This window comes from Rhodoferax sediminis, from assembly GCF_006970865.1.
Lineage (GTDB): Bacteria > Pseudomonadota > Gammaproteobacteria > Burkholderiales > Burkholderiaceae_C > Rhodoferax_A > Rhodoferax_A sediminis.
The window spans coordinates 4,162,084-4,270,746 of record NZ_CP035503.1 but is presented as its reverse complement, the minus strand read 5'-3'; the positions used below and the strand labels follow the sequence as shown (position 1 = coordinate 4,270,746).

At 64.9% G+C, this 108,663-nt stretch carries 122 protein-coding genes and 1 pseudogene (2 of these 123 cut by a window edge); 71 read left to right on the top strand and 52 right to left on the bottom strand.

All coding sequences use genetic code 11. The features are described 5' to 3' along the window. From EUB48_RS20655 to EUB48_RS20645, 3 genes are all read left to right on the top strand, one after another. Positions 1–1,221 carry the 3' portion of a TrlF family AAA-like ATPase gene (locus tag EUB48_RS20655; RefSeq protein WP_210411667.1) on the top strand. 1,731 nt of this gene lie to the left of the window's left edge, so only the last 1,221 of its 2,952 coding nucleotides appear in the window; the start codon falls outside the window, past its left edge; it ends in the stop codon at positions 1,219–1,221. Positions 1,222–1,401: 180 nt separating this feature from the next. Further along, positions 1,402–2,106 (top strand): glutathione binding-like protein, encoded by a 705-nt coding sequence (locus EUB48_RS20650; RefSeq protein ID WP_142820927.1) that lies wholly within the window; start codon positions 1,402–1,404, stop codon positions 2,104–2,106. Positions 2,107–2,269: 163 nt separating this feature from the next. After that, a complete protein-coding gene (locus EUB48_RS20645; protein WP_077562161.1) occupies positions 2,270–2,638 on the top strand; it encodes a DsrE family protein in 369 nt (122 codons plus the stop codon). 16 nt (positions 2,639–2,654) lie between these two features. Here EUB48_RS20645 and EUB48_RS20640 read toward each other — a convergent pair whose 3' ends face one another. The 4 genes from EUB48_RS20640 to EUB48_RS20625 all read right to left on the bottom strand — a co-directional run bounded on the left by EUB48_RS20640 (position 2,655) and on the right by EUB48_RS20625 (position 7,207). Next, positions 2,655–3,596, bottom strand: coding sequence for a GSU2403 family nucleotidyltransferase fold protein (locus EUB48_RS20640; protein WP_142820926.1), 942 nt, complete (start codon positions 3,594–3,596; stop codon positions 2,655–2,657). Between the two features lie 73 nt (positions 3,597–3,669). Continuing rightward, positions 3,670–4,785, bottom strand: coding sequence for a Fic family protein (locus tag EUB48_RS20635; protein WP_142820925.1), 1,116 nt, complete (start codon positions 4,783–4,785; stop codon positions 3,670–3,672). A gap of 136 nt (positions 4,786–4,921) precedes the next feature. Continuing rightward, positions 4,922–5,647, bottom strand: coding sequence for an aspartate/glutamate racemase family protein (locus EUB48_RS20630; RefSeq protein WP_142820924.1), 726 nt, complete (start codon positions 5,645–5,647; stop codon positions 4,922–4,924). A 36-nt stretch (positions 5,648–5,683) separates the two neighbouring features. Then, on the bottom strand, positions 5,684–7,207 hold the full coding sequence (locus tag EUB48_RS20625) for a YifB family Mg chelatase-like AAA ATPase (protein WP_142820923.1): 1,524 nt from the start codon (positions 7,205–7,207) through the stop codon (positions 5,684–5,686). 205 nt (positions 7,208–7,412) lie between these two features. Here EUB48_RS20625 and EUB48_RS20620 point away from each other — a divergent pair, with 205 nt between their 5' ends. The 4 genes from EUB48_RS20620 to EUB48_RS20605 all read left to right on the top strand — a co-directional run bounded on the left by EUB48_RS20620 (position 7,413) and on the right by EUB48_RS20605 (position 11,218). Beyond that, a complete protein-coding gene (locus EUB48_RS20620; protein ID WP_142820922.1) occupies positions 7,413–8,219 on the top strand; it encodes a TorF family putative porin in 807 nt (268 codons plus the stop codon). A gap of 27 nt (positions 8,220–8,246) precedes the next feature. After that, positions 8,247–8,585: a P-II family nitrogen regulator gene (gene glnK, locus EUB48_RS20615; protein ID WP_142820921.1), complete on the top strand. Its 339-nt coding sequence runs from the start codon at positions 8,247–8,249 to the stop codon at positions 8,583–8,585. A 29-nt stretch (positions 8,586–8,614) separates the two neighbouring features. Then, on the top strand, positions 8,615–10,138 hold the full coding sequence (locus tag EUB48_RS20610; RefSeq protein WP_142820920.1) for an ammonium transporter: 1,524 nt from the start codon (positions 8,615–8,617) through the stop codon (positions 10,136–10,138). Between the two features lie 156 nt (positions 10,139–10,294). Continuing rightward, positions 10,295–11,218, top strand: a complete 924-nt coding sequence (locus EUB48_RS20605) for an SMP-30/gluconolactonase/LRE family protein (protein ID WP_142820919.1) — start codon at positions 10,295–10,297, stop codon at positions 11,216–11,218. 77 nt (positions 11,219–11,295) lie between these two features. Here EUB48_RS20605 and EUB48_RS20600 read toward each other — a convergent pair whose 3' ends face one another. Further along, a complete protein-coding gene (locus tag EUB48_RS20600) occupies positions 11,296–11,781 on the bottom strand; it encodes a glutathione peroxidase (RefSeq protein WP_142820918.1) in 486 nt (161 codons plus the stop codon). Positions 11,782–11,949: 168 nt separating this feature from the next. Here EUB48_RS20600 and EUB48_RS20595 point away from each other — a divergent pair, with 168 nt between their 5' ends. Continuing rightward, positions 11,950–13,119, top strand: coding sequence for a response regulator transcription factor (locus EUB48_RS20595; RefSeq protein WP_142820917.1), 1,170 nt, complete (start codon positions 11,950–11,952; stop codon positions 13,117–13,119). A gap of 80 nt (positions 13,120–13,199) precedes the next feature. Here EUB48_RS20595 and EUB48_RS20585 read toward each other — a convergent pair whose 3' ends face one another. Both EUB48_RS20585 and lplT read right to left on the bottom strand, forming a co-directional pair. Continuing rightward, positions 13,200–14,117, bottom strand: coding sequence for a DMT family transporter (locus EUB48_RS20585; protein WP_142820916.1), 918 nt, complete (start codon positions 14,115–14,117; stop codon positions 13,200–13,202). Continuing rightward, the gene (lplT, locus tag EUB48_RS20580) at positions 14,114–15,397 is read right to left on the bottom strand and encodes a lysophospholipid transporter LplT (protein WP_142820915.1); all 1,284 of its coding nucleotides are present in this window, start codon (positions 15,395–15,397) and stop codon (positions 14,114–14,116) included. The genes EUB48_RS20585 and lplT overlap by 4 nt, the downstream gene beginning before the upstream one ends. Before the next feature lie 129 nt (positions 15,398–15,526). Between lplT and alr the strand changes: the two are divergent. Further along, a pseudogene (gene alr / locus EUB48_RS20575) lies at positions 15,527–16,620 on the top strand (alanine racemase). A gap of 688 nt (positions 16,621–17,308) precedes the next feature. On the opposite strand, the gene EUB48_RS20570 reads toward alr, so the two are convergent. The 10 genes from EUB48_RS20570 to hpaR are packed head-to-tail and all read right to left on the bottom strand — an operon-like array spanning position 17,309 to position 25,405. After that, a complete protein-coding gene (locus EUB48_RS20570; RefSeq protein WP_142820914.1) occupies positions 17,309–18,301 on the bottom strand; it encodes a 2-dehydropantoate 2-reductase in 993 nt (330 codons plus the stop codon). 38 nt (positions 18,302–18,339) lie between these two features. Then, complete coding sequence (locus EUB48_RS20565; RefSeq protein ID WP_142820913.1) at positions 18,340–19,107, bottom strand: class II aldolase/adducin family protein; 768 nt, start codon at positions 19,105–19,107, stop codon at positions 18,340–18,342. 21 nt (positions 19,108–19,128) lie between these two features. After that, the gene (hpaI, locus tag EUB48_RS20560; protein WP_142820912.1) at positions 19,129–19,935 is read right to left on the bottom strand and encodes a 4-hydroxy-2-oxoheptanedioate aldolase; all 807 of its coding nucleotides are present in this window, start codon (positions 19,933–19,935) and stop codon (positions 19,129–19,131) included. Between the two features lie 18 nt (positions 19,936–19,953). Further along, a complete protein-coding gene (gene hpaH, locus EUB48_RS20555; protein WP_142820911.1) occupies positions 19,954–20,757 on the bottom strand; it encodes a 2-oxo-hept-4-ene-1,7-dioate hydratase in 804 nt (267 codons plus the stop codon). Between the two features lie 10 nt (positions 20,758–20,767). Further along, the gene (locus tag EUB48_RS20550; protein WP_142820910.1) at positions 20,768–21,220 is read right to left on the bottom strand and encodes a 5-carboxymethyl-2-hydroxymuconate Delta-isomerase; all 453 of its coding nucleotides are present in this window, start codon (positions 21,218–21,220) and stop codon (positions 20,768–20,770) included. A gap of 16 nt (positions 21,221–21,236) precedes the next feature. Then, positions 21,237–22,097 carry a 3,4-dihydroxyphenylacetate 2,3-dioxygenase gene (gene hpaD / locus EUB48_RS20545; RefSeq protein WP_168226788.1) on the bottom strand — a complete coding sequence of 287 codons (861 nt, stop codon included), beginning with the start codon at positions 22,095–22,097 and terminating at the stop codon, positions 21,237–21,239. Positions 22,098–22,099: 2 nt separating this feature from the next. Next, on the bottom strand, positions 22,100–23,557 hold the full coding sequence (gene hpaE, locus EUB48_RS20540; protein WP_142820908.1) for a 5-carboxymethyl-2-hydroxymuconate semialdehyde dehydrogenase: 1,458 nt from the start codon (positions 23,555–23,557) through the stop codon (positions 22,100–22,102). Beyond that, a complete protein-coding gene (locus EUB48_RS20535; protein ID WP_142820907.1) occupies positions 23,554–24,312 on the bottom strand; it encodes a fumarylacetoacetate hydrolase family protein in 759 nt (252 codons plus the stop codon). The genes hpaE and EUB48_RS20535 overlap by 4 nt, the downstream gene beginning before the upstream one ends. Further along, the gene (locus tag EUB48_RS20530) at positions 24,309–24,977 is read right to left on the bottom strand and encodes a fumarylacetoacetate hydrolase family protein (protein ID WP_142820906.1); all 669 of its coding nucleotides are present in this window, start codon (positions 24,975–24,977) and stop codon (positions 24,309–24,311) included. Before EUB48_RS20530 ends, EUB48_RS20535 begins: the two co-directional genes overlap by 4 nt. Beyond that, positions 24,974–25,405: a homoprotocatechuate degradation operon regulator HpaR gene (gene hpaR / locus EUB48_RS20525; protein WP_142820905.1), complete on the bottom strand. Its 432-nt coding sequence runs from the start codon at positions 25,403–25,405 to the stop codon at positions 24,974–24,976. The genes EUB48_RS20530 and hpaR overlap by 4 nt, the downstream gene beginning before the upstream one ends. A 115-nt stretch (positions 25,406–25,520) precedes the next feature. Here hpaR and radA point away from each other — a divergent pair, with 115 nt between their 5' ends. The 6 genes from radA (at position 25,521) to EUB48_RS20495 (ending at position 30,351) form a co-directional block, all read left to right on the top strand. Next, positions 25,521–26,900, top strand: a complete 1,380-nt coding sequence (radA, locus tag EUB48_RS20520) for a DNA repair protein RadA (RefSeq protein WP_142820904.1) — start codon at positions 25,521–25,523, stop codon at positions 26,898–26,900. 65 nt (positions 26,901–26,965) lie between these two features. After that, positions 26,966–27,400, top strand: coding sequence for a glycerate kinase (locus EUB48_RS20515; RefSeq protein WP_142820903.1), 435 nt, complete (start codon positions 26,966–26,968; stop codon positions 27,398–27,400). Between the two features lie 48 nt (positions 27,401–27,448). After that, the gene (locus tag EUB48_RS20510) at positions 27,449–28,387 is read left to right on the top strand and encodes a branched-chain amino acid transaminase (RefSeq protein ID WP_142820902.1); all 939 of its coding nucleotides are present in this window, start codon (positions 27,449–27,451) and stop codon (positions 28,385–28,387) included. After that, positions 28,384–28,596 carry a zinc-finger domain-containing protein gene (locus EUB48_RS20505; protein ID WP_142820901.1) on the top strand — a complete coding sequence of 71 codons (213 nt, stop codon included), beginning with the start codon at positions 28,384–28,386 and terminating at the stop codon, positions 28,594–28,596. Before EUB48_RS20510 ends, EUB48_RS20505 begins: the two co-directional genes overlap by 4 nt. Beyond that, complete coding sequence (locus EUB48_RS20500) at positions 28,593–29,504, top strand: glycosyltransferase family 2 protein (protein WP_142820900.1); 912 nt, start codon at positions 28,593–28,595, stop codon at positions 29,502–29,504. The genes EUB48_RS20505 and EUB48_RS20500 overlap by 4 nt, the downstream gene beginning before the upstream one ends. 46 nt (positions 29,505–29,550) lie before the next feature. Continuing rightward, positions 29,551–30,351 (top strand): glycosyltransferase family 2 protein, encoded by an 801-nt coding sequence (locus tag EUB48_RS20495; RefSeq protein WP_142820899.1) that lies wholly within the window; start codon positions 29,551–29,553, stop codon positions 30,349–30,351. Here EUB48_RS20495 and EUB48_RS20490 read toward each other — a convergent pair. From EUB48_RS20490 to EUB48_RS20475, 4 genes are all read right to left on the bottom strand, one after another. Further along, positions 30,272–31,576 carry an O-antigen ligase family protein gene (locus tag EUB48_RS20490; RefSeq protein ID WP_168226787.1) on the bottom strand — a complete coding sequence of 435 codons (1,305 nt, stop codon included), beginning with the start codon at positions 31,574–31,576 and terminating at the stop codon, positions 30,272–30,274. The genes EUB48_RS20495 and EUB48_RS20490 overlap by 80 nt on opposite strands. 140 nt (positions 31,577–31,716) lie before the next feature. Next, positions 31,717–32,712, bottom strand: coding sequence for an NAD(P)H-dependent flavin oxidoreductase (locus EUB48_RS20485; RefSeq protein WP_142820897.1), 996 nt, complete (start codon positions 32,710–32,712; stop codon positions 31,717–31,719). Positions 32,713–32,989: 277 nt separating this feature from the next. Then, positions 32,990–34,192 (bottom strand): ATP-binding protein, encoded by a 1,203-nt coding sequence (locus EUB48_RS20480; protein WP_142820896.1) that lies wholly within the window; start codon positions 34,190–34,192, stop codon positions 32,990–32,992. A 22-nt stretch (positions 34,193–34,214) separates the two neighbouring features. Beyond that, on the bottom strand, positions 34,215–34,919 hold the full coding sequence (locus tag EUB48_RS20475) for a response regulator transcription factor (RefSeq protein ID WP_142820895.1): 705 nt from the start codon (positions 34,917–34,919) through the stop codon (positions 34,215–34,217). A gap of 103 nt (positions 34,920–35,022) precedes the next feature. Here EUB48_RS20475 and EUB48_RS20470 point away from each other — a divergent pair, with 103 nt between their 5' ends. After that, entirely contained in the window at positions 35,023–36,534 is a 1,512-nt protein-coding gene (locus EUB48_RS20470; RefSeq protein ID WP_142820894.1) for a class I adenylate-forming enzyme family protein, read from the top strand. A gap of 17 nt (positions 36,535–36,551) precedes the next feature. On the opposite strand, the gene EUB48_RS20465 is transcribed toward EUB48_RS20470, so the two are convergent. Further along, on the bottom strand, positions 36,552–37,901 hold the full coding sequence (locus tag EUB48_RS20465; protein WP_210411666.1) for an AmpG family muropeptide MFS transporter: 1,350 nt from the start codon (positions 37,899–37,901) through the stop codon (positions 36,552–36,554). A gap of 180 nt (positions 37,902–38,081) precedes the next feature. Here EUB48_RS20465 and EUB48_RS20460 point away from each other — a divergent pair, with 180 nt between their 5' ends. Together EUB48_RS20460 and EUB48_RS20455 are read left to right on the top strand one after the other, a co-directional pair. Beyond that, complete coding sequence (locus tag EUB48_RS20460) at positions 38,082–38,528, top strand: carboxypeptidase-like regulatory domain-containing protein (protein ID WP_142820892.1); 447 nt, start codon at positions 38,082–38,084, stop codon at positions 38,526–38,528. Next, entirely contained in the window at positions 38,525–38,890 is a 366-nt protein-coding gene (locus EUB48_RS20455; RefSeq protein ID WP_244618277.1) for a hypothetical protein, read from the top strand. The genes EUB48_RS20460 and EUB48_RS20455 overlap by 4 nt, the downstream gene beginning before the upstream one ends. Positions 38,891–39,031: 141 nt before the next feature. Here EUB48_RS20455 and EUB48_RS20450 read toward each other — a convergent pair whose 3' ends face one another. Next, a complete protein-coding gene (locus EUB48_RS20450) occupies positions 39,032–39,823 on the bottom strand; it encodes an exodeoxyribonuclease III (RefSeq protein ID WP_142820891.1) in 792 nt (263 codons plus the stop codon). A gap of 10 nt (positions 39,824–39,833) precedes the next feature. On the opposite strand from EUB48_RS20450, the gene pyrE reads away from it, so the two are divergent. Beyond that, positions 39,834–40,538, top strand: a complete 705-nt coding sequence (gene pyrE / locus EUB48_RS20445) for an orotate phosphoribosyltransferase (protein ID WP_142820890.1) — start codon at positions 39,834–39,836, stop codon at positions 40,536–40,538. Between the two features lie 17 nt (positions 40,539–40,555). Continuing rightward, complete coding sequence (locus tag EUB48_RS20440; RefSeq protein WP_274595975.1) at positions 40,556–41,191, top strand: DUF4124 domain-containing protein; 636 nt, start codon at positions 40,556–40,558, stop codon at positions 41,189–41,191. Positions 41,192–41,338: 147 nt separating this feature from the next. Here the strand turns inward: EUB48_RS20440 and gatB are convergent, their stop codons facing one another. From gatB to gatC, 3 genes are read right to left on the bottom strand one after another with little or no spacing between them, the layout of a single operon-like run. Then, positions 41,339–42,829, bottom strand: coding sequence for an Asp-tRNA(Asn)/Glu-tRNA(Gln) amidotransferase subunit GatB (gene gatB / locus EUB48_RS20435; RefSeq protein WP_142820889.1), 1,491 nt, complete (start codon positions 42,827–42,829; stop codon positions 41,339–41,341). 1 nt (position 42,830) lies between these two features. Then, positions 42,831–44,324 (bottom strand): Asp-tRNA(Asn)/Glu-tRNA(Gln) amidotransferase subunit GatA, encoded by a 1,494-nt coding sequence (gatA, locus tag EUB48_RS20430; RefSeq protein WP_244618276.1) that lies wholly within the window; start codon positions 44,322–44,324, stop codon positions 42,831–42,833. Then, positions 44,321–44,620, bottom strand: coding sequence for an Asp-tRNA(Asn)/Glu-tRNA(Gln) amidotransferase subunit GatC (gatC, locus tag EUB48_RS20425; protein ID WP_142820888.1), 300 nt, complete (start codon positions 44,618–44,620; stop codon positions 44,321–44,323). Before gatC ends, gatA begins: the two co-directional genes overlap by 4 nt. Before the next feature lie 214 nt (positions 44,621–44,834). Here gatC and EUB48_RS20420 point away from each other — a divergent pair, with 214 nt between their 5' ends. The 4 genes from EUB48_RS20420 to mrdA are packed head-to-tail and all read left to right on the top strand — an operon-like array spanning position 44,835 to position 49,359. Continuing rightward, on the top strand, positions 44,835–45,878 hold the full coding sequence (locus EUB48_RS20420) for a rod shape-determining protein (protein ID WP_077562204.1): 1,044 nt from the start codon (positions 44,835–44,837) through the stop codon (positions 45,876–45,878). A 58-nt stretch (positions 45,879–45,936) separates the two neighbouring features. Next, a complete protein-coding gene (mreC, locus tag EUB48_RS20415) occupies positions 45,937–46,860 on the top strand; it encodes a rod shape-determining protein MreC (protein WP_142820887.1) in 924 nt (307 codons plus the stop codon). A 37-nt stretch (positions 46,861–46,897) separates the two neighbouring features. After that, entirely contained in the window at positions 46,898–47,416 is a 519-nt protein-coding gene (gene mreD / locus EUB48_RS20410) for a rod shape-determining protein MreD (protein WP_142820886.1), read from the top strand. Further along, positions 47,413–49,359 carry a penicillin-binding protein 2 gene (gene mrdA, locus EUB48_RS20405; RefSeq protein WP_142820885.1) on the top strand — a complete coding sequence of 649 codons (1,947 nt, stop codon included), beginning with the start codon at positions 47,413–47,415 and terminating at the stop codon, positions 49,357–49,359. Before mreD ends, mrdA begins: the two co-directional genes overlap by 4 nt. Positions 49,360–49,446: 87 nt before the next feature. On the opposite strand, the gene EUB48_RS20400 is transcribed toward mrdA, so the two are convergent. From EUB48_RS20400 to EUB48_RS20390, 3 genes are all read right to left on the bottom strand, one after another. Continuing rightward, on the bottom strand, positions 49,447–50,205 hold the full coding sequence (locus EUB48_RS20400; protein ID WP_142820884.1) for a sulfite exporter TauE/SafE family protein: 759 nt from the start codon (positions 50,203–50,205) through the stop codon (positions 49,447–49,449). Positions 50,206–50,478: 273 nt separating this feature from the next. Further along, positions 50,479–52,200: a GMC family oxidoreductase gene (locus EUB48_RS20395; protein WP_142820883.1), complete on the bottom strand. Its 1,722-nt coding sequence runs from the start codon at positions 52,198–52,200 to the stop codon at positions 50,479–50,481. A gap of 4 nt (positions 52,201–52,204) precedes the next feature. Continuing rightward, the gene (locus EUB48_RS20390) at positions 52,205–53,716 is read right to left on the bottom strand and encodes a CoA-acylating methylmalonate-semialdehyde dehydrogenase (protein ID WP_142820882.1); all 1,512 of its coding nucleotides are present in this window, start codon (positions 53,714–53,716) and stop codon (positions 52,205–52,207) included. A gap of 91 nt (positions 53,717–53,807) precedes the next feature. On the opposite strand from EUB48_RS20390, the gene EUB48_RS20385 reads away from it, so the two are divergent. Further along, a complete protein-coding gene (locus tag EUB48_RS20385) occupies positions 53,808–54,752 on the top strand; it encodes a LysR family transcriptional regulator (RefSeq protein ID WP_142820881.1) in 945 nt (314 codons plus the stop codon). A 19-nt stretch (positions 54,753–54,771) separates the two neighbouring features. Here the strand turns inward: EUB48_RS20385 and EUB48_RS20380 are convergent, their stop codons facing one another. Together EUB48_RS20380 and EUB48_RS20375 are read right to left on the bottom strand one after the other, a co-directional pair. Beyond that, the gene (locus EUB48_RS20380) at positions 54,772–55,548 is read right to left on the bottom strand and encodes a molybdopterin-dependent oxidoreductase (RefSeq protein WP_142820880.1); all 777 of its coding nucleotides are present in this window, start codon (positions 55,546–55,548) and stop codon (positions 54,772–54,774) included. 97 nt (positions 55,549–55,645) lie between these two features. Then, positions 55,646–56,242 carry a cytochrome b/b6 domain-containing protein gene (locus EUB48_RS20375; RefSeq protein WP_142820879.1) on the bottom strand — a complete coding sequence of 199 codons (597 nt, stop codon included), beginning with the start codon at positions 56,240–56,242 and terminating at the stop codon, positions 55,646–55,648. Positions 56,243–56,434: 192 nt separating this feature from the next. Between EUB48_RS20375 and EUB48_RS20370 the strand changes: the two genes are divergently transcribed. After that, positions 56,435–57,814 (top strand): chloride channel protein, encoded by a 1,380-nt coding sequence (locus EUB48_RS20370; protein ID WP_142820878.1) that lies wholly within the window; start codon positions 56,435–56,437, stop codon positions 57,812–57,814. Positions 57,815–58,003: 189 nt separating this feature from the next. Here EUB48_RS20370 and EUB48_RS20365 read toward each other — a convergent pair whose 3' ends face one another. From EUB48_RS20365 to EUB48_RS20350, 4 genes are all read right to left on the bottom strand, one after another. Further along, positions 58,004–58,501: a hypothetical protein gene (locus tag EUB48_RS20365; protein WP_142820877.1), complete on the bottom strand. Its 498-nt coding sequence runs from the start codon at positions 58,499–58,501 to the stop codon at positions 58,004–58,006. 59 nt (positions 58,502–58,560) lie between these two features. Beyond that, the gene (locus tag EUB48_RS20360; protein ID WP_142820876.1) at positions 58,561–59,127 is read right to left on the bottom strand and encodes a TIR domain-containing protein; all 567 of its coding nucleotides are present in this window, start codon (positions 59,125–59,127) and stop codon (positions 58,561–58,563) included. A gap of 11 nt (positions 59,128–59,138) precedes the next feature. Then, positions 59,139–59,348: a hypothetical protein gene (locus EUB48_RS20355; protein ID WP_142820875.1), complete on the bottom strand. Its 210-nt coding sequence runs from the start codon at positions 59,346–59,348 to the stop codon at positions 59,139–59,141. 181 nt (positions 59,349–59,529) lie between these two features. Beyond that, positions 59,530–60,738, bottom strand: a complete 1,209-nt coding sequence (locus tag EUB48_RS20350) for a trans-sulfuration enzyme family protein (protein ID WP_142820874.1) — start codon at positions 60,736–60,738, stop codon at positions 59,530–59,532. A 215-nt stretch (positions 60,739–60,953) separates the two neighbouring features. On the opposite strand from EUB48_RS20350, the gene EUB48_RS20345 reads away from it, so the two are divergent. From EUB48_RS20345 to EUB48_RS20330, 4 genes are all read left to right on the top strand, one after another. Beyond that, on the top strand, positions 60,954–62,090 hold the full coding sequence (locus tag EUB48_RS20345) for an MlaE family ABC transporter permease (RefSeq protein ID WP_142820873.1): 1,137 nt from the start codon (positions 60,954–60,956) through the stop codon (positions 62,088–62,090). After that, positions 62,087–62,923, top strand: coding sequence for an ABC transporter ATP-binding protein (locus EUB48_RS20340; RefSeq protein WP_142820872.1), 837 nt, complete (start codon positions 62,087–62,089; stop codon positions 62,921–62,923). The genes EUB48_RS20345 and EUB48_RS20340 overlap by 4 nt, the downstream gene beginning before the upstream one ends. Positions 62,924–62,939: 16 nt before the next feature. Beyond that, positions 62,940–63,899 (top strand): MlaD family protein, encoded by a 960-nt coding sequence (locus EUB48_RS20335; RefSeq protein ID WP_142820871.1) that lies wholly within the window; start codon positions 62,940–62,942, stop codon positions 63,897–63,899. Positions 63,900–63,985: 86 nt separating this feature from the next. Further along, on the top strand, positions 63,986–64,561 hold the full coding sequence (locus tag EUB48_RS20330) for an ABC-type transport auxiliary lipoprotein family protein (protein ID WP_338052406.1): 576 nt from the start codon (positions 63,986–63,988) through the stop codon (positions 64,559–64,561). Between the two features lie 74 nt (positions 64,562–64,635). On the opposite strand, the gene EUB48_RS20325 is transcribed toward EUB48_RS20330, so the two are convergent. Both EUB48_RS20325 and EUB48_RS20320 read right to left on the bottom strand, forming a co-directional pair. Further along, positions 64,636–65,274, bottom strand: coding sequence for a MarC family protein (locus EUB48_RS20325; RefSeq protein WP_077560017.1), 639 nt, complete (start codon positions 65,272–65,274; stop codon positions 64,636–64,638). A 5-nt stretch (positions 65,275–65,279) separates the two neighbouring features. After that, positions 65,280–66,026: an SDR family oxidoreductase gene (locus EUB48_RS20320; protein ID WP_142820870.1), complete on the bottom strand. Its 747-nt coding sequence runs from the start codon at positions 66,024–66,026 to the stop codon at positions 65,280–65,282. 74 nt (positions 66,027–66,100) lie between these two features. Between EUB48_RS20320 and EUB48_RS20315 the strand changes: the two genes are divergently transcribed. From EUB48_RS20315 to EUB48_RS20305, 3 genes are read left to right on the top strand one after another with little or no spacing between them, the layout of a single operon-like run. Next, the gene (locus EUB48_RS20315) at positions 66,101–66,712 is read left to right on the top strand and encodes a 2-hydroxychromene-2-carboxylate isomerase (RefSeq protein WP_142820869.1); all 612 of its coding nucleotides are present in this window, start codon (positions 66,101–66,103) and stop codon (positions 66,710–66,712) included. 53 nt (positions 66,713–66,765) lie between these two features. Then, entirely contained in the window at positions 66,766–67,449 is a 684-nt protein-coding gene (locus EUB48_RS20310; protein ID WP_142820868.1) for a dienelactone hydrolase family protein, read from the top strand. A gap of 6 nt (positions 67,450–67,455) precedes the next feature. After that, complete coding sequence (locus EUB48_RS20305) at positions 67,456–68,103, top strand: glutathione S-transferase family protein (protein WP_142820867.1); 648 nt, start codon at positions 67,456–67,458, stop codon at positions 68,101–68,103. A 23-nt stretch (positions 68,104–68,126) separates the two neighbouring features. Here the strand turns inward: EUB48_RS20305 and EUB48_RS20300 are convergent, their stop codons facing one another. Together EUB48_RS20300 and hemB are read right to left on the bottom strand one after the other, a co-directional pair. Beyond that, positions 68,127–69,245, bottom strand: a complete 1,119-nt coding sequence (locus tag EUB48_RS20300; protein WP_142820866.1) for a magnesium transporter CorA family protein — start codon at positions 69,243–69,245, stop codon at positions 68,127–68,129. 109 nt (positions 69,246–69,354) lie between these two features. Then, the gene (gene hemB, locus EUB48_RS20295; RefSeq protein ID WP_142820865.1) at positions 69,355–70,356 is read right to left on the bottom strand and encodes a porphobilinogen synthase; all 1,002 of its coding nucleotides are present in this window, start codon (positions 70,354–70,356) and stop codon (positions 69,355–69,357) included. A gap of 317 nt (positions 70,357–70,673) precedes the next feature. Here hemB and EUB48_RS20290 point away from each other — a divergent pair, with 317 nt between their 5' ends. From EUB48_RS20290 to EUB48_RS20190, 21 genes are all read left to right on the top strand, one after another. After that, entirely contained in the window at positions 70,674–71,105 is a 432-nt protein-coding gene (locus tag EUB48_RS20290) for a CopD family protein (protein ID WP_142820864.1), read from the top strand. 10 nt (positions 71,106–71,115) lie between these two features. Next, positions 71,116–72,222 carry a VanZ family protein gene (locus EUB48_RS20285; RefSeq protein WP_244618275.1) on the top strand — a complete coding sequence of 369 codons (1,107 nt, stop codon included), beginning with the start codon at positions 71,116–71,118 and terminating at the stop codon, positions 72,220–72,222. Between the two features lie 9 nt (positions 72,223–72,231). After that, complete coding sequence (locus EUB48_RS20280) at positions 72,232–72,594, top strand: (2Fe-2S) ferredoxin domain-containing protein (RefSeq protein ID WP_142820863.1); 363 nt, start codon at positions 72,232–72,234, stop codon at positions 72,592–72,594. A gap of 5 nt (positions 72,595–72,599) precedes the next feature. Next, complete coding sequence (locus EUB48_RS20275) at positions 72,600–73,235, top strand: alpha/beta hydrolase (RefSeq protein ID WP_142820862.1); 636 nt, start codon at positions 72,600–72,602, stop codon at positions 73,233–73,235. A gap of 78 nt (positions 73,236–73,313) precedes the next feature. Then, on the top strand, positions 73,314–74,534 hold the full coding sequence (locus EUB48_RS20270) for a D-alanyl-D-alanine carboxypeptidase family protein (protein ID WP_142820861.1): 1,221 nt from the start codon (positions 73,314–73,316) through the stop codon (positions 74,532–74,534). A gap of 170 nt (positions 74,535–74,704) precedes the next feature. Continuing rightward, positions 74,705–75,082, top strand: coding sequence for a 30S ribosomal protein S12 (rpsL, locus tag EUB48_RS20265; protein WP_077560013.1), 378 nt, complete (start codon positions 74,705–74,707; stop codon positions 75,080–75,082). Positions 75,083–75,241: 159 nt separating this feature from the next. Next, a complete protein-coding gene (rpsG, locus tag EUB48_RS20260) occupies positions 75,242–75,715 on the top strand; it encodes a 30S ribosomal protein S7 (protein WP_077560014.1) in 474 nt (157 codons plus the stop codon). A 164-nt stretch (positions 75,716–75,879) separates the two neighbouring features. After that, entirely contained in the window at positions 75,880–77,982 is a 2,103-nt protein-coding gene (gene fusA / locus EUB48_RS20255) for an elongation factor G (RefSeq protein ID WP_142820860.1), read from the top strand. 109 nt (positions 77,983–78,091) lie between these two features. Beyond that, the gene (tuf, locus tag EUB48_RS20250) at positions 78,092–79,282 is read left to right on the top strand and encodes an elongation factor Tu (protein WP_142817246.1); all 1,191 of its coding nucleotides are present in this window, start codon (positions 78,092–78,094) and stop codon (positions 79,280–79,282) included. Between the two features lie 80 nt (positions 79,283–79,362). Continuing rightward, positions 79,363–79,677: a 30S ribosomal protein S10 gene (gene rpsJ / locus EUB48_RS20245; protein ID WP_019575636.1), complete on the top strand. Its 315-nt coding sequence runs from the start codon at positions 79,363–79,365 to the stop codon at positions 79,675–79,677. Between the two features lie 214 nt (positions 79,678–79,891). Further along, positions 79,892–80,578 carry a 50S ribosomal protein L3 gene (gene rplC, locus EUB48_RS20240; RefSeq protein WP_077560052.1) on the top strand — a complete coding sequence of 229 codons (687 nt, stop codon included), beginning with the start codon at positions 79,892–79,894 and terminating at the stop codon, positions 80,576–80,578. Beyond that, positions 80,578–81,198, top strand: coding sequence for a 50S ribosomal protein L4 (gene rplD / locus EUB48_RS20235; RefSeq protein WP_142820859.1), 621 nt, complete (start codon positions 80,578–80,580; stop codon positions 81,196–81,198). Before rplC ends, rplD begins: the two co-directional genes overlap by 1 nt. After that, entirely contained in the window at positions 81,195–81,515 is a 321-nt protein-coding gene (gene rplW / locus EUB48_RS20230) for a 50S ribosomal protein L23 (protein ID WP_142820858.1), read from the top strand. The genes rplD and rplW overlap by 4 nt, the downstream gene beginning before the upstream one ends. A gap of 2 nt (positions 81,516–81,517) precedes the next feature. Continuing rightward, positions 81,518–82,342 carry a 50S ribosomal protein L2 gene (rplB, locus tag EUB48_RS20225; RefSeq protein WP_142820857.1) on the top strand — a complete coding sequence of 275 codons (825 nt, stop codon included), beginning with the start codon at positions 81,518–81,520 and terminating at the stop codon, positions 82,340–82,342. Positions 82,343–82,352: 10 nt separating this feature from the next. Beyond that, positions 82,353–82,631 (top strand): 30S ribosomal protein S19, encoded by a 279-nt coding sequence (gene rpsS, locus EUB48_RS20220; protein ID WP_077560048.1) that lies wholly within the window; start codon positions 82,353–82,355, stop codon positions 82,629–82,631. A gap of 9 nt (positions 82,632–82,640) precedes the next feature. Then, positions 82,641–82,970 (top strand): 50S ribosomal protein L22, encoded by a 330-nt coding sequence (rplV, locus tag EUB48_RS20215; protein WP_077560047.1) that lies wholly within the window; start codon positions 82,641–82,643, stop codon positions 82,968–82,970. A gap of 16 nt (positions 82,971–82,986) precedes the next feature. Then, the gene (rpsC, locus tag EUB48_RS20210; RefSeq protein WP_142820856.1) at positions 82,987–83,877 is read left to right on the top strand and encodes a 30S ribosomal protein S3; all 891 of its coding nucleotides are present in this window, start codon (positions 82,987–82,989) and stop codon (positions 83,875–83,877) included. Positions 83,878–83,891: 14 nt separating this feature from the next. Next, a complete protein-coding gene (rplP, locus tag EUB48_RS20205) occupies positions 83,892–84,308 on the top strand; it encodes a 50S ribosomal protein L16 (RefSeq protein WP_077560045.1) in 417 nt (138 codons plus the stop codon). Positions 84,309–84,326: 18 nt separating this feature from the next. Further along, positions 84,327–84,521: a 50S ribosomal protein L29 gene (rpmC, locus tag EUB48_RS20200; protein WP_077560044.1), complete on the top strand. Its 195-nt coding sequence runs from the start codon at positions 84,327–84,329 to the stop codon at positions 84,519–84,521. Positions 84,522–84,532: 11 nt separating this feature from the next. After that, the gene (gene rpsQ / locus EUB48_RS20195) at positions 84,533–84,802 is read left to right on the top strand and encodes a 30S ribosomal protein S17 (RefSeq protein WP_142820855.1); all 270 of its coding nucleotides are present in this window, start codon (positions 84,533–84,535) and stop codon (positions 84,800–84,802) included. A gap of 119 nt (positions 84,803–84,921) precedes the next feature. Further along, positions 84,922–85,428 carry a peroxiredoxin gene (locus EUB48_RS20190; RefSeq protein WP_142820854.1) on the top strand — a complete coding sequence of 169 codons (507 nt, stop codon included), beginning with the start codon at positions 84,922–84,924 and terminating at the stop codon, positions 85,426–85,428. A 74-nt stretch (positions 85,429–85,502) separates the two neighbouring features. Here the strand turns inward: EUB48_RS20190 and EUB48_RS20185 are convergent, their stop codons facing one another. Together EUB48_RS20185 and EUB48_RS20180 are read right to left on the bottom strand one after the other, a co-directional pair. Beyond that, positions 85,503–85,991, bottom strand: coding sequence for a GNAT family N-acetyltransferase (locus EUB48_RS20185; protein ID WP_142820853.1), 489 nt, complete (start codon positions 85,989–85,991; stop codon positions 85,503–85,505). 285 nt (positions 85,992–86,276) lie between these two features. Continuing rightward, on the bottom strand, positions 86,277–86,777 hold the full coding sequence (locus tag EUB48_RS20180) for a TlpA family protein disulfide reductase (protein WP_142820852.1): 501 nt from the start codon (positions 86,775–86,777) through the stop codon (positions 86,277–86,279). A gap of 15 nt (positions 86,778–86,792) precedes the next feature. Between EUB48_RS20180 and EUB48_RS20175 the strand changes: the two genes are divergently transcribed. Beyond that, complete coding sequence (locus EUB48_RS20175) at positions 86,793–87,497, top strand: DUF4197 domain-containing protein (protein WP_142820851.1); 705 nt, start codon at positions 86,793–86,795, stop codon at positions 87,495–87,497. A 15-nt stretch (positions 87,498–87,512) separates the two neighbouring features. Here EUB48_RS20175 and EUB48_RS20170 read toward each other — a convergent pair whose 3' ends face one another. Next, positions 87,513–88,769 (bottom strand): CaiB/BaiF CoA transferase family protein, encoded by a 1,257-nt coding sequence (locus EUB48_RS20170; protein WP_142820850.1) that lies wholly within the window; start codon positions 88,767–88,769, stop codon positions 87,513–87,515. 35 nt (positions 88,770–88,804) lie between these two features. Here EUB48_RS20170 and EUB48_RS20165 point away from each other — a divergent pair, with 35 nt between their 5' ends. The 4 genes from EUB48_RS20165 to ptsP are packed head-to-tail and all read left to right on the top strand — an operon-like array spanning position 88,805 to position 91,855. Continuing rightward, positions 88,805–89,338 carry a hypothetical protein gene (locus tag EUB48_RS20165; RefSeq protein WP_142820849.1) on the top strand — a complete coding sequence of 178 codons (534 nt, stop codon included), beginning with the start codon at positions 88,805–88,807 and terminating at the stop codon, positions 89,336–89,338. Between the two features lie 29 nt (positions 89,339–89,367). Further along, positions 89,368–89,811: a PTS sugar transporter subunit IIA gene (locus EUB48_RS20160; RefSeq protein ID WP_142820848.1), complete on the top strand. Its 444-nt coding sequence runs from the start codon at positions 89,368–89,370 to the stop codon at positions 89,809–89,811. Then, complete coding sequence (locus EUB48_RS20155) at positions 89,780–90,049, top strand: HPr family phosphocarrier protein (protein WP_142820847.1); 270 nt, start codon at positions 89,780–89,782, stop codon at positions 90,047–90,049. The genes EUB48_RS20160 and EUB48_RS20155 overlap by 32 nt, the downstream gene beginning before the upstream one ends. Before the next feature lie 39 nt (positions 90,050–90,088). Then, positions 90,089–91,855, top strand: coding sequence for a phosphoenolpyruvate--protein phosphotransferase (gene ptsP, locus EUB48_RS20150; RefSeq protein WP_142820846.1), 1,767 nt, complete (start codon positions 90,089–90,091; stop codon positions 91,853–91,855). Between the two features lie 13 nt (positions 91,856–91,868). Here the strand turns inward: ptsP and EUB48_RS20145 are convergent, their stop codons facing one another. The 7 genes from EUB48_RS20145 to EUB48_RS20115 form a co-directional block, all read right to left on the bottom strand. Continuing rightward, on the bottom strand, positions 91,869–93,245 hold the full coding sequence (locus EUB48_RS20145) for an L-serine ammonia-lyase (RefSeq protein ID WP_142821416.1): 1,377 nt from the start codon (positions 93,243–93,245) through the stop codon (positions 91,869–91,871). Between the two features lie 74 nt (positions 93,246–93,319). Then, positions 93,320–94,144, bottom strand: coding sequence for a DMT family transporter (locus EUB48_RS20140; RefSeq protein ID WP_142820845.1), 825 nt, complete (start codon positions 94,142–94,144; stop codon positions 93,320–93,322). Next, entirely contained in the window at positions 94,141–95,181 is a 1,041-nt protein-coding gene (gene lipA / locus EUB48_RS20135) for a lipoyl synthase (RefSeq protein WP_142820844.1), read from the bottom strand. Before lipA ends, EUB48_RS20140 begins: the two co-directional genes overlap by 4 nt. A gap of 37 nt (positions 95,182–95,218) precedes the next feature. After that, the gene (lipB, locus tag EUB48_RS20130) at positions 95,219–95,923 is read right to left on the bottom strand and encodes a lipoyl(octanoyl) transferase LipB (protein WP_142820843.1); all 705 of its coding nucleotides are present in this window, start codon (positions 95,921–95,923) and stop codon (positions 95,219–95,221) included. Between the two features lie 6 nt (positions 95,924–95,929). Further along, the gene (locus tag EUB48_RS20125) at positions 95,930–96,223 is read right to left on the bottom strand and encodes an HP0495 family protein (protein ID WP_142820842.1); all 294 of its coding nucleotides are present in this window, start codon (positions 96,221–96,223) and stop codon (positions 95,930–95,932) included. Positions 96,224–96,238: 15 nt separating this feature from the next. Next, on the bottom strand, positions 96,239–97,126 hold the full coding sequence (locus EUB48_RS20120) for an aminotransferase class IV (RefSeq protein ID WP_142820841.1): 888 nt from the start codon (positions 97,124–97,126) through the stop codon (positions 96,239–96,241). A 32-nt stretch (positions 97,127–97,158) separates the two neighbouring features. After that, complete coding sequence (locus EUB48_RS20115) at positions 97,159–97,605, bottom strand: CopD family protein (RefSeq protein ID WP_142820840.1); 447 nt, start codon at positions 97,603–97,605, stop codon at positions 97,159–97,161. A 177-nt stretch (positions 97,606–97,782) separates the two neighbouring features. Here EUB48_RS20115 and EUB48_RS20110 point away from each other — a divergent pair, with 177 nt between their 5' ends. The 10 genes from EUB48_RS20110 (at position 97,783) to EUB48_RS20065 (ending at position 105,642) form a co-directional block, all read left to right on the top strand. After that, on the top strand, positions 97,783–98,250 hold the full coding sequence (locus tag EUB48_RS20110; RefSeq protein WP_142820839.1) for an ATP synthase subunit I: 468 nt from the start codon (positions 97,783–97,785) through the stop codon (positions 98,248–98,250). 11 nt (positions 98,251–98,261) lie between these two features. After that, positions 98,262–99,119, top strand: coding sequence for a F0F1 ATP synthase subunit A (atpB, locus tag EUB48_RS20105; RefSeq protein ID WP_142820838.1), 858 nt, complete (start codon positions 98,262–98,264; stop codon positions 99,117–99,119). Positions 99,120–99,177: 58 nt separating this feature from the next. Further along, positions 99,178–99,426, top strand: a complete 249-nt coding sequence (atpE, locus tag EUB48_RS20100; RefSeq protein WP_077560026.1) for a F0F1 ATP synthase subunit C — start codon at positions 99,178–99,180, stop codon at positions 99,424–99,426. A 37-nt stretch (positions 99,427–99,463) separates the two neighbouring features. Next, on the top strand, positions 99,464–99,934 hold the full coding sequence (locus tag EUB48_RS20095) for a F0F1 ATP synthase subunit B (RefSeq protein ID WP_142820837.1): 471 nt from the start codon (positions 99,464–99,466) through the stop codon (positions 99,932–99,934). A 9-nt stretch (positions 99,935–99,943) separates the two neighbouring features. Beyond that, positions 99,944–100,477 carry a F0F1 ATP synthase subunit delta gene (locus tag EUB48_RS20090; protein WP_142820836.1) on the top strand — a complete coding sequence of 178 codons (534 nt, stop codon included), beginning with the start codon at positions 99,944–99,946 and terminating at the stop codon, positions 100,475–100,477. Positions 100,478–100,562: 85 nt separating this feature from the next. Beyond that, positions 100,563–102,116 carry a F0F1 ATP synthase subunit alpha gene (atpA, locus tag EUB48_RS20085; RefSeq protein ID WP_077560023.1) on the top strand — a complete coding sequence of 518 codons (1,554 nt, stop codon included), beginning with the start codon at positions 100,563–100,565 and terminating at the stop codon, positions 102,114–102,116. Positions 102,117–102,171: 55 nt separating this feature from the next. After that, complete coding sequence (gene atpG / locus EUB48_RS20080) at positions 102,172–103,065, top strand: F0F1 ATP synthase subunit gamma (RefSeq protein ID WP_142820835.1); 894 nt, start codon at positions 102,172–102,174, stop codon at positions 103,063–103,065. Between the two features lie 26 nt (positions 103,066–103,091). Further along, a complete protein-coding gene (gene atpD, locus EUB48_RS20075) occupies positions 103,092–104,495 on the top strand; it encodes a F0F1 ATP synthase subunit beta (RefSeq protein WP_077560053.1) in 1,404 nt (467 codons plus the stop codon). Positions 104,496–104,507: 12 nt separating this feature from the next. After that, the gene (locus EUB48_RS20070; RefSeq protein WP_077560021.1) at positions 104,508–104,924 is read left to right on the top strand and encodes a F0F1 ATP synthase subunit epsilon; all 417 of its coding nucleotides are present in this window, start codon (positions 104,508–104,510) and stop codon (positions 104,922–104,924) included. A gap of 139 nt (positions 104,925–105,063) precedes the next feature. After that, entirely contained in the window at positions 105,064–105,642 is a 579-nt protein-coding gene (locus tag EUB48_RS20065; protein ID WP_142820834.1) for a Crp/Fnr family transcriptional regulator, read from the top strand. Positions 105,643–105,668: 26 nt separating this feature from the next. On the opposite strand, the gene EUB48_RS20060 is transcribed toward EUB48_RS20065, so the two are convergent. The 3 genes from EUB48_RS20060 to EUB48_RS20050 are packed head-to-tail and all read right to left on the bottom strand — an operon-like array spanning position 105,669 to position 107,731. Then, positions 105,669–106,193 carry a TPM domain-containing protein gene (locus EUB48_RS20060; protein ID WP_142820833.1) on the bottom strand — a complete coding sequence of 175 codons (525 nt, stop codon included), beginning with the start codon at positions 106,191–106,193 and terminating at the stop codon, positions 105,669–105,671. A gap of 26 nt (positions 106,194–106,219) precedes the next feature. Continuing rightward, entirely contained in the window at positions 106,220–107,125 is a 906-nt protein-coding gene (locus tag EUB48_RS20055) for a TPM domain-containing protein (RefSeq protein WP_142820832.1), read from the bottom strand. A 9-nt stretch (positions 107,126–107,134) separates the two neighbouring features. Continuing rightward, positions 107,135–107,731 (bottom strand): LemA family protein, encoded by a 597-nt coding sequence (locus EUB48_RS20050; RefSeq protein WP_142820831.1) that lies wholly within the window; start codon positions 107,729–107,731, stop codon positions 107,135–107,137. Positions 107,732–107,846: 115 nt separating this feature from the next. Between EUB48_RS20050 and EUB48_RS20045 the strand changes: the two genes are divergently transcribed. Then, positions 107,847–108,296, top strand: coding sequence for a YybH family protein (locus EUB48_RS20045; RefSeq protein ID WP_142820830.1), 450 nt, complete (start codon positions 107,847–107,849; stop codon positions 108,294–108,296). A 65-nt stretch (positions 108,297–108,361) separates the two neighbouring features. Further along, positions 108,362–108,663, top strand: partial view of a YheT family hydrolase gene (locus EUB48_RS20040; RefSeq protein ID WP_142820829.1) — the 5' end (the start) only. Its footprint extends 685 nt past the window's final position; the window shows 302 of its 987 coding nt (coding positions 1–302); it begins with the start codon at positions 108,362–108,364; its stop codon lies beyond the right edge, outside the window.

Below are 108,663 nucleotides of genomic sequence, written 5' to 3'. Positions count from 1 at the left end.
ACAGAATTGATTGATTCCCACCCCGAGGCGACATTTATCTTCGACTCCATGCTTGCAAAGCTACTTCCACAATGGGATATGAGTGCTGCTCATGACTTGTCAGCAGGGGTAGTTGCATTGGATGCCGAGATATCCGCCTTGCGCGGCGACGAAGCCAAGGTCGCGACAGATGGCAAGTCACTTGTAGAGATCGCGCGCCGAATCAAGGGTCTGCAAGAACTGCTGTCGAAAGACGAACTGAACAGAAAAAGACTACTTGATCTACAAAAGCAGATCAGCATGCAAGAAGCCACTGCACAGCGTCTGGCGAAAGAGATCGACGATTTGGACGTCAAAGTGACCAAGCTGTTACGGCAACGTGAGCACGAACGGGAGGAGTTGTACCTGAAGTTTTTCTCAGCATTGGCTGAGGACGAGCAAGGCTTGCAAGACTTGTATGCCCCGATGAAGCAGGCGCTTAGCTCTTTGGGAGAAGAGATGAAATTTGAACTCTCGGCTGGATATCGTGTGGATACAAGTGATTGGCTGGAGAAGGCGCAGCGCTTCTATGACGGTCGCAAACCACAAGCGCTTGCCAAGAAGGACGAAATCGAGAAGTTTGTATTGAATACTTTGGCGCCAGCGTGGAAAAGCGGCGATATCCAGAAAATCGATCCTGCCTTAAAGCATTTTGTTTCAATAGTTTCACCCGTAGATTTCATGAGTAAATTTGCATCGCCAAGCCCGAAAATGATTGATTTGTTTGACTGGATGTTTTCGACCGATCACATCGGCACTACATACAAGATTAAGTACGGCGGAACTGAGTTGGAGTTTCTCTCCCCTGGGACACGAGGTATTGCGCTACTTGTGCTCTATCTCCTCATGGATGAGGATGATCGCCGCCCCTTGGTTATTGATCAACCGGAGGGCAACTTGGATAACTCGTCGATCTATCTTCAACTCGTTCCGTACATTCGCAAGGCAAAGGAAAAGCGCCAGATCATCTTGGTTACCCACAACCCGAACTTGGTAGTTGCCACCGACGCAGAGCAGGTGATTGTTGCAACCGCACAAAGACCTAGCATTCAAGCGTTTCCTTGCATTACGTATATCTCCGGCTCACTTGAGAACAGCCATGACGGGGAAAAGGACGGAATCCGCCAGGCCGTATGCACGCTTTTGGAAGGCGGGGAACGGGCGTTCAAGGAGCGCGAAGGCCGATACTCCATCCGCTCTTGACCACCCGATCTTTGTGCGGTTGAGGATTACGGCGCCAAAGCCTTCATGGTTCGGAGTTATGGCCTATTGAAAGCGGGCGGTCGCATGGCGCTTGAAGGCGTCTTGCAACCGGCCAATTTTGATTGAGTCAGAATGTTCAACGCAAAGAACTTGACGCCCGCTTCCAGTCCAAGGACCCCCATGCCCAACCTCTCCACCTTCCCCGTCACCGCGAAATGGCCTGCCCAGCACCCCGACCGGCTGCAGCTCTACTCCCTGCCCACGCCCAATGGCGTCAAGGTGTCGATCATGCTGGAGGAGACGGGCCTGCCGTACGAGCCGCATCTGGTCAACTTTGCGACGCACGACCAGATGTCGCCGGAATTTCTCTCGCTCAACCCCAACAACAAGATCCCGGCCATCCTCGATCCCCATGGTCCTGGGGATAAACCGCTGGCGCTGTTCGAAACCGGCGCTATCCTGATCTACCTGGCAGAGAAGACCGGCTTGTTTCTCCCGCAGGATGCCGCCGGCCGCTACGAGACGATCCAGTGGCTGATGTGGCAGATGGGCGGCATCGGCCCGATGTTTGGGCAGCTGGGCTTCTTCCACAAGTTCGCCGGCAAGGACTACGAGGACAAGCGCCCGCGCGACCGCTACGTGGACGAGTCGAAGCGCCTGCTGGCCGTGCTGGACCAGCGCCTCTCAAGCCGCGCCTGGATCATGGGCGACGCCTACACCATTGCCGACATCGCCGTCTTCCCGTGGGTGCGCAACCTGGTCGGGTTCTACGAGGCGGGCGAGCTGGTGGGGTTCGACGATTTTGCGAACGTGAAGCGGGTGCTGGCGGCGTTCGTGGCGCGGCCGGCGGTGGTGAAGGGTTTGGCCATTCCCGCGCGGGCCTGAAGGCGCGGCTGAACGCCGCCTCCGACTCGTAGCCGATCTGCTTGGCCACACGCGGCAAGACAAGGCCGCCGTTGACGGCTATCTTGTAAGTGTCGGCACACGCGCACAACAACCGCGCCTGTGTCCGGCAAGCATGTCAACCGATCAGCATAGGAGCGCAATCATGTCCGAAGCATCCAGGGAATTGGTCATCCTGATGACCCGAGGTACCGACCACGAGTTGTCGTCGGTCGGCTTCACCATCGCCAATGGCGGCATCACCGCGGGCTTGAAGGTCTATGCCTTCCTCACCAGCGCAGCGGTCGATCTGGTGCGCAAGCGCGCCATCGATCTGACGCACGTCCCGCCGCTCGAACCCCTCAAGGCCCTCATCGATGATTTCCTGAAGCGTGGCGGCACGATCTGGGCCTGTCCGCCCTGCGTCAAGGCGCGCGGCTATGCGCCGGAGGACTTCATCGAGGGCGTGCAGATCGTGGGCGCGAGCGCGATGCATGAGCGACTGCTGGCCGGGGCAGCCTCGCTCAGTTTCTGAACCCGGCTACATGCCGTCATAGCTGCGGGAGGTACTTGTCAAGCAGCTCCTGCACGGTGTCGGCCTGCAGCAGGTCGCGGCGGCGCTTGAGGGCTTCGCGCTCGGGTTGGGTGGACAGCCACCGTTTGAACGTCACGAACGTTGCTGGGTGCACGGTGTTCATGCGGGCCATGGCGCCATTGCTGGCCACGATCACCGCCGAGAAGCCGGGCGAATCCAGCAGCACATTGGCGCGGCGTGCCTGGGCGACCCAAAAATCTTCGTCTTCGGCGCTGAGCTTGATGGGATGCGGGTCGTCGCCGGTCCGTTCCCGGCGGATGATGTCGACCTCAAAACCATCTTTGTTGACGGCGGTGTATTTTTGGCTTTTACGCATGCGAAAGGTGGCGTCCACCTTCTTGAAGACGCCGAGCATGGAGCTGTCCACGCGCGCCAATTGGGTGGAAAAAATAATGCGCTTGCGCGTGTCCCACAGCAAGTCGATGTCTCGCGTGGCCAGGGCCTCGGCGTCCAGGCGCACGCCGGCGGCGGCTTCAAAGGCATACAGCGCGTGGGTTCCGACCACACGGAAGTGGTCGCTCAGTTGGGTGCTTGCCAAGCGGTTCAGCAGCGCGACGATCAGCGGGTCGACCCGGCCCACACGCAATGCGCGGTTGAGCCGTTGCTGCTGCACCAGTGCGGCCTGCAAGCCGGAGACCCGCTCTGCGCTTTCGCGCTTGCGTTGGGTGAACCGGGCGTAGATCGCTTCGGTTTCCGGTGTGCGCCCCCCCAAGCTGGTCTCTGCGCCGGCCGGGGTCGTTCGCACCAGATACCTGGCGTCGGGTGATGTGGGTGGACCTGCGTGCCAGTACATGCCGCCGCGTACCTGGGCCGCCTCTTCCAGCGCCTCTTCGAGTGCTTCAAAGACCGAAACAGCGTCGATGTATTGGCGTGAAATGGCGGCGCTTGTTTCGAGCATTTCGGTGTATTAGTTAAAAAATGCTTTTTACACCGAATATTCATATAAAACAATGGCTTAGTTGAATTAATATTCAGCGAAATTCATACCCCGTGCTACGCCCGCCACCCTCCAGCTTGCGCAGAACCCCCTGCGCCAGCAGGTCGTTGATATCGCGCAGTGCCGTGTCGGTGGAGCACTTGGCAATGGCCGCCCATTTGGCCGTGGTGAGCTTGCCCTCAAAGCCGTCGAGCAGCCGGTTGATGAGCTTGATCTGTCGCTCGTTCAGGGGCGTGCCGGCCCAGCGCTGCCAGAACTGGGCCTTGCCCGGCACGATGGTCAGGGTGTCGTTGGCGCCTTGCACCGCGCGCAGCAGGCAGCCCAGGAACCAGGCGAGCCAGGGGGTCACGTCCAGCGTGCCTTTTTGCGTGGCCTCCAGCTGGTCGTAATAGTCTTTGCGCTCGCGCTGGATTTGGGCGCTCAGGCTGTAAAAGCGCTGGCTGCTCCCCTCGGCGCGCGCCAGCGCCATGTCGCCTACGGCGCGTGAGATGCGGCCATTGCCGTCGTCGAAGGGGTGCAGCGTCACCAGCCACAGGTGCGCCACGCCGGCCTTGATGAGTGCGTCGCCCACGGCCTCGGCGTTGAACCACTGCAGGAAGGTCTGGGTTTGCGCGGCCAGCGTGGGGGCAGGCGGTGCTTCGAAGTGCACCTTTTGCCGGCCAATGGGGCCGGAGACAACTTGCATGGGCCCGGTGGCGTCATCTCGCCACGCACCAATGCGGATGCGCGCCATGCCGCTGTAGCCGGTGGGAAACAGGGCGGCGTGCCAGCCAAACAGGCGCTCGACGGTGAGGGGCGCATCGAACCGGCCGGTGGCGTCCAGCACCATGTCCACCACGCCGTCCACATGCCGGTCCGCGGGCGCCAGCGCCCCGATGTCCACGCCCAGCCTGCGCGCGATGGACGAGCGCACGGTCTCCAGATTGAGCCGCTCGCCTTCGATCTCACTGGTTTTAACGACTTCCTGCGTGAGCGCCTGCAAGGTGGCCTGCTCGCGCTGTGCCAGCCCCAACTCGGCCATGCGCCCCTGCAGGTGGCCCTGCGCGCGGTGCACCTGCGCCAGCGGCTCGGCCAGTGCGGCGGCGTCGAAGCGCCAGTGCGGCCAGTCGGCTTGCTGCCAGATGTAGAGGGGGTCGGCGTAGGAGGGCATGCGGCGATTATGCGGCTATTCACCGCAAATTGTGCGGCGAATAGCCAGTGCAATCACCGCAGGGTGTTGGCGGGCGCTTGCGGTTTGAACGACGGCGCTCCGTTTTCAATAGCTGCTTGCGCAGATACCGTATGGGCTACAGGCCTTTTTCTTTCACAATCGTCGGCGCCTCGCCCTGCACCGCCCGGCGCAAGGCTGCCCGTGCCAGCAGGCGTGTGGAGTCCAGCGTCGGCAGCGGCGAATTCGCGTCGTTCATGATCAGGGGGATCTCGGTGCAGCCGAGGACGACGGCGTCGCAGCCCTGGTCTTTCATGCGCTGGATCACCTGCTGAAAGCGGGCGACCGCCTCAGGCTTGAAGATGCCGCACACCAGCTCGTCCATGATGATGCGCTGGATCTCGTCGCGATCCAAGGTGCTCGGGCGCAGGTACGCGAGTCCGCACGCGGTGAGCTGGTCGGGATAGACCTCGCTCTCCACCAGCCAGCGCGTGCCGGTGATCCCCACGCGCCGGAACCCGCGCCCGGCTGCTTCGTCGGCGACGACGCTGGCGATGTGCAGCCAGGGCCGCGGGGAGCGCGGCTCGACATAAGGGAGCGCCTGGTGGATGGTGTTGTCGGGGCAGATCAGAAAGTCGGCGCCTGCGGCTGCGAGCTTGTGCGCGGACGAGAGCATCAACTCGCCCACGCCGGGCCAGTCGCCGCGCTCCAGGCAGTCCACGTAGTCGGCGAGCGAGTGCGTGTGCAGCGAGACCTCGGGGTGCGCGTGCGGGCCGAGCAGCGCCGCGCCTTCCGCGCAAATCGTTTTGTAGCAAAGCGCTGCGCCTTCAAAGGAGCAGCCAACGATTCCGATGTGCTGGGGCATGGCGGTAGTCCTCTTCGGCTCCGGATTATTGCCGCGTCAGGACAAGGCGCGACGGTACTGGATCGTCTCGGCCACGTGCGTGACCTGCGTGCTGTGCGCGCCGGCCAGGTCGGCGATGGTGCGCGCCACCTTGAGCGCGCGGTGAGTGCTGCGCGCCGACCAGCCGAGGCGGGTGGCGGCGGTGTTGAGGAATCGGACGGCGGCGGCGTCGAGCGCCAGATACTCGTCGATCTCCTGGCCTTGCAGCGCCTGATTCGTCTTGCCCTGGCGCGCCACGGCGCGCTCCCGGGCCGCGCTGCAGCGCTCGCGGATGTCGTGGCTGGATTCGCCCGGCGGCGCCTGCACCAGGTCCTGCGGCGGCAGCGCCGGCACTTCGACGTGCAGGTCGATGCGGTCCAGCAGCGGGCCGCTGAGCTTGCCCTGGTAGCGCGCGACCTGATCCGGCGTGCAGCGGCAGGCCTTGAGCGGCGAGCCGAGGTAGCCGCAGGGGCAGGGGTTCATGGCGCCGATCATCTGAAAGCGCGCCGGAAATTCGGAGCGCCGCGCCGCGCGCGAGATCGTGATGGTGCCGGTCTCCAGCGGTTCGCGCAGGGCCTCGAGCGCGGCCCTTGGGAACTCGGGAAATTCGTCGAGAAACAGCACGCCGTGGTGCGCCAGTGAAATCTCGCCCGGCCGTGGCGGCGAGCCGCCTCCCACCAGCGCCACGGCGCTGGCCGTGTGGTGCGGGCTGCAGGTGGGGCGCACGGCCCAGCGCGCCAGCGAGAAGCGCCCGCCCAGGCTGGCGATGGCCGCGCTTTGCAGCGCTTCCTCCACCGTCATGGGCGGCAGCAGGCCGGCAAAGCGCTGCGCCAGCATGGATTTGCCGGAGCCCGGCGGGCCCATCAGCAGGAGACTGTGTCCGCCGGCCGCCGCGATTTCCAGCGCGCGTTTCGCCGCCACCTGGCCCTTGATGTCGGCCAGGTCGGCGTAGGGCGCCGTGGCAGGCGCGGCGCTGGGTGTGACGCGCGACCAGCCATCAAGCGGCTCCGCGGCGCCCGCGCCTTGCGGCAGGAACTGGCGCACCACATCGAGCAGATGTGCCGCGCGGTAGACTTGTGCATCGGGCACCAGCGCGGCCTCTTCGGCGCTGCCGGGCGGCAGCACCAGCTGGGTGACGACGTGGCCGGCATGCAGCGCCAGGCTCATGGCCAGCGCGCCGCGCACCGGGCGCAGTTCGCCCGACAGCGACAGCTCGCCGGCAAACTCGTGACCGGCGAGCCGCGCCGCGTCGATCTGGCCGCTGGCGGCCAGGATGCCGAGCGCGATCGGCAAATCGAAGCGCCCGGAATCCTTGGGCAAGTCGGCGGGCGCCAGGTTCACGGTGATGCGCTTGTTGCCCGGAAACTCCAGCCCCGAGTTCTGGATCGCCGAGCGCACGCGCTCGCGCGCCTCCTTGACCTCGACGTCGGCGAGCCCGACCAGCGTGAAACTGGGCAGGCCATTGGCCAGGTGCACCTCAACGGTGACGGCCGCCGCCTCCAGGCCCAGCAGGGCACGGCTTTGCACCAAAGACAGGCTCATGCGCCTCTCTCCCCAACTTGGGGCGATTGCCGCCCGTTGAGGGGGCCGGCATGGCACCGCAATAGTGCAAACTGGTTATTCATACAGTTATCTTAACGCGGACCCGCCCCCGTTGGTGCACGCAGAAGGGGAAAAGGGGCAGGTGGCGGCGCTGGCACGGTCCGTGCATTGACCGAGTGCTCGTAAACCCTCATTGGAGAATCGCATGACATTGAAGACCGCATCTGCACTGACTCTTGCCGTCTTGGCCACCCTGGCCGGGTGGGGCACTGCCTTCGCCCAAACCGAAACTCCCGCCGAGGCCCAGGCCCCAGCCCCGGCTGCCGCGGCGCCGACACCCGACTACACGCTGAGCTACAACATCGGCGTCGTCACCGATTACCGGTACCGCGGCATTTCGCAGTCGCGTCTCAAGCCGGCCCTGCAGGGCGGCGTGGACTTCGCCCACAAGAGCGGCTTTTACCTGGGTGCGTGGGCTTCCACCATCAAGTGGATCAAGGACGCCGGTGCCACCAACGGTTCCGCGGAGCTCGACCTTTATGGCGGCTACAAGGGCGAGATTGCGAAGGACTTCACCTTTGACGTTGGTTACCTGCGCTACCAGTACGTCGACAACACGCTCGGCGACGTGCCCGGCTTTGGCAACGCCAACACCGACGAGCTGTACGGCGCGCTGACTTGGGGCATCGTGACCGTCAAGTATTCGGACAGCGTCTCCAACCTGTTCGGCACGCTGAACAGCAAGAACAGCGGCTACCTCGACGTGAGCGCCAATGTCGATCTGGGCAACGGCTGGTCGGTCGTGCCGCACGTGGGCCACCAGATGGTCAAGAACAACGGCGCGCTGTCCTATACGGATTACGCGCTGACGCTGGGCAAGGACTTTGGCAGGGGTCTCTCGGCCACCCTGGCCGTGGTGGGGACCGATGCCAGCAAAACCCTGTACGTCACGCCGGACGGCAAGTTCACCGGCAAGACCGCCCTGGTGCTGGGCGCCAAGTACACCTTCTGACCGGCATTGCGCCAAGGAGCCACCATCATGAAACTCGTTACCGCCATCATCAAACCCTTCAAGCTCGACGAGGTGCGCGAAGCCCTCTCCGGGATGGGCGTGCAGGGCATCACCGTCACCGAGGTCAAGGGCTTCGGCCGCCAGAAGGGCCACACCGAGCTGTACCGCGGGGCCGAATACGTCGTCGACTTCTTGCCCAAGGTCAAGATCGAGGCGGCCGTGACCGACGAGCTGGTCGAGCGCGTGATCGAGGCCGTCGAGGCGGCCGCGCGCACCGGCAAGATCGGCGACGGCAAGGTCTTCGTCTACGACCTGGAGCAGGTCGTGCGCATCCGCACCGGCGAGACCGGCAAGGACGCGCTCTAAACACCCCCGTCAACCAGAAAGCCAAGAACATGAAAAAACTACTTGTCTCCCTCGCACTGGGCCTGAGCCTGTTGACGGGCGGCCTCGCCATGGCGCAGACGCCGGCGGCGCCCACGGCGGCTGGTGCGACACCCGCTGCATCGGCCGCGGCCGATGCGACGCCTGTTGATGCTGCCGCGCCGGCCGCCGCGACTGCAACGGCGCCGGCACCTGCTGCTTCAGCCGTCACCGCGCCCGTGGACACCGTCAACAAGGGCGACACCGCCTGGATGATCGTGGCCACGGTGCTCGTCATCATGATGAGCATTCCGGGCCTGGCCCTGTTCTACGGCGGCCTGGTGCGCAGCAAGAACATGCTCAGCATCCTGATGCAGGTGTTCGTGATCTTCTCGCTCATCGTCATCCTGTGGACCATCTATGGCTACAGCGTGGCCTTCACGGCGGGCAATCCGTTCTTCGGCAGCCTGGACAAGATCTTCATGAAGGGCATCACGCCGGACTCGATGGCCGCGACCTTCAGCAAGGGGGTGGCGATCCCCGAGTTCATCTACATGGCCTTCCAGGCGACCTTTGCCGCCATCACGGTGGCGCTGGTGATCGGCTCGCTGGCCGAGCGCGCGCGGTTCTCTGCGGTGCTGCTGTTTGCCGCACTCTGGTTCACCTTCAGCTACCTGCCGATCGCCCACATGGTCTGGTACTGGGATGGTCCGGACGGCATCGTCGACCAGGCCGGCCTGGACAGGGTGACGGCGGCCGCCGGCTGGCTCTGGGCCAAGGGTGCACTCGACTTTGCGGGCGGTACCGTGGTGCACATCAATGCCGCCATGGCGGGTCTGGTGGGTTCCTTCGTGCTGGGCAAGCGCGTGGGCCTGGGGCGGGAGTCGATGGCGCCGCACAGCCTGACCCTGACCATGGTCGGCGCCTCGCTCCTGTGGGTCGGCTGGTTCGGCTTCAACGCCGGCTCCGCGCTGGAGGCCAATGGCTCGGCCGCGCTGGCCTTTGTGAATACGCTGGTCGCCACCGCGGCGGCCACCCTGTCCTGGATGGGCGCCGAGGCGCTGCACAAGGGCAAGGCCTCCATGCTGGGCGCCGCTTCGGGCGCCGTGGCGGGGCTCGTGGCCATCACGCCGGCGGCCGGTTTCGTGGGCGTCATGGGCGCGCTGGTGCTGGGCCTGCTGGCGGGCATGGCCTGCCTGTGGGGCGTGAACGGGCTCAAGCGCCTGCTGGGCGCGGACGATGCGCTGGACGTGTTCGGCGTGCACGGCGTCGGCGGCATATTGGGCGCGCTCATGACGGGCGTGCTCGCGTCGCCCGCGCTCGGCGGCACCGGCATCTGGGACTACGTGGCCAACAAGGTCAGCCCGGACTACTCGATCACCGGCCAGCTCTGGATCCAGTTGCAGGGCGTGGTCACTACCATCGTGTGGTCCGGCGTGGTGGCCTTCATCGCCTTCAAGATCGTCGACATGGTGATCGGGCTGCGCGTGAGCGAAGAGGCCGAGCGCGAGGGCCTGGACATCACCTCGCACGGTGAAACGGCCTACAGCCGCTAGCGCCTGACACTGTCTGGCGAGTGCCTCGCCGGGAGCTTTGGCCCACAGCCATGTGGGCCATTTTCATTGGCGGGAGCGGGGCGCAACGTGGGGCACAATGATCGCGGAGGCAAGCGCCATGACAGCCCAAATGACGATTCGAACCGAAAGCGTGACATGACCTGGCAGACCGTTGTGACCGAGCCCAGCCAACTGGGCGAATCGCCGTTCTGGCACCCGCACGAGGAGCTGCTGTACTGGGTCGATATTCCGGCGCGCCGGATCCTGCGCGCCAACGTGTTCATGGGCACGCTCGAGCGCTGGGCCATGCCGACGGAGCCCGGCTGCATTGCGCCGGCGCGCAGCGGAGGCCTCGTGATTGCGCTGCGCGACGGCATGTACCGCGCCACCACGTGGGGCGGCGAGCTCAAGCTGCTGCTGCACTTTGACCACGACCCGGCCACCACCCGCTTCAACGACGGCAAGGCCGACCCGCTGGGACGCTTTTGGGCCGGCACCATGTACGAGCCGCGCGATCGCTGCGTGGCCGAGCTGTTCTCGCTGGACTGCAGGAATGCGCAGGCCGGCGGCCCGCCCGTGCTGGAGCGCAAGGCAGGTGGCGCCGTCATTGCCAACGGGCTGGCCTGGTCGCCCGATGCCAGAACGGTGTACTGGAGCGACACCACGCGCCACGTCATCTACGCCTGGGACTGGGATGCGGCCAGCAATGCTATGACGCGCCGGCGCGTGTTCCAGCAGCTCCCGGGCAAGCCCGACGGCTGGAAGACCGGCATGCCGGGTTATGGCGGCCGGCCCGATGGGGCAGCGGTGGATGCCGAGGGCAACTATTACAGCGCCATGTTCGAGGGCCGGCGCCTGCTCAAGTTCGCGCCCACCGGCGAGCTGCTGGCCGACATCCCCGTGCCGGTGCAATGCCCGACCATGCCGTGCTTTGGCGGCGCCGATCTGCAAACCCTGTACCTCACCACGGCCTGCCACGGCCGCCCGGCTGCCGAACTCTCGGCGATGCCGCAGTCGGGCTGCGTGTTCTCGATGCGGGTCGAGGTGCCGGGGCTGCCCGTGAACTTTTTCGTGGACTGAGCGCCGTCGCGTCTGCTATTGGATAGATAGCTATCAGCCAAGGTCCATTAAGGGCTACCGGCCGATTTTGCTTGAATTCAGGCGGCCAGCGCGGCCTCGATGTCCCTCGTCAGGCTCTTGGGCGTGTCGGTCGGCGCGTAGCGCTTGATCACCTGGCCATCCTTGCCGATCAGGAACTTGGTGAAGTTCCATTTGATGGCCTTGAGGCCGAGCAGCCCGGGGGCCTCGGCCGTGAGCCACTGGTACAGCGGGTCGGCCTTGGCGCCGTTCACGTCGATCTTGGCCATCATGGGAAAGCTCACGCCGTAGTTGAGCTGGCAAAAGCTCGCAATCTCCTCGTTGCTGCCGGGGTCCTGCGCGCCGAACTGGTTGCACGGAAAACCCAGCACCACCAGTCCCTTGCTGCCATAGGTCTCGTGCAGCTGCTCCAGCCCGGCGAACTGCGGGGTGAAGCCGCAGGCGCTGGCCGTGTTCACGATCAAGAGCGCCTTGCCCGCAAAATTTTTGAGCGGCACGCGCTTGCCGTCCATCTGCTGGGCTTCGAAATCGTAAATAGTTGGCATGTTGGCTCCTGTGGGTTGGTTGCTATTTGGTGCATCTTGCCGCAACATCAGCGCCAACGCTGGCGGGCCGCGCGGGGCCGGGTGCCCCGGCACCTGGTTGGCACCCGACCGGCCCGCAAGTGTCCTCCCCCCAATTGCACCTTATCTGAATCAGGCTACACCATCACTATGAGCATGCCCCAGCCCCTTGCCCTGGTCGGTTTTCCGCCCAATGAGCTTTCGGCCTTCAATGCGCTGTTCCGGCTGGCCGCACGCTCCGGGCCGGGCTATGTCATGGTCGAGCAGGTGCAGCAGGCCCACATCGTCGTGGTGAACGCCGACGATATCGATGCGGTGCGCCGGTTGTGGAGCAGCCAGCCCACCGCCCGCGTGCTGCTGATCGGCCAGTCCGATGCCGGCACGGGCTGGCCCGTGCAGCCGCGGCCCATTCAGCTGCTGGCAGTGCTCGAGGCGGTGCGCTCGCTCGGCGCGCCCGCGCCGGCGCAGCACAGCCGCCCCGCCGGGTTTGCCCCCACCATGCCGTTCGAGCCGTCGACGAGGCCCGCTGCCGCGTACGATGGCGAGGCGCTGCCGGGCCGGACCTCTGACCTGCGTCCCGCCTTTGCCGCCACCGAGCCGTTTGCGCCGCTGGAGATGCCGCGTGCCGCGCCGGACTCGAGCGGCTTTCAGCCGACCCAGCCCTATGTGCCGGGCGACGAACTGCTGGCCACGCCCGCAGCCGGCGTCCCTGCCGCGGCGCCTGCCGACGCGATCGATCCCGCGAGCATCGCGCTGTGGCGTGAAGCCCGGCGCGTGAATTCCCCTTCAGCTCCCGTCGCCGCCGAGCCCCCGCCCGTGCCGGCAGCGCCGGTCGCGACTCCGTTCGTGCCCGCCCCGCCAGTACCGGCTCGCGCTGAAGTCCGCCAGCCTGCGGCGGAACGGATCGACCCTGCCATGTCGGCGTCACCCTGGGGCGACGATGTGCTGGTGGTCGACGGAGGCGATCTTTCCCGGCGCACCCTGGAGCGGCATTTGCAGCAGCATGGCTTTCGTGCCGATCCGGTGCGCAGCGGGGCCGAGGCCGCGCGGCAGCTCGCGACGCGTTCGTACCGGCTGGTGTTCGTGAACGAGCCGGTGGCCGACATGAGTGTGTATCAAGCCTGCCGCACCGTGCGCCGGCAAAAAAACGCCAACGGCACCCGGCCCGCGGTCCTGCTGGTGCTGTCGAACCACAGCGGCTGGTGGGACCGGCTGCGCGCACGGCTGGCCGGCTGCGATGCCTGCCTGGTCCGCCCGTTCGACGAGGTCGTGCTGGGCGGCGTGATGGCGCGCTTTGCCGCGCCTCGAAACAAAGCCTAGTAGTGTGGCCCCCACGCTGGTCGCTCCGCGTACTGCGCTGCCCCCCGAGGGGGCTGGCTTGGCTTGGGGCGGCCCGGCGCCTAGCCTGCGCGCCGGCGCACCGACGGCGCGGGCTTGTCGCAGGCCAGGGCCGACCACAGGGCCGCGAGCAGAATCAGGCCCCCGCCAGCCAGGGTGCGGCCGGTCAATTCGGCTGCGCCCAGTGCGACCGATGAGGCACTGGCAAATACCACTTCCGAGAGCATGATCAGCGCGGTGCCGTGCGAGCTGAGCCGCGCGGCGCCATATTGCAGCGCCAGGTTGCCGATCAGAAACGCCAGGCTCAGCGCCACCGCATACACCAGCCACGAGAGCGCCGGCGCCGGCGGCAGCGCCACCACACCGCGTGCCAGGCCGAGGCAGGCCGCCGAGGTGGCCATCAGCGCGCCGCCGCCAAACATGGCCAGCACGCGCGACTCGGCCGGTGTGTGGCGGAGTTTGCGCAGCAGGATGTTGGTGAGTGCGAAGCTGAAGCCGCCCATCAGGGCGAGCCAGTCGGCCGCGCTCTCGGGCACCGGCCAGGCCGAGTCGCCCGTCTTGAGCACGATCACCACGCCGACCAGCGCCAGCAGCATGCGCGACAGCGAGATCGCAGTGGGCTTTTCGCCCAGCAGCAGCCAGGCCAGCAGCACCGCCCACAGCGGCATCAGGTAAAACAGCAGCACCACGCGCACCACGTCGCCCACGGTCACGGCCCAGTTGAAGCCGACGTTGGTCAGGCCCGAGGCGACCATCAGCAGCCCCAGCAGGGGGTACTGCAACAGGCCGCGCCAGGCCCGCGGCCGCACCGCCAGCAGGCAGCCCAGCGAGACGACGTAAATGATGGCGGTGGCCCACAGCGGATGCACGCCGTGGCTCTCGAGCTGGCGAAACGGCCACCATGACACGCCCCAGACAAAGGCGTTCACCATCAAGGCAGCGGCGGCCAGCAGCGCGCCTTTGGAACCGCTGGCGCTCATCCGTGCAGGTTGTCGTTGCGCGCGATGGCGAGCAGATGCTCGATCTCGTCGCGGTATTTGATGCAGTTGTGCTTGTACCAGCGCCGGATCATCCACATCATGAACGCGACCACCACGCCAAAGGTGGTGATGGCGCCAAAGGCCGACAGGCCCAGGCCGGTCGAGAGGCTGTAGAACGCGCCCAGGATCAGGATGCAGGCCTGCTCGTTGAAGTTCTGCACCGCGATGGAGCGGCCCGCGCCCATCAGGTTGTGGCCGCGGTGCTGCAAGAGCGCGTTCATGGGCACGACCAGGAAGCCGCCCAGGCCGCCCAGCAGGATCAGGAACGGCGCGGCGACCCAGACGTTGTGGATGTAGTTCATCAGAATCACCAGCACGCCCATGGCAATGCCCATCGGGATCACGCGGGTGGCGGTATCGAGCCGCATGCGCATGGAGGCCACGACGGCCCCGACGGCGGTGCCGATCGCCACCACGCCGACCAGCGAGGACGCCTGCGTGGTGCTGTAGCCCAGCGCCAGCGCGCTCCAGGCCAGCACGATGTATTTCAGGTTGCCGCTCACGCCCCAGAACAGCGTGGTGGTGGCCAGCGAGATCTGGCCCAGCTTGTCACGCCACAGGCGCGAGTTGCAGCTCAGGAAGTCGGGCACCAGTTCCAGATAAGTGCGCGACATGGGTCGCATTTCCACACCGGTCAGCGGGATGCGCAAGTTGAACCAGGCCGCCAGCGCATACACAAAGATCAGCACCAGGATGGCGGCCTGCGGCGGCGTGTTGATACCGGTCTTGATGTACGGGAAATCGAACGACAGCAACATGCTCGAGACCGGATGCCCCACCAGTTGCCCGCCGAGCAGCACGCCCAAAATGATGGAGGCAATCGTCAGCCCCTCGATCCAGCCGTTGGCCTTGACCAGTTGCGAGGCTGGCAGCAGTTCGGTCAGGATGCCGTACTTGGCCGGCGAGTAGGACGCGGCGCCCAGCCCCACCACCGCGTAAGCCATCAGCGGGTGCGTGCCCACCAGCATCAGCAGGCAGCCCAGCATCTTGATGGCGTTGCTGATGAACATGACCTTGCCCTTGGGCTGCGCGTCGGCAAAGGCGCCGACGAAGGGCGCGAGGATCACATAGAACAGCGCGAACATCGGCACCAGGGCGGCGCGTTGCCATTCGGCGCCACCGCCGGTGCGGATCAGTTCCACGGCGGCCACGAACAACGCGTTGTCAGCCAGCGAACTGAAAAACTGGGCCGACATGATGGTGTAAAAGCCGCGCTTCATGAACTGCTGCTGGTCACGGCATCAGTGAATCTGATACGCGATGATTTACGGGGTCTCCTGATATCAAAGGGTTATAGCATGCCCCCGCGGTGCCAAAATGCCCACTATTACCGCTTTGTTGTCGCCACCATGCCCCGTCCGATCCAGGCCACCATCCATCTAGAGTCCCTGCGACACAACCTGGCGCGCGCGCGCCGGGCCGCACCCGATGCCCGCGTCTGGGCGGTCGTCAAAGCCAATGCCTATGGCCATGGCATCGAGCGCGTGTACGAGGGCCTGCGCGGCGCCGACGGCTTTGCGCTGCTGGACCTGGGCGAGGCCGAGCGCGTGCGCGCCCTGGGCTGGCGCGGGCCCATCCTGCTGCTGGAAGGCGTGTTCGAGGTGCGCGACCTGGAGCTGTGCTCGCGCCTTAACCTGTGGCACACCGTGCATTGCGACGAGCAGATCGAGATGCTCGCCACGCACAAGACGCAGGCACCGCATCGCGTGTTCCTCAAGATGAATTCCGGCATGAACCGCCTGGGTTTCACGCCGCAGCGCTACCGCGCCGCGTGGACGCGGCTCAACGCGCTGCCGCAGGTGGACGAGATCTCGCTGATGACGCACTTCAGCGACGCCGACGGCGCCAAGGGCATCGCGCAGCAACTCGAGGTGTTCAACGCCGCCACACAGGACCTGCCCGGCGAGCGCACGCTCAGCAACAGTGCCGCCACGCTGCGCAACAACGGCGGCGCGCCGCTGCGCTCGGACTGGGTGCGCCCCGGCATTGCGGTGTACGGCAGCGCGCCCGACTTCCCCGAGCACGATGCGGCGCATTGGGAGTTGCAGCCGGCCATGACGCTTGCTGCAAAAATCATAGCAACTCAGGATCTGGCGGCAGGGGCTAGCGTCGGCTATGGCTCCAGCTTTGTGGCCGACGCACCGCTGCGCATCGGCGTCGTGGCGTGCGGCTATGCCGACGGCTACCCGCGCCACTGCAGCACCGGCACCCCGGTGCTGGTGAACGGCGTGCGCACACGCATGGTCGGGCGCGTCAGCATGGACATGATCACGGTGGATCTCACGCCCGTGCCCGAGGCGGGGTTTGGGTCCGGGGTCACGCTGTGGGGCCGTGCCGCGAATGGGGCGGTGCTGTCGATCGACGAGGTGGCGTTGGCGGGGGGACGGTGGGATATGAACTCATGTGCGCGCTGGCGCTGCGGGTGCCGGTTGTGGTGGCGTAGCGGGCTCTCCGGCTCCCCCGGTTCCTCTCTTGTCATTCCCGGCTTGACCGGGAATCCACGGTAGTTGGGTTACGACCATTGCGAGCGGCTCGGTTCCGGTTGTTGCTCTATAGGTGGGGATGTCGGGATGTGCGCCCGACGGCGCAGTAACTTTTCTTTGAGTGCCCAAAGAAAAGTCACCAAAAGAAGGGGCAGCCGCAGACACGGCCCCTGCGGGGTACCTTGCGCTGCTCGGTGCAGATGGGGTCTGGCTAAACTCGCCCTGCGGGCTCAGACAACGCCAGCCCTGATCCATCTGCCCCTGCGCTGCTCAGCCGTGCCAGGACGGCGGGGAGCCGAACACCAATAATCAATACCGGGACCAGGGAATTCGATACCGAGCACAAGGCCCCACAAGGACGCGCCACGGCGCGTCCTTGTTGACTTGGGTATTTGGTTGTCTGGCTGTCCTCCCGCCGTCATGAGGAGGCGAGTAGCGCAGGGCCGGGCGGATCAGGGGCGCAGATGTTTGAGGGAAGCGAGTTTCTGCGCACCCCGCCCGGATCGAGCAACGCAGCGTACCGGCGCAGCCGGGCGACGAATCCGGCTCGCCTTTCTTTTGCTTACTTTGCTTTGGCGAAGCAAAGAAAAGTGAGGCGCCCGCCGGGGCGCAACCCGGCCAGCAGCCCTGGCAAGGGCGACACAAGGATCAATACAACCCCAGCCCCCGCGCCCGCAGCCGCGCCAGCCCCAGCAGCGCATCGGTGTACGGCGTGGCGACACCAGTGATCTGCCCCAGCTCGCGCACCACAGTAACCAGCGCATCGAGCTCCACCGCGCGGCCCGCCTCCACGTCCTGCAGCATCGAGGTCTTGAACGCTCCCAGCTTCATCGTCACCGCGTGCCGGTCTTCGGGCCGCTCGGCGATCGGCACGCCGATGCGCGCGCCGATCTCGCGCGCTTCCAGCATGACGCTGGAGATGAAGTTGCGCACCAGCTCGTCGCCCATGATCAGGTCGGTGGTGGCGCCGGTGAGCAGGCTGATCGGGTTCACCGTCATGTTGCCCCACAGCTTGTACCAGGTGTCCTTCTGGATCTGCTCGGCAATCACGGTGTCGATGCCGGCCCGCTGCAGCAGCGCGGCGAGCTGTTGCACGCGCGCGGTCACAGCGCCGGAGGGCTCACCCACGATCAGCGTGTTGCCGAAGCGGTGGTTCACAAAGCCCGGCGCGTTCAGCGAGCAGCTGGCGTGCACCACGCAGCCGACCACGTGACTGGCGGGAATGGCCTGGGCGATCTCGCCGGTGGCGTCCACCGCCTGCAGCCGCGTGCCGGCATACGCGCCGCCAAAGCCCTGCAAAAACCACCACGGCACGCCGTTCATGGCGGTCAGCACGATGGTGTCGCGGCCGATCAAGGGGCCGATCTGGCGCGCCACATCGAGCAGCGCCGGCGCCTTGACGGCGATGACCACGAGGTCCTGCACACCGAGATCAAACGGGTCGCTGCTCGCCTGCACCGGTGTGGCCGTCACGGCGTCGCCGCGCTGCACGCGCAGTCCGTGCTGCTGGAGTGCCTGCAGCGTTGCACCGCGCGCCACCACGCTGAGGCGGCAGCCGGCGCCGGCCAGGCCGGCGCCGATCCAGCCGCCGATGGCGCCGGCGCCGTAGATGCATGCTTTGGAAATTACTTTTTCAGTCATTTCGGCTCTTGGCCCTTGTGGAGTCCGCGCAATACGCTCTAGTTTTGATAGCTAGTGTCAATCCGGTCAACCTGCCGCACCAGCGCATCGAACACGTCCTGGCCGGCGCCGAACTGGGCGTCGAACTGGAACGAGTCGTGCGTGGTCTTGCGCGCCACAGCCTCGGGCACGGCGATCGCGGGCCCGAGCGCGGCCTGCGCCATCTGGATATCGCAGGCGCGCTGCAGCGTCCACAGCCGCACGAAGGCCAGCGGCAAGGTCGGGGCCCAGGCCAGCAGGCCGTGGTTGCGCAGGATCAACAAGGGCTTGTCGCCGATGTTCTTGAGCAGGCGCGGCGTCTCGTCGGCGTGGATGGTGATGCCCTCGAAGTCGTGGTAGGCCACCAGATTGTCGAGCTGCGCCGAATAAAAGTTGTTCTGCGCCAGGCCGCCCTGGGTGCAGGCCACGGCCACGCCGGAGGTGGTGTGCGTGTGCATCACGCAGTGTGCGTCGGGCAGGGCGCCGTGGATGGCGGCGTGCACGGTGAAGCCCGCGGGGTTCACCGGCCAGGGGCCGTCGTCGAGCTTGTTGCCCTTCAGGTCGATTTTGAGCAGGTTGCTTGCGGTGACCTCGCTGTAATGCAGGCCGAACGGATTGATCAAAAACTGTTTCTGGCCGCCCGTGACGCTGTCGGGCAGGCGCACCGTGATGTGGTTGTAGATCATCTCGGTCCAGCCCAGCATGGCAAAGACGCGGTAGCAGGCGGCCAGTTCGACGCGGGCGCGGCGCTCGTCGGGGTGCAGGGTGGGCTTGAGTACGGCGTTCATGACGGTTCTCCTCAAAAGGGTTCAGTAGGTCTGGCCCGCCGCGGGGGCGGATGTTCCGGTCTTGAAGCGCGCCGCCAGCGCGCTGGTGTGGCGGGCCAGCAGGTTGGTGTCCAGCCCCACGGCCACGAACGTCGCGCCGAGCGCCAGGTAGTAGCGTGCCTGGGCCTCGTCCGGCGTCAGGATGCCGGCGGCCTTGCCGGCCCGGGTGATGCGCCGGATCGCGTCTTCGATCGCTGCCTGAACCTCGGGATGGCCGGGGTTGGCCACATGGCCGAGCGAGGCCGAGAGGTCGGCCGGGCCGATGAAGATGCCGTCCACGCCCTCGGTCGCCGCGATCGCGTCCAGGTGGGTGAGCGCGGTTTGGGTCTCGGCCTGCACCAGCAGGCAGGTCTGGGCGTTGGCCTCGTGCGCGTAGGCCGGGTAGCGGCCCCAGCGCGAGGCGCGTGCGCCGCCCATGCCGCGGATGCCCTGCGGCGGGTAGCGCGTGGCGCGCACCAGCGTGGCGGCCTGCTCGGGCGTGTCGACCATGGGCACCAGCAGGGTTTGCACGCCGAGGTCCAGGTACTGCTTGATCAGCGCCTCGCCGACATGGCCGTGCCCCATCGGCACGCGCGCGATCGGGTGCGACGGATAGGCGGCGATCGCCTGCAGCTGCGCGAGGATGCTGCGCAGGTCGTTGGGTGCGTGCTCGCCATCGACCAGCAGCCAGTCGAAGCCGGCGCCCGCGCACAGCTCGGTGCTGTAAGGGTCGGCCAGGCCCAGCCACAGGCCGATCTGGGCGCGCTTGTCGGCCAGGGCCTTCTTGAAGGGATTCACAGGTGTTTGCATGGTGACTCCGGCAGGGGGTTAGGCAAAACGAAAGGCGATGGAGCCCAGTGGACCATAGTCGGCGTGAAAGGTGTCGCCCGGCAGTGCCGGCGTCGGCCGCGTGAAGGAGCCGCCGAGCACCACTTCGCCGGCGTCCAGCGACTCGCCCCAGGCGCCCAGCTTGTTGGCCAGCCAGGCCACGCCGTTGGCCGGGTGGTTCAGCACGGCGGCGGCCACACCCGACTCCTCGATCACGCCATTTTTGTAGAGCAGCGCGCTGACCCAGCGCAGGTCCAGCGCGTCGGGCTTGACCGGCCGCCCGCCGGTGATGATGCCGGCGTTGGCGGCGTTGTCGGAGATGGTGTCGAAGACCTTGCGCATCACCTTGGTGTGGCGGTCGAACTGCTCGATGCGTGCATCGATGATCTCGATCGCCGGCACCACATAGTCGGTCGCGGCCAGCACGTCGAAAATCGTCACGTTCGGGCCGCGCAGCCGCTTGCCGAGGACGAAGGCGAGTTCGACCTCGATGCGCGGCGCGATGAAGCGCGTGAACGGGATGTCGCTGCCCTCGGGAAAGAACATGTCGTCGAGCAGCGTGCCGTAGTCGGGCTCGGTGATCTGGCTGGACAGCTGCATGGCGCGCGAGGTCAGGCCGATCTTGTGCCCCTTGATCACGCGGCCCTCGGCCAGCTTGATCTCGACCCAGGCGCGCGAGACCGCGTAGCCGTCTTCGATCGTCATGCCGGGGTAGCGTTTGGAAAAATGCTCGACCTGCACGCGGGCTTTCTCGCTCTGGTGCAGTTCGGCGGCGAGCTTCTGGATCAGCGAGGCGTCAAACATGAGGTCGTTTTCATTTCTTGAACAGGGGGTGCAGGTTGCTGTGCTTGGCATCGAACACCTCGGCGCCTTCGTCGATCTGCAGCGTCACGCCCAGGTGTCGCTGCCCGAAAATCGGATCAAAATGGGCCTTGGTCCGCGCCAGCAATGCGTCGCCCACTCTCTTTTTTGTAGCATCCGAGCGGCCGCGGCCCATGCGCAGGTTCAGGTAGGCGAAGGCGTAGTCGCCCGCGTCGCCGCTGGCGCCCTGGGTGTGTGTGCCCGCGGCACGCCCCGCTGCGCCGCCGTCGGCCACCGCGTAGTGGGGTGCCGGATAGGCCAGCACGCGCGTGCCACCAGGCGGGAAGACGGGCTTGCCGTCCTCGTCCTGCTGCGCGAGCATGGTGTCGGCCAGGCTGCGGCACAGCGCCGCCATGTCGGTGTCGCGGTCGAGGTTGGCAGTGTAGAGAATGACCAGATGGGGCATGAAGGGCTCCTTGGGCTCAGGCCAGCGGTGTGACCGGGAAGATCGCATTGATCTGCCCCGTGCCCGAGCTGCCAAAGTAGGGCGTGATGATTTCCGCCGGTGCGCGGTACTGGTCCCAGCCCAGCAGGCCCAGCAGCATCGCGGTGTCGTGCATGTCGCCCTCGCCCCAGCATTTCTCGGCGTACATCGGCAGCATGGCGCAAAAGGTTTTCCAGTCGCCGGCCTTCCACAACTCGACCACACGCTGGTCCACCTGCTCCAGGAACGGGTCGTAGACCTTGTGCATGAACTCGGGCGCGCGACCGTTGTCGGCGAAGTGGTGCGACAGCGAGCCGCTCGCGAATACGGCCACCGTGCCGTCGTATTTGTCTTCGATGGCACGGCGCACGGCCAGGCCGAAGCGCCCGCTCTCGCGCAGGTCGTGCCAGTCGCACCAGGCCGAGACGCTGACCACCTTGTAGTGCTGGTCGGCATTCATGTAGCGCATCGGCACCAGCGTGCCGTATTCGAGTCCCAAAGTGGTGTCCGAATGGGCGCGGCTTTTCACGCCCATGGCGTTGGCCACATCGGCGATCAGGTGGCCCAGCGCCGGATTGCCCGGGTAGGCGTAGGGCATGTTCTTGATGAAGTGCGGCAGCTCGTTGCTGGTGTAGGTGCCTTTGAAGGAGGGCGCACAGTTGATGTGGTACTCGCTGTTCACGAGCCAATGCACGTCGAACACCACCAGGGTGTCCACGCCCAGCGCGCGACAGCGCCGGTCGATTTCCTTGTGGCCGTTGATGGCGGCGTCGCGGCAGCCGAAGTTCGGGCCGGGAAATTCCGACAGGTACATCGACGGCACGTGGGTGATTTTGGCGGCCAGTGCGAGGGTTCCCATGATCAGGCTCCCCAGTGCGGGATGTGGTGGCTCCCCAGCGATATCGCCACGTTCTTCGGCTCGCAGAACACCTCGTAGCTCCAGGTGCCGCCCTCGCGACCCGTGCCCGAGGCCTTGGTACCGCCAAACGGCTGGCGCAGGTCACGCACGTTCTGGCTGTTGACGAAGCACATGCCGGCCTCGATGCTTGCGGCCACGCGGTGCGCGCGGCCCAGGTTCTCGGTCCAGACGTAGCTGGACAGCCCGTATTGAATGTCGTTGGCTTTCGCAATCGCATCGGCCTCGTCCTTGAACGGGATCAGGCAGGCCACCGGGCCGAAGATTTCCTCCTGCGCGATGCGCATGCGGTTGTCCACATCGGCGAACACGGTGGGCAGCACATAGTTGCCTCCTTTGACGCGCTCCGGCAACTCCGGCGCGCCGAGTCCACCGCACAGCAGCGTGGCGCCTTCCCTGGACCCCAGCTCGATATAGCTGCGCACTTTCGCCAGATGGCCCTTTGAGATCATCGGGCCGACGATGGTCTTCTCATCCAGCGGGTCGCCCACGGTGATGCGCTGGGCGCGCGCCGCGAACTTCGCCGCAAAGTCGGCATAGATCGATTGCTGCACCAGGATGCGGCTGCCGGCCGTGCAGCGCTCGCCGTTGTTGGAGAAGATCATGAACACGGCGGCATCGAGCGCGCGCTCCAGGTCGGCGTCGTCGAAGATCACGAATGGCGACTTGCCGCCGAGCTCCATGCTGAACTTCTTCAGGCCGGCGGCCTGCACGATGCGGTTGCCGGTGACGGTGGAACCGGTGAACGAGATGGCGCGCACGTCGGGGTGCGTGCACAGCGGCTCGCCGGCCTCGCGGCCGGTGCCGTGCACGATGTTGAGCACGCCCGCGGGAATGCCGGCCTGCAGCGCCAGCTCGCCCAGGCGCGCGGCCGTGAGCGGCGAGAGCTCGCTCATCTTGAGCACCGCCGTGTTGCCGAAGGCCAGACAGGGCGCAACCTTCCAGGTCGCCGTCATGAACGGCACGTTCCACGGCGAGATCAGCGCACACACGCCGCTCGGGTGGAACAGCGTGTAGTTCAGGTGCGTAGCCGTCGGGTAGGTGTGGCCATCGACCCGCGTGCACATCTCGGCGAAGTAGTAGAAGTTGTCGGCCGCGCGCGGAATCAGCTGCTTGCCGGTCTGCGCAATCACCTGGCCGCAGTCGTTGGTCTCTGTCTGCGCGATCTCGGGCACATGCGCGGCGATCAGGTCGCCGAGCTTGCGCACCAGCCGGGCGCGCTCGGGCGCGGGCAGGCCGGCCCATTTCGGGAAGGCCGCCTTGGCTGCGGCCACGGCCGCGTGGACCTCGGCTTCGCCGCCTGCGGCGACTTCGGCCAGCACGTCCTGCGTGGCCGGATTCACGGTCTCGAAATAATCCTTGCCGGTGACCGGCTGGCCGTTGATCAGGTGCTCGACTCTCATGCGGGTCCTTGTTCGATGGTGTTCGTCAATGCGCCAATGCCTTCGATTTCCGTGACGATGACGTCGCCCGGGAGGCAGTCGACCACGCCATCGGGCGTGCCCGTGAGGATCAGGTCGCCGGGCTGCAGCGTCATGAAGCTGCTGAAGTACTCGATGAGAAACGGCACGTCGAAGATCATGCCCTGCGTGTTGCCCGACTGCGTGACCAGGCCGTTCACCGTGGTCTGCAGCGCCAGCGCCATCGGATTGGCGATGTCGGCCGCATCGACGCGCCACGGGCCCAGCGGCGTGCAGGCGTCGCGGTTTTTCACGCGCAGATTCGGGCGGTACCAGTTTTCCAGGTAGTCGCGGATTGCGTAGTCGTTGGCGACCGTGTAGCCCGCGATGAAGTCATAGGCGTCGTCGCGCTTCACCTTCCTGGCGGTGCGGCCGACCACCACCGTGAGCTCGCATTCGTAGTGCATGAACTGCACGCCGGCAGGGCGGCGTGTGAAGCTGCGGTTGCCCGTCAGGGTGCTCTCGCTCTTGAGAAACACCAGCGGCTCCTCGGGCGCCTTGAAGGCGAGTTCTTTCGCGTGGTCGGCGTAGTTCAGGCCCAGCGCGAAGATGGTGCGCGGGCGCGGCGTGGCGCTCAGCGGCGGCAGCCAGGTCACGGCGCCGGGCGCCACCAGGCGGCCATCGGCTAGCAGCAGCTGGCCGTCGCGTTCCGTGGCGTCGTGCGCGATGCCGTCCAGAACAATGCGTGCGTGTTTCATGCTGTTTCCTCCGCTACCAGAGTGTTGGATAGCGTGGCGAAGCCTGGCGCGCTGATGTCGATGCGATCGCCGGCCTGCGCGAGCGGGCGGCCGGCGTCGCAGCCCAGCGTCAAGACATCGCCGCGGCGCAGCGTCATGAATTCGCTCACATCGGCCAGCAGTTGTGCGGCGTTGCGCACCAGGTTGGCGAAATTCACCGACTGCGTCAGCAGCCCGTTGATGTAAACGGCCAAGGTGAAGCGCGACGGGTCGCCGGCAGCCTGCGCGGCCACCAGGGCCTGACCTACACCGAGGAAACCGTCGAGACATTTGTATTTGACCGGCGGTCGGTAGAAGCTCGTGTGCGGAATCGACAAATCGTTCATCAGCACGTAGCCCGCTACGGATTCGAGAGCGGTGTCAGCCCGTGCAGCCTGGACATCCTGCCCGATCACCATCGCAATGGTGGCGCCGACCTCGACCTGAGGCACCTTCGCAGGAACCACGATGGCAGCGCCGTGGGCGCTCCAGGTGTTCGCGGGCTTGATATACAGGATCGGTGCCTTGGGCGGCGCCTTGTAGGGCGGCTCGCTCATGTGCGGCGCCAGGGCCTGCACTTCGCCGCGAAAGTTCAGCAGCACGCCGTACACCGTGCCGGACGGCATGAAAGAGGTCGCGGTGCTCATGGCTTTTCCAGTTCAATCACGGTGTCGAGCAGCTTGTACAACTGCGCCAGTTTTTGTTTGCCCAAGGATTGCTCCATCCATGCGTAGTGCGCTTCAATGGTCGCTGATAGCTTGCCCACCAGTTTCAAGCCCTTCGTCGTGGCTTCGACCACGGTACGGCGCTGGTCTTCGGGGTCGCGCTCGCGGCGGATCAGGCCGTCGCGCTCCATGCGCGCGAGCACGCCGGTCAGGCTCGGACCGAGGATGAAGGCCTCGCGCGCGACGCGGCCGGTTTCGACCACGCCGTGCTCGCCCAGCACGCGCAGTACGCGCCACTGCTGGTCACTCAGGGCGTGCGCGCGCAGGCTGGGGCGCGTGTGCGCCATGACCGACTCGCGCGCCTGCAGCAGAAGCCGGGGCAGATTGCGGTGAACGAAGGGGGTGTTCATGAATGGAACGATTTATTTAATATATTAAATGATTTCAGAATTTCCGCAAGCGCAACCCCTGCACGGATACCGCGGGTAAACCCGCGCTGTCTGTCCGTACAGCTATATTCGGCGCATGGCCAAAGACAAAACCGTTTACACCTGCAACGAATGCGGCGGCACCACGCCCAAGTGGCTGGGCAAATGCCCGCACTGCAACGCCTGGAACACCTTGATTGAATCGGTGGCCGAGAGCGCGTTGCCGGCCAAAAACAGGTTCGCCTCGCTGGCCAAAACCGCCGAAGTCGCCACCCTGGGCGAGATCGACGCCGTTGACATGGCCCGCACGCCGACCGGTCATGAGGAGCTGGACCGGGTGCTGGGCGGCGGCATGGTCGAAGGCGGTGTGGTGCTGATTGGCGGCGACCCCGGCATCGGCAAGTCCACGCTGCTGCTGCAGGCGCTCGATTCACTGCAGCGCAGCGGGCAAAACACGCTGTACGTGACGGGCGAGGAAAGTGGCGCCCAGGTGGCGCTGCGTTCGCGCCGCCTCGGGCTCGGTCACTCGCAGGTGAAGGTGCTGGCGGAGATCCAGCTCGAGCGCATCCTCGCCACGCTGGAGGCCACGCAACCCGACATCGCAGTGATCGACTCGATTCAAACCGTGTACTCGGATCAGCTCACCTCGGCTCCCGGCTCGGTGGCACAGGTGCGCGAATGCGCGGCGCACCTGACGCGCGCGGCCAAGGCGTCAGGCGTCGCCATCGTGCTGGTGGGCCACGTCACCAAGGAAGGCGCGCTGGCCGGGCCACGCGTGCTCGAGCACATGGTGGATACGGTGCTGTATTTCGAGGGCGACACGCACAGCAGCTTTCGCCTGGTGCGCGCCATCAAGAACCGCTTTGGCGCGGTCAACGAGATCGGCGTGTTTGCCATGACCGAGAAAGGCCTCAAGGGCGTGTCCAACCCGAGCGCGATTTTTCTGTCCCAGCACAGCGAACCGGTGCCCGGCAGCTGCGTCATGGTCACGCTGGAGGGCACGCGCCCGATGCTGGTCGAAATCCAGGCGTTGGTGGACAGTGGCGGTCCGAGCCCGCGGCGCCTGTCGGTGGGGCTGGACCGCGACCGCCTGGCCATGCTGCTGGCCGTGCTGCACCGCCACGCGGGCATCGCCTGCATGGACCAGGACGTGTTTGTGAATGCCGTGGGCGGCGTGCGCATCAGCGAGCCTGCGGCCGACCTGGCGGTGATGCTCGCCATCACCTCCAGCCTGCGCGGCAAGGCGTTGCCCAAAGGTTTCATCGCGTTTGGCGAGGTCGGACTGGCGGGCGAGGTGCGCCCCGCACCGCGCGGCCAGGAGCGGCTGCGGGAAGCGGCCAAGCTGGGCTTCAGCGTGGCGGTGGTGCCCAAGGCCAACGCGCCGAAGAAGGGCGCGAAAGACTTCGAAGGGCTGACCATTCATGCGGTGGAGCGCATCGAACAGGCCATCGACGTGGCGCGCAGCCTGCAGACCTGAGCGGCCCGCCCGCGTAAGCACTTGCCACACCGTCCCGCGACCGGGAACCCTGAGAAAATGGGGCGATGAACTTTCAACGAATCCTGATTCCCGTGGCGGGTGTGGTGCTGGTCGCGGCGGCCTACCGCTTTTATGGCTGGGCCGGCGTGGCCATTGCGACGGGGGCTCTGGTCATGTGGCTGCTGCTGCACTTCAACCGCGTGATGCAGGTCCTCAAAAGAGCGGCGAACCAGCCGGTCGGCTATGTGGGCAGCGCGGTCATGCTGAACGCCAAACTCAAGCCGGGCGCCACATTGCTGCACGTGGTGGCCATGACCAGGGCGCTGGGCGCGCTACAGAGCCCCAAGGACACCCAGCCCGAGTTGTATCGCTGGACCGATGGCACGCACTCGCATGTCACCTGCGAGTTTCACAACGGCAAGCTGAAGAAATGGGATCTGGTGCGCCCGGTGCGGGATGATGAGACGCCAACGGACGCCGCTGCCGGTCCGGCCCCGTAAAATCGGGGTTTTGCACAATCTGCCCCGCACACTCCTAAGGAAACACCCATGAGCCCGCAACCTTCTTCGATGGCCGACCGCGACGGAAAAATCTGGATGGACGGCGAAATGGTCAATTGGCGCGACGCCAAGATCCACGTGCTGACCCACACACTGCACTATGGCTGCGGGGCTTTTGAAGGCGTGCGCGCTTACAACACGGTGGGTGGCACGGCCATCTTCCGGCTTGAAGAGCATACCGAGCGCCTGCTCAACAGCTGCAAAATCCTGCGCATGAAGGTTCCCTTCAGCAAGGAGGCACTCAACGAAGCGCAAAAAGCCGTGGTGCGCGAGAACAAGCTCGAGAGCTGCTACCTGCGCCCGCTCACCTGGATTGGCGACAAGAAGCTGGGTGTTTCGCCCAAGGGCAATGACATCCATGTGATGGTCGCGGCCTGGGCCTGGGGCGCCTACCTGGGCGAAGAAGGCATGACGCGCGGCATCCGCGTGAAGACCTCCAGCTACACACGCCACCACGTCAACATCACCATGACGCAAGCCAAGGCGGTGAGCAACTACACCAACTCCATCCTGGCCAACACCGAGGCCACCGATGACGGCTACGACGAAGCCCTGCTGCTCGATGCCTCGGGTTTTGTGTCTGAGGGCTCGGGCGAAAACGTCTTCATCGTCAAGGGCGGCGTGGTCTACACGCCCGACCTGTCGGCCGGTGCGCTGAACGGCATCACGCGCAACACCGTGTCCCATATCTGCAAGGACCTGGGCCTGGAGCTGGTGCAAAAACGCATCACGCGCGACGAGGTGTATATCTCTGACGAAGCCTTTTTCACCGGCACGGCGGCCGAAGTCACGCCGATCCGCGAGCTCGATCGCATCGAGATCGGCAGCGGCAGTCGTGGCCCCATCACCGAGAAAATCCAGAGCGCGTTCTTTGACATCGTCAATGGCCGCAACCCGAAGTACGCACACTGGCTGAGCAAAGTATGAGCAACAATCACGCACCGGTTGAACTGCTGGCCCAGGACCTGACCGACATGGGCGGCGTGTTCTGCCCCAACCCCAAGGCCGACATGAAGGTCTGGAACAGCCACCCCAAGGTCTATCTGGACGTGGGCCAGACCGGGTACGTCAAGTGCCCGTATTGCGGTACGGAATACCGCCTCAAGGAAGGCGAAGCCGCAGGGCCTGCTCATTGAGTGACCCGGCAGCCGCCATCCCGCAGGATCTGCAGGCGCTGCTGGCGCAGGTCACCGTGCTGGTGGTGACCTACAACAGCAGCCACTGCGTGGCAGCGCTTGCGCGGGGCTTGTGTGCGCTGCCGCACGTCATCGTGGTGGACAACGCGAGCCAGGACGACACCTGTGCGGCCGTGCAAACGCAATTGCCGGCGGCCACCTTGCTGCGCCTGCCTGGCAACCGCGGCTACGGCGTGGCCAACAATGAAGGCCTGGCCCGGGTCCGCACGCCCTATGCTCTCCTGCTCAACCCGGACTGCCTGATTACGCCGGCCGAGGTGGCGGCGCTGGTGGCCGCCGCCTGTACCTGGGACCAGGCGACGCTGATGGTGCCGCAACTGGTGGATGGCGCGGGCCGCAAGCAAGTCAACTACAGCTGGCCGCGGCACGCGTGGCGTGCGCGCACCGGCGCGGCCGACGGCCCGCTCAACGTAGGCTACGCCTGCGCCGCCGTGATGCTGATCAACCTGCCGCGGCTCAAGGCCACGCTGGCCGAGGGCGCCGGCTTCGACCCGCGCTTCTTCCTGTACTACGAAGACGAGGACCTGTGCCTGCGTGTGTTTCAGCGGCACGGGCAGATCCTTGTGCTGCCTCAGGTGGAGGTCGTGCATTTTTCGCGCGGATCGGTCAGGGGCGCGCGGCCGTGGCGCGCCGAATACTGGCGCGGCTTTCACCACGCCCAGTCGAAAATCCGGTTCGTGGACAAGCATTTTGGCGCGCAAGCGGGGCGGCAGGCGCGGCATCGGCTGATGGGCTCGGCCTGCCTCAACGTGCTGGCGCGTGCGCTGCTGCTTTCGCCCAAACACCTGGCGCGGGCCTGGGGCCGGCTGCGCGGTATCTGGCAGCTCGGTGCCGCGGCCGCCACCTGACTCTCCGCATCGCGCGCACCGCCGTGGCCCATCCTCCCAGCCTTTCATGACGGGCTCCACCACGACCACTGCCCGCCCCCGCCTGACGATCGCGGTGCTGACCAAGAACGAGGCGCAGCGGATCGAGCGCTGCCTGCGCAGCGCGGCGTTTGCCGACGAACTGATCGTGGTGGACAGCGGCAGCAGCGACGACACCGTGGCGCTGGCGCGCGCCTTGGGCGCGCAGGTGTTCGTCCATGCCGACTGGCAGGGCTTTGCCGTGCAACGCAACCACCTGCTCGCCCATGCCCATGGCGACTACATTTTCTTTCTCGATGCCGATGAGGAAATCACGCCGGCGCTGCAGCAGGAGCTGTGCGCGGCCGTGCAGTCCGGCGCGCGCGCGGTGGGGTGCATCCGCTGGCGCGTGGTGGCCTTCGGCCGGGAACTCAAACACTTCCTGTCGCAGGCGCCGGTTGAGCGGCTGTTTCCCCGCGATCTGCTGCAGCGCTTCGAGGGTGCGGTGCATGAACATGCCGTTCTCGCGGGTGAGCCCCTGCCGCGTCATACGCTGCGCACGCCGCTACTGCACTACTCGCGCGATTCCGTGCGCGCCAGTCTGGAGAAGCTGACCCAGTATGCGATGCTGGGCGCCGCCAAGCGCGCGCGGGCCGGCAAGCCGGGCGGGATCGGGGCCGGGATGGTGTATGGCGTGTCCGTCTTCATTCGCCTGTATTTCTTCAAGCTGGGCTTTCTGGGCGGCGGCGCGGGCTTTCTGTTTTGCTATTTCATCGCGCTCGAATGTTTTTTCCGCTGCGTGGCGCAGCACTATGACGGCGCCAGCCTGACGGACACGGTCGGGCGCTGAGCTTGCCGGCGCCTTGAAGCACCGGACCCGCCATCAGCAAAGCCATCATGAACAGAAAGAAATGATTTTCCCGGGCGCTGAACAGGGGCGAGTTGGTCAGGCTGTCCGCGATCAGGGCGCACGCAAGACCGAGGATCAAAAAGCGGTCCGGTGCGGCTGCAGCGCGGCCATACGAGACCAGGCGAGAGATCAGGAACAGGTAGGCCAGCAACCCCGGCAGACCGTTCTCCAGCCAGAAGAACAGGTACTGGTTGTGCGGGTGCCAGCCAAATTCAACGCATTCCACCGGATTCACAATCATCCGGCAGGACTCGTGGTCGTAAGAGCCGGTTCCCCAGCCTTGCACGGGCCGCTCCCGGATCAGTTCCAGCACCGTCTTGTAGTTGTAGAGACGATGGCCGACGGAGCTGTGAATATCGGTATTGTGGTTTTTAATTTCGACCCAGGCGGTTTGAAAACGCGCCTCCATCGTCCTGGAGCTCAGCAAGCCGGCCGCCAATACGGTGGCCAGTAGCAGCAGCGTTGCGTAGCGGCCGCGTCCGGGGATGGCGGTCAGCACAAAAGTCAGCAGACAGGCTGCCAATACGAAATAACCGGTTCGCCCCTGGGACAGATTGGTAATGCTGAGCACGGCCAACCCCGCCAGCGCGAGCCACAGCCCCCGCCAGCGATTCTTTTGAGAAGCGATGCACAGCGTGAGGCACAACACGGCAAAGAAAGACATCATCACGTTTTGGGTGATGTAGTCGCCCACGACGGTATGGTCGACGCCCCAGCCCAGCGCCTGCGCAGGATTGGCCCTCAAGCTGATCCAGGGCAGGCGAATCCAGATGCTCGCGTAGACCGACGCCAGAATGAAGAGCATGGCCGCGGCAAACGCGCCCAGACAATACCGGCGCCAGCGTGCCTGATCCAGCAGGGACAAGAAAACCAGGGCGATCAGGAGCTTGCTGTATTTCAGCGTGTGCAGGCGGATGTGCGCCATGTCACCTGTGGAGTACAGCGTGCCCAGCAGGATCAGGCCGAACAGCAGCAACGCGGGCAGCACCATGGGGTTGTGGCGGATGGCTTGCCAGCGCTGCCGGTAGTGGCCTGCGGCCAGCCAGCACAGCACCACCACGGCGCTTAGGGTGTTGGCGAGACCCAGGGCCACGGGGAAGCTCAAAAAAACGCCGACCAAGGCCCATTTCGCCGCAATGTCAAAGCGTTCCTGAAGGCGTGTCATCGTGGCAGGTTCAAGCGGCATGTCGTGCCAACTCCCGGTTCAAAAGCAGCCTGGATTATCAGTGCGCTATTGAGCCCCTCATGCACCGCCGCCTCGCCCCGGCAAGGAAAGCTTGTAAGTAGATATTGCCCGAATGTCGCTCAACGCCACAACGCCGCCGCATCACGCGCCATGCGCCGCAAGACGTCTTCGGCCGAAGGGCAATCGTTGATCAACCCAACCGCCTCCCCGACGGTGGCGTGCGCCGCCGAAAAATCCCCCGCCTTGACTGCCGCATCGTAGCGGGCGCGGGCGGCTGCCGGATCGGCGCGCAGCGCCTCCACGCGGTCCTCCCACTGCCGGTGCAGGTCGTTGCGGATGGCGCGAAAGTCGTAGGGCGCGGGCCAGTTCTTGCGCCGCAGGATGTCGAACACGGCGCTTCGGGCAGTGCCGTCGCCGTTGGCTCGCACCGCCTGATCTTTGGCGCCCTGTGCGGCCAGGCACTCGCGTGTCGCCCACAGGCGCGAGCCGACCAGGGCACCATCGGCGCCCAGCACCAGCGCGGCGGCCAGCGTGCGCCCATCCGCAATGCCGCCCGCGGCCAGCAGCAGGGTGTCGGGGGCGTGGGCGGCGAGCCAGTCCGCGAGTTCGGGCACGAACGTCATGGTGGCCCGGCCATTGAGCGAATTCATGCCGTGGCCGCCGGCCTCGGCACCCTGCGCGACGATGACCCGCGCACCGGCCTCGATCGCCTGCGGGACCTGCTCCATGCGCTGCACCTGGCACATCAGCGTGGTGCCGGCGGCCGCAATACGCGCCCCGTAGGGCCGCGGATCGCCGAAGGACAGCATCAGGGCGCGTGGTTTGTCGCCGGCCGGCCGGTCCAGTACCCAGTCCAGCGCCGAGGCGTCTTCGTCCAGCTTCCAGGTGATGAAGCCGCAACCGATGCGGGACCGGTTTGGCGCCGTTTCGGCCGCCTGCAGCGCCAGCGTGTACTCGCGCTGCGTCCAGGCCAGGTCGCCGTAGCCGCCGCCGACCAGGCCCAGCGCGCCTGCGCGGGCGCAAGCAGCCGCCAGGGCGCCGCCACAGGCCAGCGCCATGGGCGCGAGTGCAACAGGTACGGAGAGATCGAAAAGGGTGGTCAGGCGGGTTTTCATGGCGCTATTGTGAACTTGGGTGCGCGGGGGCGTCATCGGGTCAAAAAAAAGCCACCTCGCGGTGGCTTGAAAAAGTCCTTGGAAGGACGTCGTTGGGATTCTCTACGTATGTCCAACTCTTGCGAGTTTCGAGCCCTTGTTCCTGTGACAGCAGTCCAGTAACTTTACGTAATTTCCTGCATTTGGACATCCCATGTTTGCGGGATAAGCGACGGTACAGGCCAGGTTCACCCTCTATTGTTGTGACTTTCCACACAGTTTCGCGAGAGTGTCGCTGTTACATGTTCGAAGATGGCAAGTCCACCACGAAGGTGGCGCCGCCGCCCGGGCGATCCTCGCAGCGCACCGTGCCGCGATGGCGCTGCGCAATTGACTTCACCAGCGCCAGGCCCAAGCCGACGCCGCCCTCGCGCTCGCTGGCGCCCGGCAGGCGGTAGAACGGCTCGAAAATGCGCTCGCGCAGGTTGACCGGCACACCGGGCCCGCGGTCACTGACGCGCAGCACCGCACGCTGGCCCTCGCGCTGCACGCTCACGGTGATGGCGCCGGTGCCATAGCGGCGCGCGTTTTCGAGCAGGTTGCGGATGGCGCGGCGCAGCAGCTTGGGAACGCCGTCCACGGTCACGGCCCTCGCGCCGCTCTCGGTGTCGTGGCCGGTGTCGAGCTCCAGGCCGACCCGCGCGCACTCTTCGGCCGCCAGTCCGGTCAGGTCTATCTGTTCGACGGTGCCGATGTCGGCTTCCTGGGCATCGAGCCGGCTGGCCAGCAGGATTTCGTCGATCAGCTGGTCCAGCTCGCCGATATTGCGCGAAATCTCGTCCTTGAAAGCCGCTGACGGTGTGCTGCCCATCAGCTCCAGTCCCATGCGAATGCGGGTCAGCGGCGAGCGCAGTTCGTGTGAGGCATTCGCCAGCAGCGACTTGTGCGATTTCACCAGTGTCTCGACGCGCTCGGCCGCGTGGTTGAAGCGTGCGGCCAGGTCCGCTACCTCGTCATGGCCCTGCACCGGCACGCGCACCGAAAGGTCGCCTTCGCCCCAGCGCTGCACACCGCGCTGCAGCGACTCGAGCCGCTGCGTGAGCCGGCGCACGATGGGGTACACACCCAGCGCCACCGCCAGTCCGACCAGCGCCAACAGCCACGCAAAACCAAAGGGAGAGCGCGTCCACGCGGGCGGCGGCCCCGCAGGCCGGCGCCCGCGTGGCGGCATTTGCAACGCCAGGGTCTGGCCATTGTCCAGCGTGACGATGAACTCCAGGCCCTGCCCCGGTACGCGGTTCACTTCGGCCTCGGCCGAGCCGATCAACACGCCTGCAGCATTGCGCACCATGACTTCGCGCGGCTCGCGCGGCGCCCTGTAGTGCTCCTCCGAGACCTGCCAGGCCCAGCCCACCACCAGCGTCAGCACCGCCACGCCGCCCACCACGGCGAGCCAGATGCGCAGATACAGGCGGCGTGAGAGGGCGTTGAAGAGGGGCAAGCGGATCGCTCCCGGTGCTCGATCAGTCCTGCTGCTTGGCAAACACGTAGCCGACGCCGCGCACCGTCAGGATGCGCCGGGGGTTTTTCGCGTCCACCTCGATCGCCGCGCGGATGCGCCCCATGTGCACGTCGATCGAGCGGTCGAACGCCTCCAGCTCGCGCCCGCGCACGGCCTCCATGATCTGGTCGCGGCTGAGCACGCGACCGGCGCGCTCGGCCAGCGCCACCAGCAGGTCGAACTGGTACGACGTCAGGTCGCTGGGCAGGCCGCTCACCGTGACGCTGCGCGCATCGCGATCGATCTCCAGCGAGCCGAAACGGATGACCTTGGCTGTGGGTTGCGCGCCGTCGATGCGCCGGCGCAGGATGGCGCGGATGCGCGCCAGCAGCTCGCGCGGCTCGAACGGCTTGGGCAGGTAGTCGTCGGCGCCCAGCTCGAGCCCGATGATGCGGTCCATCGGGTCGCCCTTGGCCGTCAGCATCAGCACCGGCACCTGCGCCACGTCGCCCGGCAAAGCGCGAATGCGCCGGCAGACCTCCAGGCCATCGATGTCGGGCAGCATCAGGTCGAGAATCACCAGATCGGGCGCGAGCTCCTGCAGCCGCGTCAGGCCGCCGAGCCCATCGCCCGCGTGTGACACCTCGAAGCCCGATTGGCCCAGGTACTCGCGCACCATGCTGGCCAGCCGGGCGTCGTCTTCAATCATCAACAGTTGTGAACTCATGAGTGGCAGTTTAATCTTCACCCGGGCCGGAGGGCGCCAAGTGTTCTGGCCATCGTGCGGGCACTCAATCACGGCGCGTTGAAGCGGCGGTAAAGTAAAGTAAATGCAAACCACTTCCGTTCTGGACGACATCCTGGCCCGCCACGCGCGCGAGCGCCCGCACGCGCTGGCCCTTCGCGCCATCGGGCCCGATTCCCGGCACGACTTCAGCTATGAAGATTTGGCGCACCGCACCGGGCATGCGGCGGCCCGGCTCTGGCACGCGTGGGGCGTGCGCCCCGGCGACCGCGTGGCGTACCTGGGCCTGAACCAGGCCGACCAGATCGTGCTGCTGTTCGCGCTGGCACGCCTGGGCGCCATCCTGGTGCCGCTCAACTACCGACTGGCGCCGCCCGAGTGGTCCGCCGTGCTGGCCGACTGCACCCCGCGCTGCCTGGTGCATGACGCCACCTGGGCCGCGGCCGCCACCACGCTGGCGCTGCAGCATGGCCTGCCAGCCCATGCGCTGCAGACGCTGGCCGCCCCCGGCGCGTTGCCGGCCGCGCCCGTGCACGCCGACCCCGCGGCGCCGGCCCTGCTGGTCTATACCTCGGGCACCACGGGACAGCCCAGGGGCGCGCTGCACACGCAGGAAAATTTGATGGCAAATATGGCTGCAGCCATTGATGTGCAAGCGCTGACAGCTGCAGATTTGATAGCAACTATGCTACCGCTGTTCCATGTGGGCGGCCTGTGCATCCAGACCCTGCCGGCGCTGTGCGCGGGCGCTGCCGTGATCCTGCACGCCCGCTTCGATGCCGGCGCTACGCTGGCGTCTTTTGCGCAGGACCGGCCCACCTTGACCCTGCAGGTGCCCGCGACGATGAAGGCGCTGGTCGAGCACCCCGACTGGGTCACCACCGACCTGTCGTGCCTGCGCGCCGTCTGGGCCGGCTCGAGCACGCTGCCCGAGGCGCTGATCGCCGCCTTCCACGCGCGCGGCGTGCCCGTGTGCAACGTGTACGGCGCGACCGAGACCGGGCCGTTCTCCATCGCACTGGCACCAAAGCAGGCCTTCAGCCATGTGGGTTCGTGCGGCTGGCCCGCGCCCGGGGTCGAAGTGCGCCTCGCGCGGCCAACCGCACATGCCGATGTGGGCGAGGTGCTGCTGCGTGCGCCCAACGTGGTCGCGCACTACTGGCCGCAGCAGCGCGCACTGGACGATGGCGGCTGGTTCCACAGCGGCGACCTGGCGCGCCAGGCGCCGGACGGCAGCTACACCATCGTCGGCCGCGCCAGGGACCTGATCATTTCGGGCGGGGAAAACATCTACCCCGCCGAGATCGAGCAGTTGCTGGCCGGCCACCCGCTGGTGGCCGAGTGCGCGGTGCTGGGGCAGCCCGACGCGCAGTGGGGCGAAATTGCTGTGGCCGTGATTGTTTTGCGGCCGCAGCCCTTGCCGGACGTGAACAATGGGCTATCAAACTGGGAGCAAACCCTGCGCGACTTCCTGCACGCCCGCATTGCCCGCTACAAGCAGCCGCGCCGCTGGCTGGCGCTGCCGGCCCTGCCCAAGACCGCACTGGGCAAGGTGCAAAAACAATTGCTGATGAAGCAGTTGCTATCGAATATATAGCGCACCGTGCAGACACATCAAGGGCCAGGCACCATTTTGACTCTTGAAGCGAGCCACACCAGCAGCAGCACCGGCACGCCCAGCATCGCGGTCATCGTGAAAAACTGCGGGTAGCCAAAGGCATCCACATAGCGCCCCGAATAGCCCGCCAAAAACTTGGGTAGCAGCAGCATCATGGAGCTGAACAGCGCGTACTGCGTGGCCGAGTAGTTCACGTTCGTGAGCGATGACAGGTAGGCGATGAAGGCCGCCGAGGCGATGCCGCTGGACAGGTTGTCGGCCGAGATCACCGCGATCAGCGCCGTCAGGTCGTGCCCGCGCGAGCCGAGCCACGCAAACAGCAGGTTGCTGGCAGCGCTCAAAATCGCGCCCAGCATCAGCACGCGCATCACGCCCCAGCGCACCGACATGGCGCCGCCCACGAAGGCGCCCGCCAAGGTCATGATCACGCCGAAGATCTTGGTGACCGCCGCCACCTCGTCCTTGGTGTAGCCCATGTCCACGTAGAACGGGTTCGCCATGATGCCCATCACCACGTCGCTGATGCGGTAGATGGCGATCAGGGCCAGGATCAGCGCGGCCTGCCAGCGGTAGCGCCGCACGAAGTCGGCAAACGGCTCCACCAGTGCGCTGCGCAGCCACTCGGCGGCGTTCCTGGCGGGCGGCAGCACGCGCGGCAGCGGCTCGGGCGAGAACAGCACAGTGAGCATGCCCAGCGCCATCGACGCGGCCATCACCAGGTAAGCCGTGTGCCAGGCGCCCTGCTGGTAGCCCACCGTGCCTGCCACTTCCGCGCGCGCCGCCACCCACAGTACGCCGGCGCCGGCCCAGATCATGGCCAGCCGGTAGCCGGTCTGGTAGGTGGCGGCCAGCGCGGCCTGGCGCTCCATGCTGGCCGACTCGATGCGAAAGGCGTCCAGCGCAATGTCCTGCGTGGCCGAGCCGAACGCCACCATCAGCGCGCACCACACCACCGGCTCCAGCCCCGCCCGCGGGTCGTTCAGCGACATGCCCACCAGGCCCGCCATCACCACGCCTTGGGCCAGCAGCAGCCAGCTGCGCCGGCGGCCCAGCCAGCGCGTGAGCAGCGGGATCGGCAGGCGGTCCACCAGCGGCGCCCAGACCCATTTGAAACCGTAGGCCAGCCCGACCCAGCTCAGGTAGCCGATGGTGGTGCGGTCGATGCCCGCCTCGCGCAGCCAGAAGCTCAGCGTGCCCAGCACCAGCAGCAACGGCAGGCCCGCGGAGAACCCGAGCAGCAGCATGCGCAGCGTGGGGGCCTCGCGGTAAACCTTGAGCGTGTCGATCCAGGAGGGTTTGGCGGCGGTGGCGGGCGCTGCGCTGGCGCGGGTCAAGTTGGAACTCATGCGGCGAATAATACGCGGCCGTTTGCCGGGCACGCCCCCACCCTTAAGTCTCATTTAAGCCGCGGGCGTCATTCTTTGAAAACCGGCTGCGCAAAAGCGCAGGCCAGGCGATGACGTCCCGGTGATCGCAGGTGGCCGGGTCCATTTTTCCGCCTGCACAGTCTTTCAAGGAGAAATGAAATGAAAGCAAGCATTCGCCAAGCCGCGGCGGTGGCCGCGTTGGGGGCGGCCCTGTTCGGCATGGCATCGGCCCAGGCCGGCGTCGTTCCCCCCATGCAAAAGATCGACGGGATCGAGATCATGAGTGGCGGCATCGGCGACGGCGAGGCCGCCGCGATTCAGTCCGAGGCGCGGCACTGGCCGCTGACGCTCGAGTTCGCGATCAAAAACAAGGCCAGATCCAACTACGCGGCCGACGTCAACGTCATCGTACGCGATGCCAAGGGCCATACCGTGCTGCAGACCACCTCGGACGGGCCCTTCCTGCTGGCCCGGCTGAACCCCGGCCAGTACACGGTCCAGGCGAGCCTGGATGGGAAGACGCTGCAGCAAAAGGTCATGGTCGGCCATCAACCGGCCCGGCGCCTGTTTTTGTGGCCCGCGGGAACGGATGAGTCGGCTTCGTGACGCCACCGCCGGCGCCTGACCACGAGGAAGTCCCGCACGCGCCACACCCGCAGCGCCTGCTGCGCTCCCCGCTGGGCGGGCTCTCCACGCACATCCTGCCCACCTCGGCGACGATGGTGGGTGTGTGCATGACCGTGCTCTCCATCGGCCATCTCGGCCACGGCGGCGATGCGCGCATGGTGATCGACAAGTTGCTGGCCTGCGACGCCGTGGTGTTCCTGGCCAGCGCACTGCTCTCGTTCATGTCGATTCGCAGCGGCCATGCGAACGGGCGGCTGGAGAGCCGCGCCGAGGTGGTGTTCATTGCTGGCCTGGGGGTGCTGGCCGTAGTGGCCGTGGCGCTGGCATTTGCGATTACGTGAGAGTACCTGGCTGTGAAGTTCCCATCAGATGGTCGCCGTTGTCGGCCGGGGTCCTGCACCTCGGGTTGCCCAACCGCCGAAGACGCTGTCGACCTCTTCATGATCTGCCGGACCGGCGCGCACTATTGACTTTCTAGGGCATCAAAGGGCAAATTCATAATCAACTGTTAAGGGAGCATGGTCCGAAAACTTTTCGGCCTTGTAGATGGATTCACGCCGCGCATGGGCCGCCATGGCCGGCGTCGCCAGGTGGTAGTCGAGTCGCCACCCCACGTTGTTCGCATAGGCCTGGCCGCGATTGCTCCACCACGTGTAGGCGGTGTCGGTGGCGGTGGGCTGGAGCTGGCGGTACACGTCGACCAGCTTGGCTTCATCAAGGAGTTTCGTCATCCAGGCGCGCTCTTCGGGCAGGAAGCCGCTGTTCTTCTGGTTGCTGCGCCAGTTCTTCAGGTCCATTTCCTTGTGCGCGATGTTCACGTCGCCGCACAAGATGAACTCGCGCTTTTTCTTGAGCGCCACCAGATGCGGATAGAACTCGGCCAGGAAGCGGAACTTGGCCTGCTGGCGCTCCTCGCTCGAGGAGCCGCTGGGAAAGTAGGCGCTGATGATGGAGAGCTGACGCTTGGGCGTATCGAAGCGCAGCTCCACGTATCGACCCTCGGTGTCGAATTCAGGCGAGCCGTAGCCGATTACCACCTCGCTCGGCTCATGTCGGCTGTACACCGCCACGCCCGAGTAGCCCTTTTTTTCGGCGAAGTGGAAGTGGCCCTTGAGGCCGGCCAGCGCCTCGAAGCGGCCTTCGATGTCGGCGGCCTGGGCCTTGACCTCCTGCACGCAAATACAATCGGGCTGATGCCGGGTCAGCCACGCTTCCACCCCCTTGGTGCTGGCGGAACGGATGCCGTTGAGATTGAGGCTGGTGAGTTTGAACAAGGATTTCCCCATGGTGGTTGCAAGCGCGCGAACAGCTGAGCAGCAGGCCGAACATGACCGGCTGGCTCAGGAGTTCGTGCAGTTTTCTGTCGATTCCGGTGTGCTGCGCTTTGGCGAGTTCAAAACCAAGGCGGGCCGCCTGAGCCCCTACTTCTTCAACGCCGGCCTGTTCGACGACGGCGCCAAGCTGGGCCGGCTCGCGCAATTCTATGCAAAAGCCCTGCTCGCCAGCGGCATCGGGTTCGACATGATTTTCGGCCCGGCCTACAAGGGCATCCCGCTCGGCGCCGCGGTGGCCATCGAGCTGGCGCGGCTCGGGCGCAACGTGCCCTTTGCCTACAACCGCAAGGAGGCGAAGGACCACGGCGAGGGCGGCACGCTGGTCGGTGCGCCGCTCAAGGGCCGGGTGCTGATCGTCGATGACGTGATGTCGGCCGGCACCGCGGTGCGTGAGTCGATCGCCATCATCCGCGCCGCCGGGGCCACGCCGCATGCCGTGGCGATTGCGCTGGACCGGCAGGAGAAGGCGACCGAGGGCGGGCTGGATGTGAACCACAGTGCCGTGCAATATGTGCGCGATCAGCTCGGCCTGCAGGTTTGTGCGATTGCGACGCTAGCGGATTTATTGCAGTATCTGTCCCACAGCGGCCGCGAGGGGGCGGGCGCGCACCACGAACAGGTGCTGGCTTACCGGCGGCGCTACGGCGTAGATTGAATCGAAGGATAAATGTGCTGAATTTGACTCGGGGAGCGCTCGCGGCGCTGCTGCTGTTGGCCGGCTCCATGGGATCTGCTGCAGCGCAAGGCATCTACACCTGCACCGACGCCAAGGGGCGCGTGCTGAACGCCGACCGGCCGATTGCCGACTGCATCGACCGCACGCAAAAAGAGCTCAATCCCAGCGGCACGGTGCGCCGCACGGTGGGTCCGTCGCTCACGGCGCAGGAGCGCGCGGCCCAGGAGGCGCAGCAAAAGCTCATGCAGGAAGAGCAGGCGCGCCAGCGCGAAGAAAAGCGCCGCGACCGGGCACTACTGGTGCGCTATCCCAACAAGGCGGTGCACGACCAGGAGCGGGCGCAAGCGCTGAGCCAGGTCGACGACGTGATCCGCGCCGCGCAAAAGCGCGTGGGCGAACTGCAGGCCGAGCGCCAGAGCATCGATGCCGAATTCGAGTTCTACAAAAAGAACCCGACCAGGGTGCCGTCTTCGCTGCAGCGCCAAGCGGACGACAACGCGCGCAGCACCGCGGTGCAAAGCCGCTTCATCGCCGAGCAGGATGCCGAGAAAAAACGCATCAACGCGCGTTTCGACGACGAACTCGTCAAGCTCAAGCAGTTGTGGACGCCGCAGGTCCCGGCCCCGCGTTGAGGGGAGCGAGCCGCTGGCGAACAGTGGATTCCCGCCTACGCGGGAATGACGGAGGTGGGCAGGAATGACAGCGCAGATTCTTCTGTCTACCATCCCTTGCCTTCTCGCCTGTCATTCCCGGCTTGACCGGGAATCCACGGGGGATAGCTAGCCGAGCTTTTTTCGCAGCGAGTCGTTAACCTGCGAGGGGTTCGCCTTGCCTTTGCTGGCCTTCATGACCTGGCCGACCAGTGCGTTGAACGCCTTGTCCTTGCCGGCGCGGAACTCCTCGACGGATTTGGTATTGGCGGCCAGCACGTCGTCGATGATCTTGTCGAGGGCGCTGGTGTCGTTCATTTGCTTCAGGCCCTTGGCTTCGATCAGGCCGTCCACGTCGCTGCCCTCGGCAGTCCACAGTGCATCGAACACCTGCCGCGCGGCGCTGTTGGAAATCGTCTCGTCGGCAATGCGCGTGATCAGCTGCGCGAGCCGGGCCGCCGGGACGGGCGCCTGTTCGATGCCGATCTCGTCGGTATTCAGTCGGCGCGAGACTTCACCCATGATCCAGTTGCTGGCCAGCTTGGGCTGGTTGCAGGCTTTGGCGGTGGCTTCGAAATAAGCCGCCATCTCGCGGCTTTGCGTCAATGCCGTCGCGTCGTAGTCCGAAAGGCCATAGTCCGCGCAGAAGCGCGCCGCCATCACGCGTGGCAGCTCGGTCATCTGCGCGCGCACGCGCTCCACCCATTCGGACGCAATCGCCAGTGGCGGCAGATCCGGGTCGGGGAAGTAGCGGTAGTCCGCCGCGTCTTCCTTGGTGCGCATGGCGCGGGTCTCGCCCGTGCCGGGGTCGAACAGCACGGTGGCCTGCTGGATCGCATGGCCGTCTTCAAGCTGCTCGATCTGCCAGCGGATCTCGTAGTCGATGGCCTGCTGCATGAACTTGAAGCTGTTCAGGTTCTTGATTTCGCGCCGCGTGCCGAGCCTCTCGCCGGGCTTGCGCACCGACACGTTGGCATCGCAGCGGAACGAGCCCTCCTGCATGTTGCCGTCGCAAATGCCGATCCAGGTCACGATCTTGTGCAGTTCGCGGGCGTAGGCCACGGCCTCGGCGGTGGAGCGCATGTCGGGCTCGGTCACTATCTCCAGCAGCGGCGTGCCGGCGCGGTTCAGGTCGATGCCGCTCATGCCCACGAAGTCTTCGTGCAGCGACTTGCCGGCATCCTCTTCGAGGTGGGCGCGTACCAGTCGCACGGTCTTGGATTCCTCGCCGAGGAAAAACGAGACCGAACCACCCTGCACCACCGGGATCTCGTACTGGCTGATCTGGTAGCCCTTGGGCAGGTCAGGGTAGAAGTAGTTCTTGCGTGCAAAGATGCTGCGCGGCGCGATGCGCGCGCCGATCGCCAGGCCGAACTGGATTGCGCGCTCCACCGCGCCCTTGTTCATGACTGGCAGGGTGCCCGGCAGCGCCAGATCGACCGCGCAGGCCTGGGTGTTGGGCTCGGCGCCGAAGGCCGTGGCGGCGCGGCTGAAAATCTTGCTGTGTGTGGACAGCTGCGCGTGGGTTTCGAAGCCGATGATGACCTCGTAGCCCCGTACCAGCGGACCAGTGGGGCGGCCTTGTTGCAAGGCCTCGAAAGTGTTCACGGGTTCGCTCATCTCAAAAGCCCCCCGGCGTCTTCTGGTGCCAGTCCGTGGCCTGCTGCAGCCGGTGCGCCGCGTTCAGCAGCCGGACTTCCTGCAGATGGTTGGCTATCAGTTGCAGGCCCACCGGCATGCCGCCGGCGCCAAAACCCGCCGGCACGCTCATGCAGGGCAGGCCCGCGAGCGAGGCCGGCAGTGTGAAGATGTCGGCGAGGTAGCTCGCCACCGGGTCGTCTGATTTCTCGCCCAGCTTCCACGCCACGGTGGGCGCGACCGGGCCGGCGATCAGGTCGCAGTGCTTGAACGCCTGCTGGAAATCGTCGGCGATCATGCGGCGGATTTTTTGCGCTTGCAGGTAGTAGGCGTCGTAGTAGCCGTGCGAGAGGACATAGGTGCCGATCATGATGCGGCGCTTGACCTCGTCGCCAAAACCCTCGGCGCGGGTCTTCTTGTACATATCGGTCAGGTCGGTGTATTTCTCGGCACGATGGCCGAACTTGACACCGTCGAACCGGCTCAGGTTGCTGGACGCTTCGGCCGGCGCGATGATGTAGTAGACGGGGATGGAGAGTTCGGTGCGCGGCAGCGAAATCGGCACCAGCACGGCACCGAGCTTCCCGTATTCCTTCAGGGCCGCATCCACCGCAGCGCGCACGTCGGCCGACAAACCTTCACCGAAGAATTCTTTCGGCACACCGATGCGCAAGCCCTGCAGCGAATCATTCAGGGTGCGCGTGAAGTCTTCGGCCGGCGCGTCGAGCGAGGTCGAATCGCGGTCTGGATCGGGGCCGCACATGGTGGACAGCAGCAGCGCGCAATCTTCTGCGGTGCGCGCCATCGGGCCGGCCTGGTCCAGGCTGGAGGCGAAGGCAATCATGCCGTAACGCGAGGCGCGGCCATAGGTCGGCTTGATGCCGGTGATGCCGCAGAACGAAGCCGGCTGGCGGATCGAGCCGCCGGTGTCGGTGCCGGTCGCGGCCGGGGCCAGGCGCGCCGCCACGGCCACCGCGCTGCCGCCCGAGGAGCCGCCCGGAATGCGCGTGGTGTCCCAGGGATTCAGCACCGGCTTGAACGCCGAGTTTTCGTTGGACGAGCCCATGGCGAACTCGTCGCAATTGAGTTTCCCAAGCGTTACAGCCCCCGCACCCTTGAGCTTCAACACAACTGTGCTATCAAATGGAGAGCGATAGCCCTCCAGCATGCGTGAGCCGGCGGTGCTCGGGAAGTCCGTGGTGACGAAGATGTCCTTGTGCGCGATCGGCACGCCGAGCAGCGGCGCCGTATCGCCCCCCGCCAGCCGCGCATCGGCGCCATGGGCCTGTGCCAAGGTGACTTCTTCGCTGGTGGCAAGGTAGGCACCGAGCGCCTCGTGGCGGGCCCCACGCGCCAGAAAGTGCCGGGCCACCTCGACCGCAGACACGTCCTTCGTACGCAGCCTGGTGGCGAGCTGCGCCAGCGTCAAATCATGCAGATCGGTCATTTGGCGGCCCTCGCCGTGGGGGGTGCTCATTCGATCACCTTGGGCACGAGAAACAGGCCGCGCTCCACTGCCGGCGCACTGCGCTGGTTGGCTTCGCGCTGGTTCGGTTCGCTCACCACATCGTCGCGCAGGCGCAAAACCACATCCTGGCTGACGGCTATGGGGTGGGCCATCGGCTCCAGACTCGCGGTATCCACCGCGCGCATCTTTTCCACAATCTCGAAAAACCCGTTGAGTTGTGTCAGCAGGCGCTCACTCTCAAGCGGTTGAAGTTCAAGCCGTGCCAAATTGGCGATCCGGCCGATGTCCTGGGGAGTCAAAGCCATGGGGAAAACGCTTCCGAAACCAGATGTAAATATGCCGCCCCGGCTGGGTGCGGCCGGGTTGTGCACAGGGGATGCGGTATTATCCCGCCTTTGGTGCAACGCCTTCAAATGCGCCGGCAATTGCGCTGAAAAAGACCAATTCCGACCCCCAGCGACCTAATTTTGACATGGCGATGGTCCGCCGAAGCGCGAACCATGCCCGAGAGGACTATTCATGTTTGGAGCATTCCGTCGGTACTTCTCCACCGACCTGGCGATTGACCTTGGCACCGCCAACACCCTGATCTATGTGCGCGACAAGGGTATCGTGCTGGACGAGCCCTCCGTCGTCGCGATCCGCCACGAAGGCGGCCCCCAGGGCAAGAAGACGATTCAGGCCGTGGGCAAGGAAGCCAAGGCCATGCTCGGCAAGGTGCCCGGCAACATCGAGGCCATCCGCCCGATGAAGGATGGCGTGATCGCCGACTTCACCGTGACCGAGCAAATGCTCAAGCAGTTCATCAAGATGGTGCACCCGCGCGGCATGTTCAAGCCGTCGCCGCGCATCATCATCTGTGTGCCCTGCGGCTCGACCCAGGTGGAGCGCCGCGCGATTCGCGAATCGGCGCTCGGCGCGGGCGCCTCCGAGGTGTATCTGATCGAGGAGCCCATGGCGGCGGCCATTGGCGCCGGCCTGCCGGTGTCCGAGGCTTCCGGCTCCATGGTGGTGGACATCGGCGGCGGCACCACCGAGGTCGGCGTGATCTCGCTCGGCGGCATGGTCTACAAGGGCAGCGTGCGTGTCGGCGGCGACCGCTTCGACGACGCCATCATCAACTACATCCGCCGCAACTACGGCATGCTGATCGGCGAGCCGACCGCGGAAGCGATCAAGAAGAACATTGGTTCGGCGTTTCCGGGCTCGGAAGTCAAGGAGATCGAGGTCAAGGGCCGAAACCTGTCCGAGGGCGTGCCGCGCAGCTTCACCATTTCCAGCAACGAGATTCTCGAAGCGCTGACCGACCCGCTCAACAACATCGTGAGCGCCGTGAAAAACGCGCTGGAGCAGACCCCGCCCGAACTGGGCGCCGACATCGCCGAGCGCGGCATGATGCTGACCGGCGGCGGCGCGCTGCTGCGCGATCTGGATCGCCTGCTGGCCGAGGAAACCGGCCTGCCGGTGCTGGTGGCGGAAGACCCGCTGACCTGCGTGGTGCGCGGCTGCGGCATTGCGCTCGAGCGCATGGACCGGCTAGGCTCGATTTTCACGTCGGAATAAGCCGCACAGCTGTCTGCCTGCGCGCACTGGTCCCGGAAGAAGGGACAATACGTGAGCCATGCCCTTAGGTACTCTTGACAGGACCCCGCCCCCCTTCTTCAAGCAGGGGCCGTCGGCGCTGTCCAAGCTGATGTTTTTCAGCGCCCTGGCGCTGTTCCTGATGGTGGCCGACACGCGCTTCAAGGTCACCCAGCCGCTGCGCGCGGCCATCGCGACCGTGCTGTACCCGGTGCAATGGCTGGTCATGCGCCCGGTGCTGCTGGCGCGCACTGGCAGCGAGTATTTCGAGTCCCTGGAAGCGGCCCAGCAGGGTGAGGAGGCGGCGCGCCAAAAACTCGCGCTGCAATCCCTGCGCGCCAGCCAGGTGGAACAGCTCACGCTGGAGAACGCCCGCCTGCGCAAGCTGCTGGCGCTGCGCGAGCAGATCCGCACGCCGGCACAGGCCGCCGAGGTGCTGTACGACGCCGCCGATCCCTATTCCCGCAAGATCATCATCGACAAGGGCATGACGCAGGGCATCGTGGCCGGCTCGCCCGTGATCGACGAGTCCGGCGTGCTCGGCCAGGTGACGCGGGTGCTGCCGCTGCTCAGCGAGGTCACGCTGGTGATCGACCGCGACCAGGCCATTCCGGTCCTGAACACCCGCACTGGTGTGCGCGGCGTGGCCTTCGGCGACCCGGTGTCGCAGGGGGGCATGCTGGACTTGCGCTTCATGCCGGCGAACACCGATGTGGTGCAGGGCGACTTGCTCACCACCAGCGGCGTGGACGGGGTGTACCCGCCGGGCCTGCCCGTCGCCAAAGTGGCGAGGGTCGAGCGACGTGCCGATTCAAGTTTTGCCCGCATATATTGCACCCCCCAGGCGCTGGTGAACGCGACGCGGCACGTCATGGTGCTCACGCCGGTGTCGGCGCAGATCCCGCAGCGCCCGGAACTGGACCCCAAGCCGGCGCCGGCGAAAAAGAAGGACGCTTCAAAATGAGGCGCCAGCCCATTTCGCTGCGCCAGGAGGGCGCCGCATGATCATGCGACAGGGGCAGCAGCTGCTGCTGCCCGCCAACCCGTTGTTCATCTGGGGCAGCCTGCTGGCGGCCCTGCTGATCGATATGCTGCCGCTCGGGCGCACCGCGTGGATGCCGGACCTGCTGATGCTGTTGCTGGTGTTCTGGAGCGTGCACCAGCCGCTGCGCGTGGGGATCGGTGCGGCCTTCGTCTTCGGGGTCGTCATGGACGTGCAGCAGGCCGCGCTGCTGGGCCAGCATGCACTGGCCTATACCGCACTGAGTTTCTTCGCCATCACCATGCACCGTCGCCTGCTCTGGTTCAGCGTGCCGTCGCAGGCGCTGCAGGTACTGCCGATTTTTGTCGCGGCCCATGCGATTGAATTGGGCATCCGCATGCTCGGCGGCGGCGTGTTTCCGGGCTGGCAGATGCTGCTGGCTCCGCTGGTCGAGGCGGTTTTGTGGCCGATCGTCAGCGTGCTGCTGCTGGCGCCCCAGCGCCGCGCGCCCGACCCCGACAAGAACCGTCCGTTATGACCGAGCTGCGCAACATCGAAGCCGAGCTTGCGCGCTTTCGCCGGCGCGTGCTGGTGGCCAGCCTGGTGGTGCTGGTGGCGTTCGGGCTGCTGGTCGCGCGCCTGATGTTCCTGCAGATCGTGCGCCATGACGATCTGGCCGAGCAGGCCGAGAGCAATCGCACCGCGATCGTGCCGACGGTGCCGAACCGCGGGCTGATCGAGGACCGCAACGGCATCATTCTGGCCAACAATTACTCCGCCTACACGCTGGAGATCACGCCGTCCAAGGCCGGCCCGCTGGAGCAGACCATCGCCGCGCTGGCGCAGGTGATCGACATCACGCCGCGCGACCGCAAGCGCTTCAAGAAGCTGCTGGAAGAGTCCAAGAGCTTTGAGTCGCTGCCGATTCGCACCCGCCTGAGCGATGAGGAAGTCGCCAAATTCGCGGCGCAGCGCTATCGTTTTCCGGGCGTCGAAATCAAGGCGCGGCTGTTTCGCAACTATCCGTTTGGCGAGCTCGCGAGCCACGCAATCGGCTACATCGGGCGCATCAACCAGGCCGAGAAGGACCGCATCGACGACTCCGACGACGAGGCCAACTACCGCGGCACCGACTACATCGGCAAGCTTGGCATCGAGCAAAGCTACGAGCGCCAGCTGCATGGCACGACCGGCGTGGAGGAGATGGAAACCTCGGCCGCGGGGCGCGCGGTGCGCAGGCTTGCCAGCATTGCGGCCACGCCCGGCGACACGGTCAAGCTGTCGATCGACATCCGGCTGCAAAAGCTGGTGGAAGACATGTATGGCGATCGCCGCGGCGCGCTGGTCGCGCTCGACCCCAGGACGGGCGAGGTGCTGGCCTTCGTCAGCAAGCCCACGTTCGACCCCAACATGTTTGTCGATGGCATCGACAGCGACAACTGGCAGGCGCTGAACGAGTCACTCGACAAGCCGCTGCTGAACCGCGCGCTGCGCGGCACCTACCCGCCGGGCTCGACCTACAAGCCGTTCATGGCGCTGGCCGCGCTGGAAACCGGCAAGCGCACGCCGCAGCAGTCGATTTCCGACCCGGGCTACTTCATGCTGGGCGGGCACAAGTTCCGCGACGACAAGGAGGGCGGGCACGGCACGGTCAACATGTACAAGTCGATCGTGGAGTCCTGCGACACCTACTACTACATGCTGGCCAACGACCTCGGAGTGGACACGATTCACGACCACATGAAGCCGTTCGGCTTCGGCGAGCTGACCGGAATCGACATCCAGGGCGAGCTGCGCGGCCTGTTGCCATCGACCGAATGGAAGCGCACGGCCTACCGGCGCGCCGACCAGCAAAAATGGTATGCGGGGGAGACCATCTCGCTCGGCATCGGTCAGGGCTACAACCACTTCACCGTGCTGCAACTGGCACGGGCCACGGCCATGCTGGTGAATAACGGCATGAAGATCAAGCCGCATCTGGCCAAGGAAGTGATCGATGCCGTCACGCACAAGGCGGAGCCTGTGGTGCACGAGGCGCCTGAGCGGATCGACGTCAGGCCCGAGAACCTGGCGGTGATCAAGAACGCCATGGTCGGCGTCAACCTGCAGGGCACCTCGGCCGCGAGCTTTCGCGGTGCGCCCTACACCAGCGGGGGCAAGACCGGTACCGCCCAGGTGCTCGAGATCAAGCAGAACGAGAAGTACCACGCCGGCAAGATCGCCGAGCGCCTGCGTGACAACGCCCTGTTCACGGCCTTTGCGCCGGCCGAGGACCCGAAGATCGTGATCGCCATGGTGGTCGAGAACGGCGGCTTTGGCGCACAGGCCGCGGCGCCGATGGCGCGCCGTATCTTTGACTACTGGCTGCTCGGCCAGTACCCCAGCGAAGAAGACATCGCGGCGGTGCAAAAGGCGCAGGCCACGGCGCCGATCGGCAAACCGCGCCGCGTGCAGGACGTGCCCTGGCCCCCGGAACCCTAGGACTGGAACCCCCACGCTGGTCGCGTCGCGTCCTGCGCTGCCCCCCGAGGGGGCTGAACTTGCCCGGGGCGGCCCTTCGCGGCGTTCCTAGCGCACGAACGCGTCGTAGCCGGTTTTCAGAATCAGCGCGCTGACCACCACGATGAAGACGCCGCGTACAAAGCCGGCGCCGTGGCGCAGCGCCAGCCGCGTGCCGAGCAGGCTGCCGATCACATTCGCCGCGCCCAGCGCCAGCGCGAAATGCCACCAGACATGGCCCTTGAGCGCGAATAAGATCAGCGCCGCGATATTCGTGGCGCTGTTGATGAGCTTGGCCGAGGCCGAGGCGCTGAGGAAGTCATAGCCGAGCCAGCGCACGAACACGAACACCAGAAAGCTGCCCGAGCCGGGGCCGAAAAAACCGTCGTAAAAGCCCAGGCTCAAGCCGACGGTGCAGGCCGCCAGCGTCTCGCGCCGCCCGGAAAAGCGCGGGGTGTGGTGGCGGCCCAGTTCCTTTTTCGCCAGCGTGTAGAGCAGCACCGCCAGCAGGATGAAGGGCAGGGCGCGGCGCAGGTAATCCGGCGCCAGCAGCGTCACGGTCCAGGCGCCCGCGAGCGAGCCGCCGAAGCCGGCCACGGCCGCCGGCCCCAGCGCGTGCCAGGGCATGTGCACGCGCCGGCTGAACTGCCAGGCCGCGATCGAGGTGCCCCAGACCGAGGCGCTTTTGTTCACGCCCAGGAGCGTTGCGGGCGGCGCAGTGGGAAAGACGGCGAACAGTGCGGGCACCAGAATCAGGCCGCCGCCGCCCACGATGGCGTCCACGAAACCGGCCAGCAGCGAGGCCAGCGACACAACGATCAAATCCATGGCGCCATTGTCGCTTGAGCGAAGACGGCGTTTACTATTGAATTGATAGCTGTATGCGAAGGAGTGACAAGGGCTGCAAGCTATTTTGGTTAACAAAATAAAAAGGCGCCGGGGTCACCGGCGCCTTTTGTCTGCTACCTCGCTGACGGCGGGTAGCGCGCCAGCGTTGCAATTTTGTCTCCTCGGCTCCTCATGGAAACGGGCGCTCGCGCCTGTTTCCGAGTGACGATACTGTAGGCGATCGCCACCGCCCCGGCGATCGGGATTTACCCTTCAAGCCTTGAGGCCCTCCTCGGCGATCCACTGCGCGGCCTTCTCCGCAATCATCAGGGTCGGCGAGTTGGTGTTGCCGCTGGTGATGGTGGGCATCACGCCGGCATCGACCACGCGCAGACCGGCCACCAGACCGCCCTGCCCATCGTGGACCCGCAGCCGTGCATCGACCACCGCCATGGGGTCGTCGGCGCGGCCCATCCTGGTGGTGCCGACCGGATGGAAGATGGTGGTGGCGATGTCGCCGGCCAATTTGGCCAGCTCCTCGTCGCTCTGGAACTGCACGCCGGGCTTGTATTCCTGCGGCTGGAAGCGGGCCAGCGCGGGCTGCGCCACGATGCGGCGCGTCACGCGCAGCGAGTCGGCGGCGATTTTGCGGTCCTGCGCCGTGCTCAGGTAGTTGGGCGCGATCGCGGGCGCGTCCTCGAACCGGGGGCTCCTGATCTGCACCGTGCCGCGGCTGGTCGGGTTCAGGTTGCACACGCTCGCGGTGAACGCCGGAAAGTCGTGCAGCGGCTCGCCGAACGCATCCAGGCTCAGCGGCTGCACATGGAATTGCAGGTTGGGCCAGGCTTGCGAGGCATCGCTGCGCGTGAAGGCGCCCAGCTGCGAGGGCGCCATGCTCATCGGTCCGGTTTGCCTCAGGGCGTATTCCAGTCCGATCTTTGCCTTGCCCAGCAGCGAGCTGGCCATGGTGTTGAGGGTCTTGACCCCTTGCACCTTGAACACGGCACGGATTTGCAGGTGATCCTGCAGGTTCGCGCCGACACCCGGCAAGTCCCGTACGACGGGCACGCCGCAGCGCTGCAGCAGCGCGGCCGGCCCCAGCCCCGAGAGCTGCAGGATCTGGGGCGAGCCGATGCTGCCCGCGCACAGGATCACTTCGCATCTAGCCGTGGCCGTCACGTTCTCCGTGCTGGCGCGCACCTGCACACCGGTGCAGCGCTGGCTGCCGTCGGCCGCAGTCTCGAACACCAGCCGGCGCACTTGCGCCGAGGTCCACATCTCGAAGTTGGGCCGCCCGTAGCAGGTCGGGCGCAAAAAGGCCTTGGCGCTGTTCCAGCGCCAGCCCGCTTTCTGGTTCACCGCGAAATAGCCCACGCCCTCGTTGTTGCCGCGGTTGAAATCGTCGGTGGCGGCAATGCCGGCCTGCTGCGCCGCCTGCGAGAACGCGTCGAGGATGTCCCAGCGCAGGCGCTGTTTCTCCACGCGCCACTCACCGCCCGCCTGGCGGTGCCGCAGCAGTTGGCGGTACGGCGTCTTGTCGTCCTGCAGCAGCTCCGGCGTGCTGCCCCTGGCGCCGTGCGCCGCGTCGGCGCCCTGGTAGTAGTCCTCGTGCAGCTTGAAGTAGGGCAGGGCATTGGCCCAGGCCCAGGCGTTGTCGCCGGTGAGTTGCGCCCACTGGTCGTAATCGCGCGCCTGCCCGCGCATGTAGATCATGCCGTTGATGCTGGAGCTGCCGCCCAGCGTCTTGCCGCGCGGGTAGCGCAGCGCGCGCCCGTTCAGCCCGGCGTCGGGCTCGGTCTGGTACAGCCAGTCGGTGCGCGGGTTGCCGATGCAGTACAGGTAGCCCACCGGGATGTGGATCCAGTGGTAGTCGTCCTTGCGGCCGGCCTCGATCAGCAGCACGCGCTTTGTGGCATCGGCGCTGAGCCGGTTCGCCAGCAGGCAGCCGGCCGTGCCGGCGCCCACGATGATGTAGTCGAAGGCGGTGTCGCTCATCGATTCACTTCGGCGTCGGCATGGCAAACTCCGCGCCCTTGCCAATGCTCTCGGGCCAGCGCTGCATGATGGATTTTTGCTTGGTGTAGAAGCGCACGCCCTCTTCGCCGTAGGCGTGCGTGTCGCCGAACAGGCTCTTCTTCCAGCCGCCAAAACCGTGCCAGGCCATCGGCACCGGGATCGGCACGTTGATGCCGACCATGCCGACCTGGATGCGCCGCGCAAACTCGCGCGCCACATGGCCGTCGCGTGTGAAGCACGACACGCCGTTGCCGAACTCGTGGGCGTTGATCAGCTCGACGGCCTCGCCGAAGTCCTTGACCCGTACGCAGCCCAGCACCGGGCCGAAGATCTCCTCCTTGTAGATGCGCATCCCGGGCTTGACATGATCGAACAGCGTGCCGCCCATCCAGAAGCCCTTGTCGCAGCCCTTGCCCGCGTCGGTGCCGCGAAAGCCGCGGCCATCGACGACCAATTTGGCGCCCTCGGTGACGCCCAGTTCGATGTAGCCGGTGATGCGCGCGTGCGCCGCCGCGGTCACGATCGGGCCCATCTCGGCGTCCAGCGCGGTGCCGTTCTTGATCTTGAGCGTCTTCGCGCGCTCGGCCAGCAGCGGCACCACCTTGTCGGCGACATCACCCACCAGCACCGCGACGCTGACCGCCATGCAGCGCTCGCCGGCCGAGCCGTAGCCCGCGCCGACCAGCGCGTCCACGGTCTGCTCCAGATCGGCGTCGGGCATCACCACCATGTGGTTCTTGGCACCGCCCAGCGCCTGCACGCGCTTGCCGTGGTGCGCGCCGGTCTCGTAGATGTAGTTGGCAATCGGCGTCGAGCCGACGAAGGACACGGCCATCACGTCCGGGTGCTCCAGCAGCGCATCCACCGCCTCCTTGTCGCCCTGCACCACGTTGAACACGCCGTCCGGCAGGCCGGCTTTTTTGAGCAGCGCGGCGATCAGGAGCGAGGCGCTCGGGTCGATCGGGCTGGGCTTGAGGATGAAGCAGTTGCCCGCGGCGATCGCCACCGGGAACATCCACATCGGCACCATCACGGGAAAGTTGAACGGCGTGATGCCGGCCACCACGCCCAGCGGCTGGCGCAGGGTCCAGTTGTCCATGCCGCCCGAGACCTGGTCCGTGAAGTCGCCCTTGAGCAGTTGCGGAATGCCGCAGGCAAATTCCACCACGTCGATGCCGCGCGAGACCTCGCCCTGCGCGTCGGTAAAGACCTTGCCGTGCTCGGCGGTGATCAGGTGCGCGAGTTCGTCCCGGTGGGCGTTCAGCTGCTCCAGAAACTTGAACAGCACGCGCGCGCGGCGCAGCGGCGGCGTGTCGGCCCAGGCCGGAAAAGCAGCGCGGGCGGCGGCCACGGCCTTGTCCACCTCGCTGCGGCTGGCCATCGCCACGCGCCCGGTCACAGAGCCGGTGGCCGGGTTGAACACGTCCTGTGCGCGCCCCGAGGTGCCGGCCACCACGCGGCCGCCGATGTAATGGTCAATATTTGCTGTGCTCATGATGAATCTCCTGGTCAATGCGGCGAGTGTCGCCAAAATGAGTATGGTTTGCCAATGAATTCGCCAAAACCAGTGTATAAATTTGGCAAATATGAGCGGCCACCTCGACCCCCAAACTCTACGCGCCTTTGTAGCCGTGGCGCGCGAAGGCAATGTCTCGCGTGCGGCCATGCGGCTGCACCTGAGCCAGCCGGCCGTCAGCCTGCAACTCAAGAGCCTGGCGCAGAGTACGGGGCTGGCGCTGTTCACGCGCACGCCGCAGGGACTGGTGCTCACGCGCGACGGCGCGGCGCTGCTGCCGCAGGCGGAAAAAGTGCTGGCCTCGCTCGTCGATTTCAACCAGGCGGCACTGCGCCTGCACAACACGCTGCGCGGCGTGCTGCGCATCGGCACCATCCTGGACCCGGCATTCACCCGGCTCGGCGCGTTTTTGAAGGAACTGGTGGAGTCGGCGCCGCAGATCGAGACCGAGCTGCGCCAGGGCATGAGCGGCGACGTGCTGGCGCAAATTTCGCGCGGCGAACTCGACGTCGGGTTCTACCTTGGCCTCCCGGTCAATTCTGAATCAAATCAGCCGCTAGCCCATATGGAGACCAGGCAAGCCGCTATTCATTTCGAAGCAAAGGAGCTCACTCACTTCAGCTACCGCGTGCTGGCCCCGGCCGGCTGGGGCCCGCAGGTGCTGGGCCGCGACTGGAAAGCGCTGGCGGCCTTGCCGTGGCTGGCCACGCCGCCCGCATCGGCGCACCACCGCGTGCTCGCCGGCGTGTTCGGCCCCGGCTCGCTGACCGGGCTGGAGCCCCGGCGCGTGGCGCTGGTGGACCAGGAGGCCTCGATGCTGGATCTGGTCAAGTCGGGCGTCGGCCTGTCGCTGGTGCGCGACTCGATTGCGATTCGGGAGAGCCAGGCGCACGGCCTGGTGATCGCCGACCGGGTCAGCCTGGACTGCGTGCTGAGCTTTGTCTGCCTGAGAGCGCGCGTGGCCGAGCCGGTGGTGGCGAGCGCGTGGGCGGCGCTGGACAAGGTCTGGCGCTGAAGGCGCCGCTGAGCCGGGCTCAACTGCCTCCGAACCAGTTGTAGCCCTGGTCTTCCCAGTAGCCACCCGGGTAGGTGTTGGTGACGAAGATCGCCTTGATGTATTTCGGGTTCTTGTAGCCGAGCTTGGTCGGCATGCGCAGCTTCATCGGGAAGCCGTATTTGGGCGGCAGGATCTGGCCGTCATAGCTCAGCGTCAGCTGCGTTTGCGGGTGCAGCGCGGTCGGCATGTCGATGCTGGTGTAGTAGTCATCAAAACACATGAAGCCGACATACTTGGCCGTCAGGTCGGCGCCGACGCGGCGCAGAAAACTCGCGAATGGCACACCGCCCCAGCGCCCGATCGCGCTCCAGCCCTCCACGCAGATGTGGCGCGTGATCTGGTCGACCTGCGGCATGGCGCGCAGCTCGGGCAGGGTCCAGCTGTGCTTGTCGGCGACCCGGCCCGAGACTTCGAGCCGGAAGCTGTCCGCGTCCACGTGGCGCACCTGGTCCTGCGTGTAATAGGCATTGAACGGGAACGGGCGCGTGATCATCGATTCGGGGTAGGTGGGCGCCAGCCGGTTCGGATCGAACAGCCAGGCCTGCACGTCGTCGTTGAAGCGCGAGACCCGGGTCAAGGCCGCGTCCACGCTGTCGTTGCTTGAGAGCGAGCAGCCAGTCAGCATGGACAGGCCGCCGAGCGTGAGCGAGCGCCGCAGGAAGTCGCGCCGGCCCGGCTGCGCCAGCCGCTGCACGGCTTCTTTCAGGATGGCGTCGCCGCTGCTCAGGAGGAATTTTGGGGTTTTGATTTGCATGTCATGCCTCCCGCCGAGCCGCCTCAAAGGAGGCAGGCGCCTCCTCGGGGGGACAGCGAATACACATTGTGATGAGCGTGGGGTTCATAGCATCTCCTCAGCGGCCACGGACCATGTAGACCAGCGTGCGTGGCACCAGCGCCACCATCGTGAGGTGCACCACCGCGAACGCCACCAGCGCGGCCATGGCCAGAAAATGAACCCGGCGCGCCACCTCGTAGCCGCCCAGCAGTTCGCGCAACAGCGGAAACTGCACCGACTTCCACAGCACCAGCCCGGACAGCACCAGCAGCACGCTGTCCAGCATCACGAACAGGTAGGCCAGGCGCTGCACCATGTTGTAGTGGCGCGGGTCCGCGTGCGCCAGCTTGCCGGCCAGCGCGGCCCGGATGTCGGCGGCGAGCGCCCTGGGTGACAGCGGGAAGAACTTGCGCGCCAGCCGTCCGGTGCCGATGTTCAGCGCCAGGTACAGCAGGCCGTTGATGCCGAGTACCCACATCGCCGCGAAGTGCCACTGAATGGCGCCCCCTAACCAGCCGCCCAGCGTCAGGACGGCCGGAATCTCGAAGCCCATGAAGCCGGTGGCGTCGTAAATGCGCCAGCCGCTCATCACCAGCGTGACCACCGCAACCGCGTTGATCCAGTGCATGGCGCGCAGCCAGCCGGGGTGAATGATTTGCGGGTTCGTGTTCATCCATCGTCTCCAGTCGTTGGGAAGGCACCGCGACGATCCGGCGCCTTTATCCTGTCTGTCGTGAGGGGTAGTCGGGCCGCGCTGCGGATTCTTACAGGTATAGGCCATTTTTTGTTCGAGCGCTGGGTCGGCGGCTGTGCTGGCGCCGCCCTATACTGGCGCGCCAGTCATCACCCGATCCAGTGCCACGCCATGCCCCGCCCCCACCTCGTCGAACCGCTCGTGATGCTCGCGACGGTGGTGCAATGGCTGGTGCTGTCGATCGTGACCGGCGCCGTGATCGGCGTGGGCTGCAGCGTCTTCCTGCGTATCCTGTTTGCCACCGAGGGGCGTGTGTATGCGGTGCCGCTATGGCTGCAGATGAGCCTGCTGGTGATCGGCGGCCTCGCCAATGGCCTGTTGCTGCACTTTGGCTATCGCACGAGTCGCAGCAGCTTGAAGGATTCGCCGATCGTCTCGGTGAACGAGCAGCACGGCAAGATGCCGTTTCGCACCCTTTGGGTGAAGCCGCTCGCTGCGTTGATCACGCTGGGCTGCGGCGGCTCGGCCGGCAAGGAAGGCCCGTGCTCTCACATCGGCGCCAGCTTTGCGGCCGGCATCGGCCAGCTGCTGCATCTCAATCCGGAGTTGCGCAAGCGTCTGGTCGCGTGTGGCGTCAGCGCCGGTTTTGCCAGCGTGTTCGGCACGCCGATTGCCGGTGCGATCTACGGCGTGGAGATGCTGGCCATCGGCCGCATTCGCCACGACTTCCTGTTTCCCGGCATCGTGGCGGGGGTCACCGCGTTCCAGGTCAGCAAGTATCTGGGCGTGCCGTATTCCACTTACCACATTGCATTCGTCAGCGATTTCACCGAGCTGCTGTTTCTGAAGACGGTGTTGATCGGAATTCTGTGCGGCGCGGCCGCGTGGGTGTTTGTCGAACTGTTGCAGGTGGCCAAGCGCCTGTTCGGGCGCTTGCGCGATCGCTACGCGCTGTGGCCGCCACTGGTGCCGCTGCTGGGCGGCGTGGTGCTGGCGCTGTTGATCATGGTCATCCCCCCGGATTACCTCGGCCTGAGTTTGCCGATGATGGAGCGTGCCCTGCACGGCGAGCCGATGCCGTACCTCGGCTTCCTGTGGAAGGCGCTCCTGGTGGCGATCACGCTGGGGTCGGGCTTTTACGGCGGCATCGTCACGCCGCAGTTTGTGATCGGGGCGGTCCTGGGCGGTGCGTTCGCGCACGTGCTCGGACTGGCGTCGGCGCTGGGTGCGGCCGTGGGCCTGGTGGCCGTCGTGGCATCGGCCTCCAACGCACCGATCGCAGCCATCTTCATGGGCGTGGAACTGTTCGGCGCCGATTCGACCCTGTATGTGGCCGGCGCCTGCGTCGCTGCCTATCTCATCATCGGCCACCGCAGCGTGTACCCGGCGCAGCAGATTGCCTTCAGCAAATCATCGTGGATCCTCGCGCGCGCCGATCTGCCGGTCGGCGACGAAAAAATCCGCCTGTCGTATGGCCTGCTGCGCTGGTGGAGCGCACGCCGGCGTGCTGCATCACGGCCAAAAGCATCGGATAACGACAAACTGGAGTAATCGCAAAAGATGGGCTCATGGCCCTAACCTCCGAAGCGAGACAAGCACGACGTTTGACAGCAACGCTGCTACCAACGCCATGCAGATACCGTAAAGCAGCAAAGCAGCAAAGCCTCAAGGGCAGCCAACATCACCGTTGTTGGCTGGTCCGCTCGACGCGAGGCTTTCGTCGCAAAAGTCTCACGCCTTTCATGCGCTGCCTTGAATTGCCTCGTCGACGGTCGCCAATTGTTGTTCCCACCACGCCAGCGCCTTTCGTAGCACATCGCGGTGGTCCCGGCCCTTAAATGGGCCGTCATTTAATACGTAGTGATAGATGGCCGGCATCGGTGGGTCAACCTTCGAGGGGGCTCCATTGGCCCCCATCTGCATTCCACTGAGTCGAACTGTCACACCCTGCCCCGCATTGCTCTGGTACTGCTTTAGGACAGAATTGCGCTCCTCCTCAATAAAATCCCAGAAGATCGAAGGGCGCGCCTGTTTGACGCCGGCCCACCACTTGTCTATTGCGGCTCGTGCGGCCGAGCTCCGTGAGCCATCCACCTTGTCCAACACATGCCCAATCGCGCGAAGCAACACGATGGACAGTATCCATTGCCTACGCCAATCCCGACCTTGTATGCCATCGACTAGGCCGTCGATCGCGCCACGGCAATCTTCCAATACCTCACGTGCGGCAGCGGTCATTTTGGCAACCTCTAACGAGTAGTTTGGAGAAAGTGAGCGGACAAATCACAAGGTCAGAGTTATGCCTCGGTGGGCGGTAGTACACCAGCAGCCTCCAGGTCTTGGCGGATCTCGAGTAGCCGTTCGGATACGTTGTTTCTGAAGCGCTTCTGGATGATGCCGCCAAAGTCGGAGAAAAGCTCCGTACCTTCCTTGAGTAGAAGCATTGCCCCACCGCGACCAAGTTGACCGCAGAACCAGCCGAGCTCGTATATCACGTTTGGCCGGGCTTGAAGATAGATTTCTTGATCAGACTTGACCTCATCGTCAGGTGTGAATACTGCAATGGCATATGTGCAGGTTTGTGCGTATTTTTCAAACTTCTCAATAACAGTCTTGCAGCCCGCGTCCGGTTGTTCCATGAGAACAACCGGGTTAAGGCGGAACGCTGACTTGACAATGTCCTTCAGTTCTCGCCACTTGGCTTCGTCGCGGCCGTGGATGATGAACACATTCTCTCGATGGCGCCGTGCCTCTTGTGACTGTCTCTTCGCCAGTAGCTCAGGCGAGCGGCGCAGTCTGGTTATGGAGGCTTTGACCACCGAAAGAATGTTCTCGACGCCCTTGAAGGAGGGCGCACCGTACATGCCGAATCCATTCAAGTATTCGGCCGACACTGTCTTGAATAGATATTCTGTCCGAGCGCGTCGTTGTAAAGATCGACAAGCTCGCGAGCGTAATGCCGGTAGAGAGGATCATCGCCTTCGCCAATGTAGATGCCGCTCGAGGTTCGCTTGAATCCGCGCAGGATTCTGGTGAGTTCGGCTTCATAGCGCTCAAGTTCCGCTATCACAATTTTTGGTGTCAAGGGGCGTTTCTCCGAGGCCTAACGAATGAAGAATACTTCCCCGTCCCGAGCTGGCGTCAGCGACCCGTGAAGGTTGCGGCGAACGGCAACGAAGTGCCACGATGGGAAGTGCAAACTTTTCATCAACTCACTGGCAAGGGGAAGCCCATGGCTATCGTAACGGTGCCAGGCCTTCTTTGCGTCAGAGCTTTTGCAACGCCCGCGCCATGTCGGCTTTCAGGTCATCGATGTGCTCGACCCCAACCGACATGCGCACGAAATTGGGCGCGATATCGGCGGCCTGCATCTGCGCCTCGTTCATGGTGCCGGCCCACATGGCGGCGGTGTGCACGATCAGCGAATCGACGCCGCCCAGGCTCACGGCGTGGGTCGCGAGCTCGAGCGAGGCGACGAACCGGCTGGTGGCCTCGAAGTTGCCGCGCACCGCGAACGCGATCACCGCGCCGTAGCCCGTCATCTGGCGTTGGGCCAGCGCGTGCTGCGGGTGGCTTTCCAGCCCCGGATAGAACACCTGCTCGACCTGCGGCTGCGCCTCCAGCCACTGCGCCAGCGCCAGCGCGTTGGCATTGATGCGCTGCACGCGCAGCGGCAGGGTGCGCAGGCCGCGCAGCAGCAGCCAGGCGTCCATCGGCGAGAGCACCGCGCCCAGGGTGGTGTGCATGCGCCAGATTTTCTCGGCGTGCAGCGCCGAGCAGCACACGGCACCGGCCGTGAGGTCGTGGTGGCCACCGAGATACTTGGTGGCGCTGTGCAGCACGATGTCGATGCCCAGCGCATGCGGCTGCTGGTTCAGCGGCGAGGCAAAGGTGTTGTCGGCCACGGTCAGGATGCCGCGCGGCCTGGCCAGCGCCGCCACCGCGGCCAGATCGGTCAGCACCAGCGTCGGGTTCACCGGGCTCTCCAGCATGATGAGCCGGGTGTTGGGGCGGATCGCCGCCTCGATCGCGGCCAGGTCGGTTTGCTCGACGATGCTGACCTGCACGCCAAAGCGCACCAGCACTTCCTCGAACAGCTTGGTGGTGCTCATGTAGTGCCGGCTTTGCGCGATCACGTGGTCGCCGGCCGACACCAGCGCCAGCACCGTGGTGCTGATCGCCGCCATGCCCGAGCCGGTCAGCAGCGCGGTCTCGGTCCCTTCGAGCTTGGCCAGGATGGCCGCCACATGCTCGTGCGTGGGGTTGCCGTAGCGCGTGTAGAAGCCTGGATGGCGCGGCACGTTGGCCATCTCGGCGAAGGCCTGCGGGTCGTCGGCCTTGAAGGTGGCCGAATAGTGAATGGGCGCGACCAGCGCCGAATCGGTCGACAGGCCCGCGTCGCCGTGCAGCACGCAGGTTTCGTCGTGCCAGGACGCCGGGTCGCAGGAAGGGTGGGAGGCGGAGTTGTTTTTCATGCGATGAGTGATCAGGACAGCCCGAGCAAGGGCCTGGGCCGCCCAGTCTACTGCGTGAGGTTTAGGCGGGAGGGCCGCGCGGTCATGGCAGGCGCGGGGCGCCGGCCTGGCTACGCACCGACGGGCAACCCGCAGGACGGCGCCCATTCCTACAGCGCCAGAGCCCGTCAACGCGGTACGATGCCAGTCCCGACCACTCAGAGCCCGCACCACCGATGGAGGAGCCCAGCCCCCGCGTCACGCAACAGGACACGCCCCAAGGGCCGTGTGCCGTGCTGGCCGGTCGCTGGACGGCGGCGCAACTCACGGAGGCGAGCGCATGGCGGCAGGCCTCCCGCGACCTGCAGGCGTTGCCTGCTGCGGCCGCGCCCGGTGCCCTGCTGGGCTGGAACCTGCAATCGCTGCAGCAGTTCGACCACATCGGCGCCCAGATACTGTGGGACCACTGGGGCCGCCAGTGGCCGACCCGGCTCGACGCGACGCCCGACCAGCGCGCCGTGCTCGAGCGCGTGGCGCAGTTCACCACCACACCGCCCGCGCCCCTGCGTTCCACGCCGCGGCAGCAATTCCTCGACCTGGGCGCCTGGGTGTTGCAGGGACTCGAACGCGGCAAGGACCTGACACGGCTGATCGGCCAGCTGCTGCTCGACATGCTGCGGCTGCTGCGCGCGCCGCGCCGCGGGCCCTGGCGCGATCTGTCGGGTCACCTGTTCAGCATGGGCGCGGCCGCGCTGCCCATCACCGCGCTGGTCGGCTTCCTGATCGGCGTGGTGCTGGCCTACCTGAGCGCGCAGCAGCTGCGCCAGTTTGGCGCCGACGCCTATATCGTGGACCTGCTGGGCATCTCGCTGATTCGCGAACTCGGGCCGGTGCTGGCCGCTATCCTGCTTGCCGGGCGTTCGGGCTCGGCCATCACCGCGCAGATCGGCGTGATGCGCGTCACCGAAGAGCTCGATGCGATGAGCGTGATGGGCATTGCGCAGGGCTTTCGGCTGGTGCTGCCGCGCGCCCTGGCGCTGGCCATCGTGATGCCCTTGATCAGCGTGTGGACCACGCTGGCCGCGCTCGTCGGCGGCATGCTGGCGGCCGACGTGGCGCTGGGGGTGACGCCAGCGTTCTTCATCGAGGCTTTGCCCGGGGCCGTGGACGTCGCCAACCTGACATTGGCGACGGGCAAGTCAGTGGTATTTGGCGTGCTGATTGCGCTGATCGGCTGTCACTTCGGGCTGCGGGTCAAACCCAATACCGAGAGCCTGGGCCAAGGCACCACGGCTTCGGTGGTGGCCTCGATCACCATGGTGATCCTGGTGGACGCGCTGTTTGCCGTGGTCTTCAAGAATGTGGGCATATGAGTACAGGTCCCACGCCCGTTCCCCACGCCCCGCAGGATGACGACGTGATCGTCGACGTGGAGAAACTCTGGACCGTGTTCGGCCCGCCCGAGCACCCCGTGGTCATCCACCAGGATCTGGACCTGCGCGTGCGGCGTGGCGAAATCGTCTCGCTGGTCGGTGGCTCCGGCAGCGGCAAAACCACCTTGCTGCGGCAAATGTTGGGGCTGGAGACGCCGTTCCGCGGCCAGGTCCGCGTGCTCGGCGAACCCGCCTCCTGCATGGGCGGTCAGGGCGCGTCGAGCCGGGTCGGCATGCTGTTCCAGCACGGCGCGTTGTTCTCGGCCTTCAGCGTGCTGGACAACGTGGCGTTTGCGCTGCGCGAGCTGGGGAACCTGCCCGATGCGCTGATCCGCGACGCTGCGCTGGTCAAGCTGCAAATGGCCGGGCTGGCCGTGGCGGACGCCGCCAAGATGCCGAGTGACCTGTCGGGGGGCATGGTCAAGCGCGTGGCGCTGGCGCGCGCGCTCATCATGGATCCGCCGCTGCTGCTGCTGGACGAGCCCACGGCGGGGCTGGACCCGGAGAGCTCCGACAGTTTTTGTGCCCTGCTTGGCTCGCTGCACCGCGAGATGGGCCTGACGGTGGTGATGGTCACGCACGATCTGGACACGGTGTTCGAGCTCAGCACCCGCGTGGCGGTGCTGGCCGAAAAAAGAGTCATCGTGAATGGCCCGGTGCGCGAGGTGGTCGCATTCGACCACCCCTTCATCCGGGAATTTTTCCTGGGCCAGCGCGGGCGCCGCGCGATGGCGACGTTGCCCGAGCCCGCGCCGGCGGCGCAGCCTGTGTAGAAAGAGAGTCACTGAAATGGAAAACAAAGCCCATGCACTGGCCGCCGGCACGTTCGTGCTGCTGGTCACCGCACTGCTGATCGCGCTGGCCGCGTGGCTGATGCGCGACAAGCAGGTGTTCCGCGTCTACGAGATGTCCACGCGCGAGGCCCTCAGCGGCCTGCAGGTGCAGGCGCCGGTGCGCTACCGCGGCATTGCCGTGGGCAAGGTCTCGTACATCGGCTTCGATCCGCAGGTCAAGGGCAATGCGCTGGTGCGCATCGCAGTCGACCAGAGTGCGCCCATCACGAAGTCCACCTTTGCCACACTGAGCTTTCAGGGGGTGACCGGACTGGCCTTTGTGCAGCTCGACGACGACGGGCAGTCGAGCCAGCCGATCCCGTATGTCGAGGATGGCGGCTACCCGCGCATTCCGCTCAGGCCCAGCCTGCTGAGCAGCCTGTCGGACGAGGGCACCGCCATGATCAAAGAGGTTGAAGAGGCCACCAAGCGCATCAACCTGCTATTTGCGCCCGACAACCAGAAGGTGCTGATCGATGCCGTCAGCCAGCTCGGGCAGGCGGCCGACAGCATCAACCGGCTCGCCGCCAGCGTGGACGGCACCTTGACGCAGCGGCTTAACCCGGCGCTGGCCGTGATACCACCGCTCGCTGACGAGACGCGCAAAACCCTGCAGTCGCTGCAGGCCACGTCCAGCGCGTTTGGACAGGTTGCCCTGCGTGCCAACGAAAAAGGCGGGGTGATGGACCAGCTCGCCGATGGCAGCCAGGCGCTGACTCAGGCCGCCGCCACGCTGAACGGAGGCACCCTGCCCAGCGTGAGCCGCGCCGGTGACGACGTCGCGCGCACCGCGCGCCAGGTCACCCGCACCGTGCGCGGCATCAGCGATAACCCGCAGTCGCTGGTGTTCGGCAGTGGCGCCGTGCAACCCGGCCCCGGCGAGGCCGGATTTACCGCACCAGGAGCCGCAAAATGACGCAGTCCGGATCGGGGTTTGCTATGAAGTATGAAGCGCATTGTGTAGGCGCAATATGGGCTAGAGGCCTATTTTATCTAATTTTATTGCTGACGCTGGCGGGCTGCGCCCTGACCGAAAAACAGGTGCGCGCGAGCGTGTACGACTTTGGCCCCGGCGCGCTCGTGGCGGCGCCCGAGCCCGCCGCGGCCCCGGCCTTGCCACCGCTCGCGCTGGGCGACGTGCAGACCAGCCAGGCGCTCGATAGCCTGGCCGTCCTGTACCGACTCGACTACGCCGATGCGCAGCAACTGCGTCCCTACGCCCATGCGCGCTGGAGCGCGCCCCCCGCGCAACTGGTGCGCCAGCGCCTCAGCGAGGTCCTGAGCCGGGATCGCGCGGTGGTGAATGCCAGCGAGAGCACGGTGCCGCTGGTGCTGCGCGTCGAACTGGAGGAGTTCAGCCAGCGCTTCACGTCGCCGGCGCAAAGCAGCGGCGTGATCCGCCTGCGCGTGACGTTGACCCGGATCCTGCCGGCTGGCGAGCGGCCCGTGGCGCAGCGCAGTGTGGTGGTGCAGCGGCCCGCGCCCAGCCTGGATGCCCCCGGCGGCGTCCAGGCGCTGGCTGCTGCGACCGATGCGGCGGCGCAGGAGATTGCGCAGTGGCTGGCGCCACTGCGCTGAGGCCGGGTTCGTGCAAAGTTGCTACTATTTAAATAGCGATCAACCATTGCCACGCGGGAGCGAAGGCCTGTTTTCTATCCAATATGCCCGAGCACAGGGAACAGCTTGCGCAGGCCGTCAGCCATCAGTTCGACCGACAGCGCGGCCAGGATCAGCCCCATCAGACGCGTCATGATGTTGATGCCGGTCTTGCCGAGGAAGCGGGAAATCGGCTCTGCCAGCGCGAAACAAAACGCCGAAACCAGCCCGATCACCAGGCCGTAGCCCACCAGGGTCAGCAGCTGCAGGAAGCTCTTGGCCTTGTCGGCATAGATCACCACCGTGGACATGGTGGCCGGGCCGGTCAGGAGCGGAATGGTCAGTGGCACCACGGCAATGCTGGCACCCACGGCCGAGCGCGCGGCTGCATCGTTCAGCTCGGTCGGGGTGGATTTGGCCTCGGCCGGCTGCGCGTTCAGCATGCTCAGCGACGAGGTCAGCAGCAGCATGCCGCCACCGACCTGGAAGCTGGCCAGCGAGATACTGAAGAAATCCAGAATCTGCAGGCCCAGCAGCGCACTGACGGCAATCACGACGAAGGCGCTGAACGACGAAACCCAGATCGTGCGCTGGCGCTGTGCGCGCGCGAAGCCCTGCGTGTAGTGGATGAAAAACGGCACGATGGCCAGTGGATTGACGATGGCCAGCAGGGTGACCAGCGGTTTCAGGTCCATGGTCATCAGCGCGCTCCCGACACTTCGAGCAGGGACATGGTGGTGTAGCTGGCGGCCTCCGAGAGCAGCCAGACGATGGCCTGCGCCACCTCGTGGGCCGTGCCGCCGCGCTGCATCGGCACCTGATGCGCCAGCTCGGCTACGCGCCCGGGCAGACCGCCCGAGGCGTGGATGTCGGTTTCGATCAGGCCCGGGCGCACCGCGTTGACGCGGATGCCTTCAGCCGCCACTTCCTTGGCCAGGCCAATGGTGAAGCTGTCGATCGCGCCCTTGCTGGCCGCGTAGTCCACATACTGCGCCGGAGAGCCGAGCCGCGCGGCGGCGCTCGAGACGTTGACGATGGCGCCGCCGCCGCCGCCATGTTTCGTGCTCATGCGGCGCACCGCCTCGCGCGCGCACAGAAACGAGCCGATGACGTTGATGTCGAAGATGCGCTTGAGGCGCGCCACGCTCATCTCGTCGACCCGGGCCGCCACATCCACCACGCCGGCGTTGTTGACGAGCGCGGTCAGGCGACCGAACTGCGCGTCCAGGGCGGCGAACATTGCCAGCACCTGGTCTTCCTGCGCCACGTCGGCCTGCAGCGCGATGGCGCTGCCGCCGCCCGCGCGAATTCTCTGCACCACGCTGTCGGCCGCCTCGGCGTGGGCCGTGTAGTTGACGGCCACCGCATAGCCCTGCTGCGCCGCCAGCAGCGCGGTGGCGGCGCCGATGCCGCGGCTGCCCCCGGTAACCAGTAAAACCTTGTTCAAAGCCTGTCTCCTGCAGAAAAGTGGCGTCTCGGCTACAAACCAGTATTACAGCATCACACCCACTGGAGTCTGCCTTGAGCCTATCCGTTGACTATTACTTTGCCGCGCAAAGCCCCTGGACCTACCTGGGCCACCCGCGCCTGGTGGCCATGGCCCGCGCCACCGGCGCCGCGGTGCGCGTGCTGCCGGTGGACCTGGGCCAGGTGTTCCCGGTCTCGGGCGGACTGCCGCTGGGCAAACGTGCGCCGCAGCGCCAGGCGTACCGGCTGCTGGAACTGCAGCGTTTCTCCGAGCTGCTGGCGCTGCCTTTGACGATCAAACCCAGATATTTCCCGGTGTCCAGCGACGACGCGGCGCGCCTCATCGCGGCGGTGGACACTCACGACGGCGCCGGGGCCGCGATGAAGATCGCGGGCGCGGTGTTCGCGGCCGTCTGGGCGCAGGAGCGCAACATCGCCGACGAGAAGGTGCTGGCGCAACTGCTGGCCGAACAGGGGCTGAGCCCGGCGCGGCTGGAGCAGTCGCACAGCCAGGCGGCGCACGAACGTTATGAGGCCAACACCCGGCAGGCGATCGAGGCCGGGGTGTTCGGCGCGCCCAGCTTCGTGGTGGACGGCGAGTTGTTCTGGGGCCAGGACCGGCTCGATTTTGTCGAGCGGAAATTGAAGGCCTGGGCGTGCAGGTAAAGTCCGCAGCATCGGCACGTCAGGCCGAACCAACGCAATCAAGGAGCATGAACATGGGGCAATTTATCGATCTCAAGGCGGCGGACGGCTTTGTCTTTCCCGCCTACGTGGCACAACCGGCGGGGCCGGCCAAGGGCGGCGTGGTGGTCTTGCAGGAAATCTTCGGCGTCAATTCGCACATCCGCGCGGTGGCCGACGGTTACGCGGCCGACGGCTACCTGGCGGTCGCGCCTGCCACTTTTCACCGCGTCAAGCCGGGCGTGGAGCTGGGCTATACGCAGGGCGACATCACGGCCGGCGTGGCGCTGAAAGCCGCCGTGGAGGGCCTGGCCGCACCCGGTGTGCTGCCCGACATCCAGGCCGCCATCGACTATGCACAGCAGGCCGGCAAGGTCGGCGTGGTGGGCTATTGCTGGGGCGGCCTGCTGACATGGCGCTCGGCCTGCCTGCTTCAGGGCCTCGCCGCCGCCGTGCCGTATTACGGCGGTGGCATGACCAGTGCGATCGAGACGGCGCGCACGCCGCGGGTGCCGGTGCTGGTGCATTTCGGCGAGCAGGACCACTCGATTCCGGTGGAGACGGCGCGCGCCTTCGCCAAGGCCCAGCCCGGTGTGGAGGTGAAGTTCTACGCCGCGGGCCATGGTTTCAATTGCGACCAGCGTGGTGCCTACGACGCCGCCGCTGCCACGCTGGCACGCACGCGCACGCTGGCGTTCTTCGGCCGGCACCTGGGCTGAGGCGGCATGATCCAGCTGCACTACTACCCCAGCACGGCGGCCATGGCGCCGCACATCCTGCTCGAGGAGATCGGGGCGCCGTTCGAGCTGGTACTGGTGGATCGCGCGCACGATGTGCACAAGACGCAGCAATACCTGCAGCTCAACCCGAACGGCCTGATCCCCAGTTTGACGCAGGGCGACCTGGTGCTGTACGAGTCCGCCGCGATCTGCCTGCATCTGTGCGACACCCACCCGCAGGCCGCGCTGGCCCCGCCCGTCGGCACGGCACAGCGCGCCCACTTCTACAAGTGGCTGATGTGGCTCACCAACACGCTGCAGGCCACACTGATCGTGTACTTTTATCCCGAGCGTTGGGTCAATGCCGGTAACGCCGTGGGTGTGGCCGAGGTGCGGGCGCACGCCGAGTCCAAGGTGCGGGTGTTGCTGGGCCTGCTCGAGCGGGAACTGGCGCACCACGGCGGCCCCTGGCTGCTCGGAGACAGTTATACGGCGCTCGACCCCTACGCGATGATGCTGTGCCGCTGGACGCGCAACTTCGACCAGCCCGCTCGCGCGCGCACGCACCTGGGCCCGTACCTGCAACGCGTGCTGGAGCGCCCCGCGGTGCAACGCGCGTTTGCCACCGAGCAGATCGCCCAGCCCTGGGTTTAGTCAGCGCGGCACGCGAAGCGGCTCTACTTTCCCGTGTGCGCCAGGTAGCGCTTGCGCCAGAACACCAGCCCGGTGGCGGCGGCAACGGCCAGCATGAACGCCACGGTCCACCAGAACGCGGTTTGATGATGGATCAGCGGCATGAACTCGAAGTTCATGCCGAAAAAACCGGTGATCAGGTTCAGCGGCAGAAAGATCGCGGTCAGTGCGGTCAGCGTGCGCATGATGTCGTTGGTGCGGTTGCTCTGCGCGCTGAAGTGCATTTGCAGCGTGGTTTCCGCCGTTTGCTCCAACCGCAGCACATGGTGCACGACGCGCTCGATGTGCTCCAGCACGTCGCGGCTGCGCACCTTGAGCAGCTCGTACTCGCGCGCCAGCGCGGGCGTGGCGGGCGCCGGCCAGTCCTCCAGCACGGCGATCCAGTCCTGGATGGCGCTGCGCTGGTCTTCGCAGATGCCGTCGAGCTGGTGCAGGGCCAGGCGTGCCTCGAGCAGCGCGCCCCAGTTGCTGAAGCGGGTGTGCGGCGCCAGCAGCTCGACCTGCCAGTGATCGAGCTGGCGCGTCAGCTCGCGCCGCAAATCCAGGTAGCCATCGACCATCTGGGCCACGATGCGCAGCATCAGGTCGGCCGGGCTGGTCGGCAGGCGCGCGCCGGCGCCGCGGGCCTCAAGGGACGCGCCGCCGAGCAGTTTGGCGGCGTAGGCGTCGCGGATCGCGCAGTCGGCGGGGTGCACGGTGAGCAGCACGTGGTCGAACACGGCGAAGCCGACCGGACTGGTGTCGATGCGCCGCAAAATGGGCGGGCCGCTGCGTTTGGTCGGTGCGGCCGGCGGCGGGCCGGGTTGGCTTGTGCCGGCCGGATCGGCCTCGTGCTGGCCGGTAGTCAGGCGCCGGAACACCAGCACGTCGTACTGCGAGGTGTAGTCGTAATGCGACGGCAGCTGGTTGTTCAGCAGGTCGCTGATGTGCAGGTCGACCAGCTGCGTGCCGCACAGCGCCTGCAGCGTGGCCTGGATTTGTGCCTGAAGGGCTTCGAATTCGCGCCGGCCGCAGGCAATCCAGACATAGCCCTGATCAGGCAACTGGGTCGGCAGGGTCGGCGTCTCCAGAACGCCGGCGCCGCTGATGTTGAAGATGCGCATGAAATCTCCCGGCAGCGCCCGTGTGTAGTCCGGGTTGTTGGTTAAATCGGCCTTCAGCCCTTGATGGATCTTCGCAGGTAGCTATGAATTTTATAGTGCTCAGGTCGAGTTAGCGGGCCATCAGGCGCGCCGCCTCGAGCGCGAAGTAGGTCAGCACGCCGTCGGCGCCGGCGCGCTTGAAGGCCAGCAGGCTCTCCATCATCACGGCGTCGTGCTCCAACCAGCCGTTCAGGGCGGCGGCCTTCAGCATGGCGTACTCGCCGCTGACCTGGTAGGCGAAGGTCGGCACCTGGAACTCGTCCTTCACGCGGCGCACCACGTCGAGGTACGGCATGCCGGGTTTCACCATCACCATGTCGGCGCCCTCGGCAATGTCCAGCGCGACTTCGCGCAGCGCCTCGTTGCTGTTGCCCGGGTCCATCTGGTAGGTCTTCTTGTCGGCCTTGCCCAGGGTGGCGGCCGAGCCCAGCGCGTCGCGGAACGGGCCGTAAAAGGCGCTCGCGTACTTGGCGCTGTACGCCATGATGCGGGTGTGGATGTGGTGCCGGTGCTCCAGCGCGCGCCGGATCGCGCCGATGCGTCCGTCCATCATGTCGCTGGGCGCCACGATGTCGACGCCGGCATCGGCTTGAGTAAGTGCCTGCTTCACCAGCGCCGCTACGGTCTCATCATTGAGGATGTAGCCACTGGCGTCGAGCAGGCCGTCCTGGCCGTGGCTGGTGAAGGGGTCGAGCGCCACGTCGGTCATCACGCCGAGGCCGGGAAAGCGTTTTTTAAGTTCGCGCACCACGCGCGGCACCAGGCCCTCCGGGCTCCAGGCCTCGCTGCCGTCGGGGGTTTTGAGCGCCGGGTCGATCACCGGAAACAGCGCCATCACCGGAATGCCCAGGCGCACGCATTCTTCGGCGGCCGGCAGCAGCAGGTCCAGGCTCAGACGATCCACGCCGGGCATGGAGGCCACGGCCTCGCGGCGCTTGCTGCCGTCCAGCACAAACACCGGGTAGATCAGGTCGTGCGCGCTCAGGGCGTGTTCGCGCACCAGGTTGCGGGTGAACGCGTCGCGGCGCAGGCGCCGGGGGCGGCCAAGGGGGTAGGGGGCATACAGGCTCATGGGCAAAATTGTGCCTGATTCGCGCGGCGGCCAGGCAAGACCACGCGGTCAATGAACCAGAAAGTGCTACAAAACCGCCACACTGTTTGCAACGTGTCACAAATAGTTCGCAGAATTGCTTGAAATTGCCCGGCGACCTTGGTAAATTTCAACCGGGCAGCTTGCTGCTCCCCGCTTTTCCTCCCTGAGCGGGCGCCTCAATGTGTGACAGCAAAAAGGCTTCCCAACCCGGCCTTGGTGCCGGGTTTTTTTTGCCTTCAAGAGTGCCGGCGGGGGTGCTTGGGTCGTGACGGGCCCTGCGGCACTAAACTGTGCCCATGCTCTGGGTCAAATCGCTTCACATCGTCTTTGTTGCCAGCTGGTTCGCCGGCCTGTTCTATCTCCCCCGCATTTTCGTGAATCTGGCCATGGTGGCGCCGCAGTCGCTGGCCGAGCGCGAGCGGCTGCTGCTGATGGCGCGCAAGCTGTTGCGCTTTTCCACGCTGCTGGCCGTGCCCGCGGTGCTGCTGGGCCTGTGGCTGTGGCTGGGCTACGGCATCGGCCGCGCTCCGGCCGGCAACGGCTGGCTGCACGCCAAGCTCGTCGTGGTGCTGCTGGTGATTGGCTACCACCACGCCTGCGCTCGCCTGCTGCGCCAGTTCGAGGCGAACCGCAATACGCACAGCCACGTCTGGTTTCGCTGGTTCAACGAAATCCCGGTGATCTTGCTGCTGCTGGCGGTGGTGCTGGTGGTGGTCAAGCCGTTCTGAGCCACGCGCCGTGACGCAAAAGACCTCGGCCTGGCCGCTCGCGCTGAGCTACACGGCGCTCATCGTTTATGCCAGCCTGTACCCGTTTTCCGACTGGCGCGACCAGGGTATCGTGCCCTGGTTCTACCTGACGGCGCCGCTGCCCAAGTACTGGACCTGGTTCGACCTGGTCTGCAATGTGCTGGGCTACGCGCCGCTCGGCTTTCTGTATGCGCTCAGCAGCCTGCGCAGTGGCGGGCCGCGGCGCAGCGCACACGCGGTGCTGCTGGCATCAACGGCATGCGGCCTGCTGTCGTTCGCGATGGAGACGCTGCAAAGCTACCTGCCGGTGCGCGTGCCGTCGAATGTCGATCTCACGCTGAACCTGCTGGGGGGCTGGTTGGGTGCCGTGACGGCCTTCTCGCTGGAAAAACTCGGCGCCATCGACCACTGGAGCCGGATCCGCGCGCACTGGTTTGTCGACGATGCGCGCGGCGCGCTGGTGTTGCTGGCGCTATGGCCGGTGGCCCTGCTGTTTCCGACACCGGTGCCGCTGGGGCTGGGCCAGGTGATGGAGCGGCTCGAGGCCGCGCTGGGCGATGCCTTGCAGGGCACACCGTTTCTGGCCTGGCTGCCCGTGCGCGAAGTGGAACTGCAGCCGCTGCTGCCCAGCGAGGGGCTGCTGTGCGCCATGCTGGGGGTGCTGATCCCGTGTCTGCTCGGCTACTGCATCATGCACTCGAAGACACGGCGGGCTCTATTTTTGATAGCAACCATCGCCGTGGGGATCTGCGCGACAGCGCTGTCCGATGCCTTGAGCTACGGTCCGTCGCACGCCTGGGGCTGGTTCTCGCTGCCGGTGCAAGTGGGACTCGGCGTGGCTTTCCCCGTCGGGCTGGCGCTGCTCGCCATGCCGCGGCGTGCCTGCGCCGCGCTGCTGCTGGTGGCGCTGGCGGTGCAGCTGGGCGTGCTGAACCAGGCGCCGGCCAGTGCGTATTTCTCGCAAACGCTGCAGACCTGGGAGCAGGGCCGCTTCATCCGCTTCCATGGCGTGATCCAGTGGATGGGCTGGCTCTGGCCTTATGTCACGCTGGTGTATGTGCTGGTGCGGGTCTCGCGGCGCGAGCCCGGCACCTAAAATACCCGCATGAATGCCCCTTTGCCCGCCGATGCGGCGGCTCCCTCTTCTTATTACGAACGCCACATTTTTTTCTGCCTCAACGAACGCAAGAACGGCGAGAACTGCTGCGCCCAGCATGGCGCCCAGCAGGGTTTCGATCGCTGCAAGGCACTCGTCAAGGCGGCCGGCCTGGCCGGTCCGGGCCGCGTGCGCGTGAACAAGTCGGGCTGCCTGGACCGCTGCGCCGCGGGGCCGGTGGCCGTGGTCTACCCCGAGGCGGTGTGGTACAGCTACGTGGACGAGAACGACATCGATGAGATCGTCGAGTCGCACCTGAAAAACGGCCGGGTGGTGGAGCGCCTGCGCGTGCCGCCGCATCTCGGGCGCTGACTTCGGTGAATTCACAAACTCTCAGGCTGAGGCTGTCGGGCGCCGCAGGCGCCATCGAGGCGGTGCGCGATGAGCCTGTACTGGCGCCGGGCCAGGCGGTGCGCGGTGTCGCGGTGATTGCCCATCCGCACCCGCTGTTCGGCGGCACGATGGACAACAAGGTCGTGCAAACGCTGGCGCGTGCCTTCGTGCAATGCGGCTGGAGCGCCGTGCGCTTCAACTTTCGCGGCGTCGGCGCGAGCGCCGGCGTGCATGACGAAGGCCGTGGTGAGACCGACGACCTGCTCGCACTGATCGAGCAGGTTGCGCCCACCGGGCCGCTGGCGCTGGCCGGCTTTTCCTTTGGCTCGTTCGTTGTCAGCCGCGCCATTGCGGCGTTGTGGGGCGTGCGCGCCATCGAGAAAATCGTGCTGGTGGGCACGGCCGTGGCCCGCTTCGATGTGGCCGATGTGCCGCTGCAGGCGCATGAGCGTACCCTCGTGATTCACGGCGAGCAGGACGACACCGTGCCGCTGGCGGCGGTGCTGGACTGGGCGCGGCCGCAGTCACTTCCTGTCACAGTCGTTCCGGGCGGCGGGCACTTCTTTCACGGACAATTGCCGCTTCTGAAAAATCTGGTGGTGCGCCATCTGCGGTCCTGAAACTTTATCGGACCGGTCGCAGTCCCACAGCGGCCCCTCCTGCCTTTAACTTCTTTTCAAATCGAAATCACCTCACCCATGAATCGTTTTACGTCTGCGCTGCGCGCGCTTGTGGCCGCCTCGCTGGTGGCTCCTCTTGGCCTGCTGGCCGCCACTCCCAAGACCGCGCCGGTGCCCGCTGCCGCTGCCGTGGCTCCCGAGCCGTCTTCGCTGCCGCAGCCACCCGAGATTGCGGCGCGCAACTACCTGGTGATGGATATGACGTCGAACCAGATCCTGGCGCAAAAGGATATCGACGCCCCGGTCGAGCAGGCCTCCCTGACCAAGCTGATGACGGCGTACCTGGTGTTCGACGCGCTGCGGACCAAGAAAATTACCCTGACCCAGACGTTCCCGGTCAGTGTGCGGGCCTGGAAGATGCCAGGCTCGCGCATGTTCATCGATCCGAAGATGCAGGTGCCGGTGGATGACCTGATCAAGGGCATGATCGTGCAGTCTGGCAACGACGCCGCCATGGCTTTGGCGGAAGGCGTGGGCGGCACCGAAGAGCACTTCGTGCAGATGATGAACGACCAGGCCAAGGCCCTGGGCATGAACTCGACGACCTACAAGAACCCGGACGGTCTGACGGAGCCCGGTCATCTGACGACCGCGCGCGACCTGGCCACGCTGGCGATGCGACTGAGGCGCGACTTCCCCGAATATGCGCATTACGACGCGATCAAGAAATACCATTACGCCGGCACGCCGCCCAGCAACGACACGAACCGCAACGGCCTGCTGTTTCGCGATCCCACCGTGGACGGACTGAAGACGGGCCACACGGATGCGGCCGGCTACTGCCTGATTGCCACCGCCAAGCGTGATTTTCCCAATGTGCCGGGCCGCCGCATGCTGACCGTCGTGCTGGGCACCACCAGCGAAGCCGCGCGCCTGAACGAATCGCAAAAGCTGCTGAACTGGGGCTACACCGCCTATGAAGACATCAAGCTGTTCGGTGCCAGTCAGCCGGCCGTGACACCGAGCGTCTGGAAAGGCAAGGAAAATACCCTCAAGCTGGGGCGCCCGGAGGGCATCGTCGTGTCGGTTCCCGTCGGCGGCGCAGGCAAGATCAAGACTCAGGTGGTGCGCCCCGACCCATTGGTCGCCCCGTTCATCAAGGGGCAGCAGGTTGGCACGCTCAAGGTGTCGCTGGGTGACCAACCCCTGACCTATGTGCCGCTGGTGGTGCTCGAGTCAGTGGATCAGGCCGGTATCCTGGGCCGCGCCTGGGATGCGATACGGCTGTGGATCAAATAATGGCGCTTTGACCACGGCCGCCTCATCCGGGTGTGAGCGGTTGCTGACTTTGGCGCGCGTCGCGAATTTGCGACAAACCGCTCACGCTGCTATACTTGAAGGCTTTTCGGAATTTCCGAAGGGATTCACGTTTTCGTTCAAGTTTTCAAACGTTTAGGGACGTTTTATTCATGCCAACCATTAATCAGCTAGTACGCCAGGGACGCGAGGTCGAGAAGATCAAGTCCAAAAGCCCGGCGATGGAGAATTCTCCACAGCGCCGCGGCGTGTGCACCCGCGTGTACACCACCACGCCAAAAAAGCCCAATTCCGCCTTGCGCAAGGTTGCCAAAGTGCGCCTGACCAACGGGTTCGAAGTGATTTCCTACATCGGCGGCGAAGGCCACAACCTGCAGGAGCACTCGGTGGTGCTGGTGCGCGGCGGCCGTGTCAAGGACTTGCCCGGTGTGCGCTATCACATCGTGCGCGGTTCGCTCGACTTGCAGGGCGTCAAAGACCGCAAGCAGTCGCGCTCCAAGTACGGCGCCAAGCGCCCGAAGAAAGCCTGATCGTCGAATAAGTCAATCGGTGTTTGAGTCGCCCTGGCCGGTGAATCAAACGAAGTGACCCGAAGCCCGGAATTGTCCGAGTGGGTCGAGTAAGTGAGGGTTTTGATAACTCTCGCGGTGTCCTCAAAACACACCAACTGAAGCAATAGAGGTGAAAAAATGCCACGTCGTCGCGAAGTCCCTAAACGTGAAATCCTGCCGGATCCCAAGTACGGCAATGTCGAGCTCGCCAAATTCATGAACGTGATCATGCAAGGCGGCAAGAAGGCGATTGCCGAGCGCATCGTCTATGGTGCGCTCGAGCAGATCGAGAAAAAATCCGGCGGCAAAGACCCGGTCGAGGCGTTCAGCATCGCCATCAACAACGTCAAGCCCATGGTGGAAGTGAAGTCCCGCCGCGTCGGCGGTGCCAACTACCAGGTGCCGGTCGAAGTGCGCCCGGTGCGCCGGCTGGCCCTGTCCATGCGCTGGATCAAGGAAGCGGCCAAGAAGCGCGGCGAAAAGTCGATGGCCCTGCGGCTGGCCAACGAACTGATCGAAGCCACCGAAGGCCGTGGCGGCGCCATGAAAAAGCGTGACGAAGTTCACCGCATGGCCGAGGCCAACAAGGCCTTCTCCCACTTCCGCTTCTAGGAAGCAGTTACTGCGCAACGTTTATATGTCGTTGCTTCGGCTGGTCCGTGCTGTCGTGCGGCCCTGGTCGGCGCATCCCGCCTGAGCGTTGCTTGCTACGCCGCGCCGTGAAGGCGCAGTTTCGGCGTAGCAGTTTGAATTTATCGAGCAACCAAGGACCCATCATGGCTCGCAAGACCCCCATCGATCGCTATCGCAATATCGGCATCTCGGCGCACATCGACGCCGGCAAAACCACGACCACCGAGCGCATTCTTTTTTATACCGGCGTGAACCACAAGTTGGGCGAGGTGCACGATGGTGCGGCCACGACGGACTGGATGGAGCAGGAGCAGGAGCGCGGCATCACCATCACGTCCGCGGCCGTGACCTGTTTCTGGAAGGGCATGGACCTGTCTCGCCCCGAGCACCGCATCAACATCATCGACACCCCCGGCCACGTGGACTTCACCATTGAGGTGGAGCGTTCCATGCGCGTGCTTGACGGCGCCTGCATGGTGTACTGCGCCGTGGGCGGTGTTCAGCCCCAGTCGGAGACCGTGTGGCGTCAGGCCAACAAGTACAAGGTGCCGCGTCTGGCCTTCGTCAACAAGATGGACCGCACCGGCGCCAACTTCTTCAAGGTCGTGGACCAGATGAAGCTGCGCCTGAAGGCCAACCCGGTGCCCGTGGTCATTCCGATCGGCGCCGAGGACAAATTCACGGGCGTGGTGGATCTGATCAAGATGCGCGCCATTATCTGGGACGAAGCCTCCCAGGGCATGAAGTTCGAATACCGCGATATTCCGGCCGATCTGCTGGAAACCGCCAAGGCGTGGCGCGAGAAAATGGTCGAGGCCGCGGCCGAGGCCAACGAAGAGCTGATGAACAAGTACCTCGAAGAGGGTGACTTGACCGAAGCCGAAATCATGCTGGGCCTGCGCACGCGCACCATCGCCAGCGAAATCCAGCCCATGCTGTGTGGTACGGCCTTCAAGAACAAGGGTGTGCAGCGCATGCTGGACGCCGTGATCGATTTCATGCCCTCGCCGGTGGACATTCCCCCGGTCGACGGCACCGATGACGATGAGGCGCCGACCGTGCGCAAGGCCGATGACGGCGAGAAGTTCTCCGCGCTGGCCTTCAAGCTGATGACCGACCCGTTTGTCGGCCAGCTGACCTTCGTGCGCGTGTATTCGGGCGTGCTGTCCAAGGGCGACAGCGTCTACAACCCGGTGCGCGGCAAGAAAGAGCGCATCGGCCGTATCGTGCAGATGCAGGCCAACAACCGCGTGGAAGTCGATGAAATTCGCGCCGGCGACATCGCCGCCTGCGTGGGCCTGAAAGACGTGACCACCGGTGAGACGCTGTGCGACCCCACAGCCATCATCACGCTGGAGCGCATGGTGTTCCCCGAGCCCGTCATTACCCAGGCCGTCGAGCCCAAGACCAAGGCTGACCAGGAAAAAATGGGCATTGCCTTGCAGCGCCTGGCGCAGGAAGACCCTTCTTTCCGCGTCAAGACCGACGAAGAGTCGGGCCAGACCCTGATTGCCGGCATGGGCGAGTTGCACCTGGAAATTATTGTGGACCGCATGAAGCGCGAGTTCGGCGTGGAAGCCAACGTGGGCAAGCCGCAAGTGGCTTACCGCGAGACCATTCGCAAGACGGTGACGGATGCCGAGGGCAAGTTTGTGCGCCAGTCGGGCGGCAAGGGCCAGTACGGCCACGTCGTGTTCAAGATCGAGCCGCAGGAACCCGGCAAGGGTTTCGAGTTCGTTGACGCCATCAAGGGTGGCGTGGTGCCGCGTGAATACATTCCGGCCGTGGAAAAGGGCGTCATCGAAGCGCTGGGCCAGGGCGTGCTCGCGGGCTATCCGGTGGTGGACGTCAAGGTGACGCTGCATTTCGGTTCCTACCACGACGTGGACTCGAACGAACTGGCCTTCAAGATGGCTGCCATCTTTGGTTTCAAGGAAGGCTGCCGCAAGGCCAGTCCGGTGATCCTGGAGCCCATGATGGCCGTGGAAGTGGAAACGCCCGAAGACTACGCCGGCAACGTGATGGGCGATTTGTCCTCACGCCGCGGCATGGTGCAGGGCATGGAAGACATGGTCGGTGGCGGCAAGGCTATCAAGGCCGAAGTGCCGCTGTCTGAAATGTTCGGCTACTCGACCACGCTGCGTTCCATGTCGCAAGGGCGCGCCACTTATACGATGGAGTTCAAGCACTACAGTGAAGCCCCGCGCAACGTGGCCGAGGCCATCGTGGCTGCCCGCGCGAAGTAATTTCAAGCTGTCTGCGACGGTGTGCCGCCCTGTTCCCGTGCGGGGCGAACCAGCAACATCGTGCAGACATTAAACCTGTACACGGGAACTGTTCTTTGGAGAATTGAAAATGGCAAAAGAGAAATATGCACGCACCAAGCCGCACGTGAACGTGGGCACCATTGGACACGTGGATCATGGCAAGACCACGCTGACGGCGGCCATTGCCACCGTGCTGGCGGCCAAATTTGGCGGCGAGGCCAAAGGCTACGACCAGATTGACAACGCGCCCGAAGAGAAAGCGCGCGGCATCACCATCAACACCTCGCACGTCGAGTACGAGACCGCGAACCGCCACTACGCCCACGTCGACTGCCCCGGCCACGCCGACTATGTGAAAAACATGATCACCGGCGCGGCCCAGATGGACGGCGCCATCCTGGTGTGCTCGGCCGCCGACGGCCCCATGCCCCAGACGCGCGAGCACATCCTGCTGGCCCGCCAGGTGGGCGTGCCCTACATCATCGTGTTCCTGAACAAATGCGACATGGTCGACGACGCCGAACTGCTCGAGCTCGTCGAGATGGAAGTGCGCGAGCTGCTCGACAAATACGACTTCCCCGGCGACACCACCCCCATCATCCACGGCTCGGCCAAACTGGCCATCGAAGGCGACAAGGGTGAACTGGGCGAGCAGGCCATCATGAAGCTGGCCGAGGCGCTGGACACCTACATCCCCACGCCCGAGCGCGCCATCGACGGCGCCTTCCTGATGCCGGTGGAGGACGTGTTCTCCATCTCCGGGCGCGGCACCGTGGTCACGGGCCGGGTCGAGCGCGGCATCGTCAAGGTCGGCGAAGAAATCGAGATCGTGGGCATCAAGCCCACCCTCAAGACCATCTGCACCGGCGTGGAAATGTTCCGCAAACTGCTGGACCAGGGCCAGGCCGGCGACAACGTCGGTATCTTGCTGCGCGGCACCAAGCGCGAAGAGGTCGAGCGCGGCCAGGTGCTGTGCAAGCCCGGCTCCATCAAGCCGCACACCCACTTCACCGCCGAAGTCTACGTGCTCTCCAAGGACGAAGGCGGGCGCCACACGCCCTTCTTCAACAACTACCGCCCGCAGTTCTACTTCCGCACCACCGACGTGACCGGCGCCATCGAGCTGCCCGCGGACAAGGAAATGGTCATGCCCGGCGACAACGTGACGATCACCGTCAAGCTGATCAACCCGATCGCCATGGAAGAAGGTCTGCGCTTTGCCATCCGCGAGGGCGGCAAGACCGTGGGCGCCGGCGTGGTGGCAAAAATTATCGCGTAATCGATTTGTTTGTGGGACAGAGCCGGAAAACGCAGCGTTTCACCCTGTCCTCAACTGATTGAACAAACAAAGGAATTAGCATGTCAACCAAGCAAAAAATCCGTATCCGCCTGAAAGCGTTTGATTACAAACTCATCGATCAATCGGCTGCCGAGATCGTGGATACCGCCAAGCGCACCGGCGCCATCGTCAAGGGCCCCGTGCCTTTGCCGACGCGCATGAAGCGTTTCGACATCCTGCGCTCGCCGCACGTCAACAAGACCAGCCGCGACCAGTTTGAAATCCGCACGCACCAGCGCCTGATGGACATCGTCGACCCGACGGACAAGACCGTTGACGCTCTGATGAAGCTCGATTTGCCCGCCGGCGTCGATGTGGAAATCAAGCTGCAATAAGTTCAAGGCGGCCGAAATCTTCGGGATTTTGTACGCGCAAAGTCCTTTTAAAGCCTTTGAGTGCAGCACGGATTTGCCTGAGATGGCCATTCGGGTTATACTTTAAGGCTCTGCCCAATTTGCGCTGCAAATCGGCAGAGTTTTATTAACCTTCTTTCACGCCCAAACGCTGTCGCCAATTGAAGTGGCAGCGGTGGAAGTTTTGGAGAAAACAATGAGTCTGAGCAACTCCCTGGGGTTGCTGGGCCGCAAGGTGGGCATGATGCGCCTATTCACCGATGACGGGGACGCAGTGCCTGTCACGGTGGTGGATGTGTCCAACAACCGCGTGACCCAGATCAAAACCCAAGAGAACGACGGCTACGTGGCCCTGCAGGTCACGTTCGGTTCGCGTAAAGCTTCGCGTGTCACCAAGCCGGCCGCTGGCCACCTTGCGAAAGCAGGCGTTGAAGCCGGTGAAATCATTCGGGAATTCCGCGTCACCGCCGACGCTGCAGCCCAATACCAGGCGGGTGCCTCGGTGCCGGTGAATGCGGTGTTTACGGTGGGCCAGAAAGTGGATGTGCAGGGCACCTCCATCGGCAAGGGCTACGCCGGAACCATCAAGCGCCACCACATGAGCTCGCAGCGCGCATCGCACGGCAACAGCCGTTCGCACAACGTGCCGGGCTCGATCGGGATGGCGCAGGATCCGGGTCGCGTTTTCCCGGGCAAGCGCATGACCGGTCATTTGGGTGATGACACCGTCACCACGCAAAACCTGGATGTGTTTCGGATTGACGAAGCGCGCCAATTGCTCTTGATCAGGGGCGCGATCCCCGGCTCCAAGGGCGGTTTTGTGACCGTTCGCCATGCCGTCAAGGCCAAAGAATCTGCCGCCAACGCGAAGGGAGCGAACTGATGCAGCTCGAACTCCTGAACGACCAAGGTCAGGCCGCTTCCAAGTTTGAAGCCCCCGAGACCGTGTTTGGCCGTGAATACAACGAAGATCTGGTGCACCAGATCGTGGTCGCCTTCCAGGCCAATGCGCGTCAGGGCACGCGTGCCCAGAAAGACCGCGAACAGGTCCATCACTCGACCAAGAAGCCGTTCAAGCAAAAGGGAACGGGCCGCGCCCGTGCCGGTATGACGTCATCGCCGCTGTGGCGCGGCGGCGGCCGGATTTTCCCGAACAGCCCGGACGAAAACTTCACGCAAAAAATCAACAAGAAGATGTACCGCGCCGGCATGGCCGCCATCTTCTCGCAGCTGGCGCGCGAAGGCCGCCTGGCCGTGGTCGATTCCCTGAAAGTGGAATCCCCCAAGACCAAGCCGCTGGCCGCCCGCTTCAAGGCGATGAACCTGCAGTCGGTCATGGTGATTTCCGACGAAGTGGATGAAAACCTGTACCTGGCCTCCCGCAACTTGGTGAACGTGCTCGTCGTTGAGCCGCGCTACGCCGATCCGGTGTCGCTGGTGCACTACAAGAAAGTCCTCGTCACCAAGGGCGCAATGGACAAACTCAAGGAGATGTTCGCATGAGCACCGCCGCTACAAAGTTTGACGAAGGCCGTTTGATGCAGGTGCTGGTCGCTCCCATCGTGTCTGAAAAGGCAACCATGGTGGCCGACAAAAGCAATGCCGTGACCTTCAAGGTGCTGCAGGATGCCTCCAAACCCGAGATCAAGGCCGCTGTGGAATTGATGTTCAAGGTTGAAGTCAAGGGCGTCTCTGTGGTGAACACCAAAGGCAAGATCAAGCGTTTTGGCAAATCCATCGGCCGTCGCGACAACGTGCGCAAGGCCTATGTGACGCTCAAGCCGGGTCAAGAGCTGAACCTGTCCGGGGAGGCCGCGTAATCATGGCTGTCATTAAACTCAAACCGACTTCACCGGGCCAGCGTGGCGTGGTGAAGGTGACCCGCGATCACCTGTACAAGGGTGATCCGTACGCGCCGCTGCTCGAACCCCAGTTCCAGCATGCAGGTCGCAATAACAATGGCCACATCACGACGCGTCATCGCGGCGGTGGCCACAAGCATCACTACCGCGTTGTCGATTTCTGCCGCACCAAAGACGGCATTCCGGCGAAAGTGGAGCGCGTCGAGTACGACCCGAACCGCACGGCGCACATCGCCCTGGTGTGCTATGCCGACGGTGAGCGCCGCTACATCATCGCGCCGCGCGGCCTGGAAGTGGGCGCATCGCTGATGAGTGGTGCCGAGGCGCCGATCCGCGCCGGCAACACCCTGCCGATCCGCAACATCCCGGTGGGCTCGACCATTCACTGCATCGAACTGCAGCCGGGCAAAGGCGCGCAGATCGCCCGCTCGGCCGGTACCTCGGCAACCCTGCTGGCGCGCGAGGGCAGCTACGCCCAAGTGCGCATGCGCTCGGGCGAAGTGCGCAAGATTCACATCGAATGCCGCGCCACCATTGGCGAAGTCGCCAACGAAGAGCACAGCCTGCGCCGTCTGGGCAAGGCCGGCGTCAAGCGCTGGATGGGAATTCGTCCGACCGTTCGCGGTGTGGTCATGAACCCGGTGGATCACCCCCATGGCGGTGGTGAAGGCAAAACCGGCGAAGGCCGCCACCCCGTCGACCCTTGGGGCAATCTGACCAAGGGCTATCGCACCCGTAACAACAAGCGCACGCAGGTCATGATCGTGTCGCGTCGCAAGAAATAAGGGATAACAAATGACTCGCTCTCTTAAAAAGGGTCCGTTTGTTGACCAACATTTGGTGGTCAAGGCCGACAAGGCCGTGATGACCAAAGACAAAAAACCAATCAAGACCTGGTCGCGCCGCTCGATGGTTCTGCCCGAGTTCATCGGACTGACCATTGCCGTGCACAACGGCAAGCAGCACGTGCCGGTTTACATCACCGACCAGATGGTGGGCCACAAGCTGGGCGAATTCGCCCTGACGCGCACCTTCAAAGGTCACCCCGCGGACCGAAAAGTCCAGAAGAAATAAGGAAAGACCATGGAAACACGTGCAGTCCTTCGGGGCGTTCGTCTGTCGGTCGACAAAGGCCGTCTGGTCGCTGATCTGATTCGCGGCAAGAAAGTGGACCAGGCGCTCAACGTCCTGGAATTCACCCAGAAAAAAGCGGCAGTGATCATCAAGAAGGTTCTTGAGTCCGCTATCGCCAACGCCGAACACAACGACGGTGCCGACATCGACGAGTTGAAGGTGAAAACCATCTTCGTCGAGCAGGGTGCCTCGCTCAAGCGCTTTACCGCCCGCGCCAAAGGTCGTGGCAACCAGATCAGAAAACCCACGTGCCATGTGTACGTGACGGTTGGCAACTGAAAGGCTTGACAGAACTATGGGACAAAAAATCCACCCCACCGGCTTCCGTCTTTCGGTCAGCCGCAACTGGGCTTCACGCTGGTACGCCAACAACCGTGACTTCGCCGGCATGCTGGCCGAAGACATCAAGGTGCGCGAGTACCTCAAGGCCAAGCTTAAAAACGCCGCAGTCTCGCGCGTGTTGATCGAGCGCCCCGCCAAGAACGCCCGCATCACCATTTTCTCGGCGCGTCCGGGCGTGGTGATCGGCAAAAAAGGCGAGGACATCGAAAACCTCAAGCGCGAACTCAGTCGTCAACTGGGCGTGCCGGTGGCGGTTAACATTGAAGAGGTGCGCAAGCCCGAAATCGATGCCAAGCTGATCGCCGACTCGATCACCCAGCAGCTCGAGAAACGCATCATGTTCCGCCGCGCCATGAAGCGCGCCATGCAGAACGCCATGCGTCTGGGCGCCCTGGGTATCAAGATCATGTCGTCGGGCCGCCTGAACGGGATCGAGATCGCGCGCTGCGAGTGGTACCGCGAAGGCCGCGTGCCGCTTCACACGCTGCGCGCCGACATCGACTACGGCACCTCGGAGGCCAAGACCACCTATGGTGTGATCGGCGTCAAGGTCTGGGTCTACAAGGGTGACACGCTGGGCCGCAACGATGCGCCCGCGGCCCTGGAGCCGCGCACCGATGACGAGCGCCGCCCGCGCGGTCCACGCCGCGATGCGCGCCCCGGTGACCGTCCGCCCGCACGTGGCCCGCGCCGCCCTGTAGGTGCCAATGTGGCACCCGCCGATGGCAGCGACAAACCCGCAGAGGCTACCGTCGGTGCCGATGCAACCAAACCCGCCGTTAAGCGCGTCCGCAAGGTAGCCGCGCCAGCTGCAGCAGCTGACGGCGGAGCGAAAACCGAGTAATACGGAGAATAACCATGCTGCAACCCGCTCGCAGAAAGTACCGCAAGGAACAAAAAGGCCGCAACACCGGCATCGCCACCCGAGGCAACTCGGTGGCGTTCGGTGACTTCGGTCTGAAGTGCACCGACCGCGGCCGTCTGACCGCGCGCCAGATCGAAGCCGCACGCCGTGCGATTTCCCGTCACGTCAAACGTGGCGGCCGTATCTGGATCCGCGTGTTTCCCGACAAGCCAATCTCCCAGAAGCCCGCCGAAGTGCGGATGGGTAACGGCAAGGGCAATCCTGAATACTACGTGGCTGAAATTCAGCCCGGTAAAGTGGTGTTCGAGATCGTCGGCGTGCCCGAAGAACTCGCACGTGAGGCGTTTCGTCTGGCCGCTGCCAAGCTGCCGCTGCGCACCACGTTTGTCAGCCGAATGATCGGCGCGTAATTTCAGGAGAATGAAGAAATGAAAGCTGCTGAACTGCGCCAAAAAGACGTTGCCGGCGTGCAAGCCGAAGTCAAAGCGCTGCAAAAAGCCCACTTTGGCCTGCGCATGCAAAAAGCCACGCAACAACTCAACAACACCGCCACGCTGCGCTCGACGCGCCGCGATATTGCTCGCGCCAAGACGATTCTTGTCGAGAAGCAAACGGCTAAATAAGGAGCGACATCATGACGGAACCTAAAAAATCCCTCAAACGCACCTTGGTCGGCAAGGTCGTTAGCGACAAACGTGCAAAGACAGTCACCGTGCTGATCGAGCGTCGCGTCAAGCACGAGCTCTACGGCAAGATCGTTGGCAAGTCGAGCAAGTACCACGCCCACGATGAAAAGGGCGAGTACAAACTCGGCGACATGGTCGAAATCACGGAGAGCCGGCCCATCTCGAAGACGAAGAACTGGGTCGCGACCCGGCTGGTGCAAAAGGCCATCGCGGTTTAAGCCTTCCACCGGCGTCGACTGCGCGCCACTGCAAAACAGCCCACAATGTGGGCTGTTTTCGCGTCTGGTGTTTCAATTTCCGAGGCACCGCCTGATACACACTTAATCTGGAGCACAGCATGATCAAAGTTGGCGATACCCTTCCCGCAGTCACCCTGATGGAATTCTCCGAAGTCGAAGGCAATGGTTGCAGCATCGGCCCCAATCCGGTCGACGTGAGCAAGGCCGCTGCCGGCAAAACGATTGCCCTGTTTGCGCTGCCGGGCGCTTTTACGCCCACCTGCTCGGCCAAGCACGTGCCGGGTTATGTCGCGAAAGCCGATGAGCTCAAGGCCGCCGGCGTCGATGAAATCTGGTGTGTCAGCGTGAACGACGCGTTCGTGATGGGCGCCTGGGCGCGCGACCAGAAAACCGGCACCAAGGTGCGCATGCTGGGCGATGGCGACGCTGCCTTCGCCAAGGCCACCGGACTGACGCTGGACCTGACCGGCAAGGGCATGGGCCTGCGCAGCAACCGCTACTCGATGCTGGTCAAGAATGGCAAAGTGGCCACGCTGAACATCGAGGGCCCCGGTAAATTCGAAGTGAGCGACGCGGCCACGCTGCTGGCGCAGGCCAGGTCCTGATCGATTCGCTATTCTATTTATAGCGGCAAGCACTCGCCTCATAAGGGCTGCAGGCCAATTTGATTTGAAGCCGGTTACAAATCAGCCTTCAGGTAATGCGCTCCCGCGATCGGGTTGTGGTAGTAGGGCGGGACTTCCCTGAACCCCAGCTCCTCGTACAGGCTGCGCGCGGCCTCCATGTCGTCCAGCGTGTCGAGCAGGAGGCAGGCATAGCCCGCCCGGCGCGCGCAATCCAGCATCGCCTCGGCCAACTGGCGGCCCAGGCCAAAGCCGCGGAAGGCCTTGCGCACATACAGGCGTTTCATCTCGCAGGCATTCGGGTAGTCCACCGTGTCCAGCGCACGCAAGGCGCAACAGCCCGCCGCTGCGCCATCCACCAGCGCCAGCAGCAGGGCGCCGCGGGGCGCCGCGTAGTCGCCCGGCAATGAAGCCAGTTCGGCTTCGAACCCCTGAAAGCCAAGATCCACCGCCAGGCCGTTCGCGTATTCGCGAAAAATCTCGCGCGTGGACTCGATGTCGCGGGTCTCGACGGGCTCGATCAGCTGTATCGACGGGGTGTTCAAGGGCGGTCAGAGTGCGATGAGGTCGATCCCAGTTTATCGCCTTTCACCCTGCTGCCCGAGACACGCCTTGATGCTTCGTTTCCACATCGGGCCACTCACACCACAGTCACGGCGCAAAGGTGAGCAGGATGACGGCTGCGATGCGGCGCTTTCCGCAGCAAGTAATACGCGGGGCACAGACGGGGTATGCGTCGCTATGAAAAATATAGCAAACTGCGCATGCTACATAATGACCAAAGGCCAATTTCCTGCGAAATTGGCCTTTGCGTCAGGGGGCAGGAAAGATCAGGCTTCGGCCAGCAGTTTCTCGATCAGCCGGTGCAGTTCGGCGAAGTTGGGCTCGCCCACATAGCGCTTCACGATCTCGCCGCGCTTGTTCACGATGTAGGTGGTGGGCGTGAGTTGCACGTCGCCCCAGGCCTTCGCGACCGCGCCGGTGTTGTCGATCGCGACCTTGAATGGCAGCTTGCGCGTCTCGGTGTAGTTCACGACATAGCTGGGCGGGTCGTAGCTCATGGCGACTGCCAGCGTGTCAAAACCCTGGGTCTTGTACTTGTCGTAGGTGGCGATGACCTTGGGCATTTCCGCCACGCAGGTGACGCAGCTGGTGGCCCAGAAGTTCACCAGGGTGACTTTGCCCTTCAGGTCGGCGGTGGTTTTGGTGCTGCCATCGAGCAACACAAAGGTCGATTGCGGCGCGGCCTGGTTGGCGGCGCTCCAATAGAAAGCGCCACCGGTGACGGCCAGAACCAGCACGGCTGCCACACTGTATAAAGATCGTTTCATTGGAAGGATTCACTCATGGATCGTCGACAGTTTAATTCCACTTCGGTTTCGGCGCTTGGGATTCTGTTATGGGCCGCTTGCCAGCAGGCTTACGCGCTCTCGCTGGCGGACATCAGCAACGCGCAGGCTTCCCAAGGCTTGAAAGCCGCGCTGGAAAAGGGCGCCCAATCGGCCGTGAGCCTGCTTGGCAGACCTGATGGATTCCTGGGCAACGCAAAAGTTCGCATCCCGCTGCCCGGCTATCTGGAAAACGCTTCCCAACTGCTCAAAACCCTGGGCCAGGGCCAGCGCGTGCAGGAGCTCGTGACCGCCATGAACCGTGCCGCCGAGGCCGCGGTGCCGATGGCGAAGGACATGCTGGTGGGTGCCGTCCGGGCCATGAACGTGAGCGATGCGAAGAAAATCCTCACCGGCGGTGACAACTCGGTCACCAGTTTCTTCGCCGAAAAGACCCGCGCACCGCTGAGCGTCAAATTCCTGCCTGTGGTCACCAAGGCCACCGAAAAGGTGGGCCTGGCCGCGAAATACAACGCCGTCGCGGGCAAGGCGGCCGGCTTCGGCCTGGTGAAAAAGGAAGACGCGAACATCCAGCAGTACGTCACGGGCAAGGCGCTGGACGGGCTCTACCTGATGATTGGCGAGGAGGAGAAGAAGATCCGCCAGGTTCCCGTGGGCACCGGCAGCGCCGTGATCGCCAAGGTGTTTGGCGCCCTGAAATGACGGACCATTCGGCCGTCAAATAACCTTGTCGTTCTTCAATTGCGTGAGCCGAGCCTCGGAGTAGTTCAGCACATTGCGCAACACTTCCTCGGTGTGTTGCCCCAGCAGCGGCGGCGGTCGCCCACCCGTTTGGGGCGTGCGCACCGGCGTGGCACCGAGCTTGATCGGGCTCGCGACCAGCCGCAGATCGTCTCGCAAGGGGTGCTGCCAGTCGTTCACCATGCCGCGCTGGCGCACCTGCGGGTCGGCAAACACTTCGGCCAGATTGTTGATGGCGCCGCACGGCACCTTGGCCGCTTCCAGCGCCGCCAGCCAGTCGGCCTTGGTGCGGGTTTTCAGAATGGCCTCTAACAGCGGCACCAGCTGGGCACGGTTGCGCACACGGTCCTGGTTTTTGGCATAAAGCGGGTCCAGGCCCAGCTCCGGCCTGCCGGCGACGCTACAAAACTTGACATACTGACGATCGTTGCCGACGGCCAGAATCAGGTGGTCGCGGGTGCCATCGGGGGCGCCGTCCGGCGCCTTCACCTCGAACACCTGGTAGGGCACGATGTTCTGGTGCGCGTTGCCGGATCGTCCCGGCACCTTGCCACTCACGAGGTAGTTGGCGCCCAGATTCGCCAGCATCGCCACCTGGGTGTCGAGCAGGGCCATGTCCACATGCTGGCCCTCGCCGGTGCGCTCGGCATGGCGCAGCGCGGCCAGGATGGCCACGGTGGCGTACATGCCGGTGAACAGGTCGGCCACCGCCACGCCGACTTTTTGCGGGCCACCGCCGAGGTCGTCGCGCTCGCCGGTGATGCTCATGAGGCCGCCCATGCCTTGGATGGCGTAGTCGTAGCCGGCACGGTCTTTGTAGGGTCCGGTCTGGCCGAAGCCGGTGACGCTGCAGTAGACCAGTTTCGGATTCAGGGCCTTGAGCGAGCCGTAGTCGAGCCCGTAGCGTGCCATGTCGCCGACCTTGAAGTTCTCGATAAACACGTCGCAATGCGCCACCAGATCGCGCACCAGCGCCTGGCCGGCCGGCTGGGCGATGTCGCAGCTGACCGAGCGCTTGTTGCGGTTGGTGCCCAGGTAGTAGGCGGCCTCGGCCGTGTCGTGGCCGGCTGCGTCCTGAATGAATGGCGGGCCCCAGGTACGGGTGTCGTCGCCGCTGCCGGGGCGCTCGATCTTGATCACGTCCGCGCCCAGATCGGCCAGGGTTTGGGTACACCACGGTCCCGCCAGAATGCGTGACAGGTCGAGGATGCGAATGCCTTGTAATGAGTCCATGGACAGCATTCTCGGTGCAAAACGATAATCGGGCGATGCGATATTTCCTGCGTGCTGCCGTCTTGTTCGCAGCCTTGTGGCTGGCGGCGTGCAGCCCCACTTTCAACTGGCGCGAGGTCCGCCCCGATACTTCGACGCTGGTCGCCTTGTTACCCTGCAAACCCGATCAAGCGATGCGGGCCGTGAGCCTGGCCGGCCGGCCCGTGCGGCTCGACATGCTCAGTTGCGACGCCGGTGGCGCCACGTTTGCCATTGGCCACATGGCGATCAGCGATCCGGCACGGGCGGGCGAGATGCTGGCCCAGTGGCGCGCCGTGACGCTGGCCAACCTGCGCGCAACGGTGTCGAGCGACGAGCCTTTCCTGCCCAGGGGTGGCCTGGCGTTGCCCCAGTCGGTTCGGGTGGTGGCCTCCGGCCAGCGTGCGGACGGTCGGGCGGTGATGGTGCATGCGGCCTGGTTTGCCCAAGGTACGGGCTCGGGGATACAGTTGTTTCAGGCAGTCGTTTATGCCAGCAAAGTCAGCATGGAGATGAGCGACACCTTCTTTTCGGCACTCAGGCTTCAATGAGCGGGCGTAAACTCCGATAATCGGCAGCAATGAACAGTATCTTCATCATTGCCCATGCGCCGTTGGCCCGCGCCCTGCGTGAATGCGCGCTGCATGTGTTTCCCGACTGCGCCAGCGGCGTAGTGGCGTTCGATGTGCAGCCCCATCTGCCGCCGGAGGAGACCCTGGCGGCGGCGCGCATTGCCATGGCCCAGATGGGAACGGACAGCACGCTGGTGCTGACCGATGTGTTTGGCGCCACGCCCTGTAACGTGGCGCAAAAGCTGGTCGACGGCGTGAACTCCCGGCTTATCACGGGGGTCAATTTGCCGATGGTGCTGCGCACGGTGTGTTATTGCCATGAGCCGCTTGACGCGCTGGTCTCGCGAGCGGTGATTGGCGGCACCCAGGGCGTGATGCAGGTGGCCGTGACCGCGCCGCAAAACCAGACCAGAAAACCTCATGATCAAGACCTCGACGACCATCAGCAATAGACTGGGGCTGCATGCCCGTGCTTCGGCCAAACTGACCAAGCTGGCGGGCAGTTTTCCGTGCGAGGTGTGGATGACCAAGGGCGAGCGCCGTGTCAACGCCAAGAGCATCATGGGGGTGATGATGCTGGCGGCGGGCATTGGCTCGGTCGTTGAAGTGGAGACGGATGGCGAACGTGAGCGGGAGGCCATGGACGCGTTGCTGGCGCTGATGGCCGACAAATTCGGGGAGGGCGAGTAGCATGTGGCGAGTCCGTGTTCCGGCCCGGGAGATGCGTCCATGACCTTCAGCGTGCAAGGTTTGCCGGTGGCCCGCGGCATCGCCATCGGGCGCGCCGTGCTGGTCGCGTCCAGCCGGGCCGACGTGGCGCACTACTTCATCGAGCCGGCCAACGTCGACGCCGAGATCGAGCGCGTGCGGGCCGGTCGCAACGCCGTGGTGGATGAAATCCACCGGCTGCAGCAAAGTGTGTCGCAAATGGGGCCCAAGGACGCGCCGCACGAGCTGACGGCCCTGCTCGACGTGCATTTGATGCTGCTGCAGGACGAGATGCTGGTCAGCGGCGTCAAGCACTGGATCACCAACCGCCTGTACAACGCCGAGTGGGCGCTGACCACCCAGCTCGAAGTGATTGCGCGTCAATTCGACGAGATGGAGGACGAGTACCTGCGCGAGCGCAAGGCCGACCTGGAGCAGGTGGTCGAGCGCATCCTGCGCTACATGAAGGGCGTGGCGTTGCCGATCACGCCGCCCACCACGCCGCACCGCAAAACGCAGCAGGATTTGCTGCTGGACGATACGGTCGATGTGCCGCTGGTGCTGATCGCGCACGACCTCTCGCCGGCCGATATGCTGCAGTTCAAGCAAAGCGTGTTTGCCGGCTTCGTGACCGATGTGGGCGGCAAGACCTCGCATACCGCCATCGTGGCCCGCAGTCTGGACATCCCGGCCGTGGTGGGGGCACGATCCGCCAGCCAGCTGGTGCGCCAGGATGACTGGGTCATCATCGACGGCGATGCCGGCGTGATGATCGTCGATCCGTCCGCCATCATCCTGGCCGAATACGGCTTCAAGCAGCGTCAGGGCCAGCTCGAGCGCGAGCGCTTGACGCGGCTGCGCCACACCCCCGCGATCACGATGGACGGCCAGAAAGTGGAGCTGCTGGCGAACATCGAAATGCCCGAGGACGCGGCCGGCGCGATCAAGGCGGGGGCCGTCGGCGTGGGCCTGTTCCGCAGCGAATTTCTGTTCATGGGCCGCACCGGCAAATTGCCCGATGAGGAAGAGCAGTACCAGGCCTACCGGCGCGCCGTGGAAGGCATGCGGGGCCTGCCGGTTACCATTCGCACGGTGGACATCGGCGCCGACAAGCCGCTGGACAAGTCGCAAAAGGACGGCACCAGCCTGAACCCCGCGCTGGGGCTGCGTGCCATCCGCTGGAGCCTGAATGATCCCGCCATGTTCCTGACCCAGTTGCGCGCCATCCTGCGCGCCGCGGCGCACGGGCAGGTCAACTTGCTGATTCCCATGCTGGCCCATGCCAGCGAGATCCGCCAGACCCTGTCGCTGATCGACTTTGCGCGCGCCGAGCTGGATAACCGGGGCGTACCTTATGGTCCGGTCAAGCTCGGTGCCATGATCGAAATACCGGCGGCGGCCTTGATGCTCAAGCTGTTTCTGAAGCACTTCGACTTTCTCTCGATCGGCACCAACGACCTGATCCAGTACACGCTGGCGATCGATCGCGCCGATGAGGCCGTGGCCCATCTGTACGACCCGCTGCACCCGGCGGTGCTGCGCCTGGTGGCGGACACCATTGCCGAATGCAACGCGCAGGGCAAGGGCGTGAGCGTGTGCGGCGAGATGGCGGGCGATGCCAGCCACACCCGGCTGTTGCTGGGCCTGGGGCTGCGCAGTTTTTCCATGCATCCGGCGCAGATTCTGGCGGTCAAGCAGGAAGTGCTGCGCTCGGACACGTCCCGGCTGCAGCCCTGGGCGCAAAGGGTGATCGAGTCGGACGATCCGGCCTCGGTGCTGAGCGCCTGAGTCCCGTCCTCGCTCAGCACTCCACCTGGCGCACCGACACCGTGATGGCCAGTCCACCGAGCGAGGTTTCCTTGTACTTGCTTTGCATGTCGGCACCGGTGCGGCGCATGGTGTCGATCACCTGATCCAGGCTCACCATGTGTGAGCCATCGCCCAGCATCGCGAGCGAGCAGGCGTTGATGGCCTTGACGGCTCCCACCGCATTGCGCTCGATGCAGGGGATCTGCACCAGTCCGCCGATCGGGTCGCAGGTCATGCCCAGGTGATGCTCCAGCGCGATCTCGGCGGCATTCTCGATTTGCTCGTTGCTCGCGCCCAGCGCCGCCGCCAGTCCGCCGGCCGCCATCGCGGCCGCCGAACCGACCTCGCCCTGGCAGCCCACTTCGGCGCCCGAAATCGAGGCATTGCGTTTGCATAGCGCACCCACGGCGGCGGCGGTCAGCATGAAGCGCTCGATGCCCGCGGCATCGCCCGCACGGTAGTCCTGGTAGTAACGCAATACGGCGGGCACGACCCCGGCCGCGCCATTGGTCGGTGCGGTCACGACGCGCCCGCCCGCGGCGTTTTCTTCATTCACCGCAATGGCGTAGACGCTGACCCAGCTCATCGCGCCCTCGCTGGCGTGGCTGGGCGCATGACGCAAGCGCTCGGCGACCGCGCTGGCGCGTCGGTTCACCTTGAGGCCGCCGGGCAGCAGGCCCTCGGCGGTCATGCCACGGTCGATGCAGTCGAACATCGCGCCTTTCACCCGGTGGATGAAATCGCGCGTCGCGGCCGCACCGTGCAGGCTGGCTTCGTTCTTCATCAGCAACTGGTGCAATGGCTGACCGGCTTGCTGCGCCATCGCAAGCAGGGCCTGCATGGTTTCAAAGTGATGGGGCACGGGTTGCTCGACGCCGAGCGGGCTGCCGACAAACACCTCTTCAGCGTCCATCACAAAGCCGCCGCCGATGGAGTACAGGTCGCGCTCGGCCAGCACAGTGCCCCCGGCGTCGAAGGCGCGAAACCGCATGCCGTTCGAGTGCACCGGCAGCAACTCGCTGCGGTTGAAGATCAGGGCCCGGTCCGCGTCGAAGGCAATCGGCCTTTGACCCAGCAACACCAGCTCGCGCGCGGCGCGGATGGCCTGAATGCGCGCCGGGATCCCCGCCGGATCGACCTGGTCCGGCAGTTCGCCGCTCAGCCCCAGCAGAATGGCCACATCGGTGCCGTGGCCATGCCCGGTATGGGCCAGCGAACCGTACAGTTCCACCTCCAGCCGCGCAACGGCCGCAAACACGGGCGCGGGCAACTCCATCAGAAACCGCCGTGCCGCGCGCATCGGCCCGACCGTGTGCGAGCTCGACGGGCCAATGCCGATCTTGAACATGTCAAACAGGCTGATGTACATGGCGGCGCTTTGCAAAGGGGAAGTTTGCAGTTTGCCACGGATGGGGCTTGACGTTGCCGCGCCGGGGCCCGCGTTTAGCGGGCGCGCGTACCGACCAGCGCGGCGCCCACGATCATGACGGCCGCCAACGCGATCGAGGGGCTAGGCCGGTCCCCGCGCAGCACAAGCAACAGCAGCGTGGAGAGCAGAGGCGTCAAAAAACTCAGCAGGCCGATGCTGCGCGCGTCGCCCCGTTTGAGCGCCGCATCCCACAGGAAAAACGCGCCGCCGAGCGGGCCCAGGCCCATCAGCACGATGAGCAGCCAGTCCTGACCGCTCAGCGCGGCCGAGGGCTCCAGCAGGGCGTGGCACGCCAGCGACAGCAGGCCCGAGACCGCGGCAAAGCCGCCGATCGCGGCCGTCGGAAACCTGGCGACACGCCGGGTCAGCAGTGAGTAACTGGCCCAGATGAACGCCGAGCCGGCGGCCGGCAGGTAGCCCCAGGCAAAGCCGGTATCCAGTTGCCGTCCGCCTGCAATGGCGATGGCCGCGCCGGCAAAGCCGACCAGCGCGGCGGCGATGTGCAGGGGTTTGAGCTGCACCCCGCGCAGCAGCACCGGTGCCAGCACCACCATCAGGAGCGGCCACAGGTAGTTCACCAGATTGGCCTGCACCGGCGGCGCATGACGCAAAGCGATGAACAGCAGGAAGTGAAAGCCGAACAGGCCGTACACGCCCAGCGCCAGCGTTGCGGGCGGCACCCGCCATTGCCGCAGCAGCGGCCAGGCTGGAATGCTGCCGATCAGCAGCGCCAGGCCGGTCAGCAAAAAGGGTGGAACGTGGCTGAGCGACACGCCCAGCGACGCCAGCGTCGCCCACAGCGCAATCGCGCCCAGCGCGAGCGGGTTGCCCCGCTTCACCGCGAGGAGCTGCCGGCGGCCCGGTTCAGCTCGATGGCGTGCGCATGCTCCGCCTGCCGATCGGCGTGGTAGCTGCTACGCACGAGTGCGCCTACAGCGGCGTGGTCGAAGCCCATCTCGTAGGCTCTAGCCTCGAACATCTTGAAGGTGTCCGGGTGCACGTAGCGCTTCACGGTCAGGTGAGAGGTAGAGGGCGCGAGGTACTGGCCAATGGTCAGCATGTTGATGCCGTGCTCGCGCATGTCGCGCATCACGGCCAGGATTTCCTCGTCGGTCTCGCCCAGGCCCACCATCAGGCCGCTCTTGGTCGGGACCTGCGGGAACAGTGCCTTGAACTTCTTGAGCAGGTTCAGGCTGAACGGGTAGTCCGAGCCCGGACGTGCTTCCTTGTACAGGCGCGGCACCGTCTCCAGGTTGTGGTTCATCACGTCGGGCGGCGCGGCCTTGAGGATTTCCAGCGCGCGATCGTCGCGGCCGCGGAAGTCGGGCACCAGGATTTCGATCTGCGTGCCGGGCGACAGCTCGCGCGTCTTGCGGATGCAGTCCACAAAATGCTGGCTGCCGCCGTCGCGCAGGTCGTCGCGGTCCACGCTGGTGATGACCACGTATTTGAGGCGCAGGGCCGCGATGGTTTTCGCCAGGTTCTCGGGCTCGTTCGCGTCCAGCGCGTCAGGACGGCCATGACCCACATCGCAGAACGGGCAGCGCCGTGTGCACTTGTCGCCCATGATCATGAACGTGGCCGTGCCCTTGCCGAAGCACTCGCCGATATTGGGGCAGGAGGCTTCCTCGCATACCGTCACCAGCTTGTTGGCGCGCAGGATGTCCTTGATTTCATAGAAGCGCGTGCTGGGCGAGCCGGCCTTGACGCGGATCCAGTCCGGCTTTTTCAGAATCTCGCCCTGCTGCACCTTGACCGGGATGCGCGAGAGCTTGGCCGCGGCCTTCTGTTTGGCCAGCGGGTTGTATTGTTCGGCGCTTTGGGCCTCGCGGACCGTTTCGTGCACGACGGGGTTGGCGGCTTCTGTAGGGTTCATGGTGTGCTTTGGATGACCGGAAGTATTGGGTGTCCGCTCACGGTGCCAGGTAGGTCTGGAGCTTTTGGCTCAATACATCGGCGGCCTCCTGCCAGCTTGCCGACACCCCGATTGTAGAAAGGTCTACCGTTTGCAGTCCCGCGTAGCCGCAGGGGTTGATGCGAGAGAAGGGCTCCAGATCCATCGCCACGTTCAGCGCCACGCCGTGATAGGTGCAGTGGCGGCTGACCTTGATGCCGAGCGCGGCGATCTTGCCAAGGCCCTGGAAATCGGGCGGTGAATGAATTGGAATCTGACCCCCATTGTTTTTCTGCGGCCGCTGCGCCAGCAGCGCGTGCGAGCCCGGATCATCGAGCCGTACATAAATTCCCGGTGCGCCCGCCACGCGGTGCCCCGTCACGCCAAAGTGCACCAGCGTCTGGAGCACGGCCTGCTCGATGCGGTACACGTATTCCTTGACGAAATAGCCGGCCCGCTGCAGGTCGATCAGCGGATATGCCACGACTTGCCCCGGCCCGTGGTAAGTGACCTGCCCGCCCCGGTTGGTGGCGATGACCGGGATGTCGCCGGGATTGAGAATATGCTCCGATTGGCCCGCCAGACCTTGTGTGTAAACGGCAGAATGCTCACAAATCCATAGTACGTCGGGCGTCATGGGGGTGCGCGCGGTGGTGAATTCCTGCATCGCGGCGTAGGTCGGCAGATAGTCCACCCGGCCAAGGGGGTGCAGCGCGATCTCCACGGCGGCCTACAACACCATCTTCACCATCGGGTGCGTGGACAGCGTGCGGTAGAGCTCGTCGAGCTGCTCGCGCGAGGTCGCGGTCACGGTCACGGTGATGCCCAGGTAGTTGCCGGCCTTGCTGTCGCGCAACTCGATGGTCGTGGCGTCGAAGCCGGGATCGAACTGTTCGGCGATGCGGGTGATGGCGTGCACGAAACCATCGACCTTGGCACCCATCACCTTGATGGGAAAGAGGCACGGGTACTCGATCAGCGAGTCCTTGCGCGGGTCTTGGGGGGATTCGGGGGGCGTGCTCATGGTCGGGGCGCTGGCCTATTGCGATGGGGCGATCTTGGCCTGCTGATAGCCCGCGTACAGCCTGGCGTAAACCGGGCCGGGCACGCCCGAGCCGACCGGCTGGCCGTCGAGCCGGGTAATCGCCAGCACCTCCTTGGTCGCGGACGACAGCAGCAATTCGTCGGCATGGAGCACCTCGTCGTGGCTCAGGCGGCGCAGCTCGAATCCGAGGCCCTCGGCGCGGCAGATTTCCTCGATCAGGCCGTAGCGGATGCCCTCCAGCACCAGGTTGTCCTTGGGCGAGCCGAACACGGTGTCCCCCTTGACGACCCAGACGTTGCTGGCCGCCGCCTCGCTCAAAAAGCCGTCGCGGAACATCACGGTCTCCAGCGCGCCGGCGTCGAAGCTGATCTGGCGCGCGAACACGGCGCCCAGCAGACTGGTGCTCTTGATATGGGCCTTTTCCCAGCGGAAGTCGCTGGCCGTGACGCAGGCCGCACCCTGGCTGCGCAATTCGGGCGGCACGGGCTTCATCGCATTGCTCATCACGAACACGGTGGGGGTCAGGCCGTCCAGCATCACATGCTCGCGCATGGCCACGCCGCGGGTCACCTGGATGTAAATCAGTTGATCACTCTTTTGGGTCTCGGCCCCCGTCGATCGTGCATAGTCAGCTATTAGTTTGGTAGCGATGTCGCGCCACTGCGCATGCGAGAGCGGGTTCGCGATGCGCAACTCGGCGAGCGAGCGGTCGAGCCGCGCCATGTGCTGGGCAAAGCGGAACAGGCCGCCGCCGTACGCCGGCACCACTTCGTAGACGCCGTCGCCAAAGATAAAGCCGCGGTCCATGACGCTGATCTTCGCGTCCTTCAGCGCCGTGAATTCGCCATTGAGGTAGCACGGCAGGCTGGGTAGTTCGTTCATGGTGTGCAGAATGGGCAGAAGGGGGGATAGATTCAGCGCAAAAACAACACAGCCGCAATGGCCAGCCATCCAAGTGCGAAGTTGAGCACCACCAGCGGGTGGATCCTGGCGATTTGCTGCCCTGCCTGCGGCCAGTCGGCCTGCGCCACGGCCTTTTTCATGCGGCTGAAGGGTCCGAAATACAGATGACCAAAGATGGCAAACATCAGCAGCCCGATGCCCATCATCAGGTGCCAGCCTACGGGCGCGTTTTTCATGCCTACCGAGCCCAGCATGGTGGCTCCGGTGAGCGCCAGCAGCCCCACGCTGATCCACGCCACCGAGAAGAAGCGCGTCAACACGCCCGCCAGCAAAGGCAGTCGCGCCGGCGGCTGCAATTGCGCGGTGGCCACCGGACGCAGTGCCCACAGCATGAAAGCCATGCCGCCGAGCCAGACAATGGCACCGCTCAGGTGAAGAAATTTTGCCAGCAGTGTCATCGGTCAGCTTTCGTCTTGTTCGGGGCGCGACAGGGTAGATTGTGACGCAGCGGGCCAATCATTCGGGGGGTGAGTTCTTTTGCCGCGGATTGTGGGGGTTTGGCTGGAGTTCGGGGGTTTCTACGTATAATCAAGGGCTTTGCTGAAATTGCGGCTGTAACTTAGGTGTAATCTGGGATGTCAATAATCGCGGCGGTACCTGAGGACGACGTGGCCGGGGCCGATTTCAAGCCTCTGACGCCCGAGCAGGCCCGGCAGCTTCGGGCAAAGAGTCCTTCGCTCTCCCCTTGGTGGGTCGTGGTGGGGCAGGTAGTGGTAGGCGCGCTGGTGGCTTTGGCTGCCTGGGCCTTGACGGGCCGGCAACACGTCGGCTGGTCTGCTGGCTACGGCGCGCTGGCGGTGGTCATTCCCGCCGCGCTGTTTGCGCGGGGGCTGGCGAGCCGGGTGTCCTCGGTGAGTGCGGGGGCTGCGGTATTCGGATTCTTCCTGTGGGAAGCGGTCAAGATTGCCTTGACGGTCGCCATGTTGTTTGCGGCGCCAAGGCTGGTGACTGACTTGAGCTGGCCAGCGATGCTGGTAGGCCTGGTGGTGACGATGAAGGTATATTGGGTGGCGCTGGTGTGGCGTCCGAAACGTAGGACTTAACGAGTAAACAGATGGCTGCTGAAAACGGACCCACGGCGAGTGAATACATCGTTCACCACCTGACGCATTGGCAGAACCACCCCATGAAGGGCGTGGTCGATTTTTCCGTCGTCAACATTGACTCCATCTTATGGAGCGTGCTGCTGGCCGTGCTATCGAGCTTTTTTCTTTGGCGAGCGGCCCGTGCGGCCAGCTCGGGCGTTCCTGGTCGATTCCAGGCCGCGGTTGAAATTCTGGTCGAGATGGTCGACACGCAGGCCAAAGGCATTATTCACAATGCCCAGAGCCGCAAGATGGTGGCGCCGCTGGGTCTGTGCGTGTTCATCTGGATTTTCCTGATGAATGCGATGGACTTGCTGCCTGTCGACCTGCTGCCCACGGTCTGGGGCTGGATTACGGGCGCCGCCGGGCAGGATTCGCATCATGCGTATCTGCGGGTGGTTCCCACGGCTGATTTGTCAACCTGCTTCGGTCTGTCGGTTTCGGTGCTGCTCGTGTGCTTTGCCTACAACATCAAGATCAAGGGAGTGGGCGGCTGGCTGCATGAGCTGTTCACCGCGCCGTTTGGCAACCATCCCATCCTGTGGCCCATCAATTTCGCCATGCAAATGATCGAATTTGCCGCCAAGACCGTCTCGCATGGCATGCGGTTGTTCGGCAACATGTATGCGGGCGAGCTGCTGTTCATGTTGATCGCGTTGATGGGCGCCGCTGCGGCTGGCTCGGTTTCGGGTGTGTTGCTGCCGGTCGGGCATGTGATCGCCGGAGCGATCTGGGCCATCTTCCACGTTCTGATCATCACCATCCAGGCATTTATTTTCATGATGCTGGCGCTGGTGTATATCGGCCAGGCGCACGATACCCACTGATTTTTTCGCAGTTTCCCTTTCCTTCAACCCTAACTTTTCATTCTCTGGAGCTAAAAAAATGGAACACGTACTCGGCCTCGTCGCACTCGCCGCCGGTCTGATCATTGGCCTGGGCGCTGTTGGCGCCTGTATCGGTATTGGCATCATGGGTAGCAAATACCTGGAGTCCGCTGCCCGTCAGCCCGAGCTGATGAACGAATTGCAAACCAAGATGTTCCTGCTGGCCGGCCTGATCGACGCGGCCTTCCTGATTGGCGTCGGTATCGCGATGATGTTCGCGTTTGCCAACCCCTTCGTGCTCAAGTAATCGCCCGTAACCACCAATTGACTGAAAGGAAGTTGCTGTGAGTATCAACGCAACTCTTTTCGTCCAGGCAATCGTTTTTGCGATTCTGGTGTGGTTCACGATGAAATTCGTGTGGCCGCCCATCGCAGCTGCGCTGGACGAACGTGCCAAGAAAGTCGCCGACGGTCTTGCCGCCGCCGACAAGGCCAAGTCCGAGCTGTCCTCCGCCAACAAGCGGGTGGAAGAAGAGCTGGCCAAGTCGCGCAACGAGACTGCCACGCGTCTGGCCGATGCCGAACGTCGCGCCCAGGCCATCATCGAAGAGGCCAAGGGCAAGGCCACGGAAGAGGGCAATAAAATTGTTGCCGCTGCCAGGGTCGAGGCCGACCAGCAAACTGTGAAGGCCCGCGAGGTCCTGCGCGAGCAGGTCGCCGTGCTGGCCGTCAAGGGCGCCGAGCAGATTCTCCGCAAGGAAGTCAATGCCGGGGTCCATGCCGAATTGCTGGCGCGTCTCAAGACCGAGCTGTAAGAGCGCACCATGGCTGAAATCGCAACCATTGCCCGTCCTTATGCCGAAGCGCTGTTCAAGGCGACCGCTGCGCCCGATCTGGGCGGCACGGCCGCCTGGCTCGATGAGCTTGCGCTCATCGCCGCCAACCCGCAACTGCTGCAGTTTGCCGACAACCCGACCGTCACGGCGAGCCAGGTGTTCGATGTGATCTCCGGCGTCGCCAGATCGACGCTGCCGGATGCCGCCAGGAACTTCCTGCGCGCCGTGATCGAAAACGGCCGGCTGACGGCGCTGCCCGAAATGGCGGACCAGTTCCGTGCCTTGAAGAACGCGCAAAGCGGCTCCTCGGATGCCATCGTGTACAGCCCTTTTCCGATGGACAGTGCCGCCCTGGCCGATGTGGCGGCGACGCTCGAAAAGCGCTTTGGGCGCAAACTCAATGTCAAGGTCGAACAGGAGCCTGCATTGATCGGCGGCATTCGCGTGGTGGTGGGCGACGAAGTGCTGGACACTTCCGTCAAGGCCCGCCTGGAACAGATGAAGGTGGCCCTGACCGCGTGATGATTCACGCGGGTCGCGACCTCCAGTTTTCTGCTTGGGCATTGTGCCCAGGCATTTGGCCAATTAACGAAAGAAGGAAAGAGTCATGCAACTCAATCCCGCAGAAATTTCTGAACTGATCAAGAGCCGCATTGAAGGCCTGTCCGCCGGCGCCGACATCCGCAATCAGGGTACGGTGGTGTCCGTGTCGGACGGTATTTGCCGCATTCATGGCCTGTCCGACGTGATGCAGGGCGAAATGCTTGAATTCCCGGCCGGCAGCGACGGCTTGCCCACCTATGGCCTGGCGCTGAACCTTGAGCGCGATTCGGTCGGTGCCGTGATTTTGGGTGAATACGAGCATATCTCCGAAGGCGACACCGTCAAGTGCACAGGCCGCATTCTGGAAGTGCCGGTCGGCCCCGAACTGCTGGGCCGCGTGGTCAACGCGCTGGGCCAGCCGATCGACGGCAAGGGTCCGATCAACGCCAAAATGACCGACGTGATCGAAAAGGTCGCGCCCGGTGTGATTGCCCGTAAATCGGTGGACCAGCCGATGCAGACCGGCCTCAAGTCGATCGACTCGATGGTGCCGATCGGCCGTGGCCAGCGCGAGCTGATCATCGGCGACCGCCAGACCGGCAAGACTGCCGTGGCGATCGATGCCATCATCAACCAGAAGGGTCAGAACATGACCTGCATCTATGTTGCGATCGGCCAGAAGGCGTCATCGGTCAAGAACGTGGTGCGCTCGCTGGAGCAGGCCGGCGCGATGGAGTACACCATCGTGGTGGCTGCGACCGCCTCCGAGTCGGCTGCCATGCAGTATGTCAGCGCCTATTCGGGCTGCACCATGGGCGAGTATTTCCGCGATCGCGGCCAGGACGCACTGATCGTGTACGACGATTTGTCCAAACAGGCCGTGGCCTACCGCCAGGTCTCGTTGCTGCTGCGCCGCCCGCCAGGCCGTGAAGCCTATCCCGGCGACGTGTTCTATCTGCACAGCCGCCTGCTCGAGCGTGCGGCGCGCGTCAACGAACACTACGTTGAGACCTTCACCAAAGGCGAAGTCAAGGGCAAGACCGGTTCTCTCACCGCGCTGCCCATCATCGAAACGCAGGCCGGCGACGTGTCCGCGTTCGTGCCGACCAACGTGATCTCGATCACCGACGGCCAGATTTTCCTGGAAACCAACCTGTTCAACGCCGGTATCCGCCCCGCCATCAACGCCGGTATTTCTGTATCGCGCGTCGGTGGCGCCGCACAAACCAAGTTGATCAAGGGTCTGTCAGGTGGTATCCGTACCGACCTGGCGCAGTACCGTGAGCTGGCGGCGTTTGCGCAGTTCGCCTCGGACCTGGACGAGGCCACGCGCAAGCAGCTCGACCGTGGCGCGCGCGTGACGGAGCTGCTCAAGCAGTCCCAGTACAGCCCGCTGCCGATCAGCCTGATGGGCTGCTCGCTGTTCGCCGTGAACAAGGGCTTCATGGACGACATCGCCGTGAACAAGGTGCTGGCCTTCGAGTCGGGCTTGCATGCCTACCTCAAGGACAAGAACGCCGCGTTGCTGTCCAAGCTGGAAACCACCAGGGCGATGGACAAGGATGCTGAAGCTGAACTGACCGCGGCCACGGCTGCGTTCAAGAAGTCGTTTGCTTAAACCACTCTACCGACCGCAACGTCACGTCAGAGTTTTATAGGCAAAAGGGGCATATATGGCAGCAGGCAAGGAATTACGCACCAAGATCAAATCGGTGGAGAACACCAAGAAGATCACCAAGGCCATGGAGATGATCTCGGTGTCCAAGATGCGCAAGGCGCAGGAGCGCATGCGCGCCGCGCGTCCGTACAGCGAGAAGGTCCGCAATATCGCCGCGAACCTGGGCCAGGCCAATCCGGAGTACGTTCATCCTTTCATGAAGACCCCGGAGGACGCGAAGTCCGTCGGCTTCATCGTGGTGACCACCGACAAGGGTCTGTGCGGCGGCTTGAACACCAACCTGTTCCGGGCCGTCACCGCCAAGCTGCGCGAAACGCAGGCCGCGGGTAAAACACCGCAGAGCGTGGCCATCGGCGGCAAGGGGCTGGGGTTTTTGAACCGCATTGGCGCGCGGGTCGTCTCGCACGTCACGCAGCTGGGCGACAAGCCGCATCTGGACAAGCTGATCGGCCCGGTCAAGGTGCTGCTGGATTCCTACGCCAAGGGCGAACTGGCCGCGGTCTACCTGAGCTACAACAAGTTCGTCAGCACCATGAAGCAGGAGCCCGTGGTCGAGCAGTTGCTGCCCTTGTCGCATGCGACGCTGAAGGCGCAGTCCGACGCCAGCGAAGCGCAGAGCGGCGTCACGCATGGCTGGGATTACATCTACGAGCCCGACGCGCAGGCGGTGATTGACGAACTGCTGGTGCGTTACGTCGAGGCGCTGGTGTACCAGGCCGTCACGGAAAACATGGCATCCGAGCATGCGGCGCGCATGGTGGCCATGAAGGCCGCCACCGACAACGCGGGCAACGTGATTGGCGAGCTCAAGCTGATCTACAACAAGACGCGTCAGGCGGCGATTACGAAAGAGCTTTCGGAAATCGTGGCGGGTGCCGCAGCGGTTTAACAAGATTCAAATTTTTGGAGCAAAAAATGGCTCAGGTTCAAGGAAAAATTGTTCAGTGTATTGGCGCCGTGGTGGACGTGGAGTTTCCGCGCGACCAGATGCCCAAGATTTACGACGCTCTGAAAATGGATGGCTCGACGCTGACGCTGGAAGTGCAGCAGCAGCTCGGCGACGGCATCGTGCGCACCATTGCGCTGGGCTCGTCCGACGGTTTGCGCCGCGGCATGATCGTGCAAAACACGGCCAACCCCATCATGGTGCCCGTGGGCAAGGCCACGCTGGGCCGCATCATGGACGTGCTGGGCGCGCCGATCGACGAGCGCGGCCCGGTGAATGCCGAGCTCACCGCCTCGATTCACCGCAAGGCCCCGGCCTACGACGAACTCTCCCCCTCGCAGGAGCTGCTGGAAACCGGCATCAAGGTGATCGACCTGGTGTGTCCGTTCGCCAAGGGTGGCAAGGTCGGCCTGTTCGGCGGCGCCGGCGTGGGCAAGACCGTGAACATGATGGAGCTCATCAACAACATTGCCAAGGCACACTCGGGTCTGTCCGTGTTTGCCGGCGTGGGTGAGCGCACCCGCGAGGGCAACGACTTCTACCACGAGATGGCCGACTCCGGCGTCGTGAACCTCGAGAACCTCGGCGAGTCCAAAGTGGCCATGGTCTACGGCCAGATGAACGAGCCCCCGGGCAACCGTCTGCGCGTGGCGCTGACGGGCCTGACCATTGCCGAGTCGTTCCGCGACGAAGGCAAGGACGTGCTGTTCTTCGTGGACAACATTTACCGCTACACGCTGGCCGGCACCGAAGTGTCCGCGCTGTTGGGCCGCATGCCCTCCGCCGTGGGTTACCAGCCGACGCTGGCCGAGGAAATGGGCCGCCTGCAAGAGCGCATCACCTCCACCAAGGTCGGCTCCATCACCTCGATCCAGGCCGTGTACGTGCCCGCCGATGACTTGACCGACCCGTCGCCCGCCACCACCTTTGCCCACCTGGATTCCACCGTGGTGCTGAGCCGTGACATTGCCTCGCTCGGTATCTACCCCGCGGTCGATCCGCTGGACTCCACCAGCCGCCAGCTGTCGCCGCAAGTGGTGGGCGAAGATCACTACAACACGGCACGTGCCGTGCAGGGCACGCTGCAGCGTTACCGCGAACTGCGCGACATCATCGCGATCATGGGCATGGACGACCTGGCCCCCGAAGACAAGCTGGCCGTGGCGCGCGCGCGCAAGATCCAGCGCTTCCTGTCGCAGCCGTTCCACGTCGCCGAAGTGTTCACCGGTTCGCCCGGCAAGTACGTGCCGCTCTCCGAGACGATTCGCGGCTTCAAGATGATCGTCAACGGCGAATGCGACCACATGCCCGAGCAGGCTTTCTACATGGTCGGCACGATCGACGAAGCCTTCGAAAAAGCCAAAAAAGTTTAAGAGGTGAGCCACATGAGCACCATCCACGTTGACGTTGTCAGCGCCGAAGAGTCCATCTTCTCGGGTGAGGCCCGGTTCGTGGCGCTGCCCGGCGAGGCGGGCGAGCTGGGCATCTACCCGCGCCACACGCCGCTGATCACGCGCATCAAGCCCGGCTCGGTGCGCATCGAGAAGGCCGATGGCAGCGAAGAGTTTGTCTTCGTCGCCGGCGGCATTCTGGAAGTGCAGCCCGACTGCGTGACGGTACTGTCCGATACCGCGATCCGGGGCAAGGATCTGGACGATCACAAGGCCAACGAGGCCAGACTGGCGGCCGAGGAAGCCCTGAAAAACGCCAAGAACGACATCGACATCGCCAAGGCCCAGTCCGAGCTGTACATCATCGCGGCCGAGATCGCGGCGCTGCGCAAATACCGGCAGAAAAAATAGCGTTCGGGGCGGCATCCACTGTCCTCGCGCGTTTGAAGCAAGGCCCCGGTCGCCCGTCGACCGGGGCCTTTGTCATGGGGGTGCCGGCAAGCTCCCCGCAGGCTCGGGCGCGCATCTGCCCACCACTACAATTCAACGCATGGAGTTTGACAAATCCGGGAGCGGCGGTGAGGCGCGGGAGAACGCTGCCAGTCTTCTGGTGACGCCGACCGGCCTGGTGGAGTTGAGCCTGGCCGACGCGCGCGAGGTGGTCGGCTTCATGCATCCGAAACGCGTCAAGGCGGGCACGGTCTTCATTCAGGAAGGCGAGGCGACCGATGTCGACGACATGATGCTGATCCTCGAAGGGGAGGTCACGGTCGAGTACGAGGTGTCTTCCCCGCGCGAGACCATGGTGGTGTCCATCATGGGGCCCGGTGGCCTGATTGGTGAAATGGGGCTGCTCGACGGCTCGCCGCGCTCGGCCACCTGCACGGCAGCGACGGACCTGGCCGTCGCGGTGCTCACGCGCGACGCCCTGCTGCAGTTGATCGAGGAGTGTCCCGACGTGGCCGCGCGCCTGCTGCTGACCATCTCCAAGCGCCTGTCGGACCGGCTGCGCCAGGCCAATCGCAAGCTGCGGACCTTTGCCCAGCTGAGTCGCGCGCTGCAGCAGGAACTGGACGCAACCCATTCGGTGAATCTGCGGCTGCTCGAAGGCGAGGCGCCCAAGGCCTGAGGCGTTGCCCCGCCGTCTTCGCGACGCTAGCGCACGATGGGCACGTCCGGCAACTCGTTGTGGCGAGCCTGCCCCGGCGCCAGCGGAAAATACTGCACCAGCAGGGCCGACACTTCCTCCAGCGCCTGCGTCAGGCCATCCTCAAAACGGCCTTCGCGAAAGGCGCCGCCCATGCGCTGGGTCACGGCCTGCCATTCAGCGGCGGGCACATGCCGATTCAGGCCGCGGTCCGCCACCAGTTCAATCGCGTGCTCGGCCAGCAGCAGATAGATCAGCACGCCGTTGTTGGCCTCGGTGTCCCACACTCGCAGCTCGCCAAACAGCGCAACGGCGCGTGCGTGCGTGAGATGGGATATTGACGTGTTGTCGCGCCACAGCGCGTGCAGCGGCAGGCTGGCCTCCACGCAAATGCGGATCTGGCCGCTGTGATGCTGCTCGCTGGCGGCCACGCGTTGTCTCAGCCGCTGCGCCATGGCGGGCGGGATCGCGCGGCGCGCGTGCGACTCGTCGAACCACAGGTGTTTGAGGATTCTTTGGAACCTGCCCGGCATCGCGTTCTTCCTGTGCTTTCCTGTGGTTACCACCTGCCGCTGGCGCCGCCGCCGCCGAAGTCGCCCCCGCCGCCCGAGCTAAAGCCGCCGCCCCCGCCCCCGCCCCCGCCGCCGCCGAATCCACCGCCACCAAAGCCCCCGAAGCCGCCCCGTCCACCCGTCAGGCCGGGCGCCAAGCCCGCCACCAACACAAACAGCAGCGCCACGAAGGCGGCGATGCCCGCGATGAGCAGGCTGGAGGTGGCGAGCAGCGCCAGCACGCCCACGCCGGCGCCGGTGAGCAGCGCGCCGAGCTTGCGGCCGAACACGCTGCGCGCCACCGAACCGGCGATCGGCACCGCAAAAAACAGGAAGATGGCCAGGTCTGTCCAATGGAATCCGCCCGGGCCGGCGCCCGCCGCGCGGCGCGGCGCGGGCGCCGGCAGCGGCTCGCCGTTGATGAGCGCGATGATCTGGTCGGTGCCCGCATTCAGTCCGCCCGCGTAGTCGCCCTGGCGGAACGCGGGCGTGATGGCCTGCTCGATGATTTGGCTCGCGGCCAGGTCGGGAATCGCGCCTTCCAGCGTCTTGGCCACTTCGATGCGCACCCGCCGGTCGTCCTTGGCGACGATCAGCAGCAGGCCGTCACCCACGCCCTTGCGGCCGATCTTCCAGGTGTTGCCGACGCGGTTCGCGTAGCTGGCGATGTCTTCGGGCTGGGTCGTGCCCACCATCAACACCACGACCTGCGAGCCTTTGGTCTGCTCGAGTGCGGCGAGCTTGGCCTCCAGGGCCTGCTTTTGCCCCGCGTCCAGCGTGCCGGTGGTGTCGATCACATGCGCCGTGAGCGCCGGCACGGCCTGCAGCGACTGGGCATACAGCGGCGCGCCCGACACCCCGAGCGCTACGAAAAATAGAGCTACAAGTGAATACCAGATGCGGGCTAAAGGCACTTTTGGCTCTTATTTTTTTCCAAAATCCACAACCGGCGGCGTCGAGATCTGCGCTTCGTTCTGCACCGTGAAGTTGGGTTTGGGCTGGTAATGGAAGGCCATCGCCGTCAGGTTCGTGGGAAAGCTGCGCACCAGCACGTTGTACTCCTGCACGCTCTGGATGTAGCGGTTGCGCGCCACGGTGATGCGGTTCTCGGTGCCCTCCAGTTGCACCCGCAGGTCCGAGAAGCCCTTGTTGGCCTTCAGGTCGGGGTATTTCTCCACCGTCACCATGAGCCGGCTCAGCGCGCTGCCCAGCTCGCCCTGCGCGGCCTGGAACTTGGCGAAGGCGGCCGGGTCGTTCAGGGTCTCGGGCGTGACCTGGATCGAGGTCGCCTTGGCGCGCGCCTCGATCACCTTGGTCAGCGTATCCTGCTCGAACTGGGTCTCGCCCTTGACCGTGGCCACAATGTTGGGCACCAGATCGGCGCGCCGCTGGTACTGGTTCAGCACCTCGCTCCAGGCGGATTTGGATTGTTCGTCGAGCCGTTGAAAATCGTTGTAGCCGCAGCCGGTGAGGCCGCTGACCGTCAGGGCGGTCATGAGGATGAGAAGCCAGCGTTTCATACGTTCCTTTTTTTGGCTATGCGGTTGCGGGAGGCACAAGACGTTAGCATAGATGGGGTGCCCCACACCGTATTCAACGGCAAACCCGGCGCCGCCATGATCAGGTAACCCCACCATGCCCAAAGCCAGACTTCAGGCCGCCTCCATCGCCGGCTCGGCCGACGACATCGAGGCCGCGTTCTACGAGGCGCTGCAAACCGCAGACATCGACAAGCTCATGGCCTGCTGGGCCGATGAGGACGAGATTGTCTGCGTCCATCCGGGCGGCCCGCGCCTGATCGGCGGCGCCGCGATCCGCGCCAGTTTCGACGCCATCTTTGCCAACGGCAGCATTCGCGCCCGGCCCGAGCGGGTGCGCCGCGTCGAGTCGCTCGCCAGCGCCGTGCACAGCCTGGTCGAGCGCATCGAGGTGATGACGCCCGAAGGCCCGGGCGAGGCGCACGTCATCGCCACCAACGTGTACCAGCGCTTCGCCCAGGGCTGGCGCCTGGTGGCGCACCATGCGAGCCCCGGCACGCCGCACGAGATGCTCGAAGAAAGCCCGACGCCGCCGGTCCTGCATTGAATGTTTTGCGCTCGTTTTCGTCACAAATAACGCTTGTGGCCTTTGTTGAATAAACTTGTCTAGCTATGAATTATGTAGCGCCCCTGTGGCTGCCCGGCGGCAACCTGCAAACCATCTGGCCGGCCCTGTATGCGCGCCGGGTGGTGGGCGCGCGGGTGCCTTATCGGCGTGAGCGCTGGCCAACGCCGGACGGCGACTTCATCGATATCGATTTTGGCGCGTGGCCGGGCCCCGCCAGCCGGCCCCTGCTGGTCCTGTTCCATGGCTTGGAGGGTTCGTCGCGCAGCCACTACGCCGAAGCGTTCGCCGACTTTGCGCGCAGCAGTGGGTTTGCCTTTGCGGCGCCGCATTTTCGCGGCTGCAGCGG

Bases quoted from the DNA above. Each gene is read 5' to 3' on its own strand.
- EUB48_RS20650 (WP_142820927.1), top strand. From the start codon at position 1,402: ATGCCCAACCTCTCCACCTTCCCCGTCACCGCGAAATGGCCTGCCCAG.
- EUB48_RS20645 (WP_077562161.1), top strand. From the start codon at position 2,270: ATGTCCGAAGCATCCAGGGAATTGGTCATCCTGATGACCCGAGGTACC.
- EUB48_RS20640 (WP_142820926.1), bottom strand. From the start codon at position 3,596: ATGCTCGAAACAAGCGCCGCCATTTCACGCCAATACATCGACGCTGTT.
- EUB48_RS20635 (WP_142820925.1), bottom strand. From the start codon at position 4,785: ATGCCCTCCTACGCCGACCCCCTCTACATCTGGCAGCAAGCCGACTGG.
- EUB48_RS20630 (WP_142820924.1), bottom strand. From the start codon at position 5,647: ATGCCCCAGCACATCGGAATCGTTGGCTGCTCCTTTGAAGGCGCAGCG.
- EUB48_RS20625 (WP_142820923.1), bottom strand. From the start codon at position 7,207: ATGAGCCTGTCTTTGGTGCAAAGCCGTGCCCTGCTGGGCCTGGAGGCG.
- EUB48_RS20620 (WP_142820922.1), top strand. From the start codon at position 7,413: ATGACATTGAAGACCGCATCTGCACTGACTCTTGCCGTCTTGGCCACC.
- glnK (WP_142820921.1), top strand. From the start codon at position 8,247: ATGAAACTCGTTACCGCCATCATCAAACCCTTCAAGCTCGACGAGGTG.
- EUB48_RS20610 (WP_142820920.1), top strand. From the start codon at position 8,615: ATGAAAAAACTACTTGTCTCCCTCGCACTGGGCCTGAGCCTGTTGACG.
- EUB48_RS20605 (WP_142820919.1), top strand. From the start codon at position 10,295: ATGACCTGGCAGACCGTTGTGACCGAGCCCAGCCAACTGGGCGAATCG.
- EUB48_RS20600 (WP_142820918.1), bottom strand. From the start codon at position 11,781: ATGCCAACTATTTACGATTTCGAAGCCCAGCAGATGGACGGCAAGCGC.
- EUB48_RS20595 (WP_142820917.1), top strand. From the start codon at position 11,950: ATGAGCATGCCCCAGCCCCTTGCCCTGGTCGGTTTTCCGCCCAATGAG.
- EUB48_RS20585 (WP_142820916.1), bottom strand. From the start codon at position 14,117: ATGAGCGCCAGCGGTTCCAAAGGCGCGCTGCTGGCCGCCGCTGCCTTG.
- lplT (WP_142820915.1), bottom strand. From the start codon at position 15,397: ATGAAGCGCGGCTTTTACACCATCATGTCGGCCCAGTTTTTCAGTTCG.
- EUB48_RS20570 (WP_142820914.1), bottom strand. From the start codon at position 18,301: ATGACTGAAAAAGTAATTTCCAAAGCATGCATCTACGGCGCCGGCGCC.
- EUB48_RS20565 (WP_142820913.1), bottom strand. From the start codon at position 19,107: ATGAACGCCGTACTCAAGCCCACCCTGCACCCCGACGAGCGCCGCGCC.
- hpaI (WP_142820912.1), bottom strand. From the start codon at position 19,935: ATGCAAACACCTGTGAATCCCTTCAAGAAGGCCCTGGCCGACAAGCGC.
- hpaH (WP_142820911.1), bottom strand. From the start codon at position 20,757: ATGTTTGACGCCTCGCTGATCCAGAAGCTCGCCGCCGAACTGCACCAG.
- EUB48_RS20550 (WP_142820910.1), bottom strand. From the start codon at position 21,220: ATGCCCCATCTGGTCATTCTCTACACTGCCAACCTCGACCGCGACACC.
- hpaD (WP_168226788.1), bottom strand. From the start codon at position 22,097: ATGGGAACCCTCGCACTGGCCGCCAAAATCACCCACGTGCCGTCGATG.
- hpaE (WP_142820908.1), bottom strand. From the start codon at position 23,557: ATGAGAGTCGAGCACCTGATCAACGGCCAGCCGGTCACCGGCAAGGAT.
- EUB48_RS20535 (WP_142820907.1), bottom strand. From the start codon at position 24,312: ATGAAACACGCACGCATTGTTCTGGACGGCATCGCGCACGACGCCACG.
- EUB48_RS20530 (WP_142820906.1), bottom strand. From the start codon at position 24,977: ATGAGCACCGCGACCTCTTTCATGCCGTCCGGCACGGTGTACGGCGTG.
- hpaR (WP_142820905.1), bottom strand. From the start codon at position 25,405: ATGAACACCCCCTTCGTTCACCGCAATCTGCCCCGGCTTCTGCTGCAG.
- radA (WP_142820904.1), top strand. From the start codon at position 25,521: ATGGCCAAAGACAAAACCGTTTACACCTGCAACGAATGCGGCGGCACC.
- EUB48_RS20515 (WP_142820903.1), top strand. From the start codon at position 26,966: ATGAACTTTCAACGAATCCTGATTCCCGTGGCGGGTGTGGTGCTGGTC.
- EUB48_RS20510 (WP_142820902.1), top strand. From the start codon at position 27,449: ATGAGCCCGCAACCTTCTTCGATGGCCGACCGCGACGGAAAAATCTGG.
- EUB48_RS20505 (WP_142820901.1), top strand. From the start codon at position 28,384: ATGAGCAACAATCACGCACCGGTTGAACTGCTGGCCCAGGACCTGACC.
- EUB48_RS20495 (WP_142820899.1), top strand. From the start codon at position 29,551: ATGACGGGCTCCACCACGACCACTGCCCGCCCCCGCCTGACGATCGCG.
- EUB48_RS20490 (WP_168226787.1), bottom strand. From the start codon at position 31,576: ATGACACGCCTTCAGGAACGCTTTGACATTGCGGCGAAATGGGCCTTG.
- EUB48_RS20485 (WP_142820897.1), bottom strand. From the start codon at position 32,712: ATGAAAACCCGCCTGACCACCCTTTTCGATCTCTCCGTACCTGTTGCA.
- EUB48_RS20475 (WP_142820895.1), bottom strand. From the start codon at position 34,919: ATGAGTTCACAACTGTTGATGATTGAAGACGACGCCCGGCTGGCCAGC.
- EUB48_RS20470 (WP_142820894.1), top strand. From the start codon at position 35,023: ATGCAAACCACTTCCGTTCTGGACGACATCCTGGCCCGCCACGCGCGC.
- EUB48_RS20465 (WP_210411666.1), bottom strand. From the start codon at position 37,901: ATGAGTTCCAACTTGACCCGCGCCAGCGCAGCGCCCGCCACCGCCGCC.
- EUB48_RS20460 (WP_142820892.1), top strand. From the start codon at position 38,082: ATGAAAGCAAGCATTCGCCAAGCCGCGGCGGTGGCCGCGTTGGGGGCG.
- pyrE (WP_142820890.1), top strand. From the start codon at position 39,834: ATGGTGGTTGCAAGCGCGCGAACAGCTGAGCAGCAGGCCGAACATGAC.
- gatB (WP_142820889.1), bottom strand. From the start codon at position 42,829: ATGAGCGAACCCGTGAACACTTTCGAGGCCTTGCAACAAGGCCGCCCC.
- gatA (WP_244618276.1), bottom strand. From the start codon at position 44,324: ATGAGCACCCCCCACGGCGAGGGCCGCCAAATGACCGATCTGCATGAT.
- gatC (WP_142820888.1), bottom strand. From the start codon at position 44,620: ATGGCTTTGACTCCCCAGGACATCGGCCGGATCGCCAATTTGGCACGG.
- EUB48_RS20420 (WP_077562204.1), top strand. From the start codon at position 44,835: ATGTTTGGAGCATTCCGTCGGTACTTCTCCACCGACCTGGCGATTGAC.
- mreC (WP_142820887.1), top strand. From the start codon at position 45,937: ATGCCCTTAGGTACTCTTGACAGGACCCCGCCCCCCTTCTTCAAGCAG.
- mreD (WP_142820886.1), top strand. From the start codon at position 46,898: ATGATCATGCGACAGGGGCAGCAGCTGCTGCTGCCCGCCAACCCGTTG.
- mrdA (WP_142820885.1), top strand. From the start codon at position 47,413: ATGACCGAGCTGCGCAACATCGAAGCCGAGCTTGCGCGCTTTCGCCGG.
- EUB48_RS20400 (WP_142820884.1), bottom strand. From the start codon at position 50,205: ATGGATTTGATCGTTGTGTCGCTGGCCTCGCTGCTGGCCGGTTTCGTG.
- EUB48_RS20395 (WP_142820883.1), bottom strand. From the start codon at position 52,200: ATGAGCGACACCGCCTTCGACTACATCATCGTGGGCGCCGGCACGGCC.
- EUB48_RS20390 (WP_142820882.1), bottom strand. From the start codon at position 53,716: ATGAGCACAGCAAATATTGACCATTACATCGGCGGCCGCGTGGTGGCC.
- EUB48_RS20385 (WP_142820881.1), top strand. From the start codon at position 53,808: ATGAGCGGCCACCTCGACCCCCAAACTCTACGCGCCTTTGTAGCCGTG.
- EUB48_RS20380 (WP_142820880.1), bottom strand. From the start codon at position 55,548: ATGCAAATCAAAACCCCAAAATTCCTCCTGAGCAGCGGCGACGCCATC.
- EUB48_RS20375 (WP_142820879.1), bottom strand. From the start codon at position 56,242: ATGAACACGAACCCGCAAATCATTCACCCCGGCTGGCTGCGCGCCATG.
- EUB48_RS20370 (WP_142820878.1), top strand. From the start codon at position 56,435: ATGCCCCGCCCCCACCTCGTCGAACCGCTCGTGATGCTCGCGACGGTG.
- EUB48_RS20365 (WP_142820877.1), bottom strand. From the start codon at position 58,501: ATGACCGCTGCCGCACGTGAGGTATTGGAAGATTGCCGTGGCGCGATC.
- EUB48_RS20360 (WP_142820876.1), bottom strand. From the start codon at position 59,127: ATGTACGGTGCGCCCTCCTTCAAGGGCGTCGAGAACATTCTTTCGGTG.
- EUB48_RS20350 (WP_142820874.1), bottom strand. From the start codon at position 60,738: ATGAAAAACAACTCCGCCTCCCACCCTTCCTGCGACCCGGCGTCCTGG.
- EUB48_RS20345 (WP_142820873.1), top strand. From the start codon at position 60,954: ATGGAGGAGCCCAGCCCCCGCGTCACGCAACAGGACACGCCCCAAGGG.
- EUB48_RS20340 (WP_142820872.1), top strand. From the start codon at position 62,087: ATGAGTACAGGTCCCACGCCCGTTCCCCACGCCCCGCAGGATGACGAC.
- EUB48_RS20335 (WP_142820871.1), top strand. From the start codon at position 62,940: ATGGAAAACAAAGCCCATGCACTGGCCGCCGGCACGTTCGTGCTGCTG.
- EUB48_RS20325 (WP_077560017.1), bottom strand. From the start codon at position 65,274: ATGGACCTGAAACCGCTGGTCACCCTGCTGGCCATCGTCAATCCACTG.
- EUB48_RS20310 (WP_142820868.1), top strand. From the start codon at position 66,766: ATGGGGCAATTTATCGATCTCAAGGCGGCGGACGGCTTTGTCTTTCCC.
- EUB48_RS20305 (WP_142820867.1), top strand. From the start codon at position 67,456: ATGATCCAGCTGCACTACTACCCCAGCACGGCGGCCATGGCGCCGCAC.
- EUB48_RS20300 (WP_142820866.1), bottom strand. From the start codon at position 69,245: ATGCGCATCTTCAACATCAGCGGCGCCGGCGTTCTGGAGACGCCGACC.
- hemB (WP_142820865.1), bottom strand. From the start codon at position 70,356: ATGAGCCTGTATGCCCCCTACCCCCTTGGCCGCCCCCGGCGCCTGCGC.
- EUB48_RS20290 (WP_142820864.1), top strand. From the start codon at position 70,674: ATGCTCTGGGTCAAATCGCTTCACATCGTCTTTGTTGCCAGCTGGTTC.
- EUB48_RS20280 (WP_142820863.1), top strand. From the start codon at position 72,232: ATGAATGCCCCTTTGCCCGCCGATGCGGCGGCTCCCTCTTCTTATTAC.
- EUB48_RS20270 (WP_142820861.1), top strand. From the start codon at position 73,314: ATGAATCGTTTTACGTCTGCGCTGCGCGCGCTTGTGGCCGCCTCGCTG.
- rpsL (WP_077560013.1), top strand. From the start codon at position 74,705: ATGCCAACCATTAATCAGCTAGTACGCCAGGGACGCGAGGTCGAGAAG.
- rpsG (WP_077560014.1), top strand. From the start codon at position 75,242: ATGCCACGTCGTCGCGAAGTCCCTAAACGTGAAATCCTGCCGGATCCC.
- fusA (WP_142820860.1), top strand. From the start codon at position 75,880: ATGGCTCGCAAGACCCCCATCGATCGCTATCGCAATATCGGCATCTCG.
- tuf (WP_142817246.1), top strand. From the start codon at position 78,092: ATGGCAAAAGAGAAATATGCACGCACCAAGCCGCACGTGAACGTGGGC.
- rpsJ (WP_019575636.1), top strand. From the start codon at position 79,363: ATGTCAACCAAGCAAAAAATCCGTATCCGCCTGAAAGCGTTTGATTAC.
- rplC (WP_077560052.1), top strand. From the start codon at position 79,892: ATGAGTCTGAGCAACTCCCTGGGGTTGCTGGGCCGCAAGGTGGGCATG.
- rplD (WP_142820859.1), top strand. From the start codon at position 80,578: ATGCAGCTCGAACTCCTGAACGACCAAGGTCAGGCCGCTTCCAAGTTT.
- rplW (WP_142820858.1), top strand. From the start codon at position 81,195: ATGAGCACCGCCGCTACAAAGTTTGACGAAGGCCGTTTGATGCAGGTG.
- rplB (WP_142820857.1), top strand. From the start codon at position 81,518: ATGGCTGTCATTAAACTCAAACCGACTTCACCGGGCCAGCGTGGCGTG.
- rpsS (WP_077560048.1), top strand. From the start codon at position 82,353: ATGACTCGCTCTCTTAAAAAGGGTCCGTTTGTTGACCAACATTTGGTG.
- rplV (WP_077560047.1), top strand. From the start codon at position 82,641: ATGGAAACACGTGCAGTCCTTCGGGGCGTTCGTCTGTCGGTCGACAAA.
- rpsC (WP_142820856.1), top strand. From the start codon at position 82,987: ATGGGACAAAAAATCCACCCCACCGGCTTCCGTCTTTCGGTCAGCCGC.
- rplP (WP_077560045.1), top strand. From the start codon at position 83,892: ATGCTGCAACCCGCTCGCAGAAAGTACCGCAAGGAACAAAAAGGCCGC.
- rpmC (WP_077560044.1), top strand. From the start codon at position 84,327: ATGAAAGCTGCTGAACTGCGCCAAAAAGACGTTGCCGGCGTGCAAGCC.
- rpsQ (WP_142820855.1), top strand. From the start codon at position 84,533: ATGACGGAACCTAAAAAATCCCTCAAACGCACCTTGGTCGGCAAGGTC.
- EUB48_RS20190 (WP_142820854.1), top strand. From the start codon at position 84,922: ATGATCAAAGTTGGCGATACCCTTCCCGCAGTCACCCTGATGGAATTC.
- EUB48_RS20180 (WP_142820852.1), bottom strand. From the start codon at position 86,777: ATGAAACGATCTTTATACAGTGTGGCAGCCGTGCTGGTTCTGGCCGTC.
- EUB48_RS20175 (WP_142820851.1), top strand. From the start codon at position 86,793: ATGGATCGTCGACAGTTTAATTCCACTTCGGTTTCGGCGCTTGGGATT.
- EUB48_RS20170 (WP_142820850.1), bottom strand. From the start codon at position 88,769: ATGGACTCATTACAAGGCATTCGCATCCTCGACCTGTCACGCATTCTG.
- EUB48_RS20165 (WP_142820849.1), top strand. From the start codon at position 88,805: ATGCGATATTTCCTGCGTGCTGCCGTCTTGTTCGCAGCCTTGTGGCTG.
- EUB48_RS20160 (WP_142820848.1), top strand. From the start codon at position 89,368: ATGAACAGTATCTTCATCATTGCCCATGCGCCGTTGGCCCGCGCCCTG.
- EUB48_RS20155 (WP_142820847.1), top strand. From the start codon at position 89,780: ATGATCAAGACCTCGACGACCATCAGCAATAGACTGGGGCTGCATGCC.
- ptsP (WP_142820846.1), top strand. From the start codon at position 90,089: ATGACCTTCAGCGTGCAAGGTTTGCCGGTGGCCCGCGGCATCGCCATC.
- EUB48_RS20145 (WP_142821416.1), bottom strand. From the start codon at position 93,245: ATGTACATCAGCCTGTTTGACATGTTCAAGATCGGCATTGGCCCGTCG.
- lipA (WP_142820844.1), bottom strand. From the start codon at position 95,181: ATGAACCCTACAGAAGCCGCCAACCCCGTCGTGCACGAAACGGTCCGC.
- EUB48_RS20125 (WP_142820842.1), bottom strand. From the start codon at position 96,223: ATGAGCACGCCCCCCGAATCCCCCCAAGACCCGCGCAAGGACTCGCTG.
- EUB48_RS20120 (WP_142820841.1), bottom strand. From the start codon at position 97,126: ATGAACGAACTACCCAGCCTGCCGTGCTACCTCAATGGCGAATTCACG.
- EUB48_RS20115 (WP_142820840.1), bottom strand. From the start codon at position 97,605: ATGACACTGCTGGCAAAATTTCTTCACCTGAGCGGTGCCATTGTCTGG.
- EUB48_RS20110 (WP_142820839.1), top strand. From the start codon at position 97,783: ATGTCAATAATCGCGGCGGTACCTGAGGACGACGTGGCCGGGGCCGAT.
- atpB (WP_142820838.1), top strand. From the start codon at position 98,262: ATGGCTGCTGAAAACGGACCCACGGCGAGTGAATACATCGTTCACCAC.
- atpE (WP_077560026.1), top strand. From the start codon at position 99,178: ATGGAACACGTACTCGGCCTCGTCGCACTCGCCGCCGGTCTGATCATT.
- EUB48_RS20090 (WP_142820836.1), top strand. From the start codon at position 99,944: ATGGCTGAAATCGCAACCATTGCCCGTCCTTATGCCGAAGCGCTGTTC.
- atpA (WP_077560023.1), top strand. From the start codon at position 100,563: ATGCAACTCAATCCCGCAGAAATTTCTGAACTGATCAAGAGCCGCATT.
- atpG (WP_142820835.1), top strand. From the start codon at position 102,172: ATGGCAGCAGGCAAGGAATTACGCACCAAGATCAAATCGGTGGAGAAC.
- atpD (WP_077560053.1), top strand. From the start codon at position 103,092: ATGGCTCAGGTTCAAGGAAAAATTGTTCAGTGTATTGGCGCCGTGGTG.
- EUB48_RS20070 (WP_077560021.1), top strand. From the start codon at position 104,508: ATGAGCACCATCCACGTTGACGTTGTCAGCGCCGAAGAGTCCATCTTC.
- EUB48_RS20065 (WP_142820834.1), top strand. From the start codon at position 105,064: ATGGAGTTTGACAAATCCGGGAGCGGCGGTGAGGCGCGGGAGAACGCT.
- EUB48_RS20060 (WP_142820833.1), bottom strand. From the start codon at position 106,193: ATGCCGGGCAGGTTCCAAAGAATCCTCAAACACCTGTGGTTCGACGAG.
- EUB48_RS20050 (WP_142820831.1), bottom strand. From the start codon at position 107,731: ATGAAACGCTGGCTTCTCATCCTCATGACCGCCCTGACGGTCAGCGGC.
- EUB48_RS20045 (WP_142820830.1), top strand. From the start codon at position 107,847: ATGCCCAAAGCCAGACTTCAGGCCGCCTCCATCGCCGGCTCGGCCGAC.